Source organism: Actinomadura sp. DC4 (genome assembly GCF_030406325.1).
In the GTDB taxonomy this organism is placed as follows: Bacteria; Actinomycetota; Actinomycetes; order Streptosporangiales; family Streptosporangiaceae; genus Actinoallomurus.
In genome coordinates this window covers 1-112,927 of record NZ_JAUEQY010000031.1, presented here as the reverse complement: position 1 = coordinate 112,927, position 112,927 = coordinate 1, and the positions used below count along the sequence as shown (strand labels likewise).

The following is a 112,927-nucleotide window of genomic DNA, read 5'->3' as shown; positions in this document are numbered from 1 at the left end:
GAGGCAGGCAAGTGAAACACCACCTGATCTCCGCGGCCGACCTGACCAAGGACGACGCCCTGCTGGTCCTCGACACCGCCGAGGAGCTCGCGAGCATCGCCGACCGGCCGATCAAGAAACTCCCCACGCTGCGCGGGCGCACCGTCGTCAACCTGTTCTTCGAGGACTCGACCAGGACCCGCATCTCGTTCGAGGCCGCGGCGAAACGCCTGTCCGCGGACGTGATCAACTTCTCCGCCAAGGGGTCGAGCGTCTCCAAGGGCGAGAGCCTGAAGGACACCGCGCTGACGCTGGAGGCGATGGGCGCCGACGGCGTCGTGATCCGCCACGGCGCCTCCGGCGCGCCGTACCGCCTCGCCGACTGGGTGCGCGGCAGCGTCGTCAACGCCGGCGACGGCACCCACGAGCACCCCACCCAGGCGCTGCTCGACGCCTACACGATGCGACGCAGGCTCGGCGACCTCGACGGCCGGCGGATCACGATCGTCGGCGACATCCTGCACAGCCGGGTCGCGCGCTCGAACGTCCTGCTGCTGGAGACCCTCGGCGCGGAGGTCACCCTGGTGGCGCCGCCGACGCTGTTCCCGGTCGCGATCGGCACGTGGCCCTGCGAGGTCTCCTACGACCTCGACGCCGTCCTGCCCAAGAGCGACGTCGTCATGATGCTGCGGGTCCAGCAGGAGCGGATGAACGCCGCGTACTTCCCGACCGTGCGGGAGTACAGCCGCAGGTACGGCCTGGACGCCCGGCGCATGGACACGCTGCCGCCGCACGCCCTCGTCATGCACCCCGGCCCGATGAACCGCGGCGTCGAGATCGCCGCCGAGGTGGCCGACTCGCCGCGTTCGACCATCGTCGAGCAGGTCGCCAACGGCGTCACCGTGCGCATGGCCGTGCTCTACCTCCTGCTCGGCGGCTCACAGCCCGCGATCGGAACCACGCGAATGGACGGCGAATGACCTACCTGATCAAGGGCGCCCGCATCCTCGGCGGCGAGCCGCGGGACCTGCGGATCGACGACGGCGTCATCGCCGAGATCGGCGATGACCTCGACGGCGCCGGCGCCGAGATCATCGAGGCCGACGGCCTGATCGCGCTGCCCGGCCTGGTCGACCTGCACACCCACCTGCGCGAGCCCGGCCGCGAGGACGCCGAGACGGTCGAGACCGGCACGCGCGCCGCCGCGGCCGGCGGCTTCACCGCCGTGCACGCCATGGCCAACACCGAGCCGGTCGCCGACACGGCGGGCGTGGTCGAGCAGGTCTGGCGCCTCGGCCGTGAGGCCGGCCACTGCGACGTCCACCCGGTCGGCGCGGTCACGCGCGGCATCGAGGGGCGCCAGCTCGCCGAGCTCGGCGCCATGGCCGACTCCGCCGCGCACGTGCGCGTGTTCTCCGACGACGGCCACTGCGTGGACGACGCGGTGCTGATGCGCCGCGCGCTGGAGTACGTCAAGGCCTTCGACGGCGTCGTCGCCCAGCACGCGCAGGAGCCGCGGCTGACCGAGCACGCGCAGATGAACGAGGGCGAGGTCTCCGGACGGCTCGGCCTGGCCGGCTGGCCGGCCGTGGCCGAGGAGGCGATCATCGCCCGCGACTGCCTGCTCGCCGCCCACGTCGGCTCCCGCCTGCACGTCTGCCACGTCTCCACGGCCGGCTCCGTCGAGATCATCCGGTGGGCCAAGAGCAAGGGCTGGCAGGTCACCGCCGAGGTGACCCCGCACCACCTGTTCCTGACCGACGCGCTCGCCGAGTCCTACGACCCGATCTACAAGGTCAACCCGCCGCTGCGGACGAAGGCCGACGTCGAGGCGCTGCGCGAGGCCCTGGCCGACGGCACGATCGACTGCGTCGCGACCGACCACGCGCCCCACCCGGTCGAGGCCAAGGAGACCGAGTGGGCGCCCGCCGCGATGGGCATGATCGGGCTGGAGACGGCCCTGTCCGTCGCGCAGGCGGCCATGGTCGACACCGGGCTGCTCGACTGGGCCGGGCTGGCCGACCGCATGTCCGTACGGCCCGCGCGCATCGGACGTCTCCACGGCCAGGGGCACCTTCCGGCGGAGGGCGCGCCGGCCAACCTGACCCTGTACGACCCCGGCGCGCGCAGGGTCATCGACCCGGCCGCCTCGGTGTCCAAGAGCCGCAACACGCCGTTCGCGGGCATCGAGCTGCCGGGCCGCGTTCTGGCGACGTTCCTGCGCGGGCGGCCGACCGTTCTGGAGGGAAAGCCGGCATGATCCAGCCGCCGAGACAAGCGCTCCTCGTCCTGGAGGACGGCCGCGCCTTCCGCGGCGCCGCGTACGGCGCCGAGGGCGAGGCGTTCGGCGAGATGGTCTTCAACACCGGCATGACCGGCTACCAGGAGACCCTCACCGACCCGTCGTACCACCGGCAGATCGTCGCGATGACCGCCCCGCACATCGGCAACACCGGCGTCAACGACGAGGACGCCGAGTCCGGGCGCGTCCAGGTCGCCGGGTACGTCATGCGCGAGCCCTCACGCGTCGCGTCGAGCTGGCGTTCGCAGCGGTCCCTGGAGGACGAGCTGCGCGCGTACGGCGTCGTCGGCATCGCCGTGCAGGGCACGCGGGCGCTGACCCGCCACCTGCGCGACCGCGGCGCGATGCGGGCCGGCATCAGCACCGGGGAGACCGAGCCCGCCGCGCTGCTGGAGCGCGTCCTGGCCAGCCCCGACATGGTCGGCGCCGACCTGGCGCGCGTCGTCTCCACCGCCGAGCCCTACGTCGTACGGCCGGAAGGGCGGGTCCGCCACCGGGTCGCCGCCGTGGACCTCGGCATCAAGACGATGACGCCGCTCCGCATGGCCGAGCGCGGCTGCGAGGTGCACGTGCTGCCCGCGACGGTCACCGCGGAGGAGATCCTCGCGCTGGAGCCGGACGGCGTCTTCTACAGCAACGGCCCCGGCGACCCGGCCGCGTGCGACTACGCGGTCGCGTCGATGAAGGGCGTGCTGGAGGAGGGCCGGCCCGTCTTCGGCATCTGCCTGGGCAACCAGATGCTCGGCCGCGCGCTCGGCCTGGGCACCTACAAGCTGAGGTTCGGCCACCGCGGGGTCAACCAGCCGGTCCAGGACCGCGGCACCGGCCGGGTGCACATCACCAGCCACAACCACGGCTTCGCCGTGGAGGCGCCCCTCGACGGGCCGTTCGACACCCCGTACGGCCGCGCCGAGGTCAGCCACGTCGACCTCAACGACGGCGTGGTCGAGGGCCTGCGGCTGCTCGACCGCCCCGCGTTCAGCGTCCAGTACCACCCCGAGGCCGCGCCCGGCCCGCACGACGCCACCGGCCTCTTCGACACCTTCTGCGAGCTGATGAGCGAATGAGCGACGTTTCCAGCCACGAGGCCGACCACGCCTCCGAGGCCGCTTCCCACGGGCACGTTCCCGTCGACCCGAACGACGCGGTCCTGCGCGCCAAGGCGCCGAGCCCGCGTGCCCTCCTCGTCGCCACCGCGGCGGCCGTGCTGACCGTGGCGGTCCTCGTCGCCGCCGCGATCGCGTCCGCGCAGGGGGCCTGATGCCGCGCCGTACCGACCTGAGGTCCGTTCTCGTCATCGGCTCCGGCCCGATCGTGATCGGCCAGGCCGCCGAGTTCGACTACTCCGGCACCCAGGCGTGCCGCGTCCTGAAGGCCGAGGGGCTGCGGGTCTCGCTCGTCAACAGCAACCCGGCGACGATCATGACCGACCCGGAGATCGCCGACGCCACGTACGTCGAGCCGATCACCCCGGCGACGGTCGAGCAGGTCATCGCCAAGGAGCGCCCCGACGCCCTGCTGCCCACGCTCGGCGGCCAGACCGCGCTCAACACCGCGATCGCGCTGCACGAGTCCGGCGCGCTGGAGAAGTACGGCGTCGAGCTGATCGGCGCGAACGTGGACGCGATCCAGGCGGGGGAGAACCGCGAGCGGTTCAAGGGGATCGTCGCCGACATCGGCGCCGAGTCCGCCCGCAGCGTGATCTGCCACACGATGGAGGACTGCCTCGGCGCCGCGAAGACGCTGGGCTACCCCATGGTGGTCCGGCCCTCGTTCACGATGGGCGGCGCCGGGTCCGGCATGGCCTACGACGAGGACGACCTGCGCCGGATCGCCGGCGCCGGCCTGGCCGCCAGCCCGACCAGCGAGGTGCTCCTGGAGGAGTCGATCCTCGGCTGGAAGGAGTACGAGCTGGAGCTGATGCGCGACCGGAACGACAACGTCGTGGTCGTCTGCTCCATCGAGAACCTCGACCCGATGGGCGTGCACACCGGCGACTCGATCACTGTCGCGCCCGCGATGACGCTCACCGACCGCGAGTACCAGCACATGCGCGACGTCGCGATCGACGTCATCCGCGCCGTCGGCGTCGACACCGGCGGGTGCAACATCCAGTTCGCGATCGACCCGCGTACGGGCCGCATGACCGTCATCGAGATGAACCCGCGGGTCTCGCGGTCCAGCGCGCTCGCCTCCAAGGCCACCGGCTTCCCGATCGCCAAGATCGCCGCCCGGCTCGCGGTCGGCTACACGCTGGACGAGATCCGCAACGACATCACGCGCGAGACCCCGGCCAGCTTCGAGCCGAGCCTGGACTACGTCGTGGTGAAGGCCCCGCGGTTCGCGTTCGAGAAGTTCCCCGGCGCTGACGGGACGCTCACGACGCACATGAAGTCGGTCGGCGAGGCCATGGCCATCGGCCGCTCGTTCCCCGAGGCCCTCCAGAAGGCGCTGAGGTCGCTGGAGCGGCCCGGAGCCGCCTTCTCCTGGGCCCCGGGTCCCGAACTCCTCACGGAGGCCGACCGCGACGCGCTCAAGGCCGAGCTGCTCCAGCGCGCCTCGCGCCCCCACGACGGGCGGCTGCGCGCGCTCCAGCAGGCGATGCGGGCCGGCGCGACGATCGAGGAGGCGCACGAGGCGACGGCGATCGACCCGTGGTTCCTCGCCGAGATCGCCGCGCTCGGCGACATCGCCGCGACGCTCACGGGCGACCAGCTCGACCCCGAGGCGCTGCGCGCGGCCAAGCGGCACGGCTTCTCCGACGAGCAGATCGCCGAGATCCGCGGGGTGTCGGCCGAGCTGATCCGCGGGCTGCGGCACGCGCTCGGCATCCGGCCGGTCTACCTGACCGTGGACACGTGCGCCGCCGAGTTCGCCGCCGAGACGCCGTACCTGTACTCCACCTACGACGAGGAGACCGAGGTCCCGCCGGGCCGCAAGCCCAAGGTGATCATCCTCGGCAGCGGGCCCAACCGCATCGGCCAGGGCATCGAGTTCGACTACAGCTGCGTGCACGCGTCGTTCACGCTCGCCGAGGCGGGCTACGAGACCGTCATGGTCAACTGCAACCCCGAGACGGTCTCGACCGACTACGACACCTCCGACCGGCTCTACTTCGAGCCGCTCACCCTGGAGGACGTCCTGGAGGTCGTGCACGCCGAGCAGGAGACGGGCGAGGTCGCCGGTGTGATCGTCCAGCTCGGCGGCCAGACGCCCCTCGGGCTGGCGCAGCGGCTCAAGGACGCCGGGGTGCCCGTCGTCGGCACCTCGCCCGAGAGCATCCACCTCGCCGAGGAGCGCGGCGCGTTCGGCCGCGTCCTCGAACGCGCCGGGCTGCCCGCGCCCAAGCACGGCACCGCCACCGCGTACGAGGAGGCCGTGGCGATCGCGGAGGAGATCGGCTACCCGGTGCTCGTACGGCCCTCGTACGTCCTCGGCGGCCGCGGCATGGAGATCGTCTACGACGCCGAGACGCTGCGGGACTACATCGACCGCGCCACGGGCGGCGGCGGCCAGTGGAGCCCCGAGCACCCGGTACTCGTCGACCGGTTCCTCGACGACGCGATCGAGATCGACGTCGACGCGCTCTACGACGGCACCGAGCTCTACCTCGGCGGCGTCATGGAGCACATCGAGGAGGCCGGCATCCACTCGGGCGACTCCGCCTGCGCGCTGCCGCCGATCACCCTGGGGCACGAGGACATCTCCCGGATCCGCGCCTCCACCGAGGCGCTGGCCAGGGAGATCGGCGTCCGCGGCCTGATCAACGTGCAGTACGCCCTCGCCGCCGGGGTGCTCTACGTCCTGGAGGCCAACCCGCGCGCCTCGCGTACGGTGCCGTTCGTCTCCAAGGCGACGGCGGTGCCGCTCGCCAAGGCCGCCGCGCGCGTCATGCTCGGCACCCCGATCGCCCGGCTGCGCGGCGACGGGCTGCTGCCCGCGACCGGCGACGGAGGCGACCTGCCCCTCGACGCGCCGATCGCGGTCAAGGAGGCCGTGCTGCCCTTCGACCGGTTCCGCACTCCTGAGGGGCGCGGCGTCGATACGATCCTCGGCCCGGAGATGCGTTCGACGGGAGAGGTCATGGGCATCGACGCCGACTTCGGCACGGCGTACGCGAAGTCGCAGGCGGCGGCGTACGGCTCGCTGCCCACCAAGGGCCGCGCGTTCGTATCCGTCGCCAACCGCGACAAACGCGCCATGATCTTCCCGGTCAAACGCTTGGCTGACCTAGGTTTTGAGATTCTCGCAACCGAGGGCACCGCCGAAGTCCTGCGACGTAACGGCGTCCATGCCAAGATCGTTCGCAAGCACAGCGCCGGACCAGGTCCGGACGGCGAGCCGACGATCGTACGGCGCGTCCTCGACGGCGAGGTGGACCTCATCGTCAACACCCCGTTCGGCAGTCCGGGCCAGTCCGGGCCGCGGCTCGACGGATACGAGATCCGTACCGCGGCGGTGCTGCGCGGCGTTCCGTGCCTCACCACGGTGCAGGCGCTCGGCGCGGCGGTCCAGGGCATCGAGGCGATCACCGCCGGCAACGTCGGCGTGCGGTCGCTCCAGGAGCACGCGGAGCATCTCAGGGGGAGTAGTTGACGGACTCGCCGGTCCAGGTACCCGGCACCGTGCTCACGATGCGGCGGATCGGGGCGTACCAGACGATGACGCTGGTGGCCCCGGGCGTCGCCGAGCGCTTCCGGCCGGGCCAGTTCGTGGCGCTCGCGGTCGGTGGTGAGCAGTCCGGCATGCTGTTGCGCCGGTGCTTCTCCGTCCGCGAGGTCAAGCCCGAATACGGCGGCACCATCGAGATCGTCTTCGCGGTGCGCGGCAAGGGCACCGAGTGGCTGGCCGCGCTGCGCCCGCGCGACATCGTTGACGTCGCCGGGCCTCTCGGCCGGCCGTTCCCGCTCCCGCGCGACCCGGTGAACTGCGTGCTCGTCGGCGTCGCGCACGGCAGCTCCCCGCTGTTCCCGCTCGCCTCCGTGCTCCGCCAGCGCGACTGCCGGCTGCACTTCCTGCTCGGCGGAGCCACCTCCGACGACGTGCTCGGCGCCCGCGGTGCGCGGCGGGCCGGCGACTCGGTCGCGGTGGCGACCGAAGACGGCTCGCTCGGCTCTCCCGGCTCGGTCGCCGAACTCCTGGCGGGAGTGATCGAGGACGCCCAGGCCGACGTCGTGTACGCCTGCACGCCGCTCGACACGCTCCGCGCGATCACACGGACGTGCGCCGGCTACGGCATCCCGGCGCAGGTCCTGGTCGAGGAGCCGATGGCGTGCGGCACCGGCGTGTGCATGGCCTGCGTGCTCCCGGTGGTCGGCGACGACGGCGCCACGCACATGGTGCGCACCTGCGTCGAGGGCCCGGTCTTCCGCGGCGAGCGCGTCCGCTGGGACGACGTCGGCACCATCCCGTTCGACGCGCTGGGCGCTCCGCGCGCGCTGCGCCTCGGAGAGCGCCCATGAGCGTCGACCTGACCGCCCGGATCGGCCACGTGACGCTGCCGAACCCGATCATGACGGCCTCCGGCTGCGGCGGCAGCGGGCGCGAGCTCGGGCGCTTCTTCGACGTGACCAAGCTCGGCGCCATCGTCACCCCGTCGATCACTCCGGAGGCGCGCTCGGGCCGCCCCACGCCCCGGCTGGCCGAGACGCCGAGCGGCGTGATCAACTCCACCGGCCTGCAGGGACCGGGCATCGACGCGTTCCTCGAACACGACCTGCCCTGGCTCGAGGAGCAGGGGGCCCGCACGATCGTCTCGATCGCGGGCAACAGCCTCGAGGAGTACGCCGAGGTGGCCGCCCGGCTCGCCGGAGCCCCGGCCGTGACCGCCGTCGAGATCAACACCGCCTGCCCGAACGTCGAGGACCGCGGCCTGACGTTCGCCGCGCACCCGACCGCCGCCGGAGAGGTCGTCCGCGCCGTGCGCGCGAACACGCGCCGCGGCGTCCCCGTGCTCGCCAAGCTGTCGGCGGACGTCACCGACGTCGTCGGCGTCGCGATGGCCTGCGCCGACGCGGGCGCCGACGGCCTGTCGATGATCAACACGCTGCACGCCATGGCGGTCGACACGACGACGCTGCGCCCGCGGCTGGCCGGCGTCACCGGCGGGCTGTCGGGCCCGGCGATCCGTCCCGTGGCGGTCCGCTGCGTCTACCAGGTGCACTCGGCGCTGCCGGAGGTCCCGATCGTCGGGATCGGCGGCGTACGGACCGGCCTGGACGCCCTGGAGCTGATCCTCGCGGGCGCGTCGGCGGTGGCCGTCGGCACCGCGAACATCCACGACCCGTCCGCGTGCGTACGGATCCTGCGCGAGCTCGACGCCGCGCTGCGCGAGCGCGGCATCCCGCGCCTCGCCGACGCGGTGGGGCTGGCGCACAAGCCCGCCGGAACGCTGATGCGCCGTATCGACCCGAACGTCGGCGTGGGTGAGCCCACGGAACAGGAGACTCTCCAGTGAACCCCGCCCCCATCGCCGTCGCCCTCGACGCGCCGGACCTCGAGACGGCCGCCCGCTGGGCCACCCTGGTGACTCCTCACGTCAGCACGGTCAAGGTGGGCCTGGAGCTCTACCTGAGATACGGGCCGGACGTGGTCGCGAGCGTCCGCGGCGCCAGCGGGGTCCAGGTCTTCCTGGACCTGAAGCTGCACGACATCCCGGCGACGGTGGCCGGCGCGGCCCGCGCGGTCGCCCGCCTCAAGCCCGCGTACCTCACCGTCCACGCCACCGGCGGCTCCGCGATGATCCGCGCCGCCGCCGAGGCCGCCCCGAACACCAAGATCGCCGCCGTGACGGTGCTGACGTCGCTGGCGGACGGCGACCTGACGAGCGTCGGGCTGGCGGGCCCCGCCCCCGACGCGGTGCGCCGCCTGTCGTCGCTCGCGGTCGAGGCGGGCGCGCAGGCGCTGGTGTGCTCCCCGATGGAGGCGGCGGCGGTGCGCGCGGAGGTCGGGCCGGACGTGACGCTGATCACACCCGGCGTGCGGCCGACCGGCGCGGCGACCCAGGACCAGGCGAGGGTGGCGACTCCGGAGGAGGCCCTGTCGTCGGGCGCGGACCTTCTGGTGATCGGCCGCCCCATCACCGCCGCCCCGGACCCGGGCGCGGCGGCGGCGGGCATCGCCGCGTCCCTGCGCCGTACGCGCGGCATCGCGTAGGGCTCTCCCTCGAACAGCACTCATGCCGGCCATCGCCACCATGACGGTCAGCCCGGACACCAGCACCGAGCGGCTCGACGTCGCCGCCGCGATGCGCAGCGCGGTCTCCTTGTCGTGCTCCTTGTCGTGGCCCGCCGCGCGCTCCTCACGCTCCCCGGGGCGACGCACGTCTCAGAGCGGCTCTGAGGCCGCGTGGGGCATGGGGTGGTCTGTCGTGGTGGTGTGGGCGGGTTTCACGGCGCAGGCGAGGCCTCAGCGCCGTTGAGGGCCCTCGCCGGGCGAACGCGGGGAGGCGGCGACGCCGGCCTCGGTCGTTCGGCGCGCGGCCCGTACGGTTTCCCGGCCTTTCGTCGCGGAGCTTCGCGGTCCGCCGGTCGGGGCGCATCGGTCCCGGCTCGGCCTTCTCGATATCGGTTACCTCTCCGGCGCCGGAAATGCCGCCGCCCTCGTGCACCGGGGCTCGATCACCCGGTGTTTGTCCCACTGCTTCAACAGCCTTCTGACCTGGTCTTTCGCCCTCTCGGGGGCCTGTCCCGCCGGCCCGTCCCTGGGACCTGTCCCGCGGAATCACCGCTCCTGCCCAAGTCCGCGACGGCCCGTCCGGGCCCCGTGCCGAGGGCATCCCGCGCCGTCTCCGCCCGCTCGCGGGCCGGGGGATGGACGCGGAAGGGGGCACTCGTAATGGCCTCGAAGCCGTTCCCGGGGGGATGGGTGACGAAGATCACCAAACCGTTCTGTGGCAGCAGTACGACCATCCGCCGGAGCGCTCGTCGCATAGCCGCGGCCGCTCACTCGAGCGTGCTCAACTGAGCACTTTGAGAAGCGGTCCATCGTGATTGGCGCGCTCCAACCCGACAAACGGCATGCAATAACCACGACCCCGGACGGCGCGCCGATGTTCGAAATACCGGAAGGCATACTCCGGCTCCCGCGCGGCGGGCGGCCGGCGCCGCGCCCGGTGATCGTCACACTCGTCCCGGCGACACCACAGGTCAGCCGCGTGCGCTCACCCGACGTGATCTGCACCACGCTGACGTGGCGGGAGACCGTCCGGCCCGTGGACACCGGAGCGTAAGCGCTTCCGGAGGGCGGCAAGCGGCGAAACGTGTCCCACAGACCGCCGTCTGCCGCCGTTTCGTCTTGACTGGGCCATTTGCCCCTCGCAAGAAACGCCAGGCCGTCGTACGGTTCGGGGTGAAGCAACCCCCCTGATTGGGTACTCTGCGTGTTCAGGACAGCTCATAGAGTGACATCTGCAATTTAATGACGGGCTAAACGGGCTTTCACGTTGCTTTATGGGCCCTGAACTCGCTAGGTTCCCGAGCCGTCCGACTCAATCGAGTGGAAACACGAGGTGACCCGGCGTGGCGCTTCCGCCCCTAACCCCTGAACAGCGCGCCGCAGCCCTGGAGAAGGCTGCCAAGGCCCGCAAAGAGCGTGCCGAGGTCAAAGACCGCCTCAAGCATGGGGGAACCTCCCTCGCTGAGGTTCTGAAAGACGGTCAGGCCGACGACGTAATCGGAAAGATGAAGGTGTCGGCACTACTGGAATCCCTGCCTGGCGTAGGAAAGGTTCGCGCTAAGCAGATCATGGAGCGGCTCGGTATCGCCGAGTCCCGCCGCGTGCGGGGCCTTGGCGCCAACCAGCGTGCCGCTCTGGAGCGTGAGTTCGGCGGCGGTGCAAATCGCTGATCGGCTTGCGCCGGACGGGCGCGGCGGCCACCCCCACACGGCCGCCGCGGCCGGTTCCGCTCCACCCGCGGCTTCCGGCTCCATCCCGTCCAGGCGCCTGACGGTCCTCTCCGGGCCGTCCGGCGTCGGCAAGAGCACGGTCGTCGCCGAGATCCGGCATGCGCATCCTGAGGTGTGGCTGTCGGTCTCGGTGACAACCCGTGCGCCGCGACCCGGCGAAGTCCACGGCGTGCACTACTTCTTCGCCGACGAGGCCGAGTTCGACCGGCTCGTCGACGAGGGCGAACTGCTCGAGTGGGCCGAGTTCGCGGGCAATCGTTACGGCACGCCGCGGCGACCGGTGCTCGAGCACCTCGCCGCCGGCGTGCCGGCTCTGCTGGAGATCGACCTGCAGGGCGCACGCCAGGTCCGCGCCTCGATGCGTGAGGCGCGGCTGGTCTTCCTGGCGCCCCCCTCCTGGGAGGAGCTCGTACGCCGGCTCGTCGGCCGTGGCACCGAGCCGCCCGACGTGATCGAGCGGCGGCTGGCCGCGGCGCGAGCCGAGCTCGCGGCCGAGAAGGAATTCGACGTCACGCTGGTGAACACTTCGGTCAAGGACGTCTGCCGTGAGCTGATATCCTTGCTGGCTGTTGACCCATCTGATTCCGACTGAGAGGCGCGGGAGTGGCTTCGAACACCCCCGGCGGTGCCGACGGCATCACCAATCCGCCTATCGACGACCTGCTCAAGATCGTTGACAGCAAGTACAGCCTCGTGATCATGGGGGCCAAGCGCGCCCGCCAGATCAACGCCTACTACGCGCAGCTCGGCGAGGGCCTGCTGGAATACGTCGGTCCCCTCGTGGAGACCCAGGTCCAGGAAAAGCCGCTGTCGATCGCGCTGCGTGAGGTCCGCGAGGGCCTGCTCAACTCCGAGGCCATCGAAGGCCCGTAAGTGTTTCCCGGAGACCCTCACGGGCCCCGGCCGCATCAGGCCGTGTCCGCGCCATGACAGACGCACGTCCGGCCGGTGAGGGTCCACGGGTTCTCCTCGGCGTCGGCGGCGGCATCGCCGCGTACAAGGTCTGCGAGCTGCTGCGGCGGCTGAAGGAGTCCGGTCACCGGGTCCGCGTGATCCCGACCCGCGACGCGCTGCGGTTCGTCGGCGAGCCCACCTGGGCCGCGCTGTCCGGCGAACCCGTCACCACCGAGGTCTGGTCCGGCGTCCAGGACGTCCCGCACGTACGCCTCGGGCAGGGCGCCGACCTCGTCCTCGTCGCCCCGGCCACCGCCGACCTGCTGGCCAAGGCCGCCCACGGCATCGCCGACGACCTGCTGACCAACACGCTGCTCACCGCGCGCTGCCCGGTCGTGTTCGCGCCCGCGATGCACACCGAGATGTGGGAGCACCCCGCGACGCGCGCCAACGTCGCGACGCTGCGCTCCCGCGGCTGCGTCGTCATCGAACCCGCCGTCGGCCGCCTCACCGGCGCCGACTCGGGCAAGGGACGACTGCCCGACCCCGACGCGTTGTTCGAGGCCGCCCTCCGCGTGCTCGACCGCGGCTCCCTGGCCCTCCCACAGGACCTGGCCGGCCGCCACGTCGTCGTCTCCGCCGGCGGCACGCGCGAGCCCATCGACCCGGTCCGCTTCATCGGCAACCGCTCGTCCGGCCTGCAGGGATACGCCCTGGCCCGTACGGCGGTGGCGCGCGGGGCCCGGGTCACCCTCGTCGCGGCCAACACCGCGCTGCCCGACCCGGCCGGCGCCGACGTCGTACGCAGCGGTTCGACGCGGGAAATGCGCGACGCGGTGCTGAAGGTGGCGGGCGAGGCCGACGCCGTGGTCATGGCGGCGGCGGTCGCCGACTTCCGTCCGGCCGAATACGAAAGCGCAAAAATCAAGAAGACCGCAGGTGCCGGGCTGGCCCCGATCCACCTCGTGGAGAATCCCGACATCTTGGCCGAAGTCGTCCACGCCGCGCGAGCGCCGGGGGCTCATCCGCAGGTGATAGTCGGGTTCGCCGCCGAGACCCATGACGTGCTCGAACACGGCCGCCAGAAGCTCGCCCGCAAGGGTTGCGACCTGCTCGTCGTCAACGAGGTGGGGGAGAGCCTGACGTTCGGCGCGCCCGACAACGCCGCGGTGATCCTGTCTCCCGAAGGGGAGGCCGTCGACGTGCCGCGAGGCACGAAGGAAGCACTCGCCGACGTAGTGTGGGACCTGGTCACCGCCAGGTTGAGGTGAAATTCGGCCGACGCGCTTCAACGTGACTTAACCCGTTCTCGGTAGACTTCCCCCCCACCTACGCAAGTCCGTTTCTGCTACGTCAGTCAGCAGCCGCTGCAAGGAGTACACGCACGTGTCCCGTCGCCTGTTCACTTCAGAATCCGTGACCGAGGGTCACCCGGATAAAATCGCGGACCAGATCAGCGATGCGATTCTCGACGCGATGCTGAAGGACGACGCCAAGAGCCGCGTCGCCGTCGAGACCATGATCACTACCGGCCAGGTGCACGTGGCCGGTGAGGTCACCACCGAGACGTACGTGGACATCCCAGGTGTCATCCGGGAGAAGATCCTGGAAATCGGCTACGACTCCTCCAGCAAGGGCTTTGACGGACGTTCGTGCGGGGTCTCGGTGTCGATCGGCGCGCAGTCGCCCGACATCGCCCAGGGCGTGGACGACGCGTACGAGTCCCGTGGTGGCGAGGGCGTGGACGACCTCGACCGGCAGGGCGCCGGCGACCAGGGCCTGATGTTCGGCTACGCCTGCCGGGAGACCCCGGAGCTGATGCCGCTGCCGATCACCCTCGCGCACCGGCTCGCCGGCCGGCTGTCCGCGGTCCGCAACAACGGCGTCGTCCCCTACCTCCGGCCCGACGGCAAGACCCAGGTCACCATCGAGTACGACGGCGACAAGCCGGTCCGTCTCGACACCGTCGTCGTGTCCTCCCAGCACGCCCCGGACATCAGCCTCGACGACCTGCTCACGCCGGACGTCAAGGAGCACGTGGTCGACCCGATCGTGGCCGACCTCGACCTCGACACGAGCGGCTACCGGCTGCTCGTCAACCCGACCGGCCGCTTCGAGATCGGCGGCCCGATGGGCGACGCCGGCCTGACCGGCCGCAAGATCATCATCGACACCTACGGCGGCATGGCCCGTCACGGCGGCGGCGCCTTCTCCGGCAAGGACCCCTCCAAGGTCGACCGCTCCGCCGCGTACGCCATGCGCTGGGTCGCCAAGACCGTCGTCGCCGCCGGTCTCGCGGACCGCTGCGAGGCCCAGGTCGCGTACGCGATCGGCAAGGCGCACCCGGTCGGCCTGTTCATCGAGACGTTCGGCACCGAGAAGGTCCCGACCGCCAAGATCCAGGAAGCCGTGCTCGCGGTCTTCGACCTCCGCCCGGCCGCGATCATCCGCGACCTCGACCTGCTCCGCCCGATCTACTCCCAGACGGCGGCGTACGGCCACTTCGGCCGCGAGGAGCCGGACTTCTCGTGGGAGACCACCCACCGCGCCGACTCGCTGCGTTCGGCCGCCGGTCTCTAGTTCTTCGCACAGGGCGGTCCCGGTCGGGGCCGCCCTCCTGCTTCGCCGTGTAGTTCTCTGGGCACAGAGAGTAACGCGGGGTGATCTCGCCCTGCGTGGAGGTGCCCCATGGATGAGCCGACGGTGTTCCCGTACGACGACCCGGAGTTCGTCGCGGATCCGTTCCCCTTCTACCAGGCGCTGCGCGAGGAGGGCCCCGTACGGCGGGTCGCCACGGTCCGCGGCGTGGAGGCGTGGCTGATCACCCGGTACGAGGACGGGCTCGCCGCCTTCTCCGACCCGAGGTTCAGCAGCGACCTGCGCGACGCAGCCGACACGCGGCTGCTCGACCAGCTGCCCACGGCCGAGCGCGACTCGTTCACCCGCAGCATGATCCGCGTCGGCCCGCCCGACCACACCCGGCTGCGCCGCCTCGTCTCCGCGGCGTTCACCGCCCGCCGCGTCGCCGCGCTGCGGCCCCGCGTCCAGGAGATCACCGACGCGCTCGTCGACGAGGTTCTTCCGGCCGGCCGTGCCGACCTGGTCGCCGACCTCGCGCTGCCGCTGCCCGTCACCGTGATCAGCGAACTGCTCGGCGTGCCCGTCGAGGACCGCCAGGAGTTCCAGAAGTGGACGGACCGGATGCTCACCCAGCATCCGGACCACGTCGACAAGGACGCCACGGACGAGGCCTGGAACCAGATGTGGACCTACCTGCAGGGTCTGCTCGCCGCCAAGCGCGCCGTTCCCGGCGCCGACCTGCTGGGCGCGCTCGTCATGACGCGCGACTCGTCCGCGGACAGCCTGTCGGAGGACGAGCTGGTCTCCATGGCCTTCCTGCTGCTGGTCGCCGGGTACATCACGACCGTCAACCTCATCGGCGGCGGCGTCGCGGTCCTGCTCGCCCATCCCGCGCAGCTCAAGCTGTTGCGCGACGACCCGGGCCTGCTGCCGGGCGCGGTGGAGGAGCTCCTGCGCTACGACGGCCCGGTCAGCCCCGGAGTCATACGCTTCCCGACCGAGGACGTGGAGATCGGCGGCGTGACCATCCCGTGCGGCGCGACCGTGCTGATCGGAACGGCCGTCGCGGATCGCGACCCGGGCCGGTTCGCCGACCCGGACCGGCTCGACGTCACCCGCACCGACAACGCCCACCTGGCCTTCGGCCACGGCCCGCACTACTGCCTGGGCGCGCCCCTCGCGCGGCTGGAGGGCGAGGTCGCCATCGGCACGGTCCTGCGGCGGCTGCCGAACCTCGCCCTCGCCGTGCCGTACGAGGACCTGGAGTGGCAGGTCGCCAGCCTGCGGGGGCCGAAGCGGCTGCCGGTCTCGTTCGCGTGAAGTGTCGGTGGGCGGTGTTTGGATGGTGGGCGGGAGAGGGGGTGGGGCATGGTCACGGTCGACGACATCCGGCGGCTCGCGTCCACACTGCCGCGGTCGGAGGAGCATCTGATCCGGGACCGGGTGAAGTTCCGCATCGGCCGGATCGTCTATGTCTCCATTTCGCGGGACGAGACGACGATGGGCTGCGGCTTCCCCAAGGAGGAGCGTGAGGCGGTGATCGCCGCGGAGCCGGGCAAGTTCCTCATGCCACGGGTCTCGGACCAGCGGTTCAACTGGATCGAGGTACGGCTGGCGGCGATCGAGGTCGAGGAGATGCACGAACTGGTCCTGGAGGCCTGGCGCGGCGCCGTACCGAAGAAGGTGGCGGCGGCGTACGCCCTGACCGCCACCCGCGAGGGCGTGTAGCCGCCTCGGGTGAGCTGCGGTGTGGGACTCGCGCCACGCCTGAGCCGGCTGCGCCGGGGGGCCGGACGGACTGATGCGGCGGGGCCACCGCGGCCGGCGCGCCTGATTCGCGCAGCGCCGCCGCCGAAGGTCGGGGCGGGCTGCGGCTCGCCGGTGGTCGGGGGAGCCGATGCGGAGGGCGGGTGGCTGGGGTGGGTTCCGGCTCGCGGGACGGTGACGGAAGGCCGCGCCGGGCCCGGGGCCGTCGGGGGCACCCCATCCGCAGGGCTCGCCCCCGCCCCGCCCGCGTTCGGCGGGGACGGTCTGGGGTTCGCCGGTCGTGAAGGCTCATCGGCCGGCGGCGGCTCCATCCGACACGCCGCCGGGGCGTGGCGGCGTGCTCTCCCGCACGAGGCCGTCGTACGCCGGGCGACCTGCGTTCGGTCGCGCGGGCGAGCAGGCCGTAGTGGCGCAGGGTTCCGGCGCGGTGGCGACGAAAGTACGCCCTGGTGATCAGGGTTGGTCTCTCGGCTCCGTCGTCGTCAAGCTGAACCCGGACTCGATCTGGGACACCCGTACGCGGACCACCGAGGTCTCGGGGTGGGCGCGGAAAGCCCGGCTCGCGACGGGGCGCGTCGGGTGCGGGCGGGCGCCGGGGGTTCGGGGGTCTGGTAGGACGGGAGCGTGAGCGAGGGCGTGGAGACGGGCGTGCTTCCCGGGATGGGCGACCTCCCGGTCTCACCCGTGCCCGCCGGAGCCGGTGAGGAGCGGCCGGCCGGCCGTAGGCGCGCCACCAAGAAGGGCAAGCGCGAACCCGCGGAGCTCCTCCCGATCGCGCGTGTGGCGGTGGACATGTCTCTACCGCACCTGGACCGCCCGTTCGACTACCTGGTCCCGACGACGCTGGACGCCGCGGCCGTGCCTGGCTGCCGGGTGCGCGTGAGGTTCGCCGGACAGCTCATGGACGGCTACCTGCTCGAACGCGTCGACCACACCGACCACGACGGCCGCCTCGCCTTCCTGGAACGCGTGACCTCGCCCGAGCCGGTGCTCACCCCGGAGATCGCCGCCCTGGCACGAGAGATCGCCGACCGCTACGCGGGCACCCTCGCCGACGTACTCCGCCTCGCCATCCCACCCCGCCACGCCCGCGTCGAAGCCGAGAACGACACACCGAAGACACCCGCCGGCGACACCGAAGACGAGCCAGAGGCACCTCCGCGCTCCGTCGTGGCGGCGGTCGGCACGCCGGGGCCGGGAGGCCGGGTCGCCGAGACGCCCCCGCTCCGTGGCCGCGAGGCAGGGGCAGCGGCGCCGGAGGGCGTGCCGGAACCCGGCGATGCGAGGAGCGAGCCGGTGGCACCTCCGCGACCGGTCGTGGGGAAGGCCGCGGGGCCGCCGCCCGCAGAGGAAGAGGCCGGGACACAGCACTCCTCCGGCGGCGGGGGAACGGGCCCAGGGGGATCGGACACCGCGCACGGGCCGGCCGGCCGGCCGGAGACGCCGCCCGCCGACGGTGGCGAGACCGGAACATACGCGCCGCCTGAGGCGACGCGGTCCGCTGCCGGGGAAATCGCGGGTGCGGGGCCGGTGCCCGGAAGCGGTGCGGCGAACGTCGGGATGCCGGGTGGCGGCGGCGAGGGAACGGAAGCCTCGGGGGCCGTATCCGAGGCGACGCGGTCCCGCGCGGTCGCCGGGGGGCCGGCGGCGTCTTCGCGTCCGGTCGCCGGGGCGGGGCCTGCGGGTGCGGTGGCGGACGCCGGAACGCCGGCTGGTCACGAGAGCGAAGAGGCGCCGGGCAACGGGGAAGACGCCTCGCGGTCCGGTCGTGCCGGAGGCGAAGTGGACGCATCACTCGCCGGGCCGCTCAGGCGACAGGCGGCCGGCGGTGTGCCGGAAGGCGCCTCCGCCCGTACGACGGAGCCGCCTTCCGGCTTCGCCGGAGTGACGGCCGCAGGCGGCCCGGGAACCCCGGGCACGACGGCGCGAGAAGCGATCGAGCCGGGCCCCTGGGCGGCGTATCCGGCCGGCCCCTCCTTCCTCGGGGCGCTCCAGGAGCGGCGGGCGCCGCGGGCCGTATGGAGTGCGCTCCCCGGGGCCGACTGGACGCCCGCCGTCGCGCGGGCCGCCGGCGCCGCGCTCGCCGGCGGACGCGGGGCGCTCATCGTCGTCGCCGACGGGCGGGACGTCGCCCGCGTCGACCAGGCGCTGACCGCCGAGCTCGGGCCCGGCGGCCACGTCGCGCTGACCGCCGAGCTCGGGCCAGCCGAACGCTACCGCCGCTGGCTCGCCGTACGCCGGGCGAAGGTGCGCGTCGTCGTCGGCACGCGTGCCGCGATCTTCGCGCCCGTCAAGGACCTCGGGCTCGTCGTGCTCTGGGACGACGGGGACGACGTCCACGCCGAACCGCACGCGCCCTACCCCCACGCCCGTGAGGTGCTCGCGCTCCGAGCACACCGCGCCGGGGCGGGCGCCCTCATCGGCGGGTTCACCCGCACCACCGACGCCACACAACTCGTCCAGGCCGGCTGGGCGCACCCGCTCACCCCCGACCGGGAGCGGCTGCGCGCGGCCATGGCCTACATCCGGCCCTCCGGCGACGACGCCGACCTCGCCCGCGACGAGGCGGCACGCAGCGCGCGCCTGCCGCACCTGGCGTTCCGTACCGCGCGGCAGGGGCTCGAGCACGGACCCGTGCTCGTCCAGGTGCCGCGCCGCGGGTACGTCCCGGCGCTGGCCTGTTCCCGCTGCCGCGGCCCCGCGCGCTGTACCGAGTGCGAAGGGCCGCTGTCGCTGCGGTCCTCACACGCGGCGCCGTACTGCCGCTGGTGCGGCCGGATCGCGGGCGCGTGGGCGTGCCCGGAGTGCGGCGGGCGGCAGGTGCGCGCCGTCGTCGTCGGTGCCCGGCGTACCGCCGAGGAGCTCGGCCGTGCCTTCCCCGGCGTCCCGATCCGTACGTCCGGGCGGGACGGTGTGCTCGCCGAGGTCGGCAACGAGCCCGCGCTGATCGTCGCGACGCCCGGGGCCGAGCCCGTGGCCGAAAAGGGGTACGCCGCCGCGCTGCTGCTCGATGGCTGGGTCCTGCTCGGCCGCGCCGACCTGCGCGCCGGCGAGGAGGCGCTGCGCCGCTGGATGAACGCCGCCGCTCTCGTACGCTCCCGTGGTCCCGTCGTCGTCCTCGCGGACGGCGCGCTCGTGCCCGTCCAGGCCCTGATCCGCTGGGACGCGGTCACGTACGCCGAGCGGGAGCTGGCCGAACGCCGCGAGCTCGGCTTCCCGCCCGCCGTGCGGATGGCCTCCCTGACCGGCACCCCGCAGTCCGTTCGCGAGCTGGTCGAGGCCGCCGACCTGCCGAAGGACGCCGAGGTCCTCGGGCCGGTCGAGGTGGGGGAGGGCCAGGAGCGCGCCCTCGTACGCGTCGAGCGGGCCCGCGGCGTCGCCCTGTCCCGGCTCCTCAAGACCGCGCAGGCCGCTCGGAGCACGCGAAAGACCGCCGACGTCGTACGCGTCCGGGTCGACCCGCTCGAGCTGATCTGAACCGTAGACTGTTCCCTGCCCAATACGAGACGTGATCGGAGCCGTACGTGGCCGTCAAGCCCATTCGTCTGTTCGGTGACCCGGTGTTGCGTACACCGGCGGACCCGGTCAAGGACTTCGACAAGGAGCTGCGCACGCTCGTCCAGGACCTGTCCGACACGATGATGGAGGCGCCCGGCGTCGGGCTCGCCGCGCCGCAGCTCGGCGTGGGCCTGCGGGTCTTCACCTACTACGTGGACGAGCAGCTCGGGCACGTCGTCAACCCGACCCTGGACCTGTCGGAGGAGCAGGAGGAGGGCGACGAGGGCTGCCTCTCGCTGCCCGGCCTGGTCTTCCCGGCCAAGCGCGCGCTGGGGGTCGTGGCCAAGGGCTTCAACATGTACGGGGAGCCGATCACCCTGGAGGGCACCCACCTGCTGGCCCGCTGCGTCCAGCACGAGACCGACCACCTCGACGGCATCATCTTCATCGACCGGCTCGACACCGAGCAGCGCAAGGCCGCGATGAAGGCGATCCGCGAGGCCGAGTGGTTCGGCGACGAGCCACCGGTGATCAAGAACTCCCCGCACCAGCTGTTCGGGAAGGCGCTCTAGTGCGGCTCGTCTTCGCGGGTACACCGGAGACCGCCGTGCCCGCGCTCGACGCGCTGCTGAAGTCCCGGCACGAGGTCGTCGCCGCCATCACGCGCCCCGACGCCCCGGCCGGCCGCGGGCGCCGGCTGACCGCGAGCCCGGTCGGGCAGCGCGCGGCCGAGGCCGGCATCGAGGTGCTGAAGCCCGCCAAGGCACGCGACCCGGAGTTCCTCGACCGGCTGCGCGAGATCGCCCCGGACTGCTGCCCGGTGGTCGCGTACGGCGCGCTCATCCCGCCGGTGGCGCTCGACATCCCCCGGCACGGGTGGATCAACCTGCACTTCTCGCTGCTGCCGGCCTGGCGCGGCGCCGCACCGGTCCAGCGGGCGGTCCTGCACGGCGACGAGATCACCGGCGCGGCGACCTTCCAGATCGAGGAGGGGCTCGACACCGGGCCGGTGTACGGCGTCGTGACCGAGCCGATCCTTCCCACCGACACCAGCGGCGACCTGCTCGGGCGGCTCGCCGCGACCGGCGCGCAGCTGCTCGTGGCCACGATGGACGGCGTCGAGGAGGGCGAGCTGGAGCCGCGCCCGCAGCCGGCCGACGGCGTCTCGCTCGCCCCCAAGCTCACGCCCGAGGACGCCCACGTCGACTGGGGCCTGCCGGCGCACCACATCGACCGGCTGGTCCGCGCCTGCACGCCGGCGCCGGGGCCCTGGACGACGTTCCGCGGCGATCGGCTCAAGCTCGGGCCCGTACGCCCGGCGCCCGACGAGGCCCCGCTCGCCCCGGGCGAGCTGCGGGTGACCAAGACCGAGACCTTCGCGGGCACCGGCTCCCACCCGGTCCGGCTCGGCGACGTCCAGCCGCAGGGCAAGCAGCGGATGGCCGCGACCGACTGGGCGCGCGGCGTGCGCCCGGCCGAGGGCGACGCGCTGATCTGATGCCGCAGCAGCGATCCTCCGGACCCCACAAGCCCAAGCCCAAGCCCAAGCGTCCCCGCGACCCGGTCCGCCGTACCGCCTTCGACGTCCTGCAGGCCGTCGACGACCGCGACGCGTACGCCAACCTCCTGCTGCCCTCCCTCCTGCGCGAGCGGGGCCTGTCCGGCCGCGACGCCGCGCTCGCCACCGAGCTGACGTACGGCACGCTGCGCGGGCGCGGCACGTACGACGCCGTGCTCGGCATGTGCAGCGACCGGCCCGTCGCCAAGATCGACCTGCCGCTGCTCAACGTCCTGCGGCTCGGCAGCCACCAGCTCCTGGGCACGCGCATCCCGCCGCACGCCGCGGTCGGGACCGCGGTCGACCTGGCCCGTTCGGTGTCCGGCCCGGGGCAGGCGAAGTTCGCCAACGCCGTGCTGCGCAAGGTGGCGGCCCGCGACCGCGACGCGTGGCTGGCCATCGTCGCGCCCGACGACGAGGTCGGCCGCCTGTCGATCGTGCACAGCCACCCCCGCTGGATCGTCAACGCGCTGCGCGACGCCGCCGGCGCGGACGAGGTCGAGGCCCTGCTCGCCGCCGACAACGAACGCCCCCGCGTCACCCTCGTGGCCCGGCCCGGCCGCTCGACCGTGGCCGAACTCGGTGGTGAGCCCGCCGCGTACTCCCCGTACGCCGCCTACCTCGCCGAGGGCGACCCGGCCGCGGTGCCCGCCGTGGCGGAGGGCCGCGCCGCCGTCCAGGACGAGGCGAGCCAGCTCGTCGCCCTCGCTCTCACCCGCGTCGAGCTCGACGGCCCGGACGGGCGCTGGCTCGACCTGTGCGCCGGGCCGGGCGGCAAGGCGGCGCTGCTGTCGGGGCTGGCGGGCGAGCGCGACGCCCGGCTGCTGGCCTGCGACCTGCAGCCGCACCGCGCCCGGCTCGTACGGCGCTCCGTCGGCCCGGCCGCGGCGGTCGCCGTCGTGGACGGCACGCAGGCGGCCTGGCGGCCGGGGGCCTTCGACCGGGTGCTCGCCGACGTGCCGTGCAGCGGCCTCGGCGCGCTCCGCCGGCGCCCGGAGGCGCGCTGGCGGCGCGGCCCGGAGTCGATCGCGGAGCTGGGCCCGCTCCAGCGGAGCCTCCTCACCTCGGCTCTGGAGGCCGTACGGCCGGGCGGTGTGGTCGCCTATGTCACGTGCTCGCCGCACCTGGCCGAGACACGGGTCGTGGTCGACGACGTCCTCCGGCGGCGCGAGGACGTCGAACGTCTTGACGCCCCGTCGTACCTGGAAGGCGTGCCCGATCTCGGCGACGGCCCGTACGCGCAGTTCTGGCCGCACCGGCACGGCACGGACGCGATGTTCCTGGCCCTGCTCAGGCGGCGCTGACCCCGTCGCCGAACCGCACCTCGACGATCGGCATCCGGAGCCTGCGGATGACGGGGATCCGGTGGACCAGGGGCGCGATGGCGAGCGCCCCGCGGCCGCGGGGATAGCGCAGGTCACGGACGCCGGCGATGTTCGGGTGGTAGCTCAGGATCTCCCGGTGCTCACCCGGGTCCAGGCTCCACTGCCAGGGCGGCGCGGTGTACTCGCTCCGGGCCGCCAGGCTCCCGTCGCGGCTGCGCTCGGCCATGAAGTGGGGGACCGCGTCGAACAGCAGCGTCCCGCCGGGGAACCGCTCGGCGCACGCGGCGATCAGCGACCGTACCTCGTCCGGCCGGAGGTACATCAGCAGGCCCTGCGTCGTGATCAGTACCCCGCCGGCCGGGTCGACCTCGTCCGTCCAGCCCAGGTCCAGTGCCGAACCCGCCAGCGTACGGCGCCGGGGCGGGTCGTCCGGGAGCAGCCGCCGGCGTACGTCCACGGTCTCGGGCAGCTCCACGGTGAGCCAGCGCACCCGGCCGTCGTCGACCCGCCAGAACTGGGTCTCCAGCCCCTCGCCGAGGGCCACGACCGTGCCACCGGGATGGTCCTGGAGGAACCGGCCCACCGCCCGGTCGAAACAGAGCACCCGCAGCGCGTGCCACTGCGCCATCTGCGGCTTCCCGAACTTCTCGAACGGGAAGTCGATCGCCTCGACCAGCTCGACCGCCCGCGGATCATTCAGCAGCGCGTCCGGGCGGCGGGCCTCGGCGGCCCGGTGGAAGAGGTTCCACAGCAGCGTCTCCGGCACGCCGTCGAGCTCCACCTTGATCTTGTCCGGCATTCCCCCAGAATGCCATCTCACCGGAGGGCGGCGAGGGCCGTCTTCGTGGCGCCGGCGAGCAGGGCGTCGTCGGAGGCCGCGTTCTTCGTACGGCGGTCGGACTGGAGCGCGATGACGACCGGGGACCCCGAGGGCGGCCAGGCGATCGCGATGTCGTTGCGGGTGCCGTAACCGGCATTTCCGGTCTTGTCGCCGACCTTCCAGCCGGCCGGGATCCCGGCCCGGATGTACGGGCCGCCGGTCGTGTTGGCCACGAGCCAGCCGGTGAGCAGCGTCCGCCGGCCCTGCGGCAGGGCGTCGCCGAGGACGAAGCGGCGCAGGTCCGTGCCCAGGGCGCGCGGGGTGCTGGTGTCGCGGACGTCGCCGGGGGCGGTCTCGTTGAGTGCGGGCTCGCGCCGGTCGGCGTGCGTCGTCGTGTCGCCCAGGGCGCGCAGGGCCGTCTGGAGGCCGTGCGGGCCGCCGATCCGGTCCACGACCAGGTTGGCCGCCGTGTTGTCGCTGTAGCGCAGGGCCGCCGCGATGACGTCGCGCAGCCTCATGCCCGTACGGACGTGCTTTCTGGTGATCGGCGCGTAGTCGAGGAGGTCGGCGCTCCGGTAGTGGACGACCGCGTCGAGCCGGGCGTCCGTGGCGCGGTCGAGCAGGACGCCGGCGGAGAGGGCCTTGGCGGTGGAGGCGTACGCGAAGCGTTCGTCCGCGCGGTACGTGACCGTACGGCCGGTGCCGGTGTCCGTCACGTACACGCCGAGGCGGGCGTGGTAGCGCTGTTCGAGGCGCGTGAAGGCTCCTCCGTCCTGGGGCGTGGGGGCCGTCGCGGTCCGGGCGGGCGTCTTGGAGCATCCGCTCAGCGAGACGAGGACGAGAGCGGCGGCGAGCAGGTGAGAGCGCATGACGGCAGCCTTCCTCTCGTCTTTCATGCCGTCAAAGACACAAATGCTGATTTGTATGCTGTTTTGGCATAAGGTGAGCTTGTGGATCTGGTGGCGGCGTGCCGGGTGTTCGTGCAGGTGGGGGAGCGGGGGAGTTTCACGCTCGGGGCGGCGGCGGCCCGCGTGCCGCAGTCCGTGGCGAGCCGGCGCATCGCCGCGCTCGAAGAGCACTTCGGCGAGCGGTTGTTCGACCGCTCGACGCGGCGGGCGGCGCTCACCGCGTTCGGCCGCGACATGCTCCCCTCCGCCAGGCGCCTGGTACGGCTGGCCGAGGCGATGGAGCACGACGCCGAGCGGGCGAGGCTCCGGCCGCTCGGCCTCGCGGTGCCCGAAACGTGCTCGGTGCGGCGGCTGGCGCTGCTCGACGCGGCCGCCCGTGCGCAGGAGATCGTCCTGGACTTCCGTACCGCGGGCCCGGCCGAGCGCGCGGAGCTCCTGCGGTCCCGCGAGGTCCGTGCCGCCCTCGACGCGGTCCCGCCGGACGAGGCCGACTGGGTGGTCCCCCTCGGTGTCGCGTCCCTGGCGGACGAGGGCGCGGGCCCGTTCCGGCTCGAGACCCTGCGGTCCGTACGGGGACGGCGGTCGTTCCGGCGGATCTGGGTCCAGCCGGAGGACGAGGTGGCGCACATCAGGGACCGTCTGCAGCGGCTCGGCCACCGTTCGGCGCTCGTACCGGCGCAGATCACGTCGGCGGCCTCGCTGGTCGCGGCCGCGTCGGAGGCGATGAGCGCCGGAGATCTTCTGCTGTGCTCACCGCCGCAGGCGGACGAGCTGGGCCTGCGGTGGCGCCCGCTCGCGGGCACGCCGGTGGCCCGCGGATACGCGGTGTCGGCGGAGACCGCGGACGACGCCGGCCGAGTGCGCGGCCTGGGAGAGCACGTCGCCCAGGCGCTGGGGGAGGGCGGATGAGCGTCGCCGCGGGACGCGTGAGCCGCCCGGAGCCGCGGAGCCCTGGGGTGGGCGGGTGAGCGCGGTGCGCCTGGCGCGTGAGTCGTGCGTGGTACGGGTGGGGTTCGCGGTACGTCGGCGGGGCGGCGGCGGAGTGAGGGGTCGTGGGGTGGGCGGGTGAACGGCGTGCGTCTGACGCGGGAGTTGCGCGGGGTCCTCTCCGACGCGGGACTGTCGGGGTCGTTCCTCGTACGGGACCTGTCGACCGGTGAGGAGATCGGGATCGACCCCGACGTGGAGTTCGCGGTCGCGTCGCTGGTGAAGGTGCCGCTCGCCGTCGCCGTGCTCGCGCGAATCCACGACGGGAGCCTCGACGGGGCCGCGATGATCGACGTCGAGCCGGGGCGCGCCGCCGTGCCGGGGCCGGCGGGGCTCGGCAGGTTTCGCCATCCGGCGCGCGTCGCGGTCGAGGATCTGCTCTACCTGAGCACCGCGGTCAGCGACAACACCGCGGCCGACGTGCTGTTCGACCTGGTCCCGCCCGCCGAGGTCCACCGGGCCGTACGCGACGCGGGGGTCGCCGGTATCGCGGTCCGGCACCGCCTGCGCGACCTCGTCGAGACCCCGGCCGAGCGCTTCGAACCGGGCGACGCGCACCTCGCCCACGCGCTCGCGATCGGCTCGCGGACCGAAGGACGTGGGCACCCGGTGCCCCAGCTCGACGTGAGCCGCGCGAACGCCGGATCCGCGCGGGCGTTCACCGACCTCCTGCAGGCGCTGTGGACGCCCTCGCGCCTGCCGGCCGCCGTCACCGCCCGGGTACGCGCGCTCATGGGTGAGAACCTCATCCGCCATCGCCTGGCGCCCGACTTCGCCTCCGACGCCGCGAAGTGGTCCTCGAAGACGGGCACCCTGCTGAACCTGCGGCACGAGGTCGGCGTGGTCGAGCACGACGACGGCGCCGTCCTCGCGGTCGCCGCCCTGACCGAGTCGAACGTCCCGGCGGTCGTCCAACCGGCCGCCGAGGCGCTCATGGCCCACGTCGCACGGACTCTCCACGATCACCTTCGCTGAGACGTCAGCCCATGACGGCCACCCCTCGGCGCCCCGCCTGAGGGCCGCAGCGCTCGCAGTCCACTCCACTGCACGGTCGGCGCGCCTCCGGTAAGGCGTCAGGCGGTTACGGCCACCCTCTCTCGTACCGGGGCGGACTCGTGGGCGGTGAGGTCGGTGAGGACCTCCGTCGTGCGGTCCAGGGCGGCGGCGATCCACGGGAGCGACACCGGGTCCTGGGCGGTGAGGGCGGCCGTGCGCTGCTCGTCGGTCTCGCCGTACAGCAGGCTGATCGCCACCCGCAGGCGCAGTGCCTCCGGCGGCTCGCCGAACGCGCTGCCCGGCAGGACGCCCATGCCGTACCGGTCGAGGAGCAGCGCCGCGAGCTCGGCCGACGTGTGGACGCCGAGGGGCTCGCGCAGGTGCTCCAGGTCCGGGTAGAGGTAGAAGCCGCCCTGCGGCCGGGCCACGCGGGCGCCGGCGGCCGTGAAGCGTTCGGTCATCGCGGAGACCGTCGCCTCGTGGAGGCGGCGGCTCGCCGTGACGCGCTCGACGACCGCCGGCGGCTCCGCGAAGGCGTACGCCGCGGCCTGCTGGGTCGGGCCCGAGGTGCTCGACCAGATCTCGCTGGCCACGGCGGCGAGCCGGTCGCGTACGGCGCTGAGGGCCTCGGGCAGCAGCGCCACCCCGATGCGCCAGCCGCCGAGAGCGAGGTTCTTGCTCAGCGCGGTCGTGATCACGGTGCGCTCGGGAGCGTAGCGGGACGGGCACGGGTAGTCGGTGCCCTGGTCGAAGACGAGGTCGCGGTAGATCTGGTCGGCGATGATGATCAGGTCGAGGTCGCGGGCGACCTCGCACACGCGGCGTACGGTCTCCGGGCGTGCCAGGGTGCCCGTGGGGTTGTCGGGAAGGGTGACGACGAGGCAGCGGACCGGGCGGCCCGCGGCGCGCTCCAGCGTCACGGCCACGCGCAGCTCGTCCGGGTCGGGCACGCCGCCCTCTCCGGGCGGTGTCCGTACGAAGATCGGCTCCGCGCCCGTCAGCCGGGTCTGCGCGGCGTAGCTCACCCAGCTCGGCTGCGGCACCACGACGCCACCGCCGATGGCCAGGAGCAGGCCGTACAGCAGGGGCTTGCTCCCCGGGCCGGCGACGATCAGGCCCGGGTCGGCGGGCAGGCCACGGCGCCGCCAGTAGCCCGCGGCGGCCTCGCGCAGGTCCGATCCGCCCGCGACGGGACCGTACGCGCCGTGTCCGGCGGCGGCTGAGAGTTCGCGTTCGAGCTCCGGCATGACCGGCAGGCCCGCCTCGCCGAAGGCGAGCGGGAGGACCGGGAGCCCGGCCCGGCGTCTGTGGTCGAGGGCCTCGTTGGCGGCAAGAGTCGCGGAAACGGCGACTGGCATTGGTTCACTCCCATGGAGCTGTTCTGGCTGCTAGATCACTCGCGCGGGCCGTACGACTCCATCGTTCATTGGACCGCGCCATCAGTACAAGCGAGCCTTTCCACTGCCATGCGTAAGATGAACTTATGCTCGATGTGCGACGGCTGCGGCTGCTCCGCGAGTTCGCGGACCGGGGGAGCATCGCCGCGACCGCGAAGGCCCTGGGATACACCCCGTCCGCGGTCTCCCAGCAGCTCGCCGTGCTCGAGCGCGAGGTCGGCACCGCGCTGCTCGACCGCACCGCCCGCAGCGCCGAGCTGACCGACGCCGGCCGGCGCCTGTCCGACCACGCCGACCGCATCCTCCGGATGATCGAGTTCGCCGAGGCCGACCTGTCCGAGGTCGAGCCCACCGGGCAGATCGTGCTCACGGCGTTCCCGACGGCGGCGGTGGCCTTCGCGCCCGCGCTCGCGCACAGCCTGCGCCATCACGCGGGCCTGACCTTCCAGCTCCGCCAGACGCGTCCCGGCGAGGGGCTGCGGCAGGTCCGCTCGGGCGAGGTCGACATCGCCCTCGTCGACGACTGGACCGGCCGGCTGCCGACGCGCGGCGGCGGCAGCCTTCGCTTCTCCCTGCTCCTCCCCGACCCGCTCGTGCTGGTCGTCCCCGCGGGACACTGGGCCGCCGACCACGAGCGCGAGATCAACCTGTGGCGGCTGCGCGAGGAGCCCTGGCTGGCCGCCCCGGCGGGCGAGCCGTCGCGCCAGGCGTTCGACCGCCTCCTCGCCGACGTGGGCGGCGCGCCGCCGATGCCGTGGGAGTTCGAGGGCCTCGGAACCATCCTCGGCCTGGTCGCGCGGGGCGTCGGCATCGCCGCCGTACCCAGCCTCGCGCTCACCGCCGCCGTCCCCGGCATCGCCGCGCGCGAGCTGCCGGGGTCGCTGACCCGCTACGTGTACGCCGTCGTGCGCACGGCGAGCGTGCGCCGTCCGTCGGTGGCGGTGACCCTGGAGGCGCTGCGCGACGCGGTGGCCGAGATCGACGTGCTGGCCGTGGGCCGGTCCCAGGTGCCGAAGGACGCGGAGTGACCGGGGCCGGGGAGCACTGGAGCCGGCGCCGCCTGACCCCGGCGATCTACGAGGCGGCGGCGGCCCGCGAGCCGATCGCCCGGCTGGGCGGCCGGGTGCTGTGGGGCGCGGACGTCCGCCCGATGTACGCCTCGTTCGCCGAGGTCGGGGGGCTCCCGCAGGGCGGCGCCGTCCTCGACGTGCCGTGCGGCGGAGGCGTGGCGTTCCGGGGCGTACCGCCCGGCGCCGGCCTGCGCTACGTCGCCGCGGATCTGTCGCCGTTCATGCTCGGCCGGGCGCGCGCCGAGGCCGCGCGCCGCGGGCTCGACGCCGCCTTCGCGCGGGTGAGCGTGGACCGGCTGCCGTTCGTGGAGGCGGCGTTCGACCTCGTCGTGACCTACAACGGCCTGCACTGCCTCCCCGGCCCGGCCGCCGCGGTCGCCGAGATGGCCCGCGTCCTGCGGCCCGGCGGGACACTGCGCGGCAGCGCGGTGGTGACCGGCGCCGGAGTGCGCCAGGACGCGCTCGTCGCGCTGCTCCGGCGTACGGGTGACTTCGGTGAGCCGGGCAGTGCCGCAGATCTGCGCGCCTGGCTGGAGGCGGCGGGGCTGCGGGCCGGCGCGGTCACGGTGACGGGTGCGCTGGCCTGCTTCTCGGCGGTCAAGCCCGGCTGAGGCGGCGCGGCCCTACACTTGATCCACCATGGCCGTGCACATCGCTCCCAGCATCCTGTCCGCCGACTTCTCCCGGCTCGCCGACGAGATCGCCGCCGTCGCCGACGCCGACCTGATCCACGTCGACGTGATGGACAACCACTTCGTGCCCAACCTCACCCTCGGTCTGCCCGTGGTCGAGGCGCTGCTCAAGACCACGACGCTTCCGGTGGACTGCCACCTGATGATCGAGGACCCCGACCGGTGGGCGCCCGGCTACGCCGAGGCGGGCGCGGCCAGCGTCACCATCCATGTCGAGGCGGCGAGCGCCCCCATCCGTACGCTCCGGGAGATCCGGTCCGCCGGCGCCCGCGCCGGGCTCGCGCTCAACCCGGGCACGGCCGTCGAGCCGTACGCCGGCCTGCTGTCGGAGATCGACATGCTGCTCGTGATGACCGTCGAGCCCGGCTTCGGGGGGCAGCGGTTCCTCGACGTCGTGCTGCCCAAGATCCGCCGCGCCCGCGAGCTGATCCGCGGCCGCGACCTCGACGTGTGGCTGCAGGTCGACGGAGGTGTGAACGCCGAGACCATCGAACGCTGCGCCGAGGCGGGCGCGAACGTCTTCGTCGCGGGCTCGGCGGTCTACTCCGCCGACGACCCGGGCGCGGCCGTACGCGCCCTGCGCGAGCGCGCCGAGAGCCGCTACACCGCGTAGACCGACGCGCCGTCCTCGATCCGCGAGCGCAGGCGGCCCTGGGCGACCAGCACCTCCAGGTGGGCGCGGGTCTCGGTGGTCGCCAGCATCTGGTTGAACACGTCCAGGTCGTCGAAGCTGCGCTCGCGGCGCGTCCAGGTGAGCGCGCGTGCGGTCTCGTACGCGGTGCCGGACCCGGCCGCGACCGCCGCCGCGCACGCGTCGAGCCGCTCGGCGTGGTGCTCCAGCAGGGCGTCGACCCGGGCGTGCACGCTCTCGGTGACCGGCCCGTGCGCCGGCAGCAGCCGCATGTCGGGCAGCTCGCGGACGAGCTTCAGGGACTCCATGTACGACCCGAGCGGCGATGACTCCGGCGCGCTCTCGAACCCGATCGAGGGCGTGATGTGCGGCAGGACGTGGTCGCCGGCGAACAGCAGCCCGCCCGCGAGGTCGGCGTAGACCAGGTGCCCGCGCGTGTGGCCCGGTGTGGGTACGGCGAGGAGCTCGCGGCCGGAGAGGGGCAGCTCCGCGCGGCCCTCGATCCAGTCGTCGGGCATCTCCCACTCGGCCGGCTGGTGCCCGCCTTCCTTCCACACCGCGCGCAGGGCCTCGATGACCGGGCCCGCGCCGCAGACGCGGAGCTGTTCGAGCTGGGGGGAGCGGTCAGCCGACCCGGGCGCGGTGAGCACCTCGAGGGTGTGCCGCTCGCCGATGCCGAGGCTCACGCGCGTGCCGAACTCCTTGCGCACCGCGATGGCCTGCGTGTAGTGGTCGCGGTGGACGTGCGTGACGAGGAACCGGCTGATGTCGGCCAGGCCGAACCCCAGCTCCTTCAGCGACGTCTCGAGCCGCCGCCGCGACTCCTCCAGAGCCCAGCCGCCGTCGATGAGCACCAGGCCCTCGTCGTGCTCGATCGCGTAGACGTTCACCGCGCGCAACCCATCCGATGGCAGCGGCAGCGGTATCCGGTGCACTCCAGGTGCGACCTGGAACGCTCCAGAGTTGATCCACTCGTTCCGCTGCGACATCGACACGCCCTCGTCTTCCGGCTGCAGAATTTAGAACCTGATTCGATTAATACCGGACTCCCTCGCCCGGGACTACGGCTGAGGCCGGTGAATCTCGACACTCTAGCCATGTGACGGCCCCTGCCGGCCGGGGTGATGAGGTGGCGGCGCGTACGGTCCTGTGGCACCGTCCCCGGCATGATCCAGGCGATCGGGCTGGGAGTGGTGGTCCTCGTCGGCGCGAGCGCCCAGCGGGTGACCGGCCTCGGCTTCTCGCTCGTGGCCTCGCCGTTCATGGTGCTGCTGCTGGGCCCGTTCGACGGCGTGCTGGTGATCAACGCCTGCGGGGCGGTCACCGCGCTGGTCGTGCTCACCCAGGTCTGGCGCGACGTCGACCTGCGGCGGGCCGCCCTGCTGATCGGGCCCGCGCTGCCGGCCGTCGCGGCGGGGGCCTGGCTCGCCCGCGACCTGCCCGCCCCGCCGCTCGCCATCGTCGTCGGCCTGCTCATCCTCGTCGCGCTGGTCGCCGTCGTGGCCAGCGAGCGCGCCCGGGTCCTGCGCGGCACGCCCGGCGCGGTGATCGCCGGGATCGGGTCGGGCTTCCTCAACGTCACGGTCGGCGCCGGCGGCCCGGCGGTGGCCGTCTACGCGGTGTCCATCGGATGGGCGCAGCGCAACTTCGCGGCGACCGCCCAGCTCGTCTTCGCCGCGCTGGGCGTCGCCTCCCTGCTCGCCAAGGGCGGCCGGCCGTCCATGGCCGCGCCCGGCTGGGTCACGGTCACCGCCGGTCTGCTCGCGGGCATCGTGCTCGGCAACCACCTGGCCGGACGCGTCTCGCCGGAGCGTGCGCAGGCCGCGGTGATCGTCCTCGCGATGGCGGGCGCGGTGCTGACGGTGGTCAAGGGCGTGATCGAGTTGTGAACCGCACCCATGCGGGACGCAAGACGTCAACGTGCGCTTCCTCACACGTTGCAGGGAATGTCCGGCGTGGCACACTGGTTGGCAAGTGTTCGTAAGCGTGCTCCGGGGTCGGTGAAATTCCGAACCGGCGGTTACAGTCCGCGACCCGGCCGAAACCATCGGCCGGTTGACCCGGTGAAATTCCGGGACCGACGGTTAAAGTCCGGATGGGAGGCAGCGCGCGGCCGTACCCCCTTGCGGGGTGCGGTGCGAGTGGCGTTCTCCGCCGTTATCCCGGAGCCTGAACAGGAGGCCCGGGGTGACCGCATCCACCGCCGAAGCGTCGGCGATGCTTCAGGCGATCGAGCTGGCGGCACGCGCCTTCGGCCAGACCAGTCCCAACCCCGTCGTCGGCTGCGTCGTGCTCGACGCCGGCGGCGAGACGGCAGGGGAGGGGTTCCACGCCTTCGCCGGCGGCCCCCACGCCGAGGCCGTAGCACTCGGGCAGGCCGGCGAGCGCGCCCGCGGCGGCACCCTCCTCGTCACCCTCGAACCCTGTGACCACCAGGGCCGTACCGGTCCCTGCAGCGAGGCCGTCCTGGCCGCCGGCGTCCGGCGCGTCGTGTACGCCGTGCCCGACCCGAGCGACCGGGCGGGCGGCGGCGCCCGGCGGCTCGCCGAGGCGGGCGTCGAGGTCGAGTCCGGGCTGCACGCGGCCGAGGCCGAGCGGGTCAATGCCGAGTGGCTCACCTACGCGCGCCTGCGGCGCCCCCACCTCACGTGGAAGTTCGCCGCCACCCTCGACGGCCGGTCGGCCGCGCGCGACGGCACCAGCCAGTGGATCACCGGGCCGGAGGCGCGCGAGGACGTCCACCGCCTGCGCGCCCGCTGCGACGCGATCATCGCCGGATCCGGCACCGTGCTCGCCGACGACCCGCGGCTCACCGTGCGCGGCTTCGAGCCGCACGACCACCTCCGTACCCACCGCAGGCCGCTGCGCGTCGTCGCCGACGGCCGCGCCCGTACGCCGGCGGGCAGCCGCGTCCTGGACGACGAGGCGCCGACGCTGATCGCGATCGCCGAGGACGCCCCCGCCCTGGAGTCGGCCGCGGCCGTCGTACGGCTGCCGCGTTCCGGGGCCGGCCTGGACCTGAACGCCCTGCTGGCCGAGCTGGCCGAGCGCGAGGTCGTCTCGGCGCTGCTGGAGGGCGGCCCCACGCTGGCCGGGTCCTTCCTCGCCGAGGGCCTCGTGGACCGCGTCGTGGCCTACCTCGCGCCCACGCTGTTCGGCGCCGGGACGGCCGCCCTCGCCGACGCCGGGGTCGCGACGCTCGCCGAGGCGCACCACCTGGAGATCGAAGAGATCACGACCATCGGGCCGGACCTGCGGATCACCGCGGCGACCCGACGCTCCGAAGGGAGAACCTGATGTTCACCGGAATAGTCGAGGAACTGGGAGAGATCGTCGCGCTCGACCGCGCGGCCGACTCCGCCCGGCTCACCGTACGCGGGCCCCTCGTCGTCTCCGACGCCGTGCACGGAGCGTCCATCGCGGTGAACGGGGTCTGCCTGACCGTGGTCGGCATCAAGGACGACGCCTTCACCGTCGACGTGATGCAGGAGACCCTGGACCGGTCCTCCCTCGCCGCGCTGGCCCCCGGCTCCCCGGTCAACCTCGAGCGCCCCGTACGCCCGTCGGACCGGCTCGGCGGCCATATCGTGCAGGGCCACGTCGACGGCGTCGGCGAGATCGTCTCCCGCGAGCCGGGCGAGCGCTGGGAGGTCGTCACGATCGGCCTGCCCGCGGACCTGGCCCGCTACGTCGTGGACAAGGGCTCGATCACCGTCGACGGCATCAGCCTGACCGTGGTCGAGGCGCGCGACGACGCGTTCACGGTGGCGCTCATCCCCACGACCCTGGAACTGACCACGCTCGGGCGCAAGAAGGCCGGCGACCCGGTCAACCTCGAGGTGGACGTCGTCGCCAAGTACGTCGAGCGCCTCGTCGGCGCGCGGAGATGAGCTCCTGGGCCGAGGCCGGCGTCACGGTCTTCGGCGAGAAGCTGCTGTGGACCGACCTGCTGGGCAACGTCTTCTCCCTCGCGACGGTCCTGCTGGCGATCCGGCGCACCATCTGGACGTGGCCGGTCCAGCTGGCCGGCGCGGTGCTGCTGTTCACGGCGTCGGCCAGCGCGCACGCCCCCGGCAACGCGCTCAAGCAGGTGATGTTCCTCCTCCTCGTCTCCTACGGCTGGGTCAGGTGGGTGCGCGGCATCCGGGAGAGCCGTGACCTGCCGGTACGCCCGGCCACCGGGCGCGAGCGGGCCCTTCTCATCGGGGCGCTGGCCGCCGGCACGGCGGTCGTCGCGCTTCTGTTCGCCGACATCTCCTGGCTCCAGATCACCTGGTCGCCGACGGCGAACGCGTACATCTTCGTGGGCAGCGCGGTGGCGACCTTCGCGCAGAGCCGTGCCCTCGTCGACTTCTGGATCATCTGGGTGCTGGTCGACCTGGTGGGAGTGCCACTGGCGATCAAATCCGGCCTGTACGTCTCCGGCGCGGCGTACGGGATCTTCTTCGTGATGGTCCTCGCCGGATTCCGAAATTGGATCAAGCAGTACCGCCGACAGCGGCGGGGTGCCGAACTGGAGGCGGTGGCGGCATGAGTTTCGCCAGTGTGGAAGAAGCGATAGCCGATATCGCGGCGGGCAAGGCCGTCGTGGTGGTCGACGACGCCGACCGGGAGAACGAGGGCGACATCATCTTCGCCGCCGCCAAGGCGACGGCCGAGCTGCTCACCTTCACCATCCGTTACAGCAGCGGCGTGATCTGCGTGCCCATGGAGGGCGCGGACCTCGACCGGCTGCAGATCCCCCTGATGACCTCGCAGAACCGCGAGCGGATGCGCACCGCGTACACCGTCAGCGTGGACGCGCGCGACGGCGTGGCCACCGGTATCTCGGCGGCCGACCGCGCCACGACGATCCGCACGCTGTGCGACTCGGCCACCGAGCCGTACGAGCTGGTGCGCCCGGGGCACATCTTCCCGCTGCGCTACCACGACGGCGGCGTCCTGAAGCGGCGCGGGCACACCGAGGCGGCCGTCGACCTGGCCCGGCTCGCCGGGCTGACCCCGGCCGGGGTGCTCGCCGAGGTCGTCAACGACGACGGGACGATGGCGCGGATGCCGCAGCTGGAGGTGTTCGCCAAGGAGCACGACCTCAAGCTGATCACCATCGAGCAGCTCGTGGAGTACCGCAAGCGCAACGAGCGCGTGGTCGAGCGGGTCACCGAGACCCGCATCCCCAACAAGCACGGCATGTGGCGCGCCGTCGGGTACTCCAGCGCCATCGACGGGGGCGAGCACATCGCGCTGGTCCTCGGCGAGATCGGCGACGGCCAGGACGTCCTCGTACGGGCGCACTCCGAATGCCTCACCGGCGACGTGCTCGGCTCTCAGCGCTGCGACTGCGGCACCCAGCTCGACGCGGCGATGGCCGCGATCGCCGAAGAGGGCCGCGGTATCGTGCTCTACCTGCGCGGTCACGAGGGCCGGGGGATCGGCCTGCTGGCCAAGCTGCGGGCCTACCAGCGGCAGGACAACGGCTCCGACACCGTGGACGCCAACCTCGAGCTGGGCCTGCCGGTGGACGCGCGGGAGTACGTCAACGCCGCGCAGATGCTCACCGACCTCGGCGTCCGCTCGATCCAGGTCCTGACCAACAACCCCGCCAAGCTCACGGGCCTGGCCGGCTTCGGCGTCGAGGTCCGCGGCCGTACCCCCCTGCCCGTCGTCGTCACCGAGCACAACCGGCGCTACCTCACCGCCAAGCGCGACCGGCTCGGCCACCAGATCGGAGACCTGGCATGAGCGGCGCGGGACGTCCTGAGGTCGCGGCGGTGGAGGCGTCCGGGCTCCGTCTGGGCGTGGTCTGCGCGCGCTGGAACGCCCAGATCACCGACCGGCTCCTGGAGCGCGCGCTCGCCGCGGCCAAGGAGAGCGGCGTCGCCGCGCCGGTCGTCGTACGCGTCTCGGGAGCCCTCGAACTCCCCGTCGTCGCGCAGCAGCTCGCCCGCGACAACGACGCGGTGGTGTGCCTCGGCGCGGTCATCAGAGGAGGTACGCCCCACTTTGACTATGTATGCGATTCCGTCACCGCGGGTTTGACGAGGGTTGCGCTGGATGAGGGCGCACCCATCGGCAATGGCGTACTAACCTGTGAGACGCTTGACCAAGCACTGGAACGCTGCGGGCTCGACGACAGCAGCGAGGACAAAGGATGGGAGGCGACCGTGGCCGCTCTCGATACGGCACTGACCCTGAGGGGCCTGCGGCATCACGGTCACGCGCGGCATCACACGGAGCATCTGGGCTCCTGAGTTCCGACGCCGCGAGACCCGATCTTCCTTCAGGAAAGGTTCTTTCACCGTGCTGTCACTCGTGCTTCCCAAGGGCTCTCTGGAGCGCGCGACGTTCGAGCTGTTCGACGCCGCCGACCTGACCGTCCGCCGTGGCTCCGACCGTGACTACCGTGCCTCGGTCGACGACCCGCGCATCGACCGCGTACGCGTCCTGCGCCCGCAGGAGATCCCCACCTATCTCGAACAGGGGCTCTTCGACCTGGGCATCACCGGCCGCGACTGGATCACCGAGACGCAGGCCGACGTGGTCTCGCTCGGCGAGCTGAAGTACTCCAAGGCGACCTCCAACCCGGTACGCGTGATCATGGCCGTGCCGAACGACGCGCCGTGGCAGTCCGTCGCGGACCTGCCCGAGGGCGTACGGATCTCCACGGAGTTCCCCGCGCTGACCGAGCGGTTCCTGACCGAGCACGGCGTCAAGGCGCGCGTGGTGCCCTCCTACGGCGCCACCGAGGCCAAGGTGCCCGACATCGTCGACGCGATCGTGGACCTGACCGAGACGGGCTCCTCGCTGCGCAAGAACGGCCTGCGCATCCTCGACACCCTCCTCGTCAGCTACACCGAGCTGGTGGCCAACCGCGACGCGTACGAGGACCCCAACAAGCGTGCGGCCATGGAGGACATCGCGCTGCTGCTGCAGGGCGCGATCCGCGCCCGCGGCAACGTCCTGCTGAAGCTCAACGTCTCCGACACCCAGCTGCAGGAGGTGCTCGGCATCATGCCGTCGCTGTCCTCGCCGACCGTCACCCGCCTGGCCGGCGGCGAGATGCACGCGGTCGAGAGCGTCGTCGCCAAGCACGGCGTCAACACGCTCATCCCGGCGATCAAGGCGGCCGGCGGCCGTGACATCCTCGAGATCCCGATCAGCAAGATCGTCGACTGACATGACCGCGGCGACATGGCGGCCGCGCCGGGCCCGGATCGTTCCCTACGTTCTCGCGGTGATCGTCGTGGCCGGCATGGTCGTCCTCGCCGTGGTGATGCCGTCCAACTGGCACCTCGGCGACCGGATCGGCCTCGTCGTGATCGGACTGATCGTCGCGGGCATCCTGCACATGCTGGCCCGCAGCCGGATCACCGCCGACGACCGTGGTGTGACGGTCGTCAACGGCCTGCGCACGCATGAGTACGAATGGGCCGAGGTCCTGGGCGTGTCGATGACCGAGGGCGCCCCGTGGCCGACGCTGGACCTGGCGGACGGCTCGACGATCCCCGCGATGGGCATCCAGGCCAGCGACGGCGACCGCGCCTTCCTCGCGGTCGCCGAGCTGGCCGCCCTGGTGCACGAACGCGGCGAGGCCTGACCTTCGCTCAGCCGACCGCGTACGCGACGGGCGGGAAGACCGCCTGCGGATCGGCTCCGGCGAGGTAGAGGCCGATGGCGAACGCCGCGGTCGCCTCCAGCAGGCCGGCGCGGTCCAGGCCGCCCGCCTCCACCGGTTCGCAGCCGAGACCGGTCACCAGGGCGCGGGCCGTGGCGAGGGCGTCCGGGTCGTCGCCGCAGAGCGGCACGGTCAGCGGCCGGCCGTCGAAGTGCGGCGGGGTCCGCCGCCAGACGCTCTCGTGGCACAGGTTGAACGCCTTCACGACCCGCGCGCCCGAGCGTGCGGCGATCTGCTCGGCCACCGACGGGCCGCCGCCGGCGGCCAGGGTCACGCCCGGATGCACGATGCCGTTCACGCAGTCGAGCAGCGGGCGGTCGCGCAGCGCGTCGCCGGCCGCGTCCAGGACCTCGGGCACCGCCTCGTACAACACCGCCAGCAGCACGGCGTCCGCGTTCTCGGCGGCCGCGCGCAGGCCCGCCGCCGCCCGTGCCGGCGGGCCGATTCGGTCCGCGAGCGCCGTTGCCTTCGCCGTCGTACGCGCGCCGATGACCACCTCGTGCCCGGCGCGGGCCCACTGGGTGCCGAGCGCCTCCGCCATGTTCCCCGCCCCAAGGATGCCGATCCGCATCGTTGACCTTCTTCCTGTCGGTTCGGGGGAGACTGTAGGAATTCCGATGGGCACCGTTCGGTGCCTGGCCGTTGCGGTAGGGAGGGGTCATGCCCGAAGGCTTCGTCGCCGACTGCCAGGCGCGCCTGGCGTTCGACTTCTTCACCCACACCTGGAACGCCGTGGTGATCTTCGCGCTACGCGAGGGACCGCGTAGGCCGGGGGAGCTGCGCACGGCGATCGGCGGCATCAGCCCCAAGGTCTTGACCGAGACCCTGCGCCGCCTCGAACGCACCGGGCTGGTGTCCCGCGAGGCGTACGCCGAGGCGCCCCCGAGAGTGGAGTACGCGCTGACCGCACTGGGCCGCAGCCTGCTGGAGCCGTTCGAGGCCCTCGGCCGCTGGTCCGAGGCGCACGCCGACGAAGTGCTCGCGGCGCAGGAACGGGTGATGAATTCCGGCTAGCTGCGGGGTCATTACCTGTACACGGTCAGAGGGGGGCGCGTGAGGACGCAGGAGATCGCGGACGAGCAGGAGTTCACCCGGCTCACCGATCCGTACCGGCGTGAGCTTCTCGCGCTGTGCTACTCCATGCTCGGCTCGGTGCACGACGCCGAGGACCTGGTCCAGGAGACCTACCTGCGGGCGTGGCGGTCCTTCGGCGCCTTCGAGGGGCGCTCCTCGGTGCGCAACTGGCTCTACCGCATCGCGACGAACCGCTGCCTGACCGCGCTGGAAGGCCGCGACCGCCGGCCGATGCCGTCGGGGCTGGGCGCTCCCGCGGACGACCCGGACGCCGAACTGCTGGACGCACCGGGAACCCGCTGGCTCCAGCCCCTCCCCGACGATCCGGCGGCGGTCGTCGCGCTCCGGGACGGCGTACGGCTGGCGCTGGTGGCCGCGATGCAGCACCTGTCGCCCCGGCAGCGTACGGTGCTGATCCTGCGGGACGTGCTGGCCTGGCGAGCGGCCGAGGTCGCCGAACTGCTCGGTATGAGCCCTGTCGCGGTCAACAGCGCGCTGCAGCACGCCCGCACGCGGCTGGCGCGGGTCGCGGCGGTGGAGGACGAGCCCGCCGAGCCCGCCGAGCCCGCCGAGCCCGGCCGACGTGCCCTGCTGGGCCGTTTCATCACCGCCTTCGAGAACGCCGACGTCGCCGGGCTGGTGGCGTTGCTGCGCGAGGACGTGGTCCTGGAGATGCCGCCGTACGCGACCTGGTTCTCGGGCCGGGCGGCCGTCGCCGGGTTCCTGGAGCGGCGGTGCCTCGCGGCGGGGGCGTTCCGCCTGGTCCCGATCGCGGCCAACGGGCAGCCGGCCGCGGCGGCGTACCTGGGCGGGCCGGACGGCGTCTATCGGGCGCACGCGATCCAGGTGCTCGACGTACGCGCGGAGGGGATCGCGCGGATCGACACGTTCCTCGACACCGGCCTGTTCGCCGCCTTCGGGCTGCCCGCGACGTACTGAGGACCGGTCTCCGGATCCGTGATGAATCCGGCCCTCGCCCAGGGTCTCTATTTCGGCAGACCGAAATAGAGAAAACGGAGCACATCATGTCGGAGACAGCGGATCGGATCGGCGCGGTCGCGCCGTCCCCGCGACCGGCGGAGCGGGCGATCTGGACGATGGCCCTCGCGCCCGTCGGGATCTTCCTCACCTCCCTGGACATCGTGGTGGTGGCCACCGCGCTGCCGGTCGTCCGCAGCGACCTGCACGCGAGCCTGGCCGACCTCGAATGGACGATCAACGCGTACAACCTGGTCCTCGCCTGCCTGCTGATGACCGGCGCGGCGCTCGGCGACCGGTTCGGCCGGCGGCGGGTGTTCGTGACCGGGCTGGTGGTGTTCAGCCTCGCCTCCGCGGCGGCGGCGCTGTCCACGACCGCCGGGGAGCTGATCCTGGCCCGGATGGCGCAGGGCGCCGGCGCGGCCGTGGTGATGCCGCTGACCCTCACCCTGATCATCGACGCCTTCCCCGTCCACCGGCGCGGCGCCGCGATGGGCGTCTGGGGCGGCGTCAGCGGCCTGGGCGTCGCCCTGGGGCCGGTGGTCGGCGGCGCGATCACCGAGGGCCTGTCCTGGCAGTGGATCTTCTGGGTGAACGTCCCCGTCGGGCTCGCGGTCGCGGCGCTGTCGGCGCTGCGGCTGAAGGAGAGCCACGGCCCGCGCTCACGGCTGGACATCGTGGGCCTGCTGCTCGTCGGCGGCGGGGTGTTCGCGCTGACGTGGGCGCCGGTCCGCGCACCCGAGGCCGGCTGGGGCAGCGCCGAGGTGCTCGGCGCGCTGGTCGCCGGAGCGGTCCTCATCGGGGCCTTCGCCGCCTGGGAGCGCCGTACGACCCATCCCATGCTGCCGTTCGGCTACTTCGCCCGGCGCGGTTTCGCCGCCGCGAACGCGGTCGCCTTCGCGCAGCAGGTCTCCCTCATCGGCGCGCTGTTCATGATCTCCCAGCTCCTGCAGATCGGCATGGGCTACTCACCGCTCGGCGCGGGCCTGCGCATCCTGGTCTGGAACGGCACGCTGATGCTGGTCGCGCCCGTGGCGGGCATCCTCGCCGACCGTTTCGGCAACCGGCCGATCATGTTCCTCGGCATGGTCGCCCAGGCGGCCGGGCTGGGCTGGCTGGCGGCGGTCGCAGGCCCGGGGACGTCGTACGGCGCGCTGGTGGTCCCGCTGGTCGTGGCCGGGGTGGGCATCTCGATGGGTTTCCCGACGGTCGCGAACATGGTCGCCGGCGCGGTGCCCGTGGAGGACGTCGGAGTGGCCGCCGGGACCAACAGCGCACTACGCGAGATGGGCAGCGTCTTCGGAGTCGCGATAATCGCCCTTGTCTTCGCCGGTCAGGGCGGCTACGCGTCGCCCGCGAACTTCATCGAGGGGTTTCGGCCGGCCATGGCGGTCGCCGCCGCGATCGCCCTTCTCGCGGCCGTACCGGCCGCACTCGGACCCGTACGAGAGGAGACTCGATGAGCGAGGTCAGGATCGTCCGCTACGAGACCAGGCCGGAGGCGGCCGAAGAGAACCAGCGGCTGGTGGAGAGGGTCTTCGCCGAACTGAACGCCGAGGACCCGGGCGGCGTGCGGTACGCGTCGTTCCGGCTGGCGGACGGGGTGAGCTTCGTGCACGTCGTGGTCGGCGAGGGCGAGGAGGATCCGCTGGGAGGCTCGGCGGCCTTCGCGGAGTTCCAGCGGGGAATCGGCGACCGCGTCACCGGCCCGCCGCAGGCCGACGCCGCGACCCTGCTCGGGTCCTATCGGTTCTCCGTCTGAGCGACCCCGGCCCGGGGAGCGTTCCCCGGGCCGGGGTCAATGAGCCGGCGTCGTTACGATGGCGCCCGTGGTCAATGCGATGCGCGTCGCCTTAATCTCCTCCGGCGCCGAGGAATTCTCACTCCTTCACGAAACGTGCGTCACGGAAGGACACCACCCGGTCGCCTTCGCGCTGAGTCGTTCGATGAGGCCGAGGAGCCCCGCCGACGAGGGAATGGCGGCGACGATCGGCCGGATCATCGCGTCGATTCCGCCGGAAACCGACCTGCTTCTGCCGGGCAGCGCCGAAGGTCTGGGCGAGGCTCTCGCCGGATATCACGCTGATTTAGCGGTCGTGTACGGCTTCAACTGGAAACTGCCGCCCGCCGTGTTGCAGCTACCGCGGTTCGGTGTCATCAATATCCACTCTTCGCTTCTGCCCGAATATCGAGGACCGGCGCCGGTGCTCTGGGCGATCCGCAACGGCGATCCCGAGATCGGGTTCACGATCCATCGCATGGACCACGATTTCGATACGGGACCGATTCTCGCCCAGCGGGGCGGAATACCGCTTGATGACGACATCACGCCCGAACGGCTGCGAGTCTCTGCCGAGCCGGTGATCCGGGACCTTCTGACGGTCGCGCTTAAGCGGATCTCCCTCAACGACCCCGGCCGGCCGCAAGGCCACGCGGGCGCGTCCCGCGCGGGGTTGATGGAGCCGGGGTTCTCCGTGGTCGACTGGTCATCGACGGCTCGCGAGATACACAACCAGGTACGAACGTTCCGCTTCATGGGCGCGGGCCGGGGACCCGTCGCCCGGGTCGGCGACCGCTGGCTGAGGGTCCTGCGCACTCGCCTCGGCGAGACCGGGGGACTGCGCGTGGAGTGCGCGGACGGCCCGATCTGGATCGTCGAGTCAGAGCCCGCCGAGCCGCCTACGGGGTCCGCAGGCCCTCGCTGACGCGCCGGGCCAACGACACCGCCTTGGGATCGTCGAAGGCCTCGAGCAGAACCAGCGCCTCCTCCCGGTGCGCCCGCGCCTGTTCGGACGCGTCCGTACGGTCGAGCGCCATGGCGAGGTGGTGCAGCGCGACGGCGAGCTGCCAGCGGTCCCCGAACTGCCGGTGGGTCGCGGCGGCCTGGCGATGGAAGTTCGCCGCCTCGGCGAAGCGACCGAGCTCCTGGTAGGCCTCGCCCGTTCCGTCCAGCGCGGCGGCCTCGCGGCTCCGGTCGCCCAGCTTCCGCTGGATCGACGCGGCCCGCTGGTAGGAGTTCAGCGCTTCGCCGGGCTGTCCCGCCGTTCGCTGCACCTTCGCCAGCTCGACGAGCCAGTGAGCCTGCCAGACCGGGTTCTCTTCCTCCGAGGCGATCGTCAGTGCCTCGTCGATGGACGCACGGGCGTCACCTGTCCGCCCCAGCTCCCGCCGTGCCCAGCTGAGCAGGAACAACGCGTTGCCCTCGCAACTCCGGTCGCCCAGGTCACGGAAGACGCCCAGCGCGACGCCGAGCCCGCTCACGGCGGCTTCGTACTCGGCCAGTTCGCAGTGCGCCTCCGCGAGGTTCGCCTGCAGGAGCGCCACCCAGCGCCGATCACCCAGCTCACGGAAGATCGCCGTGCTCTGCTCGAAGCGAGACTCCGCCTCGTCGAGCCGCCTGTGCCGCAGTCCCAGCAGCCCAAGGGCATTGACGGACACGGCCTCGCCGAAGCGGTCGCCGATCTCGCGGCGGATGACCAGGGCGGCCCGATGGGCCTCCTCCGCCTCGTAGAGCCGCAGGGACTGGAAATACGCCTTTCCGAGGCTCTCGAGCGCCTCGGCCTCACCGGGACGGTCACCTGCCTGTGCCGCGGCGTCGACGCCGACGCGCGCGGTGACGACCCAGTCATCGAAGGCGTTCTGATGCATGTAGATCCCGCGCAGTACGGCGGACAGACGCCAGGCGGTGGAGTGGAGGCCGGCCGCGGCGGCGATACGGGTCGCCGCCACGAGGTTGACGCTCTCCGTCTGGTACCAGCGGTAGGCCGGTTCGTATCCGTCGAAGGCGAGCGGTGCGACGTCGGCCGGTACCCGCTGATCAAGGGGATAGCCGTCGAATGGGCTGAGGACGAGCTGGGCCGCGTCCGCGGTGTGGAGGTACCAGCCGAGCACTCGCCGCAGAGCCTCGATCCGCGCGTCGCCGGACTCGAGATGGTGGAGCTGGTCGACCGCGTAGGCGCGGAGTAGATCATGAAAGCGGTATCTCCCGGGAGCGCTCTGCTCCATCAGGTGAGCGCCGACCAGCACGTCGAGCTGCTGCCGCGCCTGCGCCGGCGTGATGCCGACGACCGCCGCGGCGGCGGGCAGACTGAAATCGTTGCCGGGATGCACCCCGAGGAATCGGAAAAGGCGCGCCTCCTGCTCAGGAAGAGCGCGGTAGGACCAGGCGAACACCGTACGCACCGCGTCGGTCTCCTCATCGTCCTCCGCGCTCAGGGCGTTCCACAGCGCGGACTCGTCGCGTAGGTCCGCGATCAGCTCGCCGAGCATCATCAGCGGACGGCTCGCCGCCCGCTCCGCGGCGATGCGAAGCGCGAGCGGCAGCCGTGCGCACAACCCGGCCAGCTCCCTGAGCTCGTGCGGCTGATCCTCACCTCGGTAGCCGGTGGTGACGGCTCGCAGCAGCGCGACGGCATCGGCCTCGAGGAGCATGCCGACGCCGAGGCGGTACGCGCCTTCGCGCGCCACCAGGCCGGACAGGCGGCTGCGGCTGGTCACCAGGACCAGGGAGCCGGGTGTGCCCGGTAACAGGGGCCGTACCTGGCTCGCGCTCGCGGCGTTGTCGAGGACGATCAGCATCCGCCGATCCGCCAGGATCGACCGGTAGAGCGACGCTCTGTCCTCGAGCCCCGCGGGTATCGCCGCGGTGGGAACGCCGAGGTCGCGCAGGAACCGGTCCAGGACCTGTTCCGGCGTCGCGGGAGGCCCGGGGTCGTAGCCGCGGAGGTTCACGTACAGCTCACCGGCGGAGAAGCGCTGACGGGCGCCGTGGGCCCAGTGCAACGCGAGCGACGTCTTCCCGACACCGGCCGTGCCCGTGATCACCGCGACGGCGGACACGGAGGGCTCCCGGTGGTCGGCGGCGATGTCGTCGAGCCGCGCCAGCTCCGCATGGCGATTGACGAACCCGCGGACACCGCCGGGAAGCTGCCGCGGTGTCACCGCGAAGGCCGGGACGTAGCCGTGGAAATGGACTCCGCCCTGCACGTCGCGCGCCTGGACGACGTCACCGCCCGTGCCGCCGAACCGGTTGGCGTGCCGGAGCTCTTCGTCGGGCCCGTCCGGATCCTCGCCGCGCATCACTGGCCTCCGGAGATGTCAGCCCTGGCGCTGCGGGCCGGGAGGAGGGAGGGGCGCCACCTGACGTGCGAAGTAGCGCCCGAGAGGTTCGCCCATCTCGTAGAGGTCCGCGACGAAGCGCTGGCAACGCGCGATCAGACCGCGGTCGAGGTAACGGACCACGGAGTCGAGCACGCCTTCCTCGTCGTAGACGGCCTCGTACATGACGTGCGGCCCGAGAGTGTAGATCTCGGGTAGCGGCCCGTCGGTTTCGAACCGCGTGATCTGCGCCGGCCGGACGACGCGTACGCCGCCGCCGCACTCGTCCCGCACGCGCAGCGCGTTGAGCTCCCACTGCAGGTACGCGCTGATCGGCTCTTCGACCACCCGGACTCGCGCGGCGACGAAGCCGTGCTCGGCGATCTTGCGGTGGTAGTCCAGCATGTCCGCACGTCCGGCCTCGAGGAGGCGTATCGACTCGTCCCAGTCGCCGTGTGCGAATGCCGTCCAGCTGTCGTATCCGGGCTCTTTGAAGACCTGCTGGCGTTCAAGCTTCCAGAAGCCGAGATCGGTTATGTTCCAGAAGTTCTTCTCGAAATCGGCGTAGTAGGCATCGAGTTCCATTCGCTCACCCGATGCGCCGTCAAGAAGATCACTCATCGGGAATATCTGCCTTTGCCGCGGTGATGGTCTTGCGAGGGATAATCACAAGGCGTTCACCTGGGTCGACGCTGACGCCCGCCGGTAGCCTGGCCTCGTATTCCGACGTGAGATCCTGGCCGATCACCGCGACATCTCCGTTGTCCAGCTCCCAGATGTCCGGGCAGCTGGAATTGCCGGAAGTCTGTCCTAATTCATGCGAAGACTTGCCGAGACGCCGCAAGAATGAGGCGGAGGAATCGGCTTCCCATTTCTTGGGCATTTGTGCTCCCGGTGAGATGCTGGTCTATTTTCAGGACGTTAGCATCTGCCCGCTAGGTGGTCAAAGGTGTGTGACCTGGGGTTATTGGATCCACTCAGCCGGACCACTTGGGGGTAAAGGTGTCGATATGAGGGGATAGTGATCTCGTGGCCCCTGAATGGTGCTGAGTTTTCTGATGAGGCGGTCGTTTCTCGGGTGGGCAGGCTTCGCCGCCATCCCCGTGACCCGGGACCTCTGCCCGGAGTGACTCGCGTAGCCTGCTGCGGGTGAACGATGACGGGGGTAAGCAGCGGGGTTCGTTCGTCGAGCCGGAGATCTACTACGCCGGCCTGGCCGCCGCGTTCGTCACCGCGGGGGCGCTGATCACCGATGGCGGCGGCCGGGTGCTGCTCGTCAAGCCCAACTACCGTGACCACTGGTTGTTCCCCGGCGGGACCGCCGACGACAACGAGTCGCCCGAGGCCGCCTGTGCCCGGGAGATCAAGGAAGAGCTCGGCCTCGACCTTCCCCTCGGGCCGTTGCTCCTCGTCGACTGGCGGCCCGCGCGGGCCGAGCGGCCGCGGCCCACCGTCAGTTTCATCTTCGACGCCGGCATCCTGGAGAACCCCGACCGGATCCGGCTCCAGGAGGACGAGCTCGACGACCACGCGTTCTTCGAGCCCGGCAAGGCGGCCACCCTGCTCGGTCACGTGGGCGACCGACTGCCCGCCGCGCTCCGGGCGCGGGAGGCGGGCGGCCTCGTCTACATGTCGCCTTCATGATCTGGGGCGGTGCGGCGGGAAGTAGCCTTTAGGGCGTGCCGCATACCACGTCAACACCGGCATCGGACTTCGCGTCGCCGCAGGACCTGAGTGAGGCCCTCGAACGGCACTCGTACCTGTCCGACGACGGACTCGCGACCGCCTGCTTCCTCGGCCTGCGCATGCGCCGGCCGCTGTTCCTCGAAGGTGAGGCGGGGGTCGGCAAGACCGAACTGGCCAAGACCCTCGCGGCCATCCTGGACGTTCCCCTGATCCGCCTGCAGTGTTACGAGGGCCTGGACGCCGCGCAGGCCCTGTACGACTGGGACTTCCCCCGCCAGCTCCTGCACCTGCGGGCGGCCGAGGCGGCGGGCGTCACCGACGTTCAGCGCCTGGAGTCGGAGCTGTACGACCGGAGGTTCCTCGTCTCCCGGCCGCTGCTCCAGGCACTGGAGACCTCCACCGAGGCGCGCCCGAGCGTCCTGCTCGTCGACGAGATCGACCGGGCCGACGACGAGTTCGAGGCCTTCCTGCTGGAGGTGCTCAGCGACTTCACGATCTCCATCCCCGAGCTGGGCACGATCAGCGCCGAACGCCCGCCGGTCGTCGTCGTCACCTCCAACCGTACGCGCGAGGTGCACGACGCCCTCAAGCGCCGTTGTCTCTACCACTGGCTGGAGCACCCCGCGTTCGACCGGGAGGTGGCGATCATCCGGCGGCGGCTGCCGGAGGCGGCCGAGAGTCTCGTACGGCAGGTGGCGGGCGCCGCGGGCAGGCTGCGCGGGCTCGACCTGCTCAAGGCGCCGGGGATCGCCGAGAGCCTCGACTGGACCGAGGCGCTCGTCGCCCTCGGCGCGCGCGACCTCGACCCCGACACCGCGGCGGTGACGCTCGGCACCGTCCTGAAGTACCGCGAGGACACCGAGCGCGTGGTCGCCGGCGGCATCGAGACGCTGTTCAACGGGGCGTGACCGGATGGCACGGGACGTCGTCGAGACGCTCACCGGCTTCGCGCGTACGCTGCGGGCCGCCGGTGTGGGCGCCGATCCCGAGCGCGTCCAGGCCATGATCGGCGCGGTGAGCCACCTCGACGTGCTCGACGCCCGCGACGTCTACTGGGCCGGGCGGCTCACGATGTGCGCCGACCCCGCCGACCTGCCGCGCTATGACCGGTGTTTCGCCGCGTACTTCTCCGGCACCACCGCCACCGCGCGAAGGAGCGCCCCGCCGCCGGTCACGGTCGTACGGCACGCGGCCACGCCCGGCACCGGCGGCGACGATGACCGGACCGGCGACGTCTCGGCCGCGACGGCCAGCGAGACCGAGATCCTGCGGTCCCGCGACGTGGCGCGCCTCGACGCGGCCGAACGCGCCGAGGTGCACCGGCTCCTCGCCCTGCTGGACGACGTCTCCGCGCAGCGCCGCTCGCGGAGGTTCACCGCGCGGCACCGCGGACGGCTCGACGCGCACCGTACGGTCCGCTCGATCCTGCGGCGCGGCGGCGAGATCTCCGGCCTGCACTACCGCGCGCACCGTACGCGGGCCCGGCGCGTGGTCCTCATCGTGGACGTGAGCGGCTCGATGAGCCCGTACGCCGACGTCCTCCTGCGTTTCGCCCACGCGGCGGTGCGCTCGGCACCCCGTACGACCGAGGTGTTCAGCGCGGGCACCCGGCTGACGCGGGTGACGCGGGAGCTGCGGCACCGCGAGCCGGACGCGGCGATGAGGGCGGTCTCGGCGGCGATCCCCGACTGGAGCGGGGGTACGCGGCTGGGGGAGGAGCTGAAGGAGTTCCTCGACCGCTTCGGGCAGCGGGGCATGGCGCGCGGCGCGATCGTGGTGATCGCCTCCGACGGCTGGGAGCGCGGCGACGCGTCCCTCCTCGGCGATCAGATGGCGCGGCTGCACCGGCTCGCCCACAGAGTGGTCTGGTCGAACCCCCACAAAGCGCAACCTGGGTATGAACCCCTCACAGGAGGGATGCTCGCGGCGCTTCCGTACGTTGACGACTTTGTGGCCGGGCACAGCCTCGCCGCACTCGAAGAACTGGCAGGGGTGATCGGAAATGCGTGACGTCCTCCGGGAGATCGGGAAGTGGTACGACGGGGAGGAGGCCTTCGGGCTGGCCACCGTCGTCAACACCTTCCGCAGCGCCCCGCGCCCGGCCGGCGCCGCGATGGCCGTCTCGGCCGACGGCGAGGCCGTGGGCAGCGTGTCCGGCGGCTGCGTCGAGGGCGCGGTCTACGAGCTGGCGCAGGAGGTCATGGAGTCGGGCCAGGCGGTCGTGCAGCGGTACGGCGTCACCGACGACGACGCGTTCGCCGTCGGGCTGACCTGCGGTGGCATCCTCGACATCCTCGTCGAGCCGATCAGCCGGGAGACCTTCCCGCTGTTCGGCGAGGTGGTCGCCTCCATCGAACGCCACGAGCCGGTCGCGATCGTCACGGTGATCGAGGGGCCCGGAGAGGTCGGCGCCCGCCGGATCGTGTGGACCGACCGGGCGGAGGGCTCACTCGGCGTGGACCGCCTGGACGAGGCCGTGGACGACGACGCGCGCGGCATGCTCGCTCAGGGCACGACCGGAATCCGCCGGTACGGGCGGCACGGCGAGCGCCGCCTGGACGAGCTCGGCGTCTTCGTGCACGCCTTCGCCCCGCCGCCCCGCATGCTGGTGTTCGGCGCGATCGACTTCGCCGCCGCCGTGGCCCGTGTCGGCAAGTTCCTCGGCTACCACGTGACCGTCTGCGACGCCCGCCCGGTCTTCGCGACCGCCAAGCGCTTCCCCGAGGCCGACGAGGTCGTGGTGAAGTGGCCCCACAAGTTCCTGACCGAGACCGAGTCGGACGTGGACGAGCGCACGGTCATCTGCGTGCTGACCCACGACCCGAAGTTCGACGTGCCGCTGCTGGAGGTGGCGCTGCGCACCGGCGCGGGGTACGTCGGGGCGATGGGCTCACGCCGCACGCACGAGGACCGGCTGGAACGCCTCCGCGAGGCGGGCGTGACCGAGGAGGAGATCGCCCGGCTCCGCTCACCGATCGGCCTCGACCTCGGCGCCCGCACCCCGGAGGAGACGGCCGTCTCCATCGCGGCCGAGCTCATCCAGCTCCGCTGGGGCGGCAGCGGCCAGGCCCTGACCGAGACCTCCGGCCGCATCCACGGCATGTGAGGGCCTGACCCGATCGAGCGGCGGCGCGGCCACTCCGCGGTACGCCGAGAGGCGATGGAGCGGAAGATCCGCCGGTTCCGCCCGCGATGAGCGGGAGACGGTCGTGATCGGTGGGCCCGCTTGCATCAGGTGGTCTCGGACGGCCGGCCTGCACCGCATCGCGGCGGTGGAGTCCGCAGTCCGGGACCGGAGCCGGCCTGGCCGCGACCTGACCGCCGTCCTGGTCGCCGAAGCCGGCGGCGAGGTCGTCTCCGCGACATGGCCCGTGTTCCCGGCTGGGCGCCGCGCTCTGCGACGGATGGATTCTCCCCGTCCGGTCCGGACCACCCCCCTTCACCAGGCGGATCGCGGACGTGACGCTCTTCTCTTCGGCGACGGCGGCCTCCGTGTCCCGGACCGATTCCCCTGCCTGCGCTTCGTCACTCGGGAGAGATCAGGAGCCCGAACAGCGCCTCGACGTGCGCGGGGTCGGCGTCGGGGAGCGTGAGGACGTCGCGCATGAGTCGTACGCCCGCGATCAGGGCCAGGACCAGCGCGGCACGCTCGTCCGCCCGTGCTCCGGGCAGTGACGCCGCCAGGTGCCGTGAGAGATGGCGTTCGACGGCGCTCCGCAGGATGCGCGCGGCCCGGGGGTTCGCGGCCGAGCGGAGCATCAGCGTGAAGGCGTCGCCCGGCGCCGGACGGGCCGAGAGCGCCTCCGTGACGTCGCGGGCGAGCGTGGTCACGTCCCCGCCGAGCGGGTCGGCGGAGGCGAAGGCGGCCTCCACCGCCTCGGCGAACAATCGCTCCTTGCCGCCGAAGTAGCGGTTGACCAGCGTCGCCGTCACGCCGGCCGCCTGGGCGATCTCCCGTACGCCCACGCCGTCGTAGCCGGAGCGGGAGAAGGCGGCCAGGGCGGATTCCAGGATCGCCTCGCGGGTCGCGGCGGCGTCGCGCCGCCGCCGGGGCGCGGCCCGTGCGTCCGCAGGAGAACCGTCCATGTATACAACTGTAGACTTCGCGAACAGTGACGGTTTGAGCCAGACGCGGGCGGGCGTCGTGGCTACTCTTCCGAAGCATGGAGACCAGGCACGCGGGCGCGCCCGCCGGGCTGTTGCTCGCGGCGGGTGAAGGGCGGCGGCTCGGCACGCCCAAGGCGCTCGTGGAGATCGACGGGGTTCGCCTGACCGACCGCGGAGTGCGGATGCTGCACGAGGCCGGCTGCACGCCGATCGTCGTGGTGACCGGCGCGGCCCGCGTCGACGTCGCCGGCGCGGTGGTCGTGCACAACCCCGACTGGCGCACCGGCATGGGTTCCTCGCTGCGCGCCGGCCTGTCCGCGCTCGCGCCCGACTGCCCGGCCGTGGTCATCGCCCTCGTCGACCAGCCGAACGTCACCGCCGAGGCGGTGCTCCGGCTGCGCGCGGCCCATGAGGCCGGCGCGCGCGTCGCGGTGGCCTCCTACGGCGGACGGCCCCGCAACCCGGTGCTGATCGGGCACGAGCACTTCGCCGAGGCGGCCGCGTACGCCGAGGGCGACGTGGGCGCGCGCGACTTCCTGCGGGCCCGCTCCGACCTCGTCGTTCCCGTGCCGTGCGACGACGTCGCCGACCCGGGGGACATAGACACGCCCGAAGATCTGCGGCGCTTCAGCGGTGACTCGGCGCGATGACAACCGACCACGGGCCCCAGGCGTCGTACAGAGGCCAGGGGGCTCGTGGTGTAGACGACGACCAGCGGTACGGGTGGGCCGCGGGAAGGCGAGCAGCGCGCGATGACATCGAGCTGGCCGGAGGAGCCCGGCTACCACTGGGTGACTCACAACGACAACACGGTCAACCACCTGGCCAAGGCGGTCCAGGCCCTGGAAGGGGACGTGCCCGACACCGCCGCGGCACAGGTCCACGCCACCATGGCCCAGGCGGAGGCGACCCTGGTGGTCGTGCACACCCTGCGGGACATCATGGGCCGCCTGTACGAACAGTCGGTCGCGGTCGACAACCTGCGCCGGACCATCGCCGGCGGCCTGGAGAGCGGCAACGACGACGATCTCGGCGGCGACCCGATGGCGTTCGCGCACCGGGGCGACGTCAGTCCGGCAGACTGACCGCCGAGGCGTCGATCGCACCACAGTCGACCGCTCGCCTCAGGCGGGCGGTCAGCGCCTTGATGGTGGCGGGCTCGTCCACGACGCCGTCGGTGCGCACGTCCCGGCCGTCGCCTGCGTTCCACGACCGCACCCGGTCGATCGCGTCGTCCAGGCCGGCCAGGTGGAAGGCGTAGACGCTCGCGAACCGGCTGGCCAGGTGCGCGGAGTGCAGGTCCCAGCCCTGGTTGTAGCCGTGGAGCAGGGAGTAGCGCACGAGGGCGGCGTGGGTGCGCCAGGCGCGGTGCACGTCCGCCGTGTCGTCGCTCGACGGGACCACGTTGGTCGAGCCGTCCGACAGGCGTACGCCCGTGCCGGCCAGGGTCACCTGCATGACGTGCCGGGCGTACTCACAGGCGGGGTGGTCCAGGCGCTGCTCCGACGGCGGCAGTCCGATCGCCGCGGTGTAGTCGAACACGCCGAAGTGCGCCGCGCTCAGCCGGCGGCCGGCCGCCTCGACGATCTCGCCCAGCCGGGTGATCGACTGCGGCGTCTCGATCTGGACCTCGAACCGCAGCATGTTCTCCGGCAGGCCGATCTCGTCCTCGAACCGGCCCAGGAACTCGGCGAACAGCTCGACGTGCTCGGGTACGACGATCTTGGGGAAGGTCACGACGAAGCCGCCCGGCAGCTTGCCCAGGCGCTCGGCCAGCCCCGTGAGGAACCCGTCCAGGGTACGGAGGCCGCGCTCGTGCCCGCCCTCGGCGAAGGACTTGACCCGCAGCCCCCAGTAGTAGGGCAGCCGGCGCGCCTCGTACGCCCGCGCGACCTCCTCGACGGCGCGCAGGACGTGCGCGTCCTCCTCCTCGTCGTCTCGTACCCCGTAGCCGTCCTCGAAGTCGATCCGTACGTCCTCGACCGGCTCGCGGGCCAGCTTGGCGACGACCCGCTCGCGTACGGTCCCGGCGAGCGACTGGCCGACGCCGAACGCGGTGGCGATGGCGCCGGGGTCCGGGGCGTGGGCGTTCAGCAGCCGCAGGGCCTCGGCGCCCATGTCGGAGGGGGTCTCCGCGGTGAAGCGGTCGGCGGGCACGTAGACCGTGTGCACCGGCTGCCGGTCGCCCCGGTCGCCGGGGTACCGGCGCTCGTGCTCCTCGCGCGCCTCCTCGACACGTGCGTTCAGATCGTCGAGCGAGGACAGAGTCAACTTCACCGCTGGATTTCCCTTTCGGGTGAGGGCGTAAGGTGCTCCGGCACACGTTACAGACCGGAACTCTCCCCAGACGGGTGATCACGGACAGCGGTGGTCAGCCCGCGGTGATCCCCCACAGACCGCCGGTCTCCTCGCCGGGTTTGAGCGCGATGAGATCGACTCCGGTCACGAAGGCGTTCGGCGGGCAGGTCATCGGCTCGGCGCCCAGGCCCGTACGCCGGGTCTCGTCGTGCACGTCGTCGCGGGTGTAGATCTCCAGCCACGGGTGCCCCTCGCCGGCCCACAGCGCGACCGCGTGCTCGCCGTCGCTCAGGCGTACCCACGCGCGCCCGTCGCCGTCGCCGGCCAGCGCGGTGTAGGGGTTGTTGATCGCGGTGTCCCCGACGCGCCGCGGCTCGCGGAAGTCGTACGGGGTGCCGGCCACGTCGAGCGGGTCGCCCGCGGGGATGGACCGCGCGTCGGTCTCCAGGTAGCGGCCGGCCGCGATGAGCAGGTCGCACTCGTCCAGGGACCGGCCGACGGTGAGGTACGGGTGCGCCCCGTGCCCGTACGGCGCGACGCGGGTGCCGGTGTTGCGCGCCGACTGGCGTACGGTCAGGCCGTCGTCGTCGAGGGTGTACTCCACCGACAGGTCGAGACGGAACGGGTAGCCGGAGTAGCCGAGCAGCCGGTGCGTGAGGAGCACGCGGTGCGCCTCGTGCTCGGCGACCCGCCACGACCCGAACCGCACCAGGCCGTGGATCGCGGTGTCCAGCTCGCCCTCGTTGATCGGGAGGGCGTGCTCCTCGCCGTCGAAGGAGTAGCGGCCGTGGTCGATGCGGTTGGGCCACGGCGCGAGGAGCTGCCCGGCCGCGGCCGGCGGGGCCTCGTCGGCGTCGTGGGACAGGACCAGCGGCCGCCCGTCGTGGCGGAGCGCGCGGAGGCTGCCGCCCTGCTCGGTCACGATCGCGTCGTACGGCCCGGCGGAGATCTCGTACTGCTCACCCGTAAGCGTCATGGTGCGATTGTCGCCTGCTCGGCGAGCGCGTGCAGAGCCTGGGTGAACACCTCGGCCGGCGGGGAGACCAGGCCGGCGCCGACCTGGCCCGTGCCGGCGACGCGTCCGGCGATGCCGGTGTTGACGACCGGGAGCAGTCCGGTACGGACGACCTTGGTCACGTCGATGCCCACGGGCGTGCCGCGAAAGTCCAGGATCGGCACCTGGAAGGCCGGGTGCTCGGCGAGGGTGATCTCATACATCCGCTGCGTCGCGGCGAGCGCGTCCGGCACCTCGCCGCCGATGAACCGCACGATCGCGGGGGCCGCCGCCATCGCGAAGCCGCCCACGCCGGTCGTCTCGGTGATCGTCGAGTCGCCGATGTCGGGGTTGGCGTCGGTGGGCCCGTACGAGCCGAGGTAGAGGCCGTCGGGGACGCCGGCGGGCCCGGTGAACCAGCGCTCGCCGGTGCCGGAGGTCTGGATGCCGAAGTCGGTGCCGTTGCGGGCCATCGCCACGACCAGCGACGAGCCGGGCACGTCGCGGGCGGCGTCGGCGCCGACCTTGCCGGCCGCCATCGCCAGGTTGAGGAAGAAGTGGTCGTTGCCGGCCGCGAACCGCAGCGCCTCCGCGCCGCCCGACGCCTCGGCCAGGTCGCCCGCCAGCTCGCGGACGAACAGGGACGTGGCCGCGCGGTTGCGGTTGTGCAGCTCGTCGCCCATGTGCAGGGCCTGCGCCATGATCGACCGCAGGTCGACCGGGCCGTGCGCGCGTACGGCGTCGCGCAGCGCGGGACCGAGCGAGCCGGCCATCCAGCGCAGGCGTTCGATCACCTCGGGCCCGTACGCCCCGTAGCGGAGCACCTTGCCGAGGCCCTCGTTGAGCGAGCAGTACGCGGTGCCGCCGCTCTCGGCGTCCTCCACGACGAACATCCACATCGACGGGGACACGACGCCGGCCATCGGGCCGACCGTCCCATGCTGGTGGCAGGGGGCGAGCGGGGCCGTCCGCAGCAGGCGTTCGGCGTCTTCGGGCGTGCCGGCCAGCCCTTCGAACAGCGCCGCGCCGATGAGCGCGCCGCGCATCGGCCCGGACGCGCGGTCCCAGGTCAGCGGCGGCCCGGCGTGGAGGAACGTGCCGGGTTCGACGTCGAGCACCTCGTCGGCGGGCCGGACGTCGACCAGGTGGGGGCGGGCGGCCAGGAGCCGCCCGACGGCCTCGGCGTCGGCGCCGGACCGGCGCCGGTCGCCCATGACCACGGCGAGGTCGCCGGCCAGGCCCTCGGGCCCGGAGGGCGGCCGCCACTCGACCGGCTCGACGGGCACGGCCTGTTCGGCGAGGGCGTCGGCGAGCACGGAGGTGCCGGCCGTGACGACGGCGACCTCACGGTTGAGCAGTCCGCCGAGCTGGGGGGCGCCTCCGTTGGAGGGCGTGTGCATGGTCAGGCCCCTTCGGCGAGCGCGACGGCGTGGCGGGCGGCTTCGGCGCTGGAGGAGAAGACCGCGGCACCCGCCGCCGCCAGCGCCTCGGCCTGCCGGTCGCGGCCCTGCGGGTCGCCGGAGGTGCCGCACAGCGACACGACCACCGGGATCGCGGCCGCCTGGATCAGCGGGACCAGGGCCGCCGCGGGGTCGGGCTCGGCGCCGTGCCCGAGGACGACGTCGATGAGGACGACCGCGGCCGTGTCACCGGTGGTCTCGGCCGCCAGCCGGTCGAGCCGCAGCGTCGGGTCGATCATCGGGTGGGCGCGGCCCCGCGTGTAGCGGTCGTCGCCCAGGTCGGTCATCTCGTGCGGGGTCGTGCCCGCGATGAGCGCCGCCTCCTCGCACAGCGTGCCCCCGGCGAACAGCCCGCGGAGCAGGCCGGCGCGCGGCGGGTGGACGCGCCGGGACGGCAGCCAGGACGGCCAGGCCGGCACCGGGACGCCGACGGCGCCCAGGGCGTCCGCCACGACGTCGGTCAGGTCGCCGCCGTCGCCGAGCAGCCCGAACCGGACCGGGGTGGCCAGCCGCCGCGCGGCCGAGCGGATGAGGTCGCCCACCTCGGGCGCGGGCGGTTTGGAGACCACGACGATCAGCTCGGTGACCGGGTCGGCGTCCAGCGCCCGCAGAGCCTGGAGCGTGGACCGGCCGCTGATCTCGGCGGACAGGTCGCGGCCGCCGACGCCCAGCACGTGGCTGACGCCCTCGCCGGCCTCGTCCAGCAGGCTCATCACCTGCTGGGCCCCGGTGCCGGAGGCGGCGACCAGGCCGATCCGGCCGGGGCGCACGACGTTGGCGAAGCCGAGCCCGACGCCGCCCACCACGGCGGTGCCGCAGTCGGGGCCCATCACGAGCAGGCCGCGCCGCGCGGCGGTCTCCTTGAGCTCGAGCTCGTGCTCGACCGGCACATTGTCGCTGAAGATCATGACGTTGAGCCCGGCGTCGAGGGCGTCCACGGCCTCGGCGAAGGCGTACTGACCCGGCACCGAGACCAGCGCGACCGTGGCGTTCCCGGCGCGGCGCGCCGCCGACCCGGTCGTACGGGCCGGGGGCGGCTCGCCGAACGCGCGGGGCGCGGACCGGTTGGCGAGCAGGTCCTCGACCGCCGCCCGCGCCGCCTCCAGAGCGGCCGGGTCGTCCGCGCGGATCGCGACCACCAGGTCGTCGGGCCGGGCGCCGGGCGGCGGGGTGAAGCCCATCTCGGTGAGCAGGTCGATGTTGAGTGCGGTGGCCATGGCGGTCAGCGCGGCACTCACGCCGGGGCGCTCGGCCAGGCGGCGGCCGGCCCGCATGAGCGTGACCGAGTCGTGGTACGCGCCGGAGCGTATCTCCACCAGCTCGTTGGCATCGGTGACCAGGGTGCCCTGCCTCCCGCCGTCTCGGATCACGCGCCGCCACCGTGGGCGGCCGGACGCCCCGCGCTCAGCGCGAGGGCGGCCCGGCAGCCCAGGAGCAGTCCCCAGGCCAGGTCGGCGCCGGAGGTGTGGCCGGTCGCGAGAAGCCGGCGCGCGGCCGGCAGGAGGGGGTCCTGACCGGCGATGCCGCGCAGGACGGCCGCCGCCTCGACGCTGGCCTGGCCGCGTGCGGCGCAGTGCAGCAGGGTGGCGGACAGGGAGGTCGTGCGGTCGCACGTGTGGGCGGTGACGGCCGCGCCGAGCCAGTCGGCGAGCCAGACCGCGCGTCCGCCGCCCGCCACGGCGCCGCCGAGCAGGCGCAGCGCCAGCAGCAGGCCGGAGAGCGCGTCGTCCCCGCTCGGCGTCAGGCCGGGCCCGAGGCCGACGATGCGTTCGGCGGCGTCCACCGCGTGCGCGAGGTCGCCGGCCAGGCAGGCGTCGGCGAGGTTCTTGGGGCCGTCGTGCCCGGACAGGCCCCACGGGCCGGTGACGGCGTCGAGCGCGCGCTCACCGTGGGACAGGCGTGCCAGGGACAGCGGGCCGAGGACGGGAGTGGGATCCCACCAGCGGCGGACGCGGACGCGGAGCCGCCCGCCGATCAGCGCGCAGCCGTCGCCGACGAAGGTCTCGTCGCCCTCGCGCACGGCGAGGAACGGCTCCTGCCGGGTGGGCGCCGCCAAGACGATGGCGTTCGGCGGGCGTACGGCGTCGGAGGCGGTGAGCGCGATCACCGCGGGCTCCGCGGACCGGTCGACCTGGAGGTAGACGGCCGAGGGAAAGACCGCGATGACGCGGCCGTGCCGCCGTGGCCCGCCGAGGGCGGAGCGCACCCCGAGGCTGGCCGCGCCGGCGAGTGTGGGAGCCGTCGCGGCGTGCGAACCGCGGGACCTCGGTCTCCGCCGGGCGGTGGACACCGTCAACAGATCCTCCCCGAGATGGCTGGTGATGATGGGCCGCTCGTGGCGAACGTAGACCGGCCCCGAGCCTCACCGTATGGATAATTCTGCCAAGGATGGTTGCCATCGTTCGTGTCTCTTGTCATGGTTGTTCGCGCATAGTTAGCCAAAGGGTGGTCAACTGCGGCAGATCGGGCACCGATGTCCTTCACCGAACCCCTCCCTCCCACACTGCGTCTCGCGAGCACCGGAACCCTGACGTACGGGCTCTCCGTCGGCGAGGTCCTCGGCGTGCCCGCGCTCTCCGGAGCCCACGTGATCGCGGGGGAGAGCGGGCTCGACCGGGTGGTGCAGCGCCTCAACGTGATGGAGGTGCCGGACGTCCTGGCCTGGGTGAAGCCGCACGAGCTCCTGCTCACGACCGGCTATCCGCTGCGCAACACCCCGCAGTCGCTCGCCCACCTCGTCGCCGACCTCGACGAGCGCGGCCTCGCGGCGATCGCGGTCAAGCTCGGCCGCTACCTCGACGGCCTGCCGGACGAGATGATCGAGCAGGCCGACGAGCTGGGCTTCCCGCTGATCCTGCTGGCAGGCGACGTCGGCTTCGATGACATCCTCAACCAGGTGCTGACCGACATCCTCAACCGCCAGGCGGCGATCCTCGCGCGCACGGAGGAGGTCCACCGCGCGCTCGTGCAGATCGTGCTGTGCGGCGGCGGGCTGCAGGAGATCACCGACGAGGTCGCCGCGCTGCTCGGCGCGGCCGTCGCGGTCATCGACGGCGACGGCCGCGAACTGGTCGCCTCGGGGGACGAGCGCCACCTGGCCGGGCTCCGGTCCGGCGGCACGGAGCCGGAGGAGTACGGCGCGCACGGCGACCGCACGGTCGTCCCGGTCGTGGCCGGCGGCTACACCTACGGCCGGATGGCGGCGGTGAGCGACGTCGCGCCCGAGGTGGGCATGCTGGAGCGCGCGGCCACGGTCGCCGCGCTGGTCATCACCAAGCAGCAGGCCGTCTCGGCGGTGGAGAGCAAGTACCGCGCCGACTTCCTGCGCGACGTGCTCACCGGCCGCCCCGGCGGCGGCGACGAGCACGTCGTCGCGCACAGCGCGAGCTTCGGCTGGGACCTCGGCCGCCCCGTGACGGTGGTCGTCGCCGAGCTCGACCCCGACGCCACGGGCGCCGCCGACGAGCGGGTGCTCCAGGACCGGCTGACCGCCGCGCTGACCTCCGCCGTACGCCGCCGCGACCGCAAGGGCGCGGTGGCCGGTTTCAGCCATGAGGTGGTGGCGGTGCTCGGCGCCGACGCGCGTGACGTGAACGCGCTCGCCAAGGACGCCACCGCCGTCTTCGCCGACGCGGGCCGTACGTTCTCGGTCGGCGTCAGCCGTACGGCGGGAGTGCCCGGCGAGCTGCCGGCCGCGTACGACCAGGCGGTCAAGGCCGTGCACGTGGGCCGCCAGCTCCACGGCGACGGCGCGGTCGCCCACTTCGACCAGCTCGGGGTCTTCCGGCTGCTCAGCCTCGTCGGCGACACCGCTGAGCTGCACGCCTTCGTCGCGGAGACGCTCGGCGAGCTCGCCGGGGACGGCGATCCGGAGGCGGTCGACCTGCGGCGCACGCTCCAGGTGCTCCTGGAGACCAACCTGAACGTGGCCGAGACGGCGCGGCGGCTGCACTTCCACTACAACACCCTGCGCTACCGCATCGGGAAGCTCGAGCGGCTGCTCGGGCCCTTCACCGAGGACGCGCACCTGCGGCTCAACCTCACGCTCGCGCTTCACGTCCTGCGCATGCGGGGTATCTAAGGTCACAACCGCGTGCCTCGCGGTTTGGCAGTTCTCTACGATGTCCGAGCGGAGGCAGGGTTCTAGCGTGCCCGCATCTAGATCCTGGAGGGCCGCCATGGCGATCGGCTGGAAACTGCACGGCGACGGACGCGGCCTCGCGCCCGGCGAGGTGGTCGCGCCGGACGAGCGGCTCTCCTGGGGGAAGACCGTCGGCATCGGCGCCCAGCACGTGGTCGCGATGTTCGGCGCGACGTTCGTCTTCCCGGTCGTCATGGGGCTCGACCCGAACCTGGCGATCATGATGTCGGGCATCGCGACGATCCTGTTCCTGCTGATCGTGAACGGAAAGGTGCCGAGCTACCTCGGCACCAGCGCCTCGTTCGTCGGCGCGGTCGCCTCGATCCGCGGAGCGGGCGGCTCGACCGCCGACGTCACCGGCGCGATCCTGGTCGCCGGCCTCGTGCTGCTGATCGTCGGCGTGATCATCCACTTCCTGGGCGCGCAGGTGATCCACCGGATCTTCCCGCCCGTGGTCACCGGCGCCGTCGTCATGCTGATCGGCTTCAACCTCGCGCCGGTCGTGGCGAACGTCTACTGGCCCCAGGACCAGTGGGTGGCGCTGGCCACGCTCGCCTTCGTGGTGCTGTGCGCGGTGCTGCTGCGCGGCTTCTGGTCCCGGATCGCGATCCTGCTCGGCCTGGTCTTCGGGTACGCGCTGTCGTGGATCCTGGACAAGACCGCTGGCAAGATCACCGCGGTGGACGGCACCGGGGCCAAGAGCACGCACTTCCGGGTCGACTTCGACAATGTCAGGGCGGCCGACTGGTTCGGCTTCCCGCACCTGCACGGGCCCGACTTCAAGACCTCGGCCATCCTCGTCGCCCTGCCCGCCGTCATCGCCCTCATCGCGGAGAACACCGGGCACGTCAAGGCGGTCGCCGCGATGACCGAGACGAACCTCGACCCCTACCTCGGCCGCGCCATCGCCGCCGACGGCGTCGGAACGTTCCTGGCGAGCGCGGTCGGCGGCTCGCCCACGACGACCTACGCCGAGAACATCGGCGTCATGGCCGCCACCCGCATCTACTCCACCGCCGCCTACTACGTCGCGGCGATCGTGGCGATCCTGTTCGGGCTGTGCCCGAAGTTCGGGGCGCTGGTGGCCGCGACCCCCGGCGGCGTGCTCGGCGGCATCACCGTCGTCCTGTACGGGATGATCGGGCTCCTGGGCGCCAAGATCTGGATCGAGAACCGCGTCGACTTCGGTGACCCGGTCAACCTCGTCCCGGTGGCGGCGGGCATCATCCTCGCCATCGGCAACGTCACCCTCCAGATCACCAAGGACTTCCCGCTGCAGGGCATCGCCCTCGGCACCATCGCGGTGCTGGTCGGCTACCACGCGCTGGCCGCCGCGCAGCGGTCCCCGCGCGACGGGGGCGGCGGGGTGATCGCGCCGGGGGAGAGCGACACCGTCGCCGACGCACCGGGCCGCCCGGCCACGGAGGCCGCGGAGTGACCCGGCCGTGAAGCCACCGCCCTTCGAGCACCACGCTCCGGAGACGCCGGCGGAGGCCGTGGAGGTCCTGTCCCGTACGGCGGAGGACGCCAAGGTCCTCGCGGGCGGCCAGAGCCTCATCCCGCTGCTCAACATGCGGCTGGCGGCGCCGGGCCACCTGGTCGACATCAACCGGCTGACGTCGCTGGACACCCTGGAGGTCACCGCGGAGGGCGTACGCGTCGGCGCGCTCGCCCGGCACGCCCGGGTCGAGCACTCCGAGGAGGCCGCGCGGGCGCAGCCGCTGCTGCGCGCGGCGCTGCGGCAGGTCGCCCACCCCGTCATACGCAACCGCGGCACGGTCGTCGGCAGCCTCGCCCACGCCGACCCTTCGGCCGAGCTGCCCGCCGTCCTCGCGCTCCTGGAGGGCACGGTCGAGGCGGTCTCGTCCGGCGGACGGCGCGTGATCCCGGCCGCGGAGTTCTTCGCCGGGCCGCTGGAGTCGTCCCTGCGGCCGGGCGAGCTGGCGACCGCGGCGTTCTTCCCCGTGTCGCCCCCGCGCTCCGGCACCGCGTTCGCCGAGGTCGCCCGCAGGCACGGCGACTACGCCATGGCCGGCGCCGCCGCGCTCGTGACGCTGGACGACGACCAGCGGGTACGCCTCGCCAAGGTCGCCTACCTGAGCGTGGCGGCCACGCCGCTCGTCCTCGACCTGACCGCCGTGCTCGGCCACCGCCCCCCGGTCACCTGCGACTGGGCCGCCGCCGCGGCGTACGCCCGCGAGCACATCGACACCGACGAGGACATCCACGCGAGCGCGGACTACCGCCGCCACCTCGCCGGCGTCCTCACCGAGCGGGTCCTGCGAACCGCCGCCCAGGAGGCCCTGTGACCGATATCAGCCTCACCGTTAACGGGGTGCCGCGGACCGCCTCGGCGGAGGCGCGGCGGCTGCTGTCGGACTTCCTCCGGCACGACCTCGGCCTCACCGGCACCCACGTGGGCTGTGAGCACGGCGTCTGCGGCTGCTGCACGGTGCTGCTCGACGGAGAGCCGGTCCGCTCGTGCCTGATGTTCGCGGTGACCGCGTCCGGGCACGAGGTCACGACCGTGGAGGGCCTCGGCGGCGACGGGATGTCCCCCGTACAGCAGGCGTTCCAGGACTGCCACGGGCTGCAGTGCGGGTTCTGCACGCCGGGCTTCCTCTGTACGGTGACGGCGCTGCTGCGGGACAACCCGCGCCCCACCGACGAGGAGGTCGTCGAGGGCATCTCCGGCAACCTGTGCCGGTGTACGGGCTACCAGAACATCATCAAGGCGGTGCACCGGGCCGCGGACCTGATCGCCGAAGAGGGGACGGGCCCGTGACCGGGCGCGCGGCGCCCGCCCCCCGCCGTCACCCTCTCCGACGAAGGAGGCCCCGATGACCTCGATGTTCGGCGAGGCGATCGTCCGCCGGGAGGACCCGCGCCTGATCACCGGTCAGGGCCGCTACCTCGACGACCTCGGCCGCGACGCGCTCGCCGCCGCGTTCGTCCGCTCGCCGCACGCGCACGCGCGGATCACCGGGATCGACGTGGACGACGCCCTGGAGGTCGACGGGCTGGTCGCGATCTACACCTGGGAGGACCTGCCCGGCCGGATCGGCGAGCCGCTCCCGCTGCTGATCCCGCACCCGGCGCTGACCCACGGGCGCACCGCCTACCCGCTCGCCCGCGAGGTCGTACGCCACGTCGGCGAGCCCATCGTCATGGTGGTCGCGCGGGACCGCTACCTCGCCGAGGACGCCGCCGAGCGGGTGCGGGTGGAGTACGAGCCGTTGCCGCCCGTCGTCGGCATAGAGAACGCGGCGACCACCGAAAGGCTCGTCCACGACGACGTGCCCGGCAACGTCGGCGCCGAGCTCACGCAGGAGACCGGCGACGTGCCCGCGGCGATCGCCGCCGCGCCGCACGTGCTGGATTTCCGCCTCGACATCGAGCGGAGCGCGTCGATGCCGCTGGAGGGACGCGGCGTCTACGCCCGCTGGGACGCCGACGACGGCTCGCTGCGCGTCTACTCCTCCACGCAGACCTCCACGAGCGTCCGCATGGCGATCGCGGCCAGGCTCGGCCTGCCCGCGAACAAGGTCGAGGTGATCGCGCCGGACGTCGGCGGCGGTTTCGGCGTCAAGATCGTGCACCCCTGGCCGGAGGAGGTCCTCGTGCCCTGGGCGGCGCGGCTCCTGGACCGGGAGATCAAGTGGACCGAGGACCGGCGCGAGCACTTCATCTCCTCCGCGCACGAGCGCGGCCAGGTGCAGCACGTACGCGTCGGCTTCGACGGCGAGGGCCGGCTCCTCGGCCTGGACGTGCGGATCCAGCACGACCACGGCGCGTACACCCCGTACGGCATCATCGTGCCGATCATCACCTCGACGCAGCTGCTCGGGCCGTACAAGCCCGGCGCGTACCGCGTGCGGTTCACCAGCCTCTACACCAACACGGTCATCGTCACGCCGTACCGCGGCGCCGGACGCCCGCAGGCGGCGTTCTGCATGGAGCGCACGATGGACCGGATCGCCGACGAGCTCGGGCTCGACCGGGCCGCCGTGCGCGAGGTCAACCTGATCCGGCCCGAGGAGTTCCCGTACGACCAGGGGCTGATCTTCCAGGACGGCCGGCCGCTGATCTATGACTCCGGCGACTACCCGGAGATGCTGCGGCGCATCAAGGAGCTCATCGGCTGGGAGGACTTCGCGGCGTACCGTGCCGAGGCCCGGCGGGAGGGCCGGCGTGTCGGCATCGGGCTGGCCTGCTACGTCGAGGGCACCGGCGTCGGCCCGTACGAGGGCGGCCACGTCGAGATCGACTCCAGTGGCCGCGTGCACGTGTCCACGGGCCTGACCTCCCAGGGTCAGGGGCACCAGACCGTGTTCGCGCAGATCGCCGCGTCCGAGCTGGGCGTGTCCATGGACGACGTGATCGTCACGACCGGCGACACGCGGCGGTTCGGCTACGCCGTCGGCACGTTCGCCTCGCGCGCCGCGGTGATGAGCGGCAACGCCATCGCGCTCGCCACCCGCAAGGTGCGCGAGAAGGCGCTGCGCATCGCCGGCGAGGCCCTGGAGGCCGACCCGAGGGACCTGGAGATCGTCGAGGGCGTCGTACGGGTGAAGGGGAACGCCTCGGCCTCGATCCCGCTGAGCACGGTCGCGGTGCTGTCCAACCCGCTGCGGTACGCCTTCGACGAGGCGGCCAAGCAGGCGACGCAGTTCGCCACCGGCGGCTCGATGGACGACCCGCCGCTCACCGGCGAGCCGGGCCTGGAGGGCAAGGACTACTACTCACCGCCGCGCTCGACGTTCGCCTCGGGCATGCACGCCGCGATCGTGGAGACCGACCCGGACACCGCCGAGATCCGCGTCCTGCGCTACGCCGTGCTGCACGACTGCGGGCGGCTCATCAACCCCCGGATCGTCGAAGGGCAAATTCACGGAGGAGTCGCCCAGGGCGTCGCGGGCGCGCTGTACGAGCGGATGGTCTACGACTCCGAGGGCCAGCTGCTCAACGCGTCGTTCATGGACTTCCTCATGCCGTACGCGACCGAGATCCCGCGTGTGGAGACCGGGCACATCGAGACCGCGTCGCCGCTGAACCCGCTCGGCATCAAGGGCGCGGGGGAGGCCGGCGTGATCCCGGGGTCCGCGGTGATCGCCGCCGCGGTCGAGGACGCGGAGGGCATCCGCATCGCGAAGATGCCGATCTCCCCGTCGGAGCTGTACCACCTGCGCCTCCAGGCGGAGGCGGGCACCGCCGAGCGCACCAACCGGGCCCGCTCGGCCGCCGCCTCCGGCTGAGTCAGGCCGGGGCGCCGAACCACGCGCGCAGGGCGTCCTCCAGCCCCTCGCCGCCGGCCCAGGCGACGTAGGAGTCCGGGCGGATGAGGACGGCCTCGGCCGGGGCGCCGACGGCGGTGGCGGCCACGACGTCGATCCGGTCCGTCCAGGGCCCCGCGACCTCCGCGTGGCCGGTGCGGCCGTCGAGGATCAGGAGCACGGGCCGCCCGCCGCGCAGCAGCCCGGCGACGGTGCCCGTGCTCAGTGCCAGGTCCGGCATCCAGCGGCCGGTCAGCGGGTGCGGCCCGGCGGCGTAGGCGACGTCGGCGCCGGTCATGAGATCGGCGATCCGCGCGACGTTGGCGCGGTCCTCCAGCAGCTCGCCGAACAGCTCCCGCAGCGCGGTGACGTTCGGCCCCGGCGACAGCAGCGCCATCTGCGCGCGGGTCTGCGTGATGACGCGCTCGCCCACCGGCTGCCGCTCGCTCGCGTACGTGTCCAGCAGGCCTTCCGGCGCCCGGCCGCCGATCGCGGCCGCCAGCTTCCAGCCGAGGTTGAGCACGTCCTGCATGCCGAGGTTCAGGCCGGGCCCGCCGACGCCGCTGTGCACGTGGGCCGCGTCGCCGGCGAGGAACACCCGGCCCGCGCGGTACCGGTCGGCCTGGCGGGAGTTGACCCCGATCGACCGGCGCAGGGCCGCGTGCGCGCCGTCCGGCGCGCTCATCGGCACATCGCCGCCGAGCACGCGCCCCACGGCCTCGCGCAGCTCCTCCAGCGGCATCTCATCGCTGTCCTCCAGCTCCGCGGAGGTCCACTCGTGCACGCTCACGCGGTAGAGCCCGGGCTGGAACATCCCGTACGCGAACATCCCCCGCTCGGTGCGCGTGAACGTCGCGGGACGGAACCGGCCCGCGCCCGGCACCTCCAGCTCCCCGGTGCCGGGAACGGCGACCGGAGCGGGGATGACGACCTGGCCGCTGCGGGCGACGAAACCGCGGTCGGTGATGCCGGGAAAGCCGATGCCGCACTGCTTGCGCACCGTGCTGCGCCCGCCGTCGGCGCCGACGAGGTACCGGGCGGTCAGCTCGTAGCGTTCCCGCGGGCCCTCCACCTCGGCCGTCACGTGGTCGGCCGTCTGGCCCAGCGCGACCAGCTCGTGGCCCCGGCGGATCTCCACGCCGAGCTCGGTGGCGCGCCCCTCGAGCAGCTCCTCCAGGCGGCGCTGGGGGATGGGCAGGATGTGCATCGGGTTGTCCTCCAGCGCGGACAGCGCCAGCGGCAGGCCGGCGAACTGGAAGCCGGGCACCGCCGCCGGCGGCTCGTCACGGCCGCTGAGCAGGGCGTACAGGCCGCGGCGGTCGAGGGCCGGCACGACGCGGCCGACGAGCCCGTTGGCCTTGGGCATCGCCGGGCGCTCGGGCGAGCGTTCGAGCACGACCGGGCGTACGCCGGCCAGGGCCAGCTCACAGGCGAGCAGCAGGCCGTTCGGGCCACCGCCGACGATCGCGACATCCATGGGTTCTCCTTGTTCCGGGCATGACGAAATGGCGGCTCCGCGGAGCCGGGTCGTGTGGCGGGGGGTTACTCGGGCGCGGGCAGACCGGCCGCCAGCCGGTCGAGGGAGTCGCGCAGCAGTGCGGGCAGCGGGACCGGTGGATCGGCGCGCAGCCACTGTTCGCTGGCGACGCGGATGACGGCGCCGACGACGGCCGCCACCAGCAGCGGGTACTGGTCGCGGCTCGCGTCGGTGCCGGTCCGTTCGGCGACCACCTCCGCGTACTCGCGCTCGATCGTCGCGCCGGACCTCAGCAGCTCTCCCTGGAACTCGCTCTCGGCGAGAATGCGCCGTACGCCCGTGGTCCACCCCGAGTCCGGGAGCTTCTCTCCCTCGCCGAAGGCCCCCATGACCGCGCTGGAGATCGCGTCCCAGAGCGGCTCGTCCGCCGGGCACGCGCGCAGAAGCGCCGCGACCTGGCGGTAGCGGTTCATCTGCCGCCAGACGATGGCCTCGGCCTTGCTGGAGAAGTAGTTGTTGAAGGTGCGCGGCGACACTCCGGCCTCGGCGGCGATGTCCTCGACCAGGACGTTTCCGAAACCGCGATCGACCGCCAGCCGCAGCGCGGCCCAGCTCAGCGCCTCACGGGTCTGCTGCTTCTTGCGCTCTCGGAGGCCAGCGGCGCGCGGAGTGGTCATGGCCGGAACTCTACGGCGAACGTGCGTGGTCCGCAATATTGCCGACCCCGCAAGTTTTGTTTCAGAGGCGCTTCTCGTACCAGTGGTCGGCGTACGGGCCGTGGGAGTACGCCGGGATCTCGGCGTAGCCGTGCGCGGCGTACAGGGCACGGGCCTCGGTGAGGTCGTGGCGCGTGTCCAGCCGCATCGTGTGCGCGCCCAGGTCGAGGGCGGCGTCCTCGGCGGCGGCGAGCAGCGCGTGCCCGCCGTGGGTGCGCCGGGCCGACGGGCGCACGAACATCCGGGTCAGCTCGGCGACGCCGGGCCCGATCAGCCGCAGGCCGACGCACCCCCCGGGCGCTCCGTCGCGGCGGCCCACGAGGAAGCGCGCCAGGTCGTCGCTCGGGTCCTCGGCCAGCGCCGCGTCCACCTCGGCCTCGGTCGCCGGGCGGCCGTAGTAACGCGAGGCCACGTCGGTGAAGTAATCACGCAGGAGGCTCGTCGCCTCGACCGGCTCCGGCGTGACCACCCAGTGCGGTCTCGGCGCCCGTCCGGAGCGGGTCAGCGCGCGGTCGAGGTCGGTGAGGAGACCCTGGCCTCCGGTGAGGTCGGCGCGCTCGTGCCGGGTGAGGCCGCCCAGCGGGTCCGGGAGGGCACGGCCCTCCGGCACGTACACCGTCTGCCCGGCGAACCGCCGGCACGGCGAGCACCAGACGTAGGACGCGCAGCGCTCGTACATCGGCGAGCCGGCGGGGTGCAGGCGATACAGGGTGGACCGCAGGGGTCCCCGGCATCGCCCGCACACGCCGCCGGCGCCGAGGCCGGGAACCGGGCGCCATCGCCTCACTGTCGCAGTATGACGGGCTTTCCGGTTCTCCCGGCAATGTCAGCCGACGCACCCCGGAACGGTGTTGAGAGGATTGCAGTTGTCGGGAATGTTGTTACGCACGACCGACCGGCGAAGCGTCACGTTGGTGTTACCGGTGGCGATTCCGCCGCCGCTCGAACCCCGGTTGAGATGCACCAGCGTACGGTCCAGCGCGAGAGTGCCCAGATTGGAGATGCCTCCGCCGAGGCCGCCGGAGGTGTTGTGCGCGACGGTCGTCTGGATGAGCCGCGTCATGCCGCCCGGCTGCGTGTTGACGGCACCGCCGTTGATCGGCGCGGTGTTCGCCGACAGGACGCTGCCGATCACGGTCAGCGTGCTGAAGTTGATGAACGCGCCGCCGCCGACGCTCGTCGTGGTGTTGCTGCTGAACAGGCTGCGGGAGATCGTCGCCGTGGCGTTCGCGCTGTTCGCCACCGCGCCGCCGTTGCTCGCCGCGTTCCCCGCCAGTGTCGCCTGGCGGATCACGAGGTGGCCCGCGTTCTGGATGGCGCCGCCGAGACCGGCCGTGCGGCCGCCCAGGATCGAGATCCCGGCGATGCGGAGCGTGCCGGTGGCCGCCACGTCGAAGACGCGGAACAGCGCGGCCGCGCCCGGGTCCCGCCTCACCGTGGTCTTCGGGCCGCCGACCAGGGTGATGTTCCCGGTGACGGCCGGCAGCCCGGTGGCCGCGGTCGCGGGCGTCGTGATGCTGTACGTGCAGCGGGAGGCGAGCCGGAGGACGGTGCCGGCCGTGACGTTCGCCGCCGTTATCGCCGCGGCGAGCGCGGGCGCGCTGCACGCGACGCGTACGATCCGCGGACCGGCGGCCATCGCGGGCGTCGCCATCGCCGCAGTGATGATGACGGCGCCCGCGCCGCCCGTAGCCTTCGAGAAGGACCCCATGAGACCGCCTTGCCGGAATTGAACGCGTATCAGATTGGCGAAGCGTCGCTTCGCCGGAAAAGCAGGAGAACACGCGCGGGGGCCGATGGGCGTCGCGCCCCTCCCGAGATCGGTCAGGCTTTGCGGCGGCTTTCCACGGGGCCGGTCAACGCCGGAAGTAGCGCGCGGGCAGGTGCTTCTTCAGGGCGGCGGGCCGGAAGCCCTGTTTCCCGATCGTGTGCAGCATGCGTTTGAAATCGGCCGTCATGTTCGGCTTGAAATGCACGAGCAGGATGTCGCCGGGGTGCAGTCTTCCGGGCTTCTGGTAGGCGATCCGGCCGCCGGTGACGACTTCGCGCCAGAAGATGACCGCCTTCATCCGGCAGTCGCGTGCGGCGCGCAGCGTGTCGGTGTCGGTCGCGCCGTACGGGGCGCGGAACAGGGTCGGCCGTGCGCCGTACTCGCGGGCGTAGATGCCGGCCGGTCCGCAGATCTCCGCCCGCTGTTTCTCATAGGACAGCTTCCGCATCTCGGGGTGGGTCATCGTGTGGTCCTCGATGAGCGCGCCCGTACGCTGCAGGCCGCGGAAGTAGCCGTAGTCGTCGCGGACGGCGGCGTTCGTGAGGAACAGCGTGAGCGGGATGTGCTCGCGGCGGATGAGTCCGACGAACGAGGGATCCTTCTCCCAGCCGTCGTCGATGGTGATGAACACGAGCCTGCCGTGGACGGGGACGTTGCTGATCACCGGCGGGAGCGGGCCGGCGGGGGCCAGCGTCATCGTGGCCGGGGCGGGCGTGTGCGCCTTCGGGGGCTTGCCGGAGGGGCGGCGGTTCCGGGCGTTCCCGGAGGGCGTGGGAGTGCGGGCCGCCGCTCGCGTCGCGTCGTGGCAGGCGGTCAGCCCGCCCGCGGCGATCAGCGTGCAGGCGGCCGCCGTCGCCGCGCGGGCCGGGGGCCGAAGCGCCATTGAAAACCCCTCATATGGCGTCGAATGTCGGCTTTGTCGCCAGCGGCTCATGATTGCATGAATGCCGTCGGAAACCGCTTCCGACGCCGAGCCGGTTCGGGGGCGGGCCGGCTGGGTGCGCGTGGTCGCCAAAGGCCGTGCGTGTCGCTCGGCAGTTGTTGCCATTCGCCCGGCGTCCGGGGTTTCCTAGGGTCGGGGCTCACAGGAGGTCGCCGATGAAGGTCAACGGCAGCGTCAGCGTCGCCGCGCCCGTACCGGACGTGTGGAGGGCACTGCAGGATCCCGCCGTGCTGGCACGGACGATCCCGGGCTGCGAGCGCCTGGACGAGGTGGCCCCGGACACGTACGCGATGACGATCAGGGCCGGAGTGGCCTCGATCAAGGGCACGTACGCGGGTCAGGTCGCGCTGTCCGACCCCGAGCCCCCGCACGCGTTCACCCTCCGCGCCCGCGGCCAGGGCGCCCCGGGCACGGTGGACGCGACGGTACGCGTACGCCTGTCGGAGGCGGACGGTGGCGGCACCCGCGTCGACTACGACGCGGACGCGACGGTGGGCGGCATGATCGGCGGCGTCGGCCAGCGCATGCTGGCGAGCGTGGGCAAGAAGACGGCCGGGGAGTTCTTCTCGGCGGTCGAGAACGCGATCGTCGGCCCGGCGGTGCCCGTTCCGGCGGCGGCCGGCGCGGTCATGGTCCCGGCCGGTCAGCCGGCGGCTCCGGCGACGTACCCGGGTTCGGTGGCGACGGGGTCCCGCTCGTCGTCGGACCTGTGGGCGATGGCCTCCGCCGTCGGCGCGGGCGGCTTCCTCGCCTTGGCGGGCGTGGCCGTCGGCTGGACGCTGGCCCGCCAGAGCCGCCGCCGCTGACCTGCGGCCCCGGCTCGACACCAGGGCACGAGATACGGGCGGTAGCGAGTTCGCGTGGGGCGGGCGCGGCCGTCCACCGGTTCCCGGCCCCGGGTGGGAAATGGGGGCGGTAGAGGTGTTTCGCCCTGGCGGGCGTGGTTGTCGGTCGGGCGTTGGGCCGCCAGAGTCGCCGCTGACTTGCGGCGCGGTCCCGACACCAGGGGCGCGGCCGTCAGCCAGGTCCTGGCCCCCAGGGAGAGCGCGCGATGGGGACGGTAGCGGATTCGCGTGAAGCGGGTGCGGCGGTCCGCGGGTCCTGGCCTCGGGGAGGGCGCGCGATGGGGGAGCGGCGTTTCGTCGTGGCGAGCGTGGTCGTCGGCGGCGCTCGGCCGCCATCGCCGAGAAGGCCGGTCTGCACACCACCGAGGGCTCGCTACGGGTACGTGTCGAGGACGGCGCCGCCTTCGTGCCGCGCATGTGCGCGGCCTCGCCGTCGCGCTCCGGTCGGCCGAAGCCGTCGGCATCGGCTGCACCTGAGATCCCGGGCAACGTTTTGAGTCATACGCCCAGGGATGCACCGTCGCCGGCTCGGGTCGGCGAGGTCCGCCGTCGGCGGGTCGGCGCCTATCGCATGGCGGACCCGTCCCCGGCGGACCGGCTACCTCTCCTGGTCCGGGTGCGAGTGCCGCGCTCTCGCTTCCGGCTCGGGTCGTTGGCGCCCGACGCTGGCGTCTATCGCGCGGCGGACCTGTCCCGGTGAACCCGCCATCACGTTGATCCAGGCGCAAGCGCCGCGCTTCCGCGCCGGCCCGGCCCAAGGTCCGGCGGGGGACTCCGTATCGCCGGGCCGCTCAGGCAGGGGTGAGGGCGCGCATGAGGGTCCGGGTCAGGGTGGTGGCGAGTTCGTCCGAGGCGGGGGCGGCGGCGACGCCTTCGGCGAAGTAGCGCAGGAACGCCTGCTGAAAACAGGCGCCCGCCAGCAGCGCCGCGGCCGCGTGCGGGTCGGCGTCGGCGGAGACCCGGCCCAGTTTCTGCTCCGCCCGCAGATAGTCCGCGATCCGGTCGACCGCGTGCCGCGGGCCGGCGCCGTAGCGGCTGATGGAGGCGTGGTGCGCGGCCATCAGCTGCGGTTCGGACAGCAGTGAGGCCAGCATCGGGAACGCCTCGCGGTAGAAGTCCAGTGAACCCCGGATGAGCTGGAAGACGTTGTCCGAGACGCGACCCTCGCCGGGCTCCATCCGTACGCGGGCGAAGCCGGGCATGCGTTCGCGTAGTACGCGCAGGAGCAGCTCCTCCTTGTCGCGGAAGTGCTTGTACAGCGTCGCCTCGGAGAAGCCGGCCGCCTTGGCGATCTCCTTGGTCGTGGTCCGGACGATGCCGCGCGTCCGCATGAGCTCCGCGGCGGCGTCCAGGATGCGATCGCGCGTGGTCATCGGGCCTCTCTTGGTCAGCGGGTACGCACCTACTATGGTAGTTGGTGAGTACTCACTAACCTAGACGAGACGGGGCCGGTATGAGACTCACGATTTTCGGAGCCACGGGAGGCACCGGCACGCAGCTGGTGCGTCAGGCGCTGGAGGAGGGTCACGACGTGCGGGCGGTCGTCCGCGACCCGGCGCGGCTCGACGTCCCGGCGCACGAGCGGCTGGAGGTCCTCACCGCGGACGTACGGGACCCGGTCGCGACCGCCCCGGCGGTCGAGGGCGCCGACGCGGTCCTGTCCGCGCTCGGCCCGCGCGGCCGCGGGCCCACGACGATCTGCTCGGACGGCGCCCGCGCGATCGTCGAGGCGATGGACAAGGCGGGCGTACGGCGGCTGCTCGTGGTCAGCGCCGCGGGGCCGTTCACCGACGCGGGTGACAGCGCGGTCATCCGCTACGTCATCAAGCCGATCATCCTGGAGCGCCTGATGAAGGACGCCTTCGACGACATGCGGCGCTGTGAGGACGAGGTCCAGGCGAGCGAACTGGACTGGACGATCATCCGTCCGCCGCAGCTCGTGGACAAGGACGCGACCGGCCGCTACCGGACCGCGACCGACCTCAACCTGCGCGGCGGGCGCAAGATCTCGCGCGCCGACCTGGCCGCCTGCATGCTCGGCCTGGTCGCCGACGAGTCCTCGGTGCACCACCGCGTCTCGGTGGCGTACTGACGAGGACCCGCCGGCGTGCATCCGTCAGTTGACGGAGATCAGGTCCACCACGAAGATCAGCGTCTCGCCGGGCTTGATGGCACGGCCGGCGCCGCGGTCGCCGTAACCCAGGTGCGGCGGGATGACCAGCCTGCGGCGGCCGCCGACCTTCATGCCGGCCACGCCCTGGTCCCAGCCCTGGATGACACGGCCCGCGCCGAGCGGGAAGTCGAACGGCTCGCCGCGGTTCCACGACGCGTCGAACTCCTCGCCGGTGGAGTGCGAGACACCGACGTAGTGGACGGTGACGGTGGAGCCGGGCTGGGCCTCGGCGCCGTCACCGACGGTGAGGTCGGTGATCTCCAGCTCGGCGGGCGGGTTGCCCTCGGGAAAATCGATCTCGGGTCGCTCAAGCGCCATGGGAAGTCTTTCGAGTCTGGACGACATATGAGCTGCCCAGCCTAGCGATTTCGCCTCCGCGATTGTCCGGGGGTACGGAATGCGCCTACGGCGCGCCGGGTTCGCAACGACGTGAACATCGAGATCTTCTCCGACGTCGTGTGTCCCTGGTGCTACCTCGGCCGGGCGCGGTTCTCGGCCGCCGCCAAGGCCCACGACGGGGACACCACGGTGACGTGGCGGCCGTTCCAACTCGACCCGAGTACGGTCGGGGGCGGGCTGACCAGCGAACTTCTGGCCGACCGGTTCGGCGGGCCGGCCAAGGTCGCCGAGATGCACGCGCAGATGCGCGGGCTGATGGCGGCCGAGAACCTCCCCTACGAGCCGGACACGGCGATCAGCGCCAACACACGCGACGCCCACCGGGTCATCGCGCTGGCGGGCGCGGCGGGCGTGCAGGACGCGGTCGTCGACCGCCTGTTCCGCGCCTACCACGCCGAGGGCCGCGACCTGAACGACCACGAGACCCTCGCCGAGCTGGCCGCCGAGGGCGGGCTCGCCGACGCGGCGGAGCTGCTCGCGGCCGGTGACGGCGACGCGGAGGTGACCGAGCAGCTGGAGCGCGCGCGTGCGGTGGGCGTGAACGGCGTGCCGTTCTACGTCTTCGAGGGCACGTGGGCGGTCTCCGGCGCGCAGTCGGTGGACTTCTTCGAGAGCGCGCTGCGCGAGGTGGCCGCGCAGACGTAGCCCCGGTGACGAAAAACGGCGGGTGCGTTGGCAGGACTCGACGGTTCCCCGCCGCCCGCCGGCCGGGTAGACACTGACCTATGGCGATCCGGATCGGTATTGACACTGGTGGCACGTTCACCGACGTCGTCGCGGTGGATGAGGACAGTGGCGCGATCGTCACGACGAAGACGCCCTCGACGCCCGGCGACCCGGCCGAGGGCTTCATGGCCGGGATCGGGCGGCTCGGCGCCGCCGACATCGCGGCGGTCTGCCACGGCACCACGGTGGCCACCAACCGGCTCCTGGAGGGGCGGGTCGGCGACCTCGGCTTCATCACCACCGAGGGTTTCGCGTTCATGCTCGAGATCGCCCGCCAGAGCGTGCCGGACGGCTACGGGAACTCCTACTTCTGGGTCAAGCCGCCGCGGATCGTGCCCGCGCACCGCGTGCGTACGGTCGGCGGGCGGCTCGACCACACCGGCGCCGAGGTCCGGCCGTTCGACGAGGAGTCCGCCGTACGCGCCGCGCGGTGGTTCCGCGAGCAGGGCGTCGACGCGATCGGGGTGTGCTTCCTGCACTCGTACGCCGAGCCCGCGCACGAGCTGGCCATGCGCGAGGTGCTGCGCCGCGAGCACCCCGGCGCCGTGGTCTCGCTGTCGCACGAGGTGCTGCGGGAGTACCGGGAGTACGAGCGCTCGGTGACCACCCTGGTGGACGCGGCGGTCAAGCCCGCGATCGGCCGATACGTCGCGCAGATCGCCGACCGGCTCGGCGACGTCCCGCTGTACGTGATGACCAGCAGCGGCGGGGTCCTGTCCGCGGCCGAGGTGGTGAACCAGCCGATCACCACCGTCCTGTCCGGCCCGGCCGCCGGCGCCCTCGGCGCGGCCTTCGTCGCCCGCGCCGGGACGGGCTCCGACGTGATCACGCTCGACGGGGGCGGGACCTCGACCGACGTGGCGGTGGTGCTCGGCGGGGAGCCGACGCTCACGACGGAGGGGACCGTCGGGCGGTACCCCTCCAAGATCCCGATGATCGACATCGTCACGGTCGGCGCCGGCGGGGGTTCCATCGCGTGGACCTCGCCCGAGGGCACGCTGAAGGTCGGCCCGCGCTCGGCCGGGGCCGATCCCGGCCCGCTCTGCTACGGCCGGGACGCCGCGGACGTGACCGTCACCGACGCCCACGTCCACCTCGGCCGCATCCCCCCGCACCTGCTCGGAGGGGAGATCCCGCTCGACGTGCCCGCCGCGACGGACGGCCTGCGCAAGCTCGCCGCCGGCCTGAACCTGCAGGTCGAGGCGGCGGCCACCGGCATCCTGGAGATCAGCGCCTGGAACCAGGCGAACGCCATCCGGCAGATCACCGTCAAGCGCGGCCTCGACGTACGGGACTTCCCGATGGTCGCCTTCGGCGGCTCCGGCCCGCTGCTCGTGTGCCGCCTGATCGACGTCCTCGGCCTTCCCTCGGTCATCGTGCCGCGCGACCCCGGGAACCTGTCCGCGTTCGGGCTGCTGACCGTGGACGTGCGCAGCGAGTACGTGCGGACCCACGTCACACGCGAGCCGTCCCCGGCCGCGCTCGCCGGCGTCTACGCCGACCTCGAACGCCAGGCCGGCGAGGCGCTCGACCGGCAGGGCTTCGCCGAGCATCGCTACCTGCGCTCGGCCGACCTGCGCTACTACGGGCAGGCGTTCGAGGTACGCGTCCCGGTGGGCGCGGTCGACCCCGATGAGGTGGCGGGCCGGTTCCACGACGAGCACGAGCGCCTGTACGGCTACTGCCACCGCGGCGACCCGGTCGAGTGGGTCAACCTGCGCGTCTCCGGTGTCGGCCCGATCCGGCGGCCCGATCCGCCCGTACGCCCGCCCGGCGACGGGGACCCCGCGCGTGCCCGTACGGGCGTGCGGCGGGTCTACTTCGAGGACTGGGCCGACGTACCGGTCTACGCACGCGAACGCCTCGAACCCGGCGACCTGCTGACCGGCCCGGCGGTCGTCGAGGAGTTCGGATCCACGCTGCCGCTCCACCCGGGCTTCACCGCCCGCGTGGACGGCCACGGCAACCTGGTGGTCACCGCGGGGGAGCGAATCCCGGCGAGTGAGGAAGGTGGTGACCGATGAGCATGAGGGCCGACCCCGTACTCGTGGAGATCGTCGAGGGCACTCTCGCCTCCGTCGAGAAGGAGGTCGAGACGGCGATCGCCCGTACGGCCCGCTCGCCGATGATCCGCGACGCGCACGACTTCCGCGCGGGCATCCACGACCGCCGCATGCGCAAGCTCACCGGGCGCTCCTACTCCGCCCTCGTGCAGCCCGTCGTACGGGACTTCCCGATCGAGACGATGCGCCCCGGCGACGTGTTCTTCCACAACGACGTCTACCTGTCCGAGGGCGGCATCGGGCACCTGCCCGACCTGTGCGTGACGGTGCCGGTCTTCTCCGATGGTGACGTGGTCGCGTTCGTGCAGGCGTTCGGGCACCACGACGACATCGGCGGCGCGGTGCCCGGCTCGATGCCCTCGCACGCGCGGTCGGCGTTCGAGGAGGGGCTGATGGTCCCGCCGATCAAGCTGTGGGACCAGGGCGTGCCGAACGACGCGGCGTTGCGCATCATGACCCGGAACTCCCGGATGCCGGACTCGCTCGCCGGGGACCTGGACGCGGAGTGCTCGGCCTGCCTCATGGGCGCGCGGCGGCTGGGCGAGCTGTTCGCCCGGTACGGGCGCGCGGCGATCGAGGACTGCTTCGACGCGATCCTCGACAAGACCACCGAGACGTTCCGCCGGGAGATCCTGTCCAAGATTCCCGACGGCACTCACGTCTGGGAGGACTACGCGGAGCATGACGGCGTCGACCCGCCCCGGCTGCACGCCCAGCGGATCACCCTCACCAAGACCCCCGACAAGATCATCATCGACTTCAACGGCACGTCTCCGCAGGCCAAGGGCCCGATCAACCACGCGGGCGACTACGCCGACGGCGTCTTCCTGAAGAAGTGGCTCGCGCCCATCCTGCGCAATCTCGCCGACACGCCCGAGCGGATGGCCGAGCTCGACGTCAACGAGGGCGTCGTACCGCTCATCGAGATGCGGTTCCCGGAGAAGGGCACGCTGCTCACCCCGATCTTCCCCGCGCCCACCAACGCCCGTACGTTCGTGATCCTGCGCCTGCTCGGCGTCCTCGCGGGCGTGCTGGCCAAGGCCACCGGCGGCCGGATGCCGGCCGACCAGGAGACGATCCGCTACACCGGCGTGTACGGGTCGGACCCGGAGCCGTACCTCATGCGCGAGGTGCTCGGCGGCGGGTCGGGCGGCCGCTACTACGCCGACGGCGAGGACACGATCCACGTGGTGCCCGACTCGCGGAACATCCCGGTGGAGTTCGCCGAGGCGCGCTGGCCGTTCCGGGTGGAGCGGCTGGGCCTCGCGGTCGACTCCGGCGGGCCGGGGGAGTACCGCGGCGGGCTCGGCTACGACAAGCACATCCGGATGCTGCGCGACGCGCACTACATGTCGATCGCGGACCGCTCGATCCTTTCCTGCTGGGGCGTCGGTGGCGGGCACGCAGGGCGGCCGTTCCGCGTCGAGATCGAGGGGCGGGAGATGGAGGGCCTGGTCGATGCCCATCCCGTACGTGCGGGAGAGGTGATCAGGATCCGTACGACCGGCGGTGGCGGCTGGGGCGACCCGCTGAACCGCCCGCCGGACAAGGTCGCCGCCGACGTACGGGACGGCAAGGTCTCACCCGAGGCCGCGCGGGACGACTACGGGGTGGTCCTCGCCGGGGAGTCGGCGGACCCGGAGGCGACGGCCGCCCTCCGGACCCGGATGCGCGCCGGCCGCGGCCCGGTCTCCTTCTTCGACCGCGGGCCGGGCTACGCGACCCTGGCCGACGGCCGTACGCGGGCGGACGTGGACGACTAGGACGCGTCTCTCCCCAGTGCCCCGGCGTGGCCCCCGGTAGAACAGCGAGCGGCCGGCGCGGGCCATGCCGCAGGCGTGCCCGTTCCGCGGAAGGGCGATCGCCGGCTTTCCGCGTTGTAACCAAAGCCCGTCCTCGTTCCGTCTTCATGGTCAGGAGCGCGCGCCCCGGTCCGAAGAGAGGTACGACATGGACGAGAGGCTCAGAGAGATGTTCCGTGAGGAGATGTCCGCCCAGCAGCAGCCGCCGGTGAGCGGCTTGCTCGAGGACGCGGTGCGCGACGGCCGGCGGGCACGACGGACGCAGAGGGTGTGGATCGGCCTGGGCTCCACGGGTGCGCTGGCGGCCCTGGCCGTCGGGGCGTTCGCGATCGTGTCGCCGGGGAGGGAGACGGAGCCGCTCGCCGCCGCTCCGCTGAAGGTGGCGGCCCCCGTGCTCGCCGCGAGCTCGACCTCCACGGTGATCAAGCAGCCGGCCGGGCCGAAGTCCCCGGTCACCGACGCCGCCGTGGTCGAGCAGCTGCAGCGGCTGCTGCCGCAGGGCCGGACCAGCGGCTACGCCCAGGGGCCCGAGGAACAGGGCAGGTACGCGTTCGGCCAGATCTACCTGGACACCGGCAAGGGGCCGGGCATGATCCGCGCCTTCGTCTACAAGGGCGCGCTCGGTGATGACCTGTGCGACCCCGCTAAGAGGAAGGCCGCGCGGAAGGTCCAGGAGAGGAGCAAGCTGAAGTTCGCGACCGAGGCCCAGCGCAAACAGCTGGAGAAGCAGCTCGCCGCGCAGGACGAACGGCTGGAGAAGGCCGACAAGGGCTGCCGGGACCTGCCGGGAGGCGGCCGCGCCCTCGTCAACATCGAGCCGGACGGTGCGAGCGCGGTGACGGTCGACCACGGCGACGGCGTCACCGTCGAGGTGTTCACCACGACGTGGCTGGCCTGGAACGGAACGGCCAACCCGCCCGGCACGATCGCGATCACGCCGGCCCAGGTCCTCAAGATCGCCGCAACCCCGGCATGGGGGGCGAAGATGGACTCCGCGCTGGTGAAGCAGGGCGCGGCCGACCACCCGTCCCTGCCCACCGTCTCCTGACCCGTCGTGCGGCGGGCCTCGCCCGCCTGAGGCCCGCCGCACCGAGAGGACCCCATGCGCGACGACAGCGAGTTCTCCGCGTTCGCCGAGGGCGCGGTGATCCGGCTGCGGCAGACCGCCTTCCTGCTCAGCCGGGACTGGCATCTCGCCCAGGACCTGACCCAGATCACGCTGGCCAAGGTCTACCTCAAGTGGCGGCGGATCGAGGATCCGCACGCGTACGCGAGGAGGATCCTGCTGCGGACGTTCCTGGACCACAAGCGGCGGCGCAGCTCCGAGGAGCTCACCGTCGAGGCGCTGCCCGAGACCGCCGCGGCGGGCGACCAGGCCGAGCTGCGGCTCACCCTGGTCGAGGCCCTGGGCCGCCTGGCACCACGGGACCGGGCGATCGTCGTGCTCCGCTACTGGGACGACCTGAGCGTACGGACGGTGGCCGAGATGCTGGGCCTGTCCGAGAGCAACGTGAAGATCCAGAGCATGCGGTCGCTCGAGAAGCTGCGTGTTCTCCTCGGTGAGGGCACCTCGGCGCCTCGCTAGCGTCCCGACTCGTCGCACGTGGCGGCGGGGTGGGCGGCCGGCTGCGGGTGGCGAGGTCGCTCGGGGGTCTGGTGCTCGCGGTGCGGTGCGGCTCGGTGGTGACGGTGCCATCGGCCGCACCCGCACCGCGTACGCCCGCGTCGGGGTTCCGTTTCGAGCGGGACCTAAGGCGAGGTGGCCGCGAGGGCGGCGCCGACGCCGAGGCAGGCCAGCTCGCCGGCCAGGCCGATGAGGGCCCAGCGGCGCATCCAGGTCGCCGAGGACCACTTGACGCCGAGGACGGACACGGCGCAGAAGAGCAGCGTGCCGAAGACGGTGATCGGCACGATGACGTCTTTCAGCGCGTCGTCGCAGATCGCCGCCGGGTCGCCCGGGGCGCACCCCTGCTCGGCCGACGACATCCAGTGGATGACGACTCCGGCGCCGGCGAGGGCGAACATGAGGAGAATGAGCCCCAGCGTCGTTTCCGAACGCACCACCCATCGCCAGACTTTCCGCATGTGAGCCATTATGACGCGATAGGTCAGGCGAGCTATTCGGGATTTCCGTCTATGACCAGGTCGATCCGGTCGCGCGTACGGTCGGCGGCGAAGAGTCCTTCCTCACTCGCCGCCCAGCGTTCCCAGTCGCCGAGGTCGTCCCCGCGCTCGGCCGCACGCCGCCGCCGTACGTCATAGGGCGCGTCCACCCAGATCCGGAACGCCGCCGGCGCCCGCGCCGCGCCGACCCCCTCGACGATGACCACGGGCGCGGGCGGGACCTCGACCGCCTCGGCGTAGGCCGCGCGCCGCCAGTCGTAGCGGCGGAACCGTGCGGTACGGCCCGCGCGGAGCGGCTCGAGAACCTGCGAGGTCAGCGGCGGCCACCAGGCGAGCGGATCTCCGTCCCAGGGCACCGGGAAGTCATCGGACCGGACGACCGGAGCACCGCCGAGAGCCTTAGCGAGCCCCGACGCGAACGTCGACTTGCCCGCCGCGCTCGGCCCGTCCACCGCGACGATCCGCACCGCCCCCCACGAGGGCGGCAGAACGAGCAGCCGCGTGGCAAGGGCGGCCACGTCGACGGAATCGGCGAAGGCGGACATGCCGCCCATCCTGGCCGAGCCGCCCCCACCCCGACCGACCGCCCCTCGGCTCGGGGGCCCGGGGCCGGCGGAACTTGATCGATACGGCCACGGTCTCGTACGCCTTCGATCGCTTCTCGGTTCGGGGGGTCGGGGTCGGCGGTGCTCAATCCAGCGCGGTCGCCGTCCTGGGCGCCTTGGCCTCGGTCGCCGTCCCCGCGCGCCCTTACCTCGCTCATCGGCCGGCGCCGTCCCGCCCGCACGGCAGGCCCCAACGACCGGATCGGCATCGCCCGTGCGCGCCGAGGGGTGCCCGGCGGGCGGATGGCCGGTCACCGCCCCAGGCGGCCGGTCGACAGGGGCGGCACCGGGCGGTGAAGCCGTCCGCACGCGTCGCGGCTGACGGTGGAACGGCTCCCGGCGATCGCCGGGGCCGGTGTTGTGACGGGCCGGTCGTCCGGCGGCCGTGCACCGGTGGCGCCGACCTGCCGTCCGCCGCCGTTGCCTGAGTGACGGCCGGTCGTCCCGTCGAGACCATGTGCGGCTTCGTCGACGCCGAGCCCCCACGTTCCGACGCTCGTCGTCGGCGTCCGATCCGCCGCCGGCCCATCTCATCCGGGCGGACGTACCGCCGCTCCCGATGCGGCTCTTCCGGCGAATGCGTCTAATGGACCCCTTTGTCCAGATCCGGTCAATACCACCATATTTACTGCTTAGTAACTATTTGGTTGACTCTAGCGCGAGTCTCATGCGGGGAGCGGGATCCACGGATGAGAGGACCCCGTAGTGCGACGACGTGCCGCAATGATCGTGGCGACCCTTATCGGGATCGCGACCCTCGCCGGACCTTCGACCCGGGCGCTGGCCGATCCGCCGCCGCCCCCGTCGGAGTCGGTCGCGCGGACCGAGCTCGCCTCGCTCACGGTCGGGACCCCGCACAGCATGGACGGGTACAGCCGCGACGCCTTCGACGTCTGGGCCGGTCAGCCCGACGGCTGCACCACCCGCCAGGACGTCCTCGCCCGTGACGGCGACGACGTCGTCGAGGGAAGTGACGGCTGCCAACCCGCCTCCGGCTCCTGGTACAGCGCCTACGACGACACCACCGTCACCGTGGTCGCGCAGGCGACGATCGACCACGTCGTCCCCCTCGCGGACGCCTGGCGTACCGGGGCCGACACCTGGACCGCCGCCCGGCGCAAGGCGTTCGGGAACGACCTGACCGACTCCCAGCTGGTCATCGCCTCCAGCTCCAGCAACAGCTCCAAGAGCGACCAGGACCCGAGCGAGTGGAAGCCGCCGAACACCGCCTACTGGTGCACGTACGGCGAGCAGTACGTGAGCGTGAAGTACACCTTCGACCTGTTCGTCACGAGCGCCGAGAAAGCCGCGCTGGGGGACCTCCTCGACGCCTGCTGAGGCAGAACGCAAGAACCCGGCCGGGGCGGCCGCCGCGTGACCCACCTCACGCGGCGCCGCCGCGACCACGGCGGCCATACTGCCCGGTAGGCGCTTCACTCCCTGATCTTGGAGGCAGTCGGCTGATGAACGGTCCACTCGAGGGCATCGTCGTGCTCGACCTCACCCGTGTCCTGTCCGGCCCGCACGCGACGATGATGCTCGCCGACCTCGGCGCTCGCGTGATCAAGGTCGAGCAGCCGGGTACGGGCGACGAGACCCGGCAGTGGGGGCCGCCGTTCGCCACCGCGCCCGGGCAGGAGGGCGTGGACCCCGGTGTCAGCACCTACTTCCTGTCCTGCAACCGGAACAAGGAGTCGATCACCCTCGACCTGAAGTCCGACGAGGGCAAGGAGACGCTCACCCGGCTGATCCGCCACGCCGACGTCCTCGCCGAGAACTTCCGCACCGGCGTCCTGGACCGGCTCGGCTTCTCCTTCGAGCGGATGCACGAGATCAACCCGGGCCTGGTCATCCTGTCGATCTCCGGGTTCGGGCACGACGGCCCCGAGGGCGGGCGGCCCGGGTACGACGCGATCGTGCAGGGCGAGGCCGGGATCATGAGCGTCACCGGGCCCGCGCCGGACCAGCCGACCAAGATGGGCATGTCGATCTGCGACATCCTCGCCGGCGTGAACGGCGCGTACGGCATCGTCGCGGCACTGTACGAGCGCACGCGCACCGGGCGCGGCCGTGTGGTCCGCACCTCGCTGCTGGCCTCCGTCGTCGGCGCGCACGCCTACCAGGCGACCCGGTGGACGGTGGCCGGTGAGGTGCCCGAGGCCATCGGCAACGACCACCCCTCGATCGCGCCGTACGGCAGCTACCGGTGCGGCGACGGCCTGCTTCAGGTGGGCGTGGCCAACCAGGGGCTGTGGCGGAGATTCGCGCCCGTCGTCGGGATCGACCCCGACGACCCGCGGTTCTCCACCGGTGCCGACCGGTCCCGCAACCGCGCGGAGCTCGGCGCGCTGATCGAGAAGGCCTTCGAGACCGGTACGCGGGAGCACTGGCTCGCCCGGCTCGCCGAGGTGGGCGTACCGGCGGGGGCGATCCGCTCGATCGACGAGGTCTACGCGTGGGACCAGACCCGGTCCCAGGGGCTCGTCATCGAGGTCGAGCATCCGGTCCTCGGCCCGATCGAGCTGCCGGGCCCGTCCCTGCGCTTCGAGGGCGTGCCGCCGCGCGAGCACACCGCGCCGCCGGAGCTGGGGCAAGACACCCGTGACGTCCTCTCGTGGCTGGACCAGGTAGATTCCTGACCTGCGGGTTCGTCGCGCTTCGGGGGAGGTTGATTGGAGCCGCAGGTGCTCCGCCGCAGCCTGTCGTCGGGTGATCTGATCGTCTACGGGTTGCTGTTCATCGGGCCGCTGGCCCCGGTGGGCGTCTTCGGCGTCCTCGACGCCAAGAGCTCCGGGTCCGTCGCCCTCGTCTACCTCGTGGCGACGCTCGCGATGGCCTTCACCGCGCTCTCGTACGCGCAGATGTCACGGCAGGTGCCGCACGCCGGGTCGGTGTACGCCTACGCGAGCATCGGCATCGGGCGTCCCGCCGGGTTCGTGGCGGGCTGGCTGGCGATGCTGGACTACCTTCTGATCCCCGCCGTCGGCTACCTGTTCTGCGGCATCGCCCTGCACTCGCTGGTGCCCTCGGTGCCGGCCTGGGTGTTCACCGCGATCGCGTTCGTCTCCACGACGCTGCTGAACCTCGTCGGCGTGCACCTGGCCGCGCGGGTCGGCTTCGTCGTGCTCGTGGTGGAGATCGTGCTGCTGGCGGTGTTCGTCATCGCCGCGGTCGTCGTGCTGATCATGAAGGGCCCGGCCCGGCCGTGGCTCTCGCCGGCGATCGGCGTCGGGGGCACCACGACGGCCGCCGTGATGGGGGCCGTCTCGGTCGCGGTCCTGTCCTTCCTCGGCTTCGACGCGATCGCCTCCTTCGCCGAGGAGAACACCGGCGACGAACGCCAGGTCGGCCGGGCCGTGCTGTTCTGCCTCGGCGTCGCCGGCCTGCTCTTCGTCGCGCAGACCTACCTGGCCGGGCTGCTCATGCCCGTCACCCCGCGCCACCTCGCCCAGGTGCCCGCCGAGCAGGGCACCGCGTTCTACACCATGACGAAGACGGCCATCGGGACGTGGATGCAGCGGGCGTTCGCGGTGGTCAAGGGCGTCGGCCCGGCGTTCACGGCGATGGCGGCGGTCGCGGCGGCCTCACGACTCCTGTACGGCATGGCGCGCGACCGCGGCCTGCCGAAGGCCCTGGCCTCGGTCGACGAGCGGTCCCAGGTGCCCCGCGCGGCACTGCTGACGACGGCGGCGGTCAGCCTGGTCGTGTCGGTGTGGGCCGCCCGGCGTTCGGACGGCCTGGACGTGCTCGTGTCGATCGTGAACATGGGCGCCCTGGCCGCCTTCACGCTCCTGCACGTGTCGGTGGTCGGCTACTTCGTCATCCGCCACGGCAGCCGCCTGTGGATCCCCCACCTGGTCATCCCGGTCCTGGGCGCCGCCGTGTCCATCTGGATCATGGTCTCGGCGACCACCCTGGCGAAGGTCGTCGCCGCGGGGTGGCTGGCCGTCGGCGTGGTCGTCTTCGTCACCGGAGGCCGGGCGAAGGCGTCCTCAGCCTCAGCCGAGTAGGTCCGGGCGGCGGTGGGACAGGGACGGCAGGACCTTCCGCACCCGGTCGGTGAGGCCCAGGTCGATCTCGGCGAGGCGTACGGACGGCGAGGGGCCCAGGTCGGCCTGGACGACGCCCATCGGGTCCACGAGCATGCTGCGGCCCACGCCGCCCGGCCGGCCGCGCGGCGGAGCCGTCAGGTCGGGCGCCTTGCCCGTCGCCGCCACCCAGATGGTGTTCTCGATCGCGCGGGCGCGCACCATCGTGACCCAGTGCTCCTCCTTGAAGGGGCCCTGCGCCCAGGCGGCGATCACCGCGAACATCTCCGCGCCCGCGTCGACCAGGGCGCGTGCCAGCTCGGGGAACCGGATGTCATAGCAGGTGATCAGGCCGATCCGTACGCCGCACAGCTCGACGGTCACCGGCGCGTCGCCGGAGTCGACGAACTCCGACTCGCGGTCGTGGAAGGCGTCGAACAGGTGGATCTTCCGGTACGAGCCGACGAGCTCGCCGGAGGCGTCGATGGCCACGGCCGTGTTGAACACCCGGCCCGCGGCCGCCGGCTCGAACACGCCCGCGATCACCGCCGTGCCGTGCTCTCGCGCGGCCTCGGCCAGGCCCGTCACCCATGGCCCGTCCAGGGGCTCGGCGACGGCGGCGAGGTCGCCGCCGAAGCGCACCAGCGCCGCCTCGGGCAGGATCGCCAGATCCGCGTCCGCGGCCTCGGCCAGGGCCTCGCGGGCCCGCTCCAGGTTCTCCTTGGGGTCGTCGCCGACCGTGATCTGACACAGGGCCACTCGCATCGCGCACTCCTCCACCGCGGGCTTCCACTGTGGCACAGGCTCCCGACCGCGTTGTTACCCTGAGCCGGGTGACGGTCAACATCGATCCGCTCGTCGCGCGGATGCAGGGGTTCGGCACCACCGTGTTCGCCGAGATGACGGCGCTGGCCATCCGTACCGGAGCGGTCAACCTCGGCCAGGGCTTCCCCGACACCGACGGACCCGCGAAACTGCTCGAGACCGCGGCGGAGGCGATCCTCGGCGGCGCCAACCAGTACCCTCCCGGCCCCGGCCTGCCCGAGCTGCGCGAGGCGGTCGCCGCCCAGCGCGCCGAGCGCTACGGCCTGGCCTACGACCCCGACGGCGAGGTGCTCGTCACCGTCGGCGCCACCGAGGCGATCGCCGCGACGCTCCTCGCGCTCGCCGACGTGGGCGACGAGGTGATCGTCTTCGAGCCCTACTACGACTCGTACGCGGCGATCATCGCCCTGTCCGGCGCCGTACGCCGCGCGGTCACGCTGCGGCCCTCCGGCGACCGGTTCACCTTCGACCCGGACGAGCTGCGCGCCGCCGTCACCCCGCGCACCCGCCTGATCCTGCTCAACTCCCCGCACAACCCGACCGGCACGGTGTTCGACCGCGGCGAGCTGGAGGTCATCGCGGAGGTGTGCCGCGAGCACGACCTGGTCGCGGTCACCGACGAGGTGTACGAATACCTGACCTTCGACGACGCCGAGCACGTGCCGCTCGCCACGCTGCCCGGCATGCGCGAGCGTACGATAGCGATCTCCTCGGCGGGCAAGACGTTCTCGGTCACCGGCTGGAAGACCGGCTGGCTCACCGCACCGCCGGAGTACGTCCGCGCGGCCCAGACCGTCAAGCAGTTCCTCACCTTCACCGCGAGCGCCCCCTACCAGCGCGCCGTCGCGTACGCGCTCCGCTCGGAACTGGACTGGGTCGAGGCGCTGCGGGTCTCACTGCAGGCCAAACGCGACAAGCTGACCGAGGGCATCCAGGCGGCCGGGCTCACCGCGCTGCGCGCCCAGGGCACCTACTTCGTCCAGGCCGACGTACGGCCGCTCGGATTCGCCGACGGACGCGACTTCTGCCGGGCCCTGCACGAGCGCGCGGGCATCGTCGCCATCCCCGCGCAGGTCTTCTACGACTCCGACGCCGGCGACCCGTACGTCCGGTTCGCGTTCTGCAAGCGCGACGAGGTCATCGACGACGCCCGCGACCGACTCGCCCGGATCGCGGTGTAGGGCCGCCCGCCCGAGCACCACCGGCGGGTCCTCGCGTACGCGCTGTCCCACGCCGGCCGCGATCGCCGACCACGTCATCGAACGCGACGGCGCGCCGCCCGCCGTCGCCTCCCCCACCAGGGAGGACGAGGCGAGGTGGAAGGCGGCCGGCTCGCCCGAGCTCCAAGGCCGCGCTCTACCGGGTGCCGCCCCGCCTGCCGGGGGTGAAGACGGCACCGTCAAGGACCGCCTGGGCCGTACGGGAACGGCGCCGGCCCTGCCGGACCGGGACGAGGAGTCCCGGCCGATCGTGGACCAGCGCTCGGGGCGCTCCTCGCCCACGAGTCGTGGGCCACGGGCGCGCGGTATCCGTGGCGTACCGGTCGGCGGGCCGTCCGGCCGCCCCTGAGACACATCGTGCCGAAGGAGGCGGCCGTTCTTGGGCATACTCTGCCCGAGAACGGCCGCCTACGGAAAGGCTAGGTTCACCCTCGTGACCACCGCGAATGGCGAGCGGGTCCTCATCGCGCTCGGCGGCAACGCGATGACCGGGCCGGACGGAAGCGCGACGCCGGACGCCCAGCGGCGCGCCGTCGCCGCCGCGGTCGAGCCCATCGCCGACCTGGTGGCGGCCGGCACGCAGGTCGTGCTGACCCACGGCAACGGCCCGCAGGTCGGCAACCTGCTGATCAAGAACCAGCTCGCCGCCCGCGTGGTCCCGCCCGTACCCCTCGACTGGTGCGGGGCGCAGACCCAGGCGACCATCGGCGTCCTGCTGCTCAACGCCCTGCAGCGCGCCCTGGCCGCGCGCGACGTCGACCGGCAGGTGGCCGTGGTCGCGACCCGCACGCTCGTGGACGCCGCCGACCCCGGCTTCACCGACCCGGCCAAGCCCGTGGGCCGCTACTTCTCCGCCCGCGACGCCGAGCGGTTCGGCGCGCTCGGGCAGACCTGGCGCTCGTTCGGCGCCAAGGGCTGGCGCCGGGTCGTGGCCTCGCCGGAGCCGCTGGAGATCCTCGACGCGCCCGCGGTCGACGCGCTGATCGCGGCGGGGTTCATCGTCGTGGCGGCCGGCGGCGGGGGAGTGCCGGTGGTCCGCGAGAACGGCGGCTACCGCGGCGTCGAAGCGGTGATCGACAAGGACCTCGCCGCCCAGCTCCTGGCCCGCCACGTGGGCGCGACGACGCTCGTCATCGCGACCAACGTCGAGTGCGCCATGGCCGGGTACGGCACCCCGGACGAGCGGCCGATCGGCCGCACGACCGTCGGGCGGATGCGGGCGTACGCGGCCGAGGGGCACTTCGCCGGGGGCAGCATGGGACCCAAGGTCGAGGCGGCCGTACGGTTCGTCGCCTCGGGCGGCCGGCGCGCGGCGATCACGTCGCTGGAGCTCATCGGCGACGCCGCGGACGGCAAGGCCGGAACAGTCATCGAGCACGACCTGTCAGAAGGGTGAGGACATGCCGGACCCGATTGAGGTACGCAAGGTCGCCATCGAGAGCGTCACGGACGCTTCGGGGCTGGCCCGGCTGATCGACGACGGCGTGATCGAGGCCGACCGCGTCCTTGCCGTGATCGGCAAGACCGAGGGCAACGGCGGTGTCAACGACTACACCCGCATCCTCGCCGACCGCGCGTTCCGCGAGGTCCTGGTCACCAAGGGCACCCGCACGCCGGAGGAGGCCGCCCAGGTGCCGCTCGTGTGGTCCGGGGGCACCGACGGGGTCCTCAGCCCGCACGCGACGATCTTCGCGACCGTGGCGGCGGACGCCGCGCCGGTCTCCGACGAGCCGCGGGTCTCGGTCGGCGTCGCCATGAGCGAGGTGATCCTCCCCGAGGACATCGGCCGCCCGGCGATGGTGGAGAAGGTCGCCGCCGGCGTACGCGACGCGATGAAGGCCGCCGGGATCCAGGACCCCGCCGACGTGCACTACGTGCAGACCAAGACGCCGCTGCTGACCCTGGACACGATCAACGACGCCAAGAGCCGCGGGCACGACGTCTTCACCGAGGACACCCTCAAGTCGATGGACATCTCCAACTCCACGACGGCGCTCGGCATCGCCGTGGCGCTGGGCGAGATCGAGACGCCGTCGGCCGCGCAGATCCACAAGGACCTGTCGCTGTACTCCTCGGTCGCCTCCTGCTCCTCGGGCGTCGAGCTCGACCGGGCCCAGATCGTCGTGGTCGGCAACGTCACCGGCATCGGCGGCCGCTACCGCATCGGCCACAGCGTGATGAAGGACGCCCTGGACGCCGACGGCATCTGGGAGGCGATCCGCTCCTCCGGCCTGGACCTGCCCGACCGCCCCCACCCGAGCGACCTGGGCGACCGGCTCGTCAACGTCTTCCTCAAGTGCGAGGCCGACCCGTCGGGCTCGGTGCGCGGCCGCCGCAACATCATGCTGGACGACTCGGACGTGCACTGGCACCGCCAGATCAAGGCGTGCGTCGGCGGCGTGACCGCGTCGGTCACCGGCGACCCGGCCGCGTTCGTCTCGGTCGCCGCGGTCCACCAGGGCCCGTCCGGCGGCGGCCCGGTCGCGGCCATCGCCGACCTGGGCTGACCCGCCGCGGGTGAGGGATACGCTGGTCTGTCGTGTCCGGACGTAACATCCCGCAGCCCGAGTTCCCCGACGACGACGGCACGGCGGCGGCCGCCGTGGAGGCGGCCCTGCGCGCCTACGCCGAGGGGCAGGGCGGTGAGCACGCCGTGCTGGCCGCCCTCACCGGCTCACGCCTGCTCGTCCCGGTCGTCGCCATCCTCACCGAGGACGAGACCGTCGAGGGCCTGCGGCGCGAGAAGGAGAGCGAGATGGCCCTCCCGACCCTCGTCGGCGAGGACGGGCGGCGCGCCGTTCTCGCCTTCACCTCCACCGCCGCCCTGGCCCGCTGGCGCCCGGACGCACGGCCGGTCGCCGTCCGCGTACGGCAGGCGTGCCAGGCGGCCGTGGACGAGCCCGCCGACGCCGTGGTCATCGACGTGGCGGGCCCGTTCCCGTACACGATCGAGGGCGCGCGCCTCCACGTCCTGGCCGAGGGCGGCACCATCACCGCCCCGCACGAGGACCCGCACGTGCTCGCCGCCGTGCACGCGGCGGTCGGCGGCCTTCCCGGCGTCACCGGCGTCCAGGTCGGCCCCGGCACCCAGGCGGCACTGGCGGTCCGCCTCCGTCTCGCCGAGGACGCCGACCGCCGGCCGGTCCTGAACACCGCCGCCACCCGGCTGTCCGAGCACCTGAACGGCCACGTCACCGGCGGCGTCGAACTCACCCTGGCCCCGCTCCAGGGCCTGTCTCGAAGTCCCCGTTCGTGACAGGTCCTAGCCGTTCGCGGTGCCCTCCACGTACGGGCGTAGGGCCTTGACGAGGTCCTGGGCGGACAGGAACTGAGCGACGGTCGTCGCGGTGGGCCGACCGTCCTTCCCGGTCGGCACGTTTTGGGTGTACTGGCACAGGGAGGCGCCCGGCACCCGGAGCGACGCGACCTTCGCGGCGCTCCCGGCCTGGTACACCTCGACGGTGTACACCGTGGCCAGCTGGGTCAGCCGGATCGTCTTCCCGGGGCGGTCGTGCAGGCCGTACGTGCACGTCTTCGTCGCCGTCGAGGTCACGTGCGAGTAGACGCAGGCGACGAGCTGGACCAGGGAGGCGTCCTCGCGCGGCGGTCCCCAGGTCGCGGGTAAGCCGCTCCAGCGCTCCTGCCACGCCGGGCCCGCCGCCACGATCGGGTGCGGGCCCGCGCCCTCGTACGGCGCCGCCTTCGCCCGGTGGTCCCCGACGTCGCCGGAGGGGCTCGAGGGGCACAGGTCGCCGGGCGTGCGTGGCGGTGCGTCGAGCATCCCGATCACCTGGATCGCGCCGAGGATCAGCACCACGCCGGCGCCGAGACAGATCAGTGCCACTCGATCGGATCGCCGCATGCGGCTGAGTATGGACGAACGGCGGCGCGGCCGTAAGGTGCTCGGCCCCGGCCATCGGGCCCGGCGGCATCGCCCCGATGGCTAGGCTTCGGGGATGCCGACGACGACGTTGACGATGCAGGACGCCCTGATCCGGCTCACCGAATACTGGGCCGCACAGGGCTGCGCCATCGTCCAGCCCATGAACACCGAGGTCGGCGCCGGCACACTCAACCCGGCGACCGCGCTGCGGGTCCTCGGGCCCGAGCCGTGGAAGGTCGGCTATGTCGAGCCCAGCGTCCGCCCGGACGACTCGCGCTACGGCGACAACCCCAACCGGCTCCAGACCCACACGCAGTACCAGGTCATCCTCAAGCCCGAGCCCGGCGACGCGCAGGAGCGCTACCTCGGCAGCCTCACCGCTCTCGGCATCGACCTGAACGCCCACGACGTGCGCTTCGTGGAGGACAACTGGGCCTCGCCCGCCCTCGGCGCCTGGGGGCTCGGCTGGGAGGTCTGGCTCGACGGGCTTGAGATCACCCAGTTCACCTACTTCCAGCAGTCCGGCGGCATCGCGCTCGACCCGGTGTCGGTCGAGATCACCTACGGCATGGAGCGCATCATCATGGCGCTCCAGGGCGTCGGGCACTTCAAGGACATCGAGTACGCCCCCGGCCTGTCCTACGGCGAGGCGTTCGGCCAGGCCGAGTACGAGATGAGCCGCTACTACCTCGACGACGCCGACGTCGAGGCCAACCGCGCGCTGTTCACCGCGTACGAGGCCGAGGCGCGGCGCCTGATCGAGGCCCGGCTGCCGGTGCCCGCCCACTCGTACGTGCTCAAGTGCTCCCACGTCTTCAACGTGCTGGACGCCCGCGGCGCCGTCGGCACCACCGAGCGCGCCACCGCCTTCGCCCGCATGCGCACGCTCGCGCACGAGGTGGCGGGCCTGTGGGCCGCCCGCCGGGAGGAGCTCGGCCACCCCCTCGGCGACGCCGTCACGCCCCCCGCCCCCGAACGCCGTCCCAGCGAGTTCCCCCGGATCGAGGAGCCCGCGGCACTGGCCTTCGAGATCGGGTTCGAGGAGCTCCCCGCCACCGAGACCGAACGCGTCGCCGGAGCCGTACGCGACAGCCTCACCGAGCTCCTGAAGGGCACGCGGCTCCGCCACGGCGGGGTCCAGGTCCTGTCCGGGCCCCGGCGGGTCGTCGCGGTGGTCGAGGACGTGCGGCCGCGCGAGGACGACGTCGAGCGCACCGTACGCGGCCCGCGCCGCTCGGCCGCCTACGACGCCGACGGCGCGCCCACCAAGGCCGCCCTGGGCTTCGCCCGCGGCCAGGGCGCCGGCGTCGAGGACCTGGCGGCGATCACGGTGAACGGCGGGGAGTACGTCGGGCTCGTCCAGAAGGTCACCGGCCGCCCGGCGGCCGAGGTGCTCGCCGACGTCCTTCCCGGCGTCGTCACCGGACTGCGCGCCGACCGCAACATGCGCTGGAACGCGCCCGGCCTGTCCTACAGCCGCCCGATCCGCTGGATCACCGCGCTCCTCGGCGAGCACGTCGTCCCGTTCTCGGTGGCGACGCTGGACAGCGGCCGTACGACCCGTGTGCACCGGACCGCCGCCGAGCCGGTGATCGAGGTCGCCGAGGCCGGGGAGTTCCTCGCCACGCTGCGCTCGCACGGGATCGAGCCGGACGCCGGCCTGCGCCGCGAGCGCATCGTCGCGGCGGCGGCCGAGCTGGCCGCGACGGCCGGCGGCACGCCCGACGAGACCGTCCTGGACGAGGTCGTCAACCTCGTCGAGGAGCCCGTCGCCATCCTCGGCTCCTTCAGCGAGCGCTACCTCGACCTGCCCGCCGAGGTGCTCACCACGGTCATGCGCAAGCACCAGCGCTACCTCCACGTCCGCGCCGCCGGGCGCCTCCTGCCGCACTTCGTGGCGGTCGCGAACGGCGCCTGCGACACCGGCGTCGTCCGCGCCGGCAACGAGGCGGTGCTGCGGGCGCGGTTCGAGGACGCGTCGTTCTTCTTCGCGGCCGACCTGCGCACGCCCCCGGAGGAGCTGACGAACGGCCTGGCCGCCCTGACCTTCGAGGAGCGCCTCGGCTCGATGGCCGACCGGGCCGGCCGGATCCGCTCGATCGCCGCGGTCCTCGCCGAGCGCGTCGACCTCGACGACGAAGAACGCGCGACGCTCGACCGCGCGGCCCGGCTCGCCAAGTTCGACCTCGCCTCCCACATGGTCATCGAGCTGTCCAGCCTCGCCGGGACGATGGCCGGGGAGTACGCCCGGCGCGCCGGAGAGCCCGAGGCGGTCGCCGAGGCGCTCGTGGAGATGGAGCTGCCCCGCTCGGCCGGCGACGCCCTCCCCGTCTCGCTGCCGGGTGCGCTGCTGTCGGTGGCCGACCGGCTCGACCTGCTCGCCGGGCTGTTCGGCGTGGGCGCCGCGCCGACCGGCAGCTCCGACCCGTACGGCCTGCGCCGGGCCGCGCTCGGCCTCACCGCGGTCCTGCGCGCGCACGCCCGGCTCGCCGGCATCCGGGTGGACGACGGCCTGGCGATCGCGGCCGCCTGCCAGCCCGTGGAAGTGGACGCGGACGCCGTACGCGAGGCCGGGCGCCTCACCGCGCGGCGGCTGGAGCAGGCGCTCCTGGAGTCCGGCCACCCCGTGCACGTCGTCCGCGCCGTCATGCCGCACGCCGCGACGCCCGCGCGTGCCGCACGGGACGCCGCCGACCTGGAGGGACTGTCCGAGTCCGAGGGGTTCGGCCGCCTGACGGCCGCGCTCCAGCGGGTGCTGCGGATCGTTCCGGCGGACGCGCCCGCCGCCTTCGACCCCGGGTTGTTCGAGGACGAGGCCGAACGCACGCTCTCCACCGCCCTGGCGGGCGTCGTGGAGAAGGCGCGCGGCGGCCCGCTGCCGCTGCCGGAGTTCGCCACGGTCGCCGAGGCGCTCGTCGAGCCCATCGACGACTACTTCGACAAGGTGCTGGTCATGGCCGAGGACCCGGCCGTACGGGCGAACCGCCTGGGCCTGCTGGCCGCGATCGGCGACCTCGTGGCGGACGTCCTGGACTGGCGTGAGATCGCCTGAGGCCCCCGTACGGTTGGACAGTTGTGAAAGCGGAGTCGACCGCATGAAAGTATTTACCGCATGTTGCGCTGGCTGACCGCGGGGGAGTCGCACGGACCTGCCCTCGCCACGATCCTCGAAGGGCTGCCGTCCGGTGTGGCCGTGACCTCGGCCGACATCGCCGAGGCGCTGCGCCGCCGGCGGCTGGGGTACGGACGCGGCGCCCGGATGAAGTTCGAGCAGGACGAGGTCGAGATCATCGGCGGCATCCGCCACGGCCGCACGCTCGGCGGCCCGATCGCGATCCGCGTGGGCAACTCCGAGTGGCCCAAGTGGGAGACGGTGATGTCGGCCGACCCGGTCGACGCCGACCTGCTCGCCCAGCAGGCGCGCAACGCGCCGCTGTCCCGTCCGCGCCCGGGCCATGCCGACCTCGTCGGCATGCAGAAGTACGGCTTCGACGACGCGCGGCCGGTGCTCGAGCGCGCCAGCGCCCGCGAGACGGCCGCCCGGGTGGCGATCGGCGAGGTGGCGCGCGCCTTCTGCCGCCAGGTGCTCGGCGTGGAGATCCTCAGCCACGTGGTCGCGCTCGGCGAGGTGAGCGTCCCGGACGACGTGCTGCCCGAGCCCGGCGACCTCGAACGCATCGACGCCGACCCGGTCCGCTGCCTGGACCCGGGCACGAGCGCGGCGATCGTGGAGCACATCGAGCAGGTCAAGAAGGACGGCGACACCCTCGGCGGGGTCGTCGAGGTCGTGGTGCACGGCCTGCCGCCCGGCCTGGGCAGTCACGTGCACTGGGACCGCCGCCTCGACTCGCGCCTCGCCGGCGCGCTGATGGGCATTCAGGCGATCAAGGGCGTGGAGCTCGGCGACGGCTTCCGTACCGCCGCGCGCCGGGGCTCCCAGGCCCACGACGAGATCGCGCGCGAGGACGGCACGGATGACATCCGGCGGCTGAGCAACCGCGCGGGCGGCGTCGAGGGCGGCATGACGACCGGCGAGGTCCTGCGGGTCCGCGCCGCGATGAAGCCCATCTCGACGGTGCCGCGCGCGCTGAACACGATCGACGTCAAGACCGGCGAGCCGGCCAAGGCGATCAACCAGCGCAGCGACGTCACCGCCGTGCCCGCGGCAGGCGTGGTCGCGGAGGCGATGGTCGCGCTGGTCGTCGCCGAGGCCGCGCTGGAGAAGTTCGGCGGCGACTCCGCCGAGGAGACGGCGCGCAACCTGCAGTCCTACCTATCCTCGTTGGTGATCAAATGAGTCCGAAGGCCGTCGTCATCGGCCCGCCCGGATCGGGCAAGACCACCGTCGGCGAGCTGCTCGCCGAGCGTCTCGGCGTCGCCTTCCGCGACACCGACCACGACGTCGAGGCCACCGCCGGCAAGCCGATCGGCGATATCTTCGTCGACGACGGCGAGGAGCGCTTCCGCGCGCTCGAACGCTCCGCCGTCGGCGAGGCCCTCGCCGCGCACGAGGGCGTCGTCGCCCTCGGCGGCGGCGCGATCCTCGACCCGGTGACCCGGTCCGCCCTCGACGGCCTGCCCGTGGTCTACCTGGAGGTCGGGCTGTCGGACGCGGTCAAGCGCGTCGGGCTCGCCTCGGCGCGGCCGCTGCTCGTGCTCAACCCGCGCAGCCAGTTCCGCAAGCTGATGGAAGAACGCCGCCCGATCTACGAGGGCCTCGCGTCGATCAGAGTCCTCACCGACGACCGCGAGCCCGCCGCGATCGTGGACGAGATCGTCGAGGGGCTCGAGTGACCCGGATCACGGTCGGCGGCGAGGCGCCGTACGACGTGGTGATCGGCACCGGGGTGCTCAGCGAGCTGCCGTCGCTGCTCGGCGACGCCGGGATCGTCGCGGTCGTGCACGCCGAGGGACTGCCCGAGATCGCCCGGCCGGTGTGCCACGCACTGGCCGACGCCGGGTACGACGCGCGGCCCGTGCCGGTGCCCGACGGCGAGGCCGGCAAGGAGGTCACGGTGCTCGCCGGCCTCTGGTCGGCGTTCGCGGGCTTCGGCATGACCCGTACGGACGCGGTCGTCGGCGTCGGCGGGGGAGCGACGACCGACCTCGCCGGGTTCGCCGCCGCGACCTGGCTGCGCGGCGTCCGCGCCGTGCTGATGCCCACCACGCTCCTCGGCATGGTCGACGCCGCCGTCGGCGGCAAGACCGCGATCGACATCCCCGAGGGCAAGAACCTCGTCGGCGCCTTCCACCCGCCCGCCGGGGTCCTGTGCGACCTGGCCACGCTCGTGACCGTTCCGCGCGCCGACTACGTCAGCGGCCTGGCCGAGACGATCAAGGCCGGGTTCATCGCCGACCCCCGCATCCTGGAGCTGGTCGAGGACGACCCGGAGGCCGCGGGCCGGCCCGACGGGCCGCACACCCTGGAGCTCACCGAGCGCGCCGTCACCATCAAGGCGCGGGTCGTGGCGGAGGACCTCAAGGAGAGCGGGCTGCGGGAGATCCTCAACTACGGCCACACGCTCGGCCACGCGATCGAGAAGGTCGAGGCCTACCGCTTCCGGCACGGTGACGCCGTCGCCATCGGCATGGTCTACGCCGCCGAGCTGTCGCACCTGGCCGGCCGGCTCGACGCCAAGGTGGTGGACCGCCACCGGGCCGTTCTCAGCTCCGTGGGCCTGCCGACGTCCTATCCCGCCGAGGCCTGGCCGTCGCTGCGCGACGCGATGCGCATCGACAAGAAGGCGCGGGGCTCGCGGCTCCGTTTCGTCGTCCTCGACGGCGTCGCCGAGCCGGGCCGCCTGGAGGACCCGGACGAGGACCTGCTGAAGCGCGCGTACGAACGGGTGGCACGATGAGTGGGCGGATCACGGGCCAGGGCCCGGCGAAGGAGGGCTCATGACCGGCATCGGCGAGGTCCTGGTCCTCAACGGCCCCAACCTCGGCCGGCTCGGCAGCCGCGAGCCCGAGGTCTACGGCGCGGCGACCTTCGATGACCTGGCGGCGCTGTGCCGCGACACCGGCCGCCGGCTCGGCCTGCACGCCGAGGTGCGCCAGACCGACGACGAGGCCGAGCTCGTGGGCTGGCTGCACGAGGCCGCCGACGGCCGCCTGCCGGTCGTGCTGAACCCCGCCGCCTTCACCCACTACTCCTACGCCCTGCGCGACGCCATCGCCCAGCGCACCGCGCCGCTGATCGAGGTGCACCTGTCCAACCCCGCCGCGCGCGAGGAGTTTCGCCACACCTCGGTCGTGGCGGCCGTGGCCTCGGGCACCGTCGCCGGGTTCGGCGTCTACTCCTACGTCCTGGCACTCCAGGCCGTCGCCGAGCTCCTCGCCGAGAGCTGACTCACCCGCGGCCGAGGCGCCGCGTACGGCCCGGGCGGTCGCTCAGCCGGTCTCGCACGCCGAGGCGATGAGCTCCTCCAGCTCCGCGGCGACGTCGTCGAGCGGCTCCAGCGAGCGGCGCGCCCGGCACAAGATGGTGGCGCCCTCGACGGAGGCGACGATGAGCGTGGCGAGCCGGGCGGCCCGCGCCCGCCCCGCGCCGGCCGAGACCAGGCCGGCGGCCAGGGCGTCCTGCCAGCGGCCGAAGGCGTCGGCCGCCGCCTCGGTGAGCCGGGACTCCACGGTCACCGCGACGATCGGGCAGCCGGCCCGGAAGTCGCTCTTGACCAGGACGCGCCGCCACCAGCCGAGGAAACCCCGGACCGCCGCCACCGGGTCGTCGTCGCGGCGCGCCGCGCGTACGCCCGCGCCCAGGTGGTCGCCGGCGTAGCGGACCGCCTCCTCGGCGAGCTGCATCTTGCCGCCGGGGAAGTGGTGGTAGATCGAGCCGCGGGGGGCGCCGCTGTGCGCGATCACGTCGCTGAACGCCGTACCGCTGAAGCCGCGCTCGCGGAACAGATAGGCCGCGCTGCGCACCATGCGCTCACGGGCGTCGGAGGCCATATGACATACACCACCTTGACTATGACGCCCATCATAGAGAACGCTCACTATGACAAGCGTCATAGAGGAGGCGATCGTGGCGACCGGACTCGAACAGATCTCGGCGTTGCTCGGGGAGCGCGCGCCCGGCATCGCGTCGTTGCTGGACATGTCGCTGGAGGTCCTGGAGCCGGGCCGCGTGGTGTTCACGCTGGAGACCCGCCCGGACCTCGGCAACCCGCTGGGCACCCTGCACGGCGGCGTCTGCAGCACCCTGCTCGACTCGGCGATGGCCTGCTCGGTGCACGCCTCGCTGCCCGAGGGGACCGCCGGCTACACCACGCTCGAGCTCAAGGTGAACTTCATCCGGCCCGTACGGCTCGACGGCGTCAAGCTGCGCTGTGAGGGAACGACCATCCACCTGGGCGGCCGGATCGCCACCACCGAGGGACGCGTCACCGACGACCAGGGGCGCCTCGTCGCGCACGGCACCAGCACGTGCATGGTGTTCAGCGCGGCCTGACTACGCTATTACTGAATCTGATTCGGTTCTCGGGCAGAAAAAGAGGTACCGCGGCATGCGCATCGGAATGTCCCTCAACTACGCGGGGGGCTTCAGGGAGACCGTCGACGAGCTCGCCGACTACGAGAAGGCCGGGCTCGACATCGTCTTCGTCCCGGAGGCCTACAGCTTCGACGCCGTGAGCCAGCTCGGCTTCATCGCCGCGCGGACCGAGCGCCTGCAGATCGCCTCGGGCATCCTCCAGATCTACTCGCGCACGCCGACCCTCACCGCGATGACCGCCGCCGGGCTCGACTACGTCTCCGACGGGCGCTTCGTGCTCGGCATCGGCGCGTCCGGCCCGCAGGTCATCGAGGGCTGGCACGGCGTGCCGTACCACGCGCCGATCGGCCGTACCCGCGAGATCATTGAGATCTGCCGTACGGTGTGGCGGCGTGAGCGGCTGTCCTACGACGGCAAGCACTACAAACTGCCGCTGCCCGCCGAGCAGGGCACGGGCCTCGGCAAGCCGCTCAAGCTGATCAACCATCCCGTACGCGAGCGCATCCCGATCATCATCGCCTCGCTCGGCCCCAAGAACGTCGAGATGACCGCCGAGCTGGCCGAGGGCTGGGAGCCGATCTTCTACCTGCCGGAGAAGGCGGGCGACGTCTGGGGCGAGCCGCTGGCCAAGGGCAAGGCCAAGCGCGACCCCTCGCTCGGCGAGCTGGACGTCGTCGCGCAGGCCAGCCTGGCGATCGGCGACGACGTCGAGGGCTACCTGGAGTTCGGCCGCCCCATGGCCGCCCTCTACATCGGCGGCATGGGCGCCAAGGGCAAGAACTTCTACAACGACCTGGCCCGGCGCTACGGCTACGAGAAGGAGGCGGAGGAGATCCAGGACCTCTACCTCGACGGCAAGAAGCAGGAGGCCGCCGCCAAGGTCCCGTACGAGCTGCTGCAGAAGACCTCGCTGATCGGCTCGGAGGGCTTCGTACGCGACCGGATCGCCGCGCTGAAGGAGACGGGCGTCACCACCCTCAACGTCACGCCGATCGCCGCCGACCACGCCGCCCGCGTGAAGCTGATCGAGAAGGCTCGGGACCTCGCCGCGTCGGTGTGAGCCGGCCAGGGGGGCCCGGCGTCGTGCCCGGCCGGGCGGCCCGGTCGCCGAGACCGCGGCCGCCCACCGGCCTTCCGCCGATGGGGGCCTGCGGTGGGCCTCCGGCCCGTGGACGGTGTCGCCGAGCCTCCCGGCGCCGGTGACGGCGGCCGGGAGGCGGCCGTCGCCGCACCACCTGCGGCGGCCGGGCTCCTTCGCCCCGGCCGCTCGGGTACGCGCGGCGGCCTGCGGCTCGGCTGTGACGCGTACGCGGACATGTCCTGATTCGTGACCGTGTCCGCCGCCGTTCCGCCGGGCGGCGGCGCGTACAGTCGTGCCATGCCCGGGATTCATGAAGCACGCCGTGCGCGGCTGGGCGCGCTCGTCGCCGAACGAGGCGCGGACGCCGCCCTCATCACCCGCCTGGTCAACGTCCGCCACCTGTCCGGGCTCGCCAGTTCCAACGCCGCGCTCCTCGTGCGCGCCGACGGCACCGCCGTCCTCGGCACCGATGGGCGCTACGCCGGCACCGCCGCGCGCGTGTGCCCCGAGCTGGAGTGCGTCATCGACCGCGACACGGCCGGGGCGCTCGGCGCGCGTGTGGCCGGGCGGCTCGCCTTCGAGGCGCACGACCTGACGGTCGAGAGCCACCGCGAGCTCGCCGGCCGGCTCGAGGGCGTCGAGCTGGTCCCGCTGGGACACGCCGTCGAGGAGCTGCGCACGGTCAAGGACGAGGAGGAGATCGCCCTTCTCCGGGAGGCGTGCGCGATCACCGACCGGGCCTTCGACGCCGTGCTGCCCTTCATCCGGCCGGGCCGCACCGAACGCGACATCGCGATCGTGCTGGAACGTTCGATGGTCGACCTCGGCGCCGAGCGGCCGGCGTTCGCCTCCATCGTGGCGAGCGGCCCCAACGGCGCGATCCCGCACCACGTGCCCGGCACGCGTACGGTCGAGTCCGGCGACTTCGTGACCATGGACTTCGGCGCGCTGTACGCCGGCTACCACGCCGACATGACCCGTACGATCGCGGTCGGCCCGGCCTCCGGCGGGCTGCGGGAGATCTATGACCTGGTCGCCCTCGCGCAGCGCGCGGGCGTCGAGGCGGCGTGTCCGGACGCGGCCACCAAAGACGTCGACGCCGCCGCGCGCGACATCATCATCGAGGCCGGGTACGGCGAGGAGTTCCCCCACGGACTCGGGCACGGAGTCGGCCTGGAGATCCACGAGGCACCGCTCCTGGGGTATGACAAGACCGGTAAACTGACCGATCGAGTCCCGATCACCGTCGAGCCCGGCGTCTATCTCGCGGGTCGCGGCGGGGTCCGCATCGAGGACACTCTGGTCGTCCGCACGGACGGCGTGGAGCTGCTCACCAAGACGACCAAGGAACTGCTCGTCATCTAGACGCGGCAGGCAGCCGACGCAGGAGAACACACGCAGTGGCGACGACGAACGACCTCAAGAACGGCATGACGCTGAACCTCGACGGCCAGCTCTGGACGGTCCAGGAGTTCCAGCACGTCAAGCCTGGCAAGGGCGGAGCGTTCGTCCGCACCAAGCTCAAGAACATCCTCTCCGGCAAGGTGGTCGACAAGACCTTCAACGCCGGCACGAAGGTCGACGTGGCCAGCGTCGACAAGCGCGAGATGCAGTACCTCTACCGCGAGGGAGAGGACTTCGTCTTCATGGACACCGAGACCTACGACCAGCCGCACATCCCGGCCGGCACGGTCGGCGGCGCCGCCGACTACCTGCTGCCCGAGCAGAACGCCGTGATCGCCTTCAACGACGACACGCCGCTCTACGTCGAGCTGCCCGCGGCCGTGGTGCTCCAGGTGACCGAGACCGAGCCGGGCCTGCAGGGCGACCGCTCGACCGGCGGCACCAAGCCCGCCACGGTCGAGACCGGCGCGGTGATCAACGTCCCGCTGTTCATCACGACCGGCGAGAAGATCAAGGTCGACACCCGCTCGGGCGACTACCTCGGCCGCGGCTGACCGTGGCCGCACGGAGCAAGGCGCGTAAGCGGGCCCTTGAGGTCCTGTACGAGGCGGAGGTCCGCCGCGAGCCGCCGGCCGACGTGCTCGGCCGGCGCGCGGCCGAGCCCGGGCAGCAGCCGCTGGCCGAGCAGGCGTTCGCCGACCGCCTGGTCGCGGGCGTGGAGGAGCACCGCGACCGCATCGACGAGCTGATCGCGACCTACTCGGTCGGCTGGACCCTGGACCGCATGCCGATGGTCGACCGCAACATCCTGCGGCTGGGGTCGTACGAGCTGCTCTGGAGCGACGAGGTGCCGGGCGGCGTCGCGATCAGCGAGGCCGTGGCCCTCGCGACGGAGCTGTCCACCGACGAGTCGCCTCGTTTCGTCAACGGCCTGCTGTCGCGCCTGCTGGAGCTGAAGCCCTCGCTGTCGCTCTAGGCGTCGCGCTACGGCGAACAGGGCCTAAGCTGGGCGCTGTGAGGCGAAAGAGGCAGCCGTGAAGACGCAGCATCGGGGGGCGCCGTGACCGAGCGTCCGCGGCAGCGGCCCATGCGGACCGCCGTCGTGTGGGAGATCCTGCGCGAGGTGCTCGACGAGAGCGCCAAGGCGTCCGGCCGGGCCGTCCTGGACGTCCTCGACGCGGGCGGCGGCACCGGGGGGCTCGCCGTTCCCCTGGCCGAGCTGGGCCACAACGTGACCGTCGTGGACTCCAGCCCGGACGCCCTCGCGGGCCTCGAACGCCGCGCCGCGGAGGCGGGCGTCCGGGTCCGCGCGCTGCAGGGCGACGCGGACGGCCTGTCGGCCGTGGTCGGGCCGGACAGCGCCGACCTGGTGCTGTGCCACAGCGTGCTGGAGTACGTCGACGACCCGGCCGCCGCGATGACCTCGGTGGCCCGGACCGTACGCACGGGGGGCGCGGTGAGCGTCCTGGCGGCCAACCAGGTCGCGGCCGTGCTGCACCGCGCGCTCGCGGGCCATTTCGAGGACGCCCGGCGCATCCTGTCCAGCGCCCAGGGCCGGTGGGGCGAGCACGACCCGATGCCACGCCGCTTCACCTCGGGCATGCTGTCGGAGCTGCTGGCCGGCGCGGGCCTGCACGTCGGCGAGGTCCACGGCGTCCGCGTGTTCACGGACCTGGTGCCGAGCGGCATGATCGACGGCGAGCGCGGCGCGACCGAGGAGCTCGTCGCCCTCGAGAAGGCGGTCTCGATGCACCCGGTGCTCAAAGACGTGGCGACTCAGCTCCACGCCCTGGCCCGCCGGCGATAGCGGGACGAACCGGTGGACGGGCCTCCAGTCGAACCCCAGCCGCGGAACGACCATCCGCGCCGGGGATCACCCTTCGTCCCCCTGACCCCGCCACGCAGCGTGAACGCGGAGCATTCTGGGACAAGCCGGGCCCACCCCGGCACGGGCCCGCGCGGAAGATCCGACGGCATGTTCGCGGGCCGGTCCGGGTTCTCCTCATCCGGGTGGCACAGGCCGGTGGGTCCGCGCCCGGGACGGGGGCGGACGTGAGCAGAAAGCAGCAGTTGCACCGGCCGGGGCCGCAGCCCGGGCCGCCGGCCGACGACACCGGCTGCGGCGTCCTGCACGTCGACATGGACGCCTTCTTCGTCAGCGTCGAGCTGCTCGAACGCCCCGAGCTGCGCGGCCACCCCGTCGTCGTCGGCGGGGCCGGCGGACGCGGGGTCGTGGCCGCCGCCTCGTACGAGGCGCGAAAGTTCGGCGTGCACTCGGCGATGCCGATGAGCCGCGCCCGCAGGCTCTGCCCGCAGGCGGTCGTGCTGCCACCGCGCCACGACCGGTACGCCGAGGTCTCCGCCGGCGTGAGAGAGATCTTCGAGTCCATCACCCCGGTCGTCGAGCCCCTCGCGCTCGACGAGGCCTTCCTCGACGTCTCCGGGGCGCTCAAACGGCTCGGGAGGTCCGCCGAGATCGGGCGGATGATCCGGCGGCAGGTCGCCGAGCAGCAGGGGATCACGTGTTCGGTCGGGGTCGCGAGCACGAAGTTCGTCGCCAAGCTCGCCTCGACCCGCTGCAAGCCCGACGGGCTGCTCGTCGTGCCCGCCGACGGCGTGGTCGGCTTCCTGCACCCGCTGCCCGTCGCCGCGCTGTGGGGCGTCGGGGAGCGTACCGAGCAGATCCTGACCCGCCTGGGCCTGCACACCGTCGGCGACCTGGCCGCGACGCCGCTCGACACCTTGCGGCGGGAGGTCGGCGAGGCCGCCGGCGAACACCTGCACAACCTCGCCTGGGGACGCGACGAACGCTCCGTCGTGTCCTCGGTCAGGGACAAGAGCATCGGGGCCGAGGAGACCTTCGACGTCGACATCGCCGACGCCGTCACCATCCGGCGTGAGCTGCTGCGGCTCTCCGACCGCGTCGGCGCGCGCCTGCGGGGGAGCGGTCAGGCCGGCCGTACGATCGCGGTCAAGCTGCGCCGGGACGACTTCACCACGATCACCCGGGCGCGCACCCTCCGCGAGCCGACCGACCTGGCCCGCGAGATCTACGCGACGGCATGCGCGCTGTACGCGGCCTCGGGGCTGGAGTACACCCCGCTGCGGCTCGTCGGCGTACGTGTCGAAAATCTCGTTCCCGCGGACTCGACGACCCGCCAGATGGCCCTGGGCGAGCCGGAGACCGGCTGGCGGGAGGCCGAGCAGGCCATGGACCTCGCGGCCCGGCGGTTCGGCGCCGGCGCCGTTCGCCCGGCGGCGCTCGTACGGCCCGACGGCGAGCGTCAGGCGTACTACGGTAAGGAGGGGGCTCGTGACGGCTGAGCACCATGTGACTCAAGTGACCACGGACGGTGAATATGTGGATTGACTCGGCAATCCGCGTGTCAACGGCCCAACGTTTTCTTTCACACAGTGGTCCCGGCTCGTATTCTGGGCATATCACCGATAGCCATGTCCCCGTCCGGCGTGGGATTCCCCTTCGCGGGGCTGTCTTTGGGAGGCGCCGTGCCGCTCTCTGACCACGAGCAGCGCTTGCTCGACCAGATCGAGCGTGCGCTGTATGCCGAGGATCCGAAATTCGCGTCCGCGGTCCGCTCGACCGATCCGAAGGTCCACTACAAGCGCAGGATCTGGAAGGCCGCGGTCGGCTTCGTACTCGGCCTGATCGTGGTGATGGCGGGCCCGATCCTGAACACCATGCCGATCAGCATCGTGATCAGTGTCGCGGGCTTCCTCCTCATGGTCTTCTGCTGCGCGTGGGGCCTGACGAGCTGGAAGCGCATGACGGGCGTCGGCACCGAACCCGAGCCGAAGAACAAGCGCGAGGCGAAGCCGTCACGCGGGGCCAAGACCGGGTTCATGGAGCGACTGGAGGAGCGCTGGCGCCGCCGCCACGAAGGTCCCTGACCGGCCCGCCGCCGTTCCACCGGCCGGCTCGTACGGCGGAGGCCCGCCCGCTCGCGCCGGCCTGCCTCCGTAGCCACGTACGCCCGCAAGACCCACCGCGCCGCCACGACCCGCCCTCCCGCACGGCTCGCCGAGCCCAGGCCCCGCCGCGTCCCACCGGGCATGCGAATGCCCCGGATGCCGTCCATGTCCGCAATCGGCCGGTGATCCACTGCGATCCCAGCCGCGAGGCCCGAGATCAGCCGGCTGACCGGCTCCGCCATCACTGCGGCGCGGCCCCACGCCGGGCGGCTGGGGCCCGCGCCCCACGCTGATGCGAGCGCCCGGCGCATGGCCCGTACGTTCCCGCCTCGCGGCGATCATCCGTCTCATGGTCGAAGGCCCATGATCATCCGGCCGCGAGCCGAACGCTCCCCGTGGCCCAACGTCCGTGATCGGGGCCGGTGACCTGGCCCGTCCGCGCAGGGCACGAGGGCTCCGGCCCGGCCGGACGCCCGCAATCGGCCGACACGCCTGGTTGGGGCGGCCGCCGACATCGCTACGTGTGACGACGGCGGCGCGGAATGGCCACATCCAGCCACTCGAAGACGTCCATCATCCGTGTCCCCGCCCGCCGCAGGGCCGCCACGGCCGACGGCGGGAACAGCCGGGCCCGCCACCGCGTCCGCCGCCTGGCCCGGGTGCCGAACGCCGCCCGCAGCAGGCGTACGTCCTCCCGCGCCGTCGGCGACGCCTCCACCTCAGGCGCGTACCGGGCGCGCTCCTCGGCCCGCGACAGCCGCGTCAGCGCCGCCGCCTCCTTCGGGGACAGCTCCAAGGCGGCGCTCAGCCGCCGCGCCGTCGCCCGCGGCGTCTCGCTCGAAGGCCATTCCAGCCCGTGGTCGGCCGCGTCGGCGCGGAGGTCGTCCCACGCGGCGTGCGCGACGGCCTCATCGGACTTGGCCCGTGCCCACCGGTGCGCGCGTGTCAGCCGGCGCAGGGTGATCGGCGTCAGCAGCAGCAGGACCGCGACCAGCGCCACCAGCAGCCACGTGATCGGCGGGCCGGACCCGCCGTCCTTCGGCGCCACACCAGGCGCCGCCTGCTGGTCGGCGAGCGTGTCGGTGCGGTGGCCCGGGATGGTCGGGGCGGCCGAGGAGTCCCCGCCCGCCACCGTGCCCGTCGACGGCACGCCGCCCGGCGCGTCGGTGCCCGGCGCCCCGGGCAGCAGCAGCGGCGAGCTGTAGGCCGGCACGGTCGCGCTGCCCTGGCCGCCGTCGCCGCCCGGCGTCGGCTCGAAGCGCAGCCAGCCGACGCCGGCGAAGTACAGCTCCGGCCACGCGTGGGCGTCCTTCGTGTGGACCACCCACCCGCCGTCCGGCTGCTGGGCGCCCGCCGTGTAGCCCATGCCGACGCGCGCCGGGATGCCGAGGATGCGGGCCAGCAGCGCCATCGAGGACGCGAACTGCTCGCAGTACCCGGTACGGCTGGTGAACAGGAAGTCGCGCAGCGCCCCGTTCTGGTGCCGCGGAGGCGCGTCCAGGCTGTAGGTGAAGTTCCCCGGCGCGGTGAACCAGTCCTGTAGCTTGACCGCCTTCTCGTACGGCGTCGGCGCCCCCGCGGTGACGTCGGTGGCGAGCTTGGCGATGTCGTCGCCGACCGAGTCCGGCACCGACAGGTAGCGCGAGCTGATCGAGGCCGGCGGCGGGGCCGTGGTGACGAGCTCCTGGTACGTCGGCTGCGGCCGGACGCTCGTCACGGTGTAGGACCGGCCGCCCGCGGAGTCGTTGGTGGAGAACACCGTCAGCGACCGGGGGTCGACTCGCCAGTCGCCCTTGATGTCCACCTTCGTGGGCAGGTACGGAATCGGCAGCACGTCGAGGCGGTGCACCCCCGGGCCGATGCTGACCTTCGTGGTCACGTCGCGGACCGGGACGCCGGCGAGCGCCGGCTCGGCGGGCAGTTCCCTGTCCTTGACCCGTTCGTCCGTGCCGGCGCGCAGCGGCCCCGTCGTCCAGGTCTCGCCGTCGAACCGGTCGAGGGAGTACATCCGCAGGTAGTCCGGGGTGGAGCTGTCCGTGGAGCGGTACCTCAGCACCTCCGCGTCCCCGGTGCGCACGAGCTGGCGTCGTACGCTCACCAGCGGGTCCAGGGCGTTCAGCCCGGTGATCGAGCCGCCTCCCTTCCCCGAGGACGAGCCGTCGCCCTCGCCGACGCCGAGGAGCCCGTGCGACTCGATGCCGGGCACCGCGAACGGCAGCACGATGGCGATGACCACCGCGGTCAGCCCGATGCGCCGCCCGCTGGCCGAGAGCGGGCTGGAGTCGGGCCGCTCGTCGATCTGCCGGGTCGCCGACCAGTGCCGGGTGAACACCGCGCGCCCCCAGCCGGAGAGCTGGTCGCGCGCGTCCGCCACCAGCAGGCCGAGGTAGCCGCCCGCGCCCAGGAGGAACGCCAGCCAGCTCACGGTCTGCTGGCGTACGGCGGCGGGCACGCTGTACACCGCGAGGAGCGGCAGCCCGGCGAGCGCCGCGCGCCGCATGCGGACCGCAAGGAAGTCGACCAGGATCGCCACCAGCCCGATGCCGACGCCCGTGAGCATGTTGATCGCCGGCAGCATCGGCACCGGGGCCGCGTAGGAGTTCGCGTCGTGCCAGCCCTCGCTCATGAGGCGGCCGAGCCGGGCGGTGGAGGACGGGGTCGGCACGACGCCGAGGAACGCGTGCCCGGAGGCGAACACCACGGTCAGGTAGAGGAACAGCGCGAGCAGCCCGATCGCCGGGCACAGCGCCGCCGCGACGCGGAACCGCCGCGTGAGCACGCCCGCCCCGCCCACCACGAGCAGCGCGCCGAACCCGGTGAAGAACCACCCGCTGGACTCGTACAGCGGATAAAGGCCGACGGAGGCGAGCAGCGTGGCCAGCCCCGCCACCATCGTCAGCCGTAGTCTCATGAGAGCCCTCCGTCCCCGTCGACGACCTCCCGCCGGGCGGTCCGATCCCGTACGGCGCGCAGCTCGGAGTTCTCCGCCGCCTGGTCCGCGCCGGCCCACGCGCTCGCCAGCGCCGCCGCCGAGTCGATGGTCAGCACCCGCCAGCCCGCCGCCCGCAGCACCGACGCCGCCCGCGCGGCCGCGTGCTCCTCGTCGCCGACCAGGACCGCCACGCAGGTGGCGGTGCCCTGCCGGGACCGGGCGACGTCCTGGGCGTCCTCGGCGGTCAGCCGCCCGAACACGCCGACGACCAGGCCGTCGCCGTCGGTCGCCGCCGTACGGAGCGCGGACAGCCCGGTCCGCAGCGACCGTCCGGTCGAGGCGCGCGCGACGGCGAGCGAGTCCAGCAGCGCGCCCTCGAAGGCCGACGAGGCGCCGAGCGCCTCGCCCTGGTCCGTGACGTACCGCAGGCCGAGGCCCTCGCGGCCGAGCTGCACCCCGATCGAGGCCGCCGCCGAGACGGCCTGCTCGAAGGAGGCCCCGGGCCCGTCGCCCCAGTGCGCGACCCGCCGGGTGTCCAGGAAGAGCGCGCCGCGGCTCTGCCACTGCTGCTCCTCGCGGCGGACCATCAGCTCGCCGCGCCTCGCCGTGGAGCGCCAGTGCACGCGCCGCAGGTCGTCGCCGTGGCGGTACTCCCGCGGCGCGACGTCGTCCTCGCCCGCCGTGGCGACCGTACGCGCCCGGCTCTCGCCGCCGCCCGTCCACGAGCCGGTGAGCCGGCCGTGGGGGAGCGGGACGATCGGCGGCGTGACGGTGAGCCGGTTGGCGCCGGTGAAGGACCGGGCGAGCTCCACCAGGCCGAACGGGTCGGCGAGACGGACCGTCAGCGGCCCGACCTGGTACCGGCCGCGTACGTCCGCGCGAATCCGGTAGCGCATCTCCCGCCCGCCGCCCGGCTCGATCCGGTCGACGACGAACCGCGCCCGGTCGCCGAGCGTGTACGGCACCTGGTCCTCGACCAGCAGGATGCCGGTCGGCAGCTTGGAGACGTTCTGCAGGACGACGCTCACCTGGGCCTCGTGCCCCACCGGCAGGCGGGAGGGGTTGGCGCGGCGGGTGCACGAGAGCCGGTAGCGGGTGCGGGACACGACGAGCGCCGACACGACCGGCAGCGCGAGGATGAGGACCCCCGCGCGCAGCAGGTCGCGCTCGCCGAGGACGAACGCGCAGGCGATCGCCGTGACGCCCGCCGCCATGAAGGAACGGCCGCGTGTGGTCAGCGCGCCCAGGCTCCTGCGCACGGCGCGGGACGGGTTCAGGGACGCTCCGCCCGCCGTACGCCCGTCGGTCGCGTCGCCGCCGTCCACGCCGCCGCCTCTAACGCCGGGGGTCGGGCACGGGCACCTGGGCGACCAGCTCGGCCACCACCTGCTCGGGCAGCCGCCGTTCGACCTGGGCCTCGGCGGTCGGGAGCAGCCGGTGGGCGAGCACCGGGACGGCGAGGTACTGCAGGTCGTCGGGCAGGACGTACTCCCGGTCCTCCAGCGCGGCGTACGCGCGGGCGGCGCGCACGAGCTGCAGCGTCGCGCGGGGCGAGGCGCCCAGCCGGAGCTCGGGGTGCTCGCGGGTGGCGGTGACCAGGGCGATCGCGTAGTGGCGGACCGAAGTGGAGACGTGCACGTTGCGTACGAGCTCGATCAGGGTGCGCACGTCGGTGGCCTGCGCGACCGGCGACAGGTCCTCCAGCGGGGAGGCCTGGCCGTGCACGTCGAGCATCTCCAGCTCCGCGCTCGGCTCGGGATAGCCCATCGAGATGCGGGCGGTGAACCGGTCGCGCTGGGCCTCGGGCAGCGGGTAGGTGCCCTCCATCTCGACCGGGTTCTGCGTCGCGATGACCATGAACGGCCCGTCCAGGTCGTACGTGTGGCCGTCGACGGTCACCTGGCGCTCTTCCATGCACTCCAGCAGCGCGGACTGGGTCTTCGGCGAGGCGCGGTTGATCTCGTCGCCCACGACGATGTTGGCGAAGATCGGGCCCGGCTTGAACTCGAACTCCCGCCGCTCCTGGTTGTACGCGCTGACCCCGGTGATGTCGCTGGGGAGCAGGTCGGGGGTGAACTGGATCCGCCGTACCGAACAGTCGATCGAGCGGGCGAGCGACTTGGCGAGCATCGTCTTGCCGACCCCGGGAACGTCCTCGATGAGGAGGTGGCCTTCGGCCAGAAGCACCGTGAGGGCGAGACGCACCACGTCCGGCTTGCCCTCGATGACGGACTCGATGGCTCCGGAGATCCTCCCTGAGATCTTCGCGAGGCCTTCCAGCCCCCGTCCGACGTCACCGTGTGTGCTGACTGCCACTAACCCCTCCTCGGGCCATCCGTACGCTGCGCGGCCCGGGGCGCCGGCCACCCGGCTCGATCCCGTCGCACACGGATGCGGATGGGGAGCTCCATCCGGTTTGTACATGTTGTTGTCTGTCGAACCGACAGTACGTCTTTTGGGCTGGTTGGTGCGACGTCCCGTGGCAGGAGAGTAAACCCCGAATCGGGCATCGGGCGCATCCGCGAGAGCATTTCCGGATTCCCCACTTCCATCCATGATGCGCGGGAAGCCTGCACGCCTCCTGACCTTCCGGGTGCCCCGGGCTTGACGCCGGCCGACGGCTCGCTGTGAGGGCCGCGGTGGAGCCTTCTGACACCCCACTTCGCCCCACCTCTCTGACCTGCGGTTTTGTCGGGCGACCCGGCGCGGGGCAGGCGTTTTGGTCGTTGACCGTGGGGCAGAGTGGAGTAGAGTGGGGCGCCGTGGGGCGGGGTGTCTCGCCTCGCGGGGGGCGGGGAGGTGAGGCCGGTGTTCCTCGGCACTCATTCACCGCGCCTCGACGACAAGGGACGACTGTTCCTGCCGGCGAAGTACCGCGAGGAGCTCTCGGGGGGATTGGTGATCACGAAGGGTCAGGAGCGCTGTCTCTACGTCTTTCCTGAGGCGGAGTTCCAGCGCATCACCGAGGCACTTCGCACCGCGCCGGTCACCGCCAAGGCGGTACGCGACTACAGCCGGGTCTTCTTCGCCGGCGCCTCGGACGAGGTCCCCGACAAACAGGGGCGGATCACGATCCCGCCGGCGTTGCGCAATTACGCCGGCCTGGGCCGGGACTGCGCCGTGATCGGGGCCAACACGCGCTTGGAGATCTGGGACGCGGCCGCCTGGGAGACCTACCTGTCCGAACAGGAGCCGCAGTTCTCCGACCTGTCCGAGGAGGTGCTGCCCGGGATTCTTTGACCGCATTGCCGTCGGTCGTGGAACTCGTTCGGCGAGGTCTCCACCCGCTCCCAGCTGGCGCACCTTCCCCGGTGCCAGATGGCCGTTGCACATCTTCCTCCACGGAGCAGCGGATGGGGACCTGGCCGGACGAAATCCAAACGGGGGCCGACGTAAGCCATTGAGCGGTGAGCCGCAGAGCACACCGGGTCCAACGCACCCGGTGTGAGTCCGCATCGGCCGTCCGCGGGGGTGCTTGCGCGCACCTCCCGCACACGGCGGGCGAGCGGGCGCGGCATCAGCGCAGTCCGCGAGCAGTGGCGTCAGTGAGAGGTTTCGATGCGAGGCGACGAAGAGCGCGCGGGGGGACCACGCGCGGCGGGGCACGTGCCGGTCATGCTCGACCGGATCCTGGCACTGCTGGGACCGGCCCTGTCGGCGTCCTCCGATGAGGACGTGTTCTTCGTCGACGCGACCCTCGGCCTCGGCGGTCATGCCGAGGCCGTGCTCGAGGCCAACCCGCGCGCGACGCTCATCGGGCTCGACCGCGACACGACCGCGATCGAGCGGTCCGGGCGGCGTCTCGCGGCCTACGCCGGGCGCGTCCACCTCGTGCACGCCGTCTACGACGAGATCCCGCAGGTCCTGGACGACCTCGGTGTTCCCGGCGTGCACGCCGTGCTCTTCGACCTCGGGGTCTCCTCCCCGCAGCTCGACGAGGCCGAGCGAGGCTTCGCCTACTCCTACGACGCGCCGCTCGACATGCGGATGGACCGCACGCAGGAGCTCACCGCCGAACAGGTGGTCAACACATACTCCGCCTCCGACCTCGCGCGCATCCTGCGCGAATACGGCGAGGAGCGGTTCGCGCGGCGCGTGGCGGAGGCGATCGTACGGGAGCGGGGGCGCGCCCCGCTGACCTCGACGAGCAGGCTCGTCGAGGTCGTCCGTGACGCGATCCCCGCCGCCTCGCGCCGCACGGGAGGCCATCCGGGCAAGCGCACGTTCCAGGCGCTGCGCATGGAGGTCAACGGCGAGCTGGCGGCGCTGCGCGACGCCGTGCCGGCCGCGCTCGACGCCCTCGTGGTGGGCGGCCGGGTCGCGGTGCTGTCCTACCACTCGCTCGAGGACCGCATCGTCAAGCGCGCGATCGCCGAGCACACCACCGACACCACCCCCCCGGGCCTGCCGGTTCCCCTGCCGGAACGACAGCCGCGCTTCCGCCTGCTCACCCGCGGCGCGGAACAACCCTCCGACGAGGAGAACACGACCAACCCACGGGCCGCCTCGGCACGCCTTCGCGCGGCCGAGCGGATCCGGGGGCGTGAGGGACGTCCGCGAGGCGGCACGACGCCGCTCGACGAGGACCCGCCGAGCGGGCGGAGCCAAGCAGGAGGCACCACATGACCATCACGACTCCGCCGCAGGAGACCCGTACCCGCCGGCCGCGGCCGGCCGGTGACGACGCGGCGCCTCCACGCCCGGCGCGGCGCCGCACGCCGCCGCCCGACGAGCGCGACGAGAAGGTCAGGGGCCGCGCGGCGCGCTCCGCCAGGCCCGGCACCCGCACCGCGCCGAAGACCGCCCCGGGACGGCGGACGTCGGCGCCGCGGAAGCCGCCGCCGAAGACCGCGGCGGCGCGCCGGTCGGCCACGCCGCCGCGCGCCCCGTTCGTGCTGGTCGTCGTCGGCCTGCTCGGCGGCGCCCTGGTCAGCCTGCTGCTGCTCAACACCGTGCTGGCGCAGGACGCCTTCACCCTGAGCGAGCTGCAGCGCGGCAACCAGCAGCTCGGCGAGCGCAGGCAGGCCCTGCAGGAGGACATCAACCGGGAGAACAGCCCGTCGGTCCTGCACGCCAAGGCCCGTGGCCTCGGCATGGTCGACTCGCAGCGGCCCGCGTTCATCGACCCGCGTACCGGGCGGGTCACCGAGGGCGGCGCGCGGCCTCCGGGGGTCTCCGACGAGGCGATGGCGGCCGCGGCGGGCGCGGGCGTGACCGGAGCACCAGGCGCGATCATGCCGCCCGCAGGCGGTGGCCGGACGGGAGGCGTCCTGTGCGCAGGCTCACCCCGCTCCTGGCCGCCGTGGTGCTGACCGCCGCCGCGTGCAACGGCGCCAAAGACGACTCCACGATAAAGATCGGCTTCATCGAGTCCCTGACGGGCAACTACGCTCCG

The 112,927-nt window shown here is 72.8% G+C and carries 109 protein-coding genes, 1 pseudogene and 1 riboswitch (1 of these 111 cut by a window edge); of the genes and pseudogenes, 80 read left to right on the top strand and 30 right to left on the bottom strand.

The genetic code is table 11. The annotated features are described in order from the left end of the window. The 9 genes in view from pyrR to pyrF are tightly spaced (each overlapping or abutting the next) and all read left to right on the top strand, a layout consistent with a single transcriptional unit that may run on beyond the window. Positions 1-15 carry the 3' portion of a bifunctional pyr operon transcriptional regulator/uracil phosphoribosyltransferase PyrR gene (gene pyrR / locus QWU11_RS37950; RefSeq protein WP_290119399.1) on the top strand. Its footprint begins 555 nt before the window's first position, so the window shows 15 of its 570 coding nt (coding positions 556-570); its start codon lies beyond the left edge, outside the window; its stop codon occupies positions 13-15. Beyond that, positions 12-959, top strand: a complete 948-nt coding sequence (locus QWU11_RS37945; protein ID WP_290119364.1) for an aspartate carbamoyltransferase catalytic subunit — start codon at positions 12-14, stop codon at positions 957-959. Before pyrR ends, QWU11_RS37945 begins: the two co-directional genes overlap by 4 nt. Beyond that, positions 956-2,239: a dihydroorotase gene (locus tag QWU11_RS37940; RefSeq protein WP_290119363.1), complete on the top strand. Its 1,284-nt coding sequence runs from the start codon at positions 956-958 to the stop codon at positions 2,237-2,239. The genes QWU11_RS37945 and QWU11_RS37940 overlap by 4 nt, the downstream gene beginning before the upstream one ends. Beyond that, the gene (gene carA, locus QWU11_RS37935) at positions 2,236-3,348 is read left to right on the top strand and encodes a glutamine-hydrolyzing carbamoyl-phosphate synthase small subunit (RefSeq protein WP_290119362.1); all 1,113 of its coding nucleotides are present in this window, start codon (positions 2,236-2,238) and stop codon (positions 3,346-3,348) included. Before QWU11_RS37940 ends, carA begins: the two co-directional genes overlap by 4 nt. Next, positions 3,345-3,542: a hypothetical protein gene (locus QWU11_RS37930; protein ID WP_290119361.1), complete on the top strand. Its 198-nt coding sequence runs from the start codon at positions 3,345-3,347 to the stop codon at positions 3,540-3,542. Before carA ends, QWU11_RS37930 begins: the two co-directional genes overlap by 4 nt. After that, entirely contained in the window at positions 3,542-6,877 is a 3,336-nt protein-coding gene (carB, locus tag QWU11_RS37925; protein ID WP_290119360.1) for a carbamoyl-phosphate synthase large subunit, read from the top strand. The genes QWU11_RS37930 and carB overlap by 1 nt, the downstream gene beginning before the upstream one ends. Then, positions 6,874-7,743 carry a dihydroorotate dehydrogenase electron transfer subunit gene (locus QWU11_RS37920; protein ID WP_290119359.1) on the top strand — a complete coding sequence of 290 codons (870 nt, stop codon included), beginning with the start codon at positions 6,874-6,876 and terminating at the stop codon, positions 7,741-7,743. The genes carB and QWU11_RS37920 overlap by 4 nt, the downstream gene beginning before the upstream one ends. Continuing rightward, positions 7,740-8,738, top strand: a complete 999-nt coding sequence (locus QWU11_RS37915; protein WP_290119358.1) for a dihydroorotate dehydrogenase — start codon at positions 7,740-7,742, stop codon at positions 8,736-8,738. Before QWU11_RS37920 ends, QWU11_RS37915 begins: the two co-directional genes overlap by 4 nt. Next, positions 8,735-9,436 (top strand): orotidine-5'-phosphate decarboxylase, encoded by a 702-nt coding sequence (gene pyrF, locus QWU11_RS37910; protein WP_290119357.1) that lies wholly within the window; start codon positions 8,735-8,737, stop codon positions 9,434-9,436. The genes QWU11_RS37915 and pyrF overlap by 4 nt, the downstream gene beginning before the upstream one ends. A gap of 51 nt (positions 9,437-9,487) precedes the next feature. Here the strand turns inward: pyrF and QWU11_RS37905 are convergent. Continuing rightward, positions 9,488-9,604, bottom strand: a pseudogene (locus QWU11_RS37905) (hypothetical protein); the annotation flags it as partial. Between the two features lie 1,196 nt (positions 9,605-10,800). On the opposite strand from QWU11_RS37905, the gene mihF reads away from it, so the two are divergent. The 11 genes from mihF (at position 10,801) to QWU11_RS37850 (ending at position 22,788) form a co-directional block, all read left to right on the top strand. Next, positions 10,801-11,127 (top strand): integration host factor, actinobacterial type, encoded by a 327-nt coding sequence (gene mihF, locus QWU11_RS37900; RefSeq protein ID WP_290119356.1) that lies wholly within the window; start codon positions 10,801-10,803, stop codon positions 11,125-11,127. Between the two features lie 82 nt (positions 11,128-11,209). Continuing rightward, complete coding sequence (gmk, locus tag QWU11_RS37895; protein WP_290119398.1) at positions 11,210-11,779, top strand: guanylate kinase; 570 nt, start codon at positions 11,210-11,212, stop codon at positions 11,777-11,779. An 11-nt stretch (positions 11,780-11,790) separates the two neighbouring features. Beyond that, positions 11,791-12,060: a DNA-directed RNA polymerase subunit omega gene (gene rpoZ, locus QWU11_RS37890; RefSeq protein ID WP_290119355.1), complete on the top strand. Its 270-nt coding sequence runs from the start codon at positions 11,791-11,793 to the stop codon at positions 12,058-12,060. 53 nt (positions 12,061-12,113) lie between these two features. Beyond that, a complete protein-coding gene (coaBC, locus tag QWU11_RS37885; protein ID WP_290119354.1) occupies positions 12,114-13,352 on the top strand; it encodes a bifunctional phosphopantothenoylcysteine decarboxylase/phosphopantothenate--cysteine ligase CoaBC in 1,239 nt (412 codons plus the stop codon). A gap of 115 nt (positions 13,353-13,467) precedes the next feature. Then, positions 13,468-14,661: a methionine adenosyltransferase gene (gene metK / locus QWU11_RS37880; protein ID WP_290119353.1), complete on the top strand. Its 1,194-nt coding sequence runs from the start codon at positions 13,468-13,470 to the stop codon at positions 14,659-14,661. A 108-nt stretch (positions 14,662-14,769) separates the two neighbouring features. Continuing rightward, a complete protein-coding gene (locus QWU11_RS37875) occupies positions 14,770-15,981 on the top strand; it encodes a cytochrome P450 (protein WP_290119352.1) in 1,212 nt (403 codons plus the stop codon). A 48-nt stretch (positions 15,982-16,029) separates the two neighbouring features. Further along, positions 16,030-16,389: an MmcQ/YjbR family DNA-binding protein gene (locus QWU11_RS37870; RefSeq protein WP_290119351.1), complete on the top strand. Its 360-nt coding sequence runs from the start codon at positions 16,030-16,032 to the stop codon at positions 16,387-16,389. A gap of 663 nt (positions 16,390-17,052) precedes the next feature. Next, the gene (locus QWU11_RS37865) at positions 17,053-19,905 is read left to right on the top strand and encodes a primosomal protein N' (protein WP_290119350.1); all 2,853 of its coding nucleotides are present in this window, start codon (positions 17,053-17,055) and stop codon (positions 19,903-19,905) included. A gap of 47 nt (positions 19,906-19,952) precedes the next feature. Beyond that, positions 19,953-20,498 (top strand): peptide deformylase, encoded by a 546-nt coding sequence (gene def, locus QWU11_RS37860; protein ID WP_290119349.1) that lies wholly within the window; start codon positions 19,953-19,955, stop codon positions 20,496-20,498. Next, positions 20,498-21,424, top strand: coding sequence for a methionyl-tRNA formyltransferase (gene fmt, locus QWU11_RS37855; RefSeq protein WP_290119348.1), 927 nt, complete (start codon positions 20,498-20,500; stop codon positions 21,422-21,424). The genes def and fmt overlap by 1 nt, the downstream gene beginning before the upstream one ends. Next, positions 21,424-22,788, top strand: a complete 1,365-nt coding sequence (locus QWU11_RS37850; RefSeq protein ID WP_290119347.1) for a transcription antitermination factor NusB — start codon at positions 21,424-21,426, stop codon at positions 22,786-22,788. The genes fmt and QWU11_RS37850 overlap by 1 nt, the downstream gene beginning before the upstream one ends. Here the strand turns inward: QWU11_RS37850 and QWU11_RS37845 are convergent. Both QWU11_RS37845 and bla read right to left on the bottom strand, forming a co-directional pair. After that, a complete protein-coding gene (locus tag QWU11_RS37845) occupies positions 22,775-23,608 on the bottom strand; it encodes a class I SAM-dependent methyltransferase (RefSeq protein ID WP_290119346.1) in 834 nt (277 codons plus the stop codon). The genes QWU11_RS37850 and QWU11_RS37845 overlap by 14 nt on opposite strands. Positions 23,609-23,625: 17 nt before the next feature. Continuing rightward, complete coding sequence (gene bla / locus QWU11_RS37840) at positions 23,626-24,498, bottom strand: class A beta-lactamase (protein WP_290119345.1); 873 nt, start codon at positions 24,496-24,498, stop codon at positions 23,626-23,628. 81 nt (positions 24,499-24,579) lie between these two features. Here bla and QWU11_RS37835 point away from each other — a divergent pair, with 81 nt between their 5' ends. Next, positions 24,580-25,446 carry a LysR family transcriptional regulator gene (locus QWU11_RS37835; RefSeq protein WP_290119344.1) on the top strand — a complete coding sequence of 289 codons (867 nt, stop codon included), beginning with the start codon at positions 24,580-24,582 and terminating at the stop codon, positions 25,444-25,446. A gap of 156 nt (positions 25,447-25,602) precedes the next feature. Beyond that, positions 25,603-26,499, top strand: a complete 897-nt coding sequence (locus tag QWU11_RS37830) for a serine hydrolase (protein WP_290119343.1) — start codon at positions 25,603-25,605, stop codon at positions 26,497-26,499. A gap of 98 nt (positions 26,500-26,597) precedes the next feature. On the opposite strand, the gene QWU11_RS37825 is transcribed toward QWU11_RS37830, so the two are convergent. Next, positions 26,598-27,878 (bottom strand): pyridoxal phosphate-dependent aminotransferase, encoded by a 1,281-nt coding sequence (locus QWU11_RS37825; protein WP_290119342.1) that lies wholly within the window; start codon positions 27,876-27,878, stop codon positions 26,598-26,600. A 125-nt stretch (positions 27,879-28,003) separates the two neighbouring features. On the opposite strand from QWU11_RS37825, the gene QWU11_RS37820 reads away from it, so the two are divergent. The 3 genes from QWU11_RS37820 to rpe are packed head-to-tail and all read left to right on the top strand — an operon-like array spanning position 28,004 to position 30,292. Continuing rightward, positions 28,004-28,945: a LysR family transcriptional regulator gene (locus QWU11_RS37820; RefSeq protein ID WP_290119341.1), complete on the top strand. Its 942-nt coding sequence runs from the start codon at positions 28,004-28,006 to the stop codon at positions 28,943-28,945. Continuing rightward, positions 28,942-29,598, top strand: coding sequence for a class I SAM-dependent methyltransferase (locus tag QWU11_RS37815; protein WP_290119340.1), 657 nt, complete (start codon positions 28,942-28,944; stop codon positions 29,596-29,598). Before QWU11_RS37820 ends, QWU11_RS37815 begins: the two co-directional genes overlap by 4 nt. A 28-nt stretch (positions 29,599-29,626) precedes the next feature. Next, entirely contained in the window at positions 29,627-30,292 is a 666-nt protein-coding gene (gene rpe / locus QWU11_RS37810) for a ribulose-phosphate 3-epimerase (protein WP_290119339.1), read from the top strand. Here the strand turns inward: rpe and QWU11_RS37805 are convergent. Continuing rightward, complete coding sequence (locus QWU11_RS37805; RefSeq protein ID WP_290119338.1) at positions 30,280-31,299, bottom strand: MBL fold metallo-hydrolase; 1,020 nt, start codon at positions 31,297-31,299, stop codon at positions 30,280-30,282. The two genes, rpe and QWU11_RS37805, sit on opposite strands and share 13 nt — an antisense overlap. A gap of 177 nt (positions 31,300-31,476) precedes the next feature. Here QWU11_RS37805 and QWU11_RS37800 point away from each other — a divergent pair, with 177 nt between their 5' ends. From QWU11_RS37800 to QWU11_RS37765, 8 genes are all read left to right on the top strand, one after another. Next, complete coding sequence (locus tag QWU11_RS37800) at positions 31,477-32,199, top strand: sulfite exporter TauE/SafE family protein (RefSeq protein WP_290119337.1); 723 nt, start codon at positions 31,477-31,479, stop codon at positions 32,197-32,199. 93 nt (positions 32,200-32,292) lie between these two features. Next, a riboswitch (FMN riboswitch) is annotated at positions 32,293-32,423 on the top strand. Between the two features lie 74 nt (positions 32,424-32,497). Next, positions 32,498-33,607, top strand: a complete 1,110-nt coding sequence (gene ribD / locus QWU11_RS37795; protein WP_290119336.1) for a bifunctional diaminohydroxyphosphoribosylaminopyrimidine deaminase/5-amino-6-(5-phosphoribosylamino)uracil reductase RibD — start codon at positions 32,498-32,500, stop codon at positions 33,605-33,607. Then, positions 33,607-34,200 (top strand): riboflavin synthase, encoded by a 594-nt coding sequence (locus QWU11_RS37790; protein WP_290119335.1) that lies wholly within the window; start codon positions 33,607-33,609, stop codon positions 34,198-34,200. Before ribD ends, QWU11_RS37790 begins: the two co-directional genes overlap by 1 nt. Continuing rightward, a complete protein-coding gene (locus tag QWU11_RS37785; protein ID WP_290119334.1) occupies positions 34,197-34,844 on the top strand; it encodes a nicotinamide mononucleotide transporter family protein in 648 nt (215 codons plus the stop codon). The genes QWU11_RS37790 and QWU11_RS37785 overlap by 4 nt, the downstream gene beginning before the upstream one ends. Continuing rightward, on the top strand, positions 34,841-36,049 hold the full coding sequence (locus QWU11_RS37780; protein ID WP_290119333.1) for a bifunctional 3,4-dihydroxy-2-butanone-4-phosphate synthase/GTP cyclohydrolase II: 1,209 nt from the start codon (positions 34,841-34,843) through the stop codon (positions 36,047-36,049). Before QWU11_RS37785 ends, QWU11_RS37780 begins: the two co-directional genes overlap by 4 nt. Further along, positions 36,046-36,558, top strand: a complete 513-nt coding sequence (ribH, locus tag QWU11_RS37775) for a 6,7-dimethyl-8-ribityllumazine synthase (protein ID WP_290119332.1) — start codon at positions 36,046-36,048, stop codon at positions 36,556-36,558. Before QWU11_RS37780 ends, ribH begins: the two co-directional genes overlap by 4 nt. Positions 36,559-36,607: 49 nt before the next feature. Continuing rightward, positions 36,608-37,483, top strand: coding sequence for an ATP phosphoribosyltransferase (gene hisG / locus QWU11_RS37770; protein WP_290119331.1), 876 nt, complete (start codon positions 36,608-36,610; stop codon positions 37,481-37,483). Between the two features lies 1 nt (position 37,484). After that, complete coding sequence (locus tag QWU11_RS37765) at positions 37,485-37,904, top strand: PH domain-containing protein (protein WP_290119330.1); 420 nt, start codon at positions 37,485-37,487, stop codon at positions 37,902-37,904. Positions 37,905-37,911: 7 nt separating this feature from the next. On the opposite strand, the gene QWU11_RS37760 is transcribed toward QWU11_RS37765, so the two are convergent. Continuing rightward, positions 37,912-38,607 (bottom strand): NAD(P)-binding domain-containing protein, encoded by a 696-nt coding sequence (locus tag QWU11_RS37760; protein WP_290119329.1) that lies wholly within the window; start codon positions 38,605-38,607, stop codon positions 37,912-37,914. Between the two features lie 35 nt (positions 38,608-38,642). Here QWU11_RS37760 and QWU11_RS37755 point away from each other — a divergent pair, with 35 nt between their 5' ends. From QWU11_RS37755 to QWU11_RS37735, 5 genes are all read left to right on the top strand, one after another. Next, positions 38,643-38,996, top strand: a complete 354-nt coding sequence (locus QWU11_RS37755) for a helix-turn-helix domain-containing protein (protein ID WP_290119328.1) — start codon at positions 38,643-38,645, stop codon at positions 38,994-38,996. 39 nt (positions 38,997-39,035) lie between these two features. Further along, on the top strand, positions 39,036-39,995 hold the full coding sequence (locus QWU11_RS37750; protein ID WP_290119327.1) for a sigma-70 family RNA polymerase sigma factor: 960 nt from the start codon (positions 39,036-39,038) through the stop codon (positions 39,993-39,995). Between the two features lie 86 nt (positions 39,996-40,081). After that, positions 40,082-41,497, top strand: coding sequence for an MFS transporter (locus QWU11_RS37745; RefSeq protein WP_290119326.1), 1,416 nt, complete (start codon positions 40,082-40,084; stop codon positions 41,495-41,497). Beyond that, positions 41,494-41,796, top strand: a complete 303-nt coding sequence (locus tag QWU11_RS37740) for a hypothetical protein (protein WP_290119325.1) — start codon at positions 41,494-41,496, stop codon at positions 41,794-41,796. The genes QWU11_RS37745 and QWU11_RS37740 overlap by 4 nt, the downstream gene beginning before the upstream one ends. Before the next feature lie 67 nt (positions 41,797-41,863). Then, on the top strand, positions 41,864-42,739 hold the full coding sequence (locus QWU11_RS37735) for a formyltransferase family protein (protein ID WP_290119324.1): 876 nt from the start codon (positions 41,864-41,866) through the stop codon (positions 42,737-42,739). Here the strand turns inward: QWU11_RS37735 and QWU11_RS37730 are convergent. The 3 genes from QWU11_RS37730 to QWU11_RS37720 are packed head-to-tail and all read right to left on the bottom strand — an operon-like array spanning position 42,714 to position 46,014. Further along, a complete protein-coding gene (locus QWU11_RS37730; RefSeq protein ID WP_290119323.1) occupies positions 42,714-45,113 on the bottom strand; it encodes a tetratricopeptide repeat protein in 2,400 nt (799 codons plus the stop codon). The two genes, QWU11_RS37735 and QWU11_RS37730, sit on opposite strands and share 26 nt — an antisense overlap. 18 nt (positions 45,114-45,131) lie before the next feature. Further along, the gene (locus QWU11_RS37725; protein WP_290119322.1) at positions 45,132-45,716 is read right to left on the bottom strand and encodes a DUF6879 family protein; all 585 of its coding nucleotides are present in this window, start codon (positions 45,714-45,716) and stop codon (positions 45,132-45,134) included. A gap of 28 nt (positions 45,717-45,744) precedes the next feature. Next, positions 45,745-46,014 carry a hypothetical protein gene (locus QWU11_RS37720; RefSeq protein ID WP_290119321.1) on the bottom strand — a complete coding sequence of 90 codons (270 nt, stop codon included), beginning with the start codon at positions 46,012-46,014 and terminating at the stop codon, positions 45,745-45,747. Between the two features lie 266 nt (positions 46,015-46,280). Between QWU11_RS37720 and QWU11_RS37715 the strand changes: the two genes are divergently transcribed. The 4 genes from QWU11_RS37715 to QWU11_RS37700 are packed head-to-tail and all read left to right on the top strand — an operon-like array spanning position 46,281 to position 49,923. Beyond that, positions 46,281-46,775, top strand: coding sequence for an NUDIX hydrolase (locus tag QWU11_RS37715; RefSeq protein WP_290119320.1), 495 nt, complete (start codon positions 46,281-46,283; stop codon positions 46,773-46,775). A 35-nt stretch (positions 46,776-46,810) separates the two neighbouring features. After that, on the top strand, positions 46,811-47,725 hold the full coding sequence (locus tag QWU11_RS37710) for a MoxR family ATPase (RefSeq protein ID WP_290119319.1): 915 nt from the start codon (positions 46,811-46,813) through the stop codon (positions 47,723-47,725). Positions 47,726-47,729: 4 nt separating this feature from the next. Continuing rightward, positions 47,730-48,827, top strand: a complete 1,098-nt coding sequence (locus QWU11_RS37705) for a VWA domain-containing protein (protein WP_290119318.1) — start codon at positions 47,730-47,732, stop codon at positions 48,825-48,827. Beyond that, positions 48,820-49,923 carry an XdhC family protein gene (locus tag QWU11_RS37700; protein ID WP_290119317.1) on the top strand — a complete coding sequence of 368 codons (1,104 nt, stop codon included), beginning with the start codon at positions 48,820-48,822 and terminating at the stop codon, positions 49,921-49,923. The genes QWU11_RS37705 and QWU11_RS37700 overlap by 8 nt, the downstream gene beginning before the upstream one ends. Positions 49,924-50,342: 419 nt before the next feature. On the opposite strand, the gene QWU11_RS37695 is transcribed toward QWU11_RS37700, so the two are convergent. Further along, positions 50,343-50,903: a TetR/AcrR family transcriptional regulator gene (locus QWU11_RS37695; protein ID WP_290119316.1), complete on the bottom strand. Its 561-nt coding sequence runs from the start codon at positions 50,901-50,903 to the stop codon at positions 50,343-50,345. A gap of 77 nt (positions 50,904-50,980) precedes the next feature. Here QWU11_RS37695 and QWU11_RS37690 point away from each other — a divergent pair, with 77 nt between their 5' ends. Both QWU11_RS37690 and QWU11_RS37685 read left to right on the top strand, forming a co-directional pair. After that, positions 50,981-51,574: a nucleotidyltransferase family protein gene (locus QWU11_RS37690; protein ID WP_290119315.1), complete on the top strand. Its 594-nt coding sequence runs from the start codon at positions 50,981-50,983 to the stop codon at positions 51,572-51,574. 102 nt (positions 51,575-51,676) lie between these two features. Beyond that, positions 51,677-52,009, top strand: a complete 333-nt coding sequence (locus tag QWU11_RS37685; protein ID WP_290119314.1) for a hypothetical protein — start codon at positions 51,677-51,679, stop codon at positions 52,007-52,009. Here the strand turns inward: QWU11_RS37685 and QWU11_RS37680 are convergent. From QWU11_RS37680 to QWU11_RS37660, 5 genes are all read right to left on the bottom strand, one after another. Then, positions 51,993-53,201, bottom strand: coding sequence for an aldolase/citrate lyase family protein (locus QWU11_RS37680; protein ID WP_290119313.1), 1,209 nt, complete (start codon positions 53,199-53,201; stop codon positions 51,993-51,995). The two genes, QWU11_RS37685 and QWU11_RS37680, sit on opposite strands and share 17 nt — an antisense overlap. Positions 53,202-53,295: 94 nt before the next feature. After that, positions 53,296-54,198 carry an aldose 1-epimerase family protein gene (locus QWU11_RS37675; protein ID WP_290119312.1) on the bottom strand — a complete coding sequence of 301 codons (903 nt, stop codon included), beginning with the start codon at positions 54,196-54,198 and terminating at the stop codon, positions 53,296-53,298. After that, positions 54,195-55,616 (bottom strand): DUF1116 domain-containing protein, encoded by a 1,422-nt coding sequence (locus QWU11_RS37670; protein ID WP_290119311.1) that lies wholly within the window; start codon positions 55,614-55,616, stop codon positions 54,195-54,197. Before QWU11_RS37670 ends, QWU11_RS37675 begins: the two co-directional genes overlap by 4 nt. Before the next feature lie 2 nt (positions 55,617-55,618). Then, positions 55,619-57,046, bottom strand: a complete 1,428-nt coding sequence (locus QWU11_RS37665; protein WP_290119310.1) for an FdrA family protein — start codon at positions 57,044-57,046, stop codon at positions 55,619-55,621. Further along, complete coding sequence (locus QWU11_RS37660) at positions 57,043-57,966, bottom strand: DUF2877 domain-containing protein (RefSeq protein WP_290119397.1); 924 nt, start codon at positions 57,964-57,966, stop codon at positions 57,043-57,045. Before QWU11_RS37660 ends, QWU11_RS37665 begins: the two co-directional genes overlap by 4 nt. Positions 57,967-58,149: 183 nt before the next feature. On the opposite strand from QWU11_RS37660, the gene QWU11_RS37655 reads away from it, so the two are divergent. The 5 genes from QWU11_RS37655 to cutA all read left to right on the top strand — a co-directional run bounded on the left by QWU11_RS37655 (position 58,150) and on the right by cutA (position 65,072). Then, positions 58,150-59,757, top strand: coding sequence for a PucR family transcriptional regulator (locus QWU11_RS37655; protein ID WP_290119309.1), 1,608 nt, complete (start codon positions 58,150-58,152; stop codon positions 59,755-59,757). A 97-nt stretch (positions 59,758-59,854) separates the two neighbouring features. Next, positions 59,855-61,255 carry a solute carrier family 23 protein gene (locus QWU11_RS37650; RefSeq protein WP_290119308.1) on the top strand — a complete coding sequence of 467 codons (1,401 nt, stop codon included), beginning with the start codon at positions 59,855-59,857 and terminating at the stop codon, positions 61,253-61,255. Between the two features lie 7 nt (positions 61,256-61,262). Next, the gene (locus QWU11_RS37645; protein ID WP_290119307.1) at positions 61,263-62,126 is read left to right on the top strand and encodes a xanthine dehydrogenase family protein subunit M; all 864 of its coding nucleotides are present in this window, start codon (positions 61,263-61,265) and stop codon (positions 62,124-62,126) included. Further along, complete coding sequence (locus QWU11_RS37640) at positions 62,123-62,602, top strand: (2Fe-2S)-binding protein (RefSeq protein WP_290119306.1); 480 nt, start codon at positions 62,123-62,125, stop codon at positions 62,600-62,602. Before QWU11_RS37645 ends, QWU11_RS37640 begins: the two co-directional genes overlap by 4 nt. A 55-nt stretch (positions 62,603-62,657) precedes the next feature. Continuing rightward, entirely contained in the window at positions 62,658-65,072 is a 2,415-nt protein-coding gene (gene cutA / locus QWU11_RS37635; RefSeq protein WP_290119305.1) for an aerobic carbon-monoxide dehydrogenase large subunit, read from the top strand. 1 nt (position 65,073) lies between these two features. Here the strand turns inward: cutA and QWU11_RS37630 are convergent, their stop codons facing one another. The 5 genes from QWU11_RS37630 to QWU11_RS37610 all read right to left on the bottom strand — a co-directional run bounded on the left by QWU11_RS37630 (position 65,074) and on the right by QWU11_RS37610 (position 69,937). Beyond that, entirely contained in the window at positions 65,074-66,567 is a 1,494-nt protein-coding gene (locus QWU11_RS37630; RefSeq protein WP_290119304.1) for an FAD-dependent monooxygenase, read from the bottom strand. A 65-nt stretch (positions 66,568-66,632) separates the two neighbouring features. Continuing rightward, complete coding sequence (locus QWU11_RS37625; protein WP_290119303.1) at positions 66,633-67,244, bottom strand: TetR family transcriptional regulator; 612 nt, start codon at positions 67,242-67,244, stop codon at positions 66,633-66,635. A 61-nt stretch (positions 67,245-67,305) separates the two neighbouring features. Continuing rightward, positions 67,306-68,070, bottom strand: coding sequence for a GNAT family N-acetyltransferase (locus QWU11_RS37620; protein ID WP_290119302.1), 765 nt, complete (start codon positions 68,068-68,070; stop codon positions 67,306-67,308). A gap of 39 nt (positions 68,071-68,109) precedes the next feature. After that, positions 68,110-68,994, bottom strand: a complete 885-nt coding sequence (locus tag QWU11_RS37615) for a hypothetical protein (RefSeq protein WP_290119301.1) — start codon at positions 68,992-68,994, stop codon at positions 68,110-68,112. 145 nt (positions 68,995-69,139) lie between these two features. After that, positions 69,140-69,937, bottom strand: coding sequence for a polysaccharide deacetylase family protein (locus tag QWU11_RS37610; protein ID WP_290119300.1), 798 nt, complete (start codon positions 69,935-69,937; stop codon positions 69,140-69,142). A 215-nt stretch (positions 69,938-70,152) separates the two neighbouring features. On the opposite strand from QWU11_RS37610, the gene QWU11_RS37605 reads away from it, so the two are divergent. Then, positions 70,153-70,803, top strand: a complete 651-nt coding sequence (locus QWU11_RS37605) for a carbon monoxide dehydrogenase subunit G (RefSeq protein ID WP_290119299.1) — start codon at positions 70,153-70,155, stop codon at positions 70,801-70,803. Positions 70,804-71,633: 830 nt separating this feature from the next. On the opposite strand, the gene QWU11_RS37600 is transcribed toward QWU11_RS37605, so the two are convergent. After that, complete coding sequence (locus QWU11_RS37600) at positions 71,634-72,215, bottom strand: TetR/AcrR family transcriptional regulator (RefSeq protein WP_290119298.1); 582 nt, start codon at positions 72,213-72,215, stop codon at positions 71,634-71,636. Positions 72,216-72,295: 80 nt separating this feature from the next. On the opposite strand from QWU11_RS37600, the gene QWU11_RS37595 reads away from it, so the two are divergent. After that, positions 72,296-72,934, top strand: coding sequence for an SDR family oxidoreductase (locus QWU11_RS37595; protein WP_290119297.1), 639 nt, complete (start codon positions 72,296-72,298; stop codon positions 72,932-72,934). Between the two features lie 24 nt (positions 72,935-72,958). Here QWU11_RS37595 and QWU11_RS37590 read toward each other — a convergent pair whose 3' ends face one another. After that, positions 72,959-73,333 (bottom strand): FKBP-type peptidyl-prolyl cis-trans isomerase, encoded by a 375-nt coding sequence (locus tag QWU11_RS37590; protein ID WP_290119296.1) that lies wholly within the window; start codon positions 73,331-73,333, stop codon positions 72,959-72,961. Between the two features lie 111 nt (positions 73,334-73,444). On the opposite strand from QWU11_RS37590, the gene QWU11_RS37585 reads away from it, so the two are divergent. From QWU11_RS37585 to QWU11_RS37565, 5 genes are all read left to right on the top strand, one after another. Next, positions 73,445-74,059, top strand: a complete 615-nt coding sequence (locus QWU11_RS37585) for a DsbA family oxidoreductase (RefSeq protein WP_290119295.1) — start codon at positions 73,445-73,447, stop codon at positions 74,057-74,059. Positions 74,060-74,139: 80 nt separating this feature from the next. Continuing rightward, entirely contained in the window at positions 74,140-76,164 is a 2,025-nt protein-coding gene (locus QWU11_RS37580; RefSeq protein WP_290119294.1) for a hydantoinase/oxoprolinase family protein, read from the top strand. Then, positions 76,161-77,966: a hydantoinase B/oxoprolinase family protein gene (locus QWU11_RS37575; RefSeq protein WP_290119293.1), complete on the top strand. Its 1,806-nt coding sequence runs from the start codon at positions 76,161-76,163 to the stop codon at positions 77,964-77,966. Before QWU11_RS37580 ends, QWU11_RS37575 begins: the two co-directional genes overlap by 4 nt. A 187-nt stretch (positions 77,967-78,153) precedes the next feature. Further along, complete coding sequence (locus QWU11_RS37570; RefSeq protein ID WP_290119292.1) at positions 78,154-79,053, top strand: hypothetical protein; 900 nt, start codon at positions 78,154-78,156, stop codon at positions 79,051-79,053. Between the two features lie 54 nt (positions 79,054-79,107). Continuing rightward, positions 79,108-79,590 carry a SigE family RNA polymerase sigma factor gene (locus QWU11_RS37565; protein ID WP_290119291.1) on the top strand — a complete coding sequence of 161 codons (483 nt, stop codon included), beginning with the start codon at positions 79,108-79,110 and terminating at the stop codon, positions 79,588-79,590. Positions 79,591-79,754: 164 nt separating this feature from the next. On the opposite strand, the gene QWU11_RS37560 is transcribed toward QWU11_RS37565, so the two are convergent. After that, complete coding sequence (locus QWU11_RS37560; protein ID WP_290119290.1) at positions 79,755-80,090, bottom strand: hypothetical protein; 336 nt, start codon at positions 80,088-80,090, stop codon at positions 79,755-79,757. A gap of 32 nt (positions 80,091-80,122) precedes the next feature. Continuing rightward, complete coding sequence (locus QWU11_RS37555) at positions 80,123-80,674, bottom strand: hypothetical protein (protein ID WP_290119289.1); 552 nt, start codon at positions 80,672-80,674, stop codon at positions 80,123-80,125. Positions 80,675-81,463: 789 nt separating this feature from the next. On the opposite strand from QWU11_RS37555, the gene QWU11_RS37550 reads away from it, so the two are divergent. The 3 genes from QWU11_RS37550 to QWU11_RS37540 all read left to right on the top strand — a co-directional run bounded on the left by QWU11_RS37550 (position 81,464) and on the right by QWU11_RS37540 (position 84,744). Further along, positions 81,464-82,072, top strand: a complete 609-nt coding sequence (locus QWU11_RS37550; RefSeq protein ID WP_290119288.1) for a DUF1524 domain-containing protein — start codon at positions 81,464-81,466, stop codon at positions 82,070-82,072. Between the two features lie 125 nt (positions 82,073-82,197). Next, positions 82,198-83,373 (top strand): CoA transferase, encoded by a 1,176-nt coding sequence (locus QWU11_RS37545; protein ID WP_290119287.1) that lies wholly within the window; start codon positions 82,198-82,200, stop codon positions 83,371-83,373. Between the two features lie 33 nt (positions 83,374-83,406). Beyond that, complete coding sequence (locus tag QWU11_RS37540; RefSeq protein ID WP_290119286.1) at positions 83,407-84,744, top strand: APC family permease; 1,338 nt, start codon at positions 83,407-83,409, stop codon at positions 84,742-84,744. Here the strand turns inward: QWU11_RS37540 and QWU11_RS37535 are convergent. Next, entirely contained in the window at positions 84,733-85,527 is a 795-nt protein-coding gene (locus QWU11_RS37535; protein WP_290119285.1) for a carbon-nitrogen hydrolase family protein, read from the bottom strand. The two genes, QWU11_RS37540 and QWU11_RS37535, sit on opposite strands and share 12 nt — an antisense overlap. Positions 85,528-85,586: 59 nt before the next feature. Here QWU11_RS37535 and QWU11_RS37530 point away from each other — a divergent pair, with 59 nt between their 5' ends. The 4 genes from QWU11_RS37530 (at position 85,587) to QWU11_RS37515 (ending at position 90,063) form a co-directional block, all read left to right on the top strand. Further along, a complete protein-coding gene (locus tag QWU11_RS37530; protein WP_290119396.1) occupies positions 85,587-86,768 on the top strand; it encodes a pyridoxal phosphate-dependent aminotransferase in 1,182 nt (393 codons plus the stop codon). A gap of 472 nt (positions 86,769-87,240) precedes the next feature. Further along, positions 87,241-88,203, top strand: a complete 963-nt coding sequence (gene arcC, locus QWU11_RS37525; RefSeq protein WP_290119284.1) for a carbamate kinase — start codon at positions 87,241-87,243, stop codon at positions 88,201-88,203. A 4-nt stretch (positions 88,204-88,207) separates the two neighbouring features. After that, positions 88,208-89,314 carry a ring-opening amidohydrolase gene (locus QWU11_RS37520; RefSeq protein ID WP_290119283.1) on the top strand — a complete coding sequence of 369 codons (1,107 nt, stop codon included), beginning with the start codon at positions 88,208-88,210 and terminating at the stop codon, positions 89,312-89,314. Between the two features lie 32 nt (positions 89,315-89,346). After that, the gene (locus QWU11_RS37515) at positions 89,347-90,063 is read left to right on the top strand and encodes an SseB family protein (protein WP_290119282.1); all 717 of its coding nucleotides are present in this window, start codon (positions 89,347-89,349) and stop codon (positions 90,061-90,063) included. Between the two features lie 6 nt (positions 90,064-90,069). On the opposite strand, the gene QWU11_RS37510 is transcribed toward QWU11_RS37515, so the two are convergent. Further along, a complete protein-coding gene (locus QWU11_RS37510; RefSeq protein WP_290119281.1) occupies positions 90,070-90,669 on the bottom strand; it encodes a hypothetical protein in 600 nt (199 codons plus the stop codon). Positions 90,670-90,763: 94 nt separating this feature from the next. On the opposite strand from QWU11_RS37510, the gene QWU11_RS37505 reads away from it, so the two are divergent. From QWU11_RS37505 to aroQ, 5 genes are read left to right on the top strand one after another with little or no spacing between them, the layout of a single operon-like run. Next, entirely contained in the window at positions 90,764-93,742 is a 2,979-nt protein-coding gene (locus tag QWU11_RS37505; protein WP_290119280.1) for a glycine--tRNA ligase, read from the top strand. A 60-nt stretch (positions 93,743-93,802) separates the two neighbouring features. Beyond that, a complete protein-coding gene (gene aroC / locus QWU11_RS37500; protein ID WP_290119279.1) occupies positions 93,803-94,987 on the top strand; it encodes a chorismate synthase in 1,185 nt (394 codons plus the stop codon). Beyond that, a complete protein-coding gene (locus QWU11_RS37495) occupies positions 94,984-95,484 on the top strand; it encodes a shikimate kinase (RefSeq protein ID WP_290119278.1) in 501 nt (166 codons plus the stop codon). Before aroC ends, QWU11_RS37495 begins: the two co-directional genes overlap by 4 nt. Continuing rightward, on the top strand, positions 95,481-96,548 hold the full coding sequence (aroB, locus tag QWU11_RS37490; RefSeq protein WP_290119277.1) for a 3-dehydroquinate synthase: 1,068 nt from the start codon (positions 95,481-95,483) through the stop codon (positions 96,546-96,548). The genes QWU11_RS37495 and aroB overlap by 4 nt, the downstream gene beginning before the upstream one ends. 40 nt (positions 96,549-96,588) lie before the next feature. After that, on the top strand, positions 96,589-97,038 hold the full coding sequence (gene aroQ / locus QWU11_RS37485; protein ID WP_290119276.1) for a type II 3-dehydroquinate dehydratase: 450 nt from the start codon (positions 96,589-96,591) through the stop codon (positions 97,036-97,038). A gap of 42 nt (positions 97,039-97,080) precedes the next feature. On the opposite strand, the gene QWU11_RS37480 is transcribed toward aroQ, so the two are convergent. After that, positions 97,081-97,641 carry a TetR/AcrR family transcriptional regulator gene (locus QWU11_RS37480; protein WP_290119275.1) on the bottom strand — a complete coding sequence of 187 codons (561 nt, stop codon included), beginning with the start codon at positions 97,639-97,641 and terminating at the stop codon, positions 97,081-97,083. Between the two features lie 49 nt (positions 97,642-97,690). On the opposite strand from QWU11_RS37480, the gene QWU11_RS37475 reads away from it, so the two are divergent. The 9 genes from QWU11_RS37475 to QWU11_RS37435 all read left to right on the top strand — a co-directional run bounded on the left by QWU11_RS37475 (position 97,691) and on the right by QWU11_RS37435 (position 104,579). Next, complete coding sequence (locus tag QWU11_RS37475) at positions 97,691-98,143, top strand: PaaI family thioesterase (RefSeq protein WP_290119274.1); 453 nt, start codon at positions 97,691-97,693, stop codon at positions 98,141-98,143. A 55-nt stretch (positions 98,144-98,198) separates the two neighbouring features. Next, positions 98,199-99,245 (top strand): LLM class F420-dependent oxidoreductase, encoded by a 1,047-nt coding sequence (locus QWU11_RS37470; RefSeq protein ID WP_290119273.1) that lies wholly within the window; start codon positions 98,199-98,201, stop codon positions 99,243-99,245. A 93-nt stretch (positions 99,246-99,338) separates the two neighbouring features. Further along, a complete protein-coding gene (locus QWU11_RS37465; RefSeq protein WP_290119272.1) occupies positions 99,339-99,509 on the top strand; it encodes a hypothetical protein in 171 nt (56 codons plus the stop codon). Between the two features lie 54 nt (positions 99,510-99,563). After that, entirely contained in the window at positions 99,564-100,631 is a 1,068-nt protein-coding gene (locus tag QWU11_RS37460) for an aminopeptidase P family protein (RefSeq protein ID WP_290119271.1), read from the top strand. A 35-nt stretch (positions 100,632-100,666) separates the two neighbouring features. Continuing rightward, positions 100,667-101,224: an elongation factor P gene (gene efp, locus QWU11_RS37455; RefSeq protein ID WP_290119270.1), complete on the top strand. Its 558-nt coding sequence runs from the start codon at positions 100,667-100,669 to the stop codon at positions 101,222-101,224. Positions 101,225-101,226: 2 nt separating this feature from the next. Beyond that, a complete protein-coding gene (gene nusB / locus QWU11_RS37450) occupies positions 101,227-101,646 on the top strand; it encodes a transcription antitermination factor NusB (RefSeq protein ID WP_290119269.1) in 420 nt (139 codons plus the stop codon). Between the two features lie 84 nt (positions 101,647-101,730). Continuing rightward, complete coding sequence (locus QWU11_RS37445) at positions 101,731-102,477, top strand: methyltransferase domain-containing protein (protein WP_354670933.1); 747 nt, start codon at positions 101,731-101,733, stop codon at positions 102,475-102,477. 245 nt (positions 102,478-102,722) lie between these two features. Continuing rightward, positions 102,723-103,994, top strand: coding sequence for a DNA polymerase IV (locus QWU11_RS37440; RefSeq protein ID WP_290119268.1), 1,272 nt, complete (start codon positions 102,723-102,725; stop codon positions 103,992-103,994). A gap of 183 nt (positions 103,995-104,177) precedes the next feature. Then, on the top strand, positions 104,178-104,579 hold the full coding sequence (locus QWU11_RS37435; protein ID WP_290119394.1) for a DUF3040 domain-containing protein: 402 nt from the start codon (positions 104,178-104,180) through the stop codon (positions 104,577-104,579). Between the two features lie 538 nt (positions 104,580-105,117). On the opposite strand, the gene QWU11_RS37430 is transcribed toward QWU11_RS37435, so the two are convergent. Genes QWU11_RS37430 through QWU11_RS37420 form a run of 3 tightly spaced genes read right to left on the bottom strand, consistent with a single transcriptional unit; the run spans position 105,118 to position 109,848 of the window. Beyond that, a complete protein-coding gene (locus QWU11_RS37430) occupies positions 105,118-107,511 on the bottom strand; it encodes a DUF3488 and transglutaminase-like domain-containing protein (protein ID WP_290119267.1) in 2,394 nt (797 codons plus the stop codon). Further along, positions 107,508-108,857 (bottom strand): DUF58 domain-containing protein, encoded by a 1,350-nt coding sequence (locus QWU11_RS37425; protein WP_354670932.1) that lies wholly within the window; start codon positions 108,855-108,857, stop codon positions 107,508-107,510. The genes QWU11_RS37430 and QWU11_RS37425 overlap by 4 nt, the downstream gene beginning before the upstream one ends. 10 nt (positions 108,858-108,867) lie before the next feature. Further along, positions 108,868-109,848, bottom strand: coding sequence for a MoxR family ATPase (locus QWU11_RS37420; protein WP_290119266.1), 981 nt, complete (start codon positions 109,846-109,848; stop codon positions 108,868-108,870). A 492-nt stretch (positions 109,849-110,340) separates the two neighbouring features. Between QWU11_RS37420 and mraZ the strand changes: the two genes are divergently transcribed. The 3 genes from mraZ (at position 110,341) to QWU11_RS37405 (ending at position 112,844) form a co-directional block, all read left to right on the top strand. Further along, positions 110,341-110,772, top strand: coding sequence for a division/cell wall cluster transcriptional repressor MraZ (mraZ, locus tag QWU11_RS37415; protein ID WP_290119265.1), 432 nt, complete (start codon positions 110,341-110,343; stop codon positions 110,770-110,772). A 318-nt stretch (positions 110,773-111,090) separates the two neighbouring features. Beyond that, a complete protein-coding gene (gene rsmH / locus QWU11_RS37410; RefSeq protein ID WP_290119264.1) occupies positions 111,091-112,158 on the top strand; it encodes a 16S rRNA (cytosine(1402)-N(4))-methyltransferase RsmH in 1,068 nt (355 codons plus the stop codon). After that, complete coding sequence (locus QWU11_RS37405) at positions 112,155-112,844, top strand: hypothetical protein (protein ID WP_290119263.1); 690 nt, start codon at positions 112,155-112,157, stop codon at positions 112,842-112,844. The genes rsmH and QWU11_RS37405 overlap by 4 nt, the downstream gene beginning before the upstream one ends. The last annotated feature ends 83 nt before the right edge of the window (positions 112,845-112,927 follow it).

Coding starts and splice junctions, on each gene's coding strand:
- QWU11_RS37940 (WP_290119363.1), top strand. CDS start 956: ATGACCTACCTGATCAAGGGCGCCCGCATCCTCGGCGGCGAGCCGCGG.
- carA (WP_290119362.1), top strand. CDS start 2,236: ATGATCCAGCCGCCGAGACAAGCGCTCCTCGTCCTGGAGGACGGCCGC.
- QWU11_RS37930 (WP_290119361.1), top strand. CDS start 3,345: ATGAGCGACGTTTCCAGCCACGAGGCCGACCACGCCTCCGAGGCCGCT.
- carB (WP_290119360.1), top strand. CDS start 3,542: ATGCCGCGCCGTACCGACCTGAGGTCCGTTCTCGTCATCGGCTCCGGC.
- QWU11_RS37915 (WP_290119358.1), top strand. CDS start 7,740: ATGAGCGTCGACCTGACCGCCCGGATCGGCCACGTGACGCTGCCGAAC.
- coaBC (WP_290119354.1), top strand. CDS start 12,114: ATGACAGACGCACGTCCGGCCGGTGAGGGTCCACGGGTTCTCCTCGGC.
- QWU11_RS37875 (WP_290119352.1), top strand. CDS start 14,770: ATGGATGAGCCGACGGTGTTCCCGTACGACGACCCGGAGTTCGTCGCG.
- QWU11_RS37870 (WP_290119351.1), top strand. CDS start 16,030: ATGGTCACGGTCGACGACATCCGGCGGCTCGCGTCCACACTGCCGCGG.
- QWU11_RS37850 (WP_290119347.1), top strand. CDS start 21,424: ATGCCGCAGCAGCGATCCTCCGGACCCCACAAGCCCAAGCCCAAGCCC.
- QWU11_RS37845 (WP_290119346.1), bottom strand. CDS start 23,608: ATGCCGGACAAGATCAAGGTGGAGCTCGACGGCGTGCCGGAGACGCTG.
- bla (WP_290119345.1), bottom strand. CDS start 24,498: ATGCGCTCTCACCTGCTCGCCGCCGCTCTCGTCCTCGTCTCGCTGAGC.
- QWU11_RS37825 (WP_290119342.1), bottom strand. CDS start 27,878: ATGCCAGTCGCCGTTTCCGCGACTCTTGCCGCCAACGAGGCCCTCGAC.
- QWU11_RS37820 (WP_290119341.1), top strand. CDS start 28,004: ATGCTCGATGTGCGACGGCTGCGGCTGCTCCGCGAGTTCGCGGACCGG.
- rpe (WP_290119339.1), top strand. CDS start 29,627: ATGGCCGTGCACATCGCTCCCAGCATCCTGTCCGCCGACTTCTCCCGG.
- QWU11_RS37805 (WP_290119338.1), bottom strand. CDS start 31,299: ATGTCGCAGCGGAACGAGTGGATCAACTCTGGAGCGTTCCAGGTCGCA.
- QWU11_RS37800 (WP_290119337.1), top strand. CDS start 31,477: ATGATCCAGGCGATCGGGCTGGGAGTGGTGGTCCTCGTCGGCGCGAGC.
- QWU11_RS37790 (WP_290119335.1), top strand. CDS start 33,607: ATGTTCACCGGAATAGTCGAGGAACTGGGAGAGATCGTCGCGCTCGAC.
- QWU11_RS37785 (WP_290119334.1), top strand. CDS start 34,197: ATGAGCTCCTGGGCCGAGGCCGGCGTCACGGTCTTCGGCGAGAAGCTG.
- QWU11_RS37780 (WP_290119333.1), top strand. CDS start 34,841: ATGAGTTTCGCCAGTGTGGAAGAAGCGATAGCCGATATCGCGGCGGGC.
- ribH (WP_290119332.1), top strand. CDS start 36,046: ATGAGCGGCGCGGGACGTCCTGAGGTCGCGGCGGTGGAGGCGTCCGGG.
- QWU11_RS37765 (WP_290119330.1), top strand. CDS start 37,485: ATGACCGCGGCGACATGGCGGCCGCGCCGGGCCCGGATCGTTCCCTAC.
- QWU11_RS37755 (WP_290119328.1), top strand. CDS start 38,643: ATGCCCGAAGGCTTCGTCGCCGACTGCCAGGCGCGCCTGGCGTTCGAC.
- QWU11_RS37745 (WP_290119326.1), top strand. CDS start 40,082: ATGTCGGAGACAGCGGATCGGATCGGCGCGGTCGCGCCGTCCCCGCGA.
- QWU11_RS37740 (WP_290119325.1), top strand. CDS start 41,494: ATGAGCGAGGTCAGGATCGTCCGCTACGAGACCAGGCCGGAGGCGGCC.
- QWU11_RS37730 (WP_290119323.1), bottom strand. CDS start 45,113: ATGCGCGGCGAGGATCCGGACGGGCCCGACGAAGAGCTCCGGCACGCC.
- QWU11_RS37725 (WP_290119322.1), bottom strand. CDS start 45,716: ATGGAACTCGATGCCTACTACGCCGATTTCGAGAAGAACTTCTGGAAC.
- QWU11_RS37720 (WP_290119321.1), bottom strand. CDS start 46,014: ATGCCCAAGAAATGGGAAGCCGATTCCTCCGCCTCATTCTTGCGGCGT.
- QWU11_RS37705 (WP_290119318.1), top strand. CDS start 47,730: ATGGCACGGGACGTCGTCGAGACGCTCACCGGCTTCGCGCGTACGCTG.
- QWU11_RS37700 (WP_290119317.1), top strand. CDS start 48,820: ATGCGTGACGTCCTCCGGGAGATCGGGAAGTGGTACGACGGGGAGGAG.
- QWU11_RS37695 (WP_290119316.1), bottom strand. CDS start 50,903: ATGGACGGTTCTCCTGCGGACGCACGGGCCGCGCCCCGGCGGCGGCGC.
- QWU11_RS37690 (WP_290119315.1), top strand. CDS start 50,981: ATGGAGACCAGGCACGCGGGCGCGCCCGCCGGGCTGTTGCTCGCGGCG.
- QWU11_RS37685 (WP_290119314.1), top strand. CDS start 51,677: ATGACATCGAGCTGGCCGGAGGAGCCCGGCTACCACTGGGTGACTCAC.
- QWU11_RS37675 (WP_290119312.1), bottom strand. CDS start 54,198: ATGACGCTTACGGGTGAGCAGTACGAGATCTCCGCCGGGCCGTACGAC.
- QWU11_RS37670 (WP_290119311.1), bottom strand. CDS start 55,616: ATGCACACGCCCTCCAACGGAGGCGCCCCCCAGCTCGGCGGACTGCTC.
- QWU11_RS37655 (WP_290119309.1), top strand. CDS start 58,150: ATGTCCTTCACCGAACCCCTCCCTCCCACACTGCGTCTCGCGAGCACC.
- QWU11_RS37650 (WP_290119308.1), top strand. CDS start 59,855: ATGGCGATCGGCTGGAAACTGCACGGCGACGGACGCGGCCTCGCGCCC.
- cutA (WP_290119305.1), top strand. CDS start 62,658: ATGACCTCGATGTTCGGCGAGGCGATCGTCCGCCGGGAGGACCCGCGC.
- QWU11_RS37630 (WP_290119304.1), bottom strand. CDS start 66,567: ATGGATGTCGCGATCGTCGGCGGTGGCCCGAACGGCCTGCTGCTCGCC.
- QWU11_RS37625 (WP_290119303.1), bottom strand. CDS start 67,244: ATGACCACTCCGCGCGCCGCTGGCCTCCGAGAGCGCAAGAAGCAGCAG.
- QWU11_RS37615 (WP_290119301.1), bottom strand. CDS start 68,994: ATGGGGTCCTTCTCGAAGGCTACGGGCGGCGCGGGCGCCGTCATCATC.
- QWU11_RS37610 (WP_290119300.1), bottom strand. CDS start 69,937: ATGGCGCTTCGGCCCCCGGCCCGCGCGGCGACGGCGGCCGCCTGCACG.
- QWU11_RS37605 (WP_290119299.1), top strand. CDS start 70,153: ATGAAGGTCAACGGCAGCGTCAGCGTCGCCGCGCCCGTACCGGACGTG.
- QWU11_RS37600 (WP_290119298.1), bottom strand. CDS start 72,215: ATGACCACGCGCGATCGCATCCTGGACGCCGCCGCGGAGCTCATGCGG.
- QWU11_RS37595 (WP_290119297.1), top strand. CDS start 72,296: ATGAGACTCACGATTTTCGGAGCCACGGGAGGCACCGGCACGCAGCTG.
- QWU11_RS37590 (WP_290119296.1), bottom strand. CDS start 73,333: ATGGCGCTTGAGCGACCCGAGATCGATTTTCCCGAGGGCAACCCGCCC.
- QWU11_RS37580 (WP_290119294.1), top strand. CDS start 74,140: ATGGCGATCCGGATCGGTATTGACACTGGTGGCACGTTCACCGACGTC.
- QWU11_RS37575 (WP_290119293.1), top strand. CDS start 76,161: ATGAGCATGAGGGCCGACCCCGTACTCGTGGAGATCGTCGAGGGCACT.
- QWU11_RS37570 (WP_290119292.1), top strand. CDS start 78,154: ATGGACGAGAGGCTCAGAGAGATGTTCCGTGAGGAGATGTCCGCCCAG.
- QWU11_RS37565 (WP_290119291.1), top strand. CDS start 79,108: ATGCGCGACGACAGCGAGTTCTCCGCGTTCGCCGAGGGCGCGGTGATC.
- QWU11_RS37560 (WP_290119290.1), bottom strand. CDS start 80,090: ATGCGGAAAGTCTGGCGATGGGTGGTGCGTTCGGAAACGACGCTGGGG.
- QWU11_RS37555 (WP_290119289.1), bottom strand. CDS start 80,674: ATGTCCGCCTTCGCCGATTCCGTCGACGTGGCCGCCCTTGCCACGCGG.
- QWU11_RS37545 (WP_290119287.1), top strand. CDS start 82,198: ATGAACGGTCCACTCGAGGGCATCGTCGTGCTCGACCTCACCCGTGTC.
- QWU11_RS37535 (WP_290119285.1), bottom strand. CDS start 85,527: ATGCGAGTGGCCCTGTGTCAGATCACGGTCGGCGACGACCCCAAGGAG.
- QWU11_RS37520 (WP_290119283.1), top strand. CDS start 88,208: ATGCCGGACCCGATTGAGGTACGCAAGGTCGCCATCGAGAGCGTCACG.
- QWU11_RS37510 (WP_290119281.1), bottom strand. CDS start 90,669: ATGCGGCGATCCGATCGAGTGGCACTGATCTGTCTCGGCGCCGGCGTG.
- QWU11_RS37505 (WP_290119280.1), top strand. CDS start 90,764: ATGCCGACGACGACGTTGACGATGCAGGACGCCCTGATCCGGCTCACC.
- aroC (WP_290119279.1), top strand. CDS start 93,803: ATGTTGCGCTGGCTGACCGCGGGGGAGTCGCACGGACCTGCCCTCGCC.
- QWU11_RS37495 (WP_290119278.1), top strand. CDS start 94,984: ATGAGTCCGAAGGCCGTCGTCATCGGCCCGCCCGGATCGGGCAAGACC.
- aroQ (WP_290119276.1), top strand. CDS start 96,589: ATGACCGGCATCGGCGAGGTCCTGGTCCTCAACGGCCCCAACCTCGGC.
- QWU11_RS37480 (WP_290119275.1), bottom strand. CDS start 97,641: ATGGCCTCCGACGCCCGTGAGCGCATGGTGCGCAGCGCGGCCTATCTG.
- QWU11_RS37475 (WP_290119274.1), top strand. CDS start 97,691: ATGACAAGCGTCATAGAGGAGGCGATCGTGGCGACCGGACTCGAACAG.
- QWU11_RS37470 (WP_290119273.1), top strand. CDS start 98,199: ATGCGCATCGGAATGTCCCTCAACTACGCGGGGGGCTTCAGGGAGACC.
- QWU11_RS37460 (WP_290119271.1), top strand. CDS start 99,564: ATGCCCGGGATTCATGAAGCACGCCGTGCGCGGCTGGGCGCGCTCGTC.
- QWU11_RS37430 (WP_290119267.1), bottom strand. CDS start 107,511: ATGAGACTACGGCTGACGATGGTGGCGGGGCTGGCCACGCTGCTCGCC.
- rsmH (WP_290119264.1), top strand. CDS start 111,091: ATGCGAGGCGACGAAGAGCGCGCGGGGGGACCACGCGCGGCGGGGCAC.
- QWU11_RS37405 (WP_290119263.1), top strand. CDS start 112,155: ATGACCATCACGACTCCGCCGCAGGAGACCCGTACCCGCCGGCCGCGG.